General features: G+C 70.5%; 105 protein-coding genes and 1 pseudogene (1 of these 106 only partly in view). 57 read left to right on the top strand and 49 right to left on the bottom strand.

From position 1 onward, the window contains the following. The first annotated feature begins 92 nt into the window (after positions 1–92). The 9 genes from KVT44_RS21725 to KVT44_RS21765 all read left to right on the top strand — a co-directional run bounded on the left by KVT44_RS21725 (position 93) and on the right by KVT44_RS21765 (position 8,592). A complete protein-coding gene (locus tag KVT44_RS21725; protein ID WP_217568208.1) occupies positions 93–737 on the top strand; it encodes an HAD family phosphatase in 645 nt (214 codons plus the stop codon). Positions 738–871: 134 nt separating this feature from the next. Continuing rightward, positions 872–1,594 (top strand): VC0807 family protein, encoded by a 723-nt coding sequence (locus KVT44_RS21730; protein ID WP_254649707.1) that lies wholly within the window; start codon positions 872–874, stop codon positions 1,592–1,594. 60 nt (positions 1,595–1,654) lie between these two features. Beyond that, positions 1,655–2,872 (top strand): MFS transporter, encoded by a 1,218-nt coding sequence (locus tag KVT44_RS21735; RefSeq protein ID WP_217568209.1) that lies wholly within the window; start codon positions 1,655–1,657, stop codon positions 2,870–2,872. Then, the gene (locus KVT44_RS21740) at positions 2,823–3,995 is read left to right on the top strand and encodes an acetoin utilization protein AcuC (protein WP_099921300.1); all 1,173 of its coding nucleotides are present in this window, start codon (positions 2,823–2,825) and stop codon (positions 3,993–3,995) included. The genes KVT44_RS21735 and KVT44_RS21740 overlap by 50 nt, the downstream gene beginning before the upstream one ends. Before the next feature lie 611 nt (positions 3,996–4,606). After that, positions 4,607–5,422 (top strand): phosphatase, encoded by an 816-nt coding sequence (locus KVT44_RS21745; protein ID WP_054230024.1) that lies wholly within the window; start codon positions 4,607–4,609, stop codon positions 5,420–5,422. A gap of 129 nt (positions 5,423–5,551) precedes the next feature. Further along, the gene (locus KVT44_RS21750; protein ID WP_004984898.1) at positions 5,552–5,764 is read left to right on the top strand and encodes a helix-turn-helix domain-containing protein; all 213 of its coding nucleotides are present in this window, start codon (positions 5,552–5,554) and stop codon (positions 5,762–5,764) included. Positions 5,765–5,929: 165 nt separating this feature from the next. Continuing rightward, entirely contained in the window at positions 5,930–6,028 is a 99-nt protein-coding gene (locus KVT44_RS21755; protein WP_003948845.1) for an AURKAIP1/COX24 domain-containing protein, read from the top strand. A gap of 405 nt (positions 6,029–6,433) precedes the next feature. After that, positions 6,434–7,495 (top strand): NAD-dependent epimerase/dehydratase family protein, encoded by a 1,062-nt coding sequence (locus KVT44_RS21760; RefSeq protein ID WP_054230021.1) that lies wholly within the window; start codon positions 6,434–6,436, stop codon positions 7,493–7,495. Between the two features lie 14 nt (positions 7,496–7,509). Next, on the top strand, positions 7,510–8,592 hold the full coding sequence (locus KVT44_RS21765) for a lysophospholipid acyltransferase family protein (protein ID WP_099921299.1): 1,083 nt from the start codon (positions 7,510–7,512) through the stop codon (positions 8,590–8,592). Between the two features lie 90 nt (positions 8,593–8,682). On the opposite strand, the gene KVT44_RS21770 is transcribed toward KVT44_RS21765, so the two are convergent. The 3 genes from KVT44_RS21770 to KVT44_RS21780 form a co-directional block, all read right to left on the bottom strand. Beyond that, the gene (locus KVT44_RS21770; protein WP_217568210.1) at positions 8,683–9,906 is read right to left on the bottom strand and encodes a DUF5667 domain-containing protein; all 1,224 of its coding nucleotides are present in this window, start codon (positions 9,904–9,906) and stop codon (positions 8,683–8,685) included. 272 nt (positions 9,907–10,178) lie between these two features. Next, on the bottom strand, positions 10,179–10,958 hold the full coding sequence (locus KVT44_RS21775) for an ECF subfamily RNA polymerase sigma factor, BldN family (protein WP_054230018.1): 780 nt from the start codon (positions 10,956–10,958) through the stop codon (positions 10,179–10,181). A 705-nt stretch (positions 10,959–11,663) separates the two neighbouring features. Beyond that, a complete protein-coding gene (locus KVT44_RS21780) occupies positions 11,664–12,614 on the bottom strand; it encodes an HAD family phosphatase (RefSeq protein ID WP_217568211.1) in 951 nt (316 codons plus the stop codon). A gap of 128 nt (positions 12,615–12,742) precedes the next feature. Between KVT44_RS21780 and KVT44_RS21785 the strand changes: the two genes are divergently transcribed. The 6 genes from KVT44_RS21785 to hemB all read left to right on the top strand — a co-directional run bounded on the left by KVT44_RS21785 (position 12,743) and on the right by hemB (position 19,916). Continuing rightward, positions 12,743–13,042 (top strand): glutaredoxin family protein, encoded by a 300-nt coding sequence (locus KVT44_RS21785; protein ID WP_217568212.1) that lies wholly within the window; start codon positions 12,743–12,745, stop codon positions 13,040–13,042. 362 nt (positions 13,043–13,404) lie between these two features. Beyond that, the gene (locus tag KVT44_RS21790; protein WP_217568213.1) at positions 13,405–14,169 is read left to right on the top strand and encodes a redox-sensing transcriptional repressor Rex; all 765 of its coding nucleotides are present in this window, start codon (positions 13,405–13,407) and stop codon (positions 14,167–14,169) included. After that, on the top strand, positions 14,166–15,935 hold the full coding sequence (locus KVT44_RS21795; RefSeq protein ID WP_099921294.1) for a glutamyl-tRNA reductase: 1,770 nt from the start codon (positions 14,166–14,168) through the stop codon (positions 15,933–15,935). The genes KVT44_RS21790 and KVT44_RS21795 overlap by 4 nt, the downstream gene beginning before the upstream one ends. Further along, positions 15,932–16,954 carry a hydroxymethylbilane synthase gene (gene hemC, locus KVT44_RS21800; protein WP_097285722.1) on the top strand — a complete coding sequence of 341 codons (1,023 nt, stop codon included), beginning with the start codon at positions 15,932–15,934 and terminating at the stop codon, positions 16,952–16,954. Before KVT44_RS21795 ends, hemC begins: the two co-directional genes overlap by 4 nt. Continuing rightward, positions 16,951–18,672: a uroporphyrinogen-III synthase gene (locus KVT44_RS21805; protein ID WP_075033735.1), complete on the top strand. Its 1,722-nt coding sequence runs from the start codon at positions 16,951–16,953 to the stop codon at positions 18,670–18,672. The genes hemC and KVT44_RS21805 overlap by 4 nt, the downstream gene beginning before the upstream one ends. Positions 18,673–18,902: 230 nt before the next feature. Continuing rightward, complete coding sequence (hemB, locus tag KVT44_RS21810) at positions 18,903–19,916, top strand: porphobilinogen synthase (RefSeq protein WP_099921284.1); 1,014 nt, start codon at positions 18,903–18,905, stop codon at positions 19,914–19,916. Here the strand turns inward: hemB and KVT44_RS21815 are convergent. After that, positions 19,910–20,620, bottom strand: a complete 711-nt coding sequence (locus KVT44_RS21815) for a DUF4232 domain-containing protein (protein WP_217568214.1) — start codon at positions 20,618–20,620, stop codon at positions 19,910–19,912. The genes hemB and KVT44_RS21815 overlap by 7 nt on opposite strands. Positions 20,621–20,830: 210 nt before the next feature. On the opposite strand from KVT44_RS21815, the gene KVT44_RS21820 reads away from it, so the two are divergent. From KVT44_RS21820 to KVT44_RS21830, 3 genes are all read left to right on the top strand, one after another. Continuing rightward, a complete protein-coding gene (locus KVT44_RS21820) occupies positions 20,831–22,150 on the top strand; it encodes a helix-turn-helix transcriptional regulator (RefSeq protein ID WP_217568215.1) in 1,320 nt (439 codons plus the stop codon). An 81-nt stretch (positions 22,151–22,231) separates the two neighbouring features. After that, positions 22,232–23,134: an SAM-dependent methyltransferase gene (locus tag KVT44_RS21825; RefSeq protein WP_217568216.1), complete on the top strand. Its 903-nt coding sequence runs from the start codon at positions 22,232–22,234 to the stop codon at positions 23,132–23,134. A 256-nt stretch (positions 23,135–23,390) separates the two neighbouring features. Further along, positions 23,391–24,587 (top strand): PLP-dependent aminotransferase family protein, encoded by a 1,197-nt coding sequence (locus KVT44_RS21830; protein ID WP_099921280.1) that lies wholly within the window; start codon positions 23,391–23,393, stop codon positions 24,585–24,587. 13 nt (positions 24,588–24,600) lie between these two features. Here the strand turns inward: KVT44_RS21830 and KVT44_RS21835 are convergent, their stop codons facing one another. The 3 genes from KVT44_RS21835 to argS all read right to left on the bottom strand — a co-directional run bounded on the left by KVT44_RS21835 (position 24,601) and on the right by argS (position 28,474). Further along, positions 24,601–25,482, bottom strand: a complete 882-nt coding sequence (locus KVT44_RS21835) for a DUF4253 domain-containing protein (RefSeq protein WP_217568217.1) — start codon at positions 25,480–25,482, stop codon at positions 24,601–24,603. Positions 25,483–25,659: 177 nt separating this feature from the next. After that, positions 25,660–26,229, bottom strand: coding sequence for a lamin tail domain-containing protein (locus tag KVT44_RS21840; RefSeq protein WP_217568218.1), 570 nt, complete (start codon positions 26,227–26,229; stop codon positions 25,660–25,662). 472 nt (positions 26,230–26,701) lie between these two features. Further along, the gene (gene argS / locus KVT44_RS21845; protein WP_099921277.1) at positions 26,702–28,474 is read right to left on the bottom strand and encodes an arginine--tRNA ligase; all 1,773 of its coding nucleotides are present in this window, start codon (positions 28,472–28,474) and stop codon (positions 26,702–26,704) included. A 146-nt stretch (positions 28,475–28,620) separates the two neighbouring features. On the opposite strand from argS, the gene lysS reads away from it, so the two are divergent. Next, positions 28,621–30,363, top strand: a complete 1,743-nt coding sequence (lysS, locus tag KVT44_RS21850) for a lysine--tRNA ligase (protein ID WP_217568219.1) — start codon at positions 28,621–28,623, stop codon at positions 30,361–30,363. A gap of 72 nt (positions 30,364–30,435) precedes the next feature. Here the strand turns inward: lysS and KVT44_RS21855 are convergent, their stop codons facing one another. The 3 genes from KVT44_RS21855 to KVT44_RS21865 form a co-directional block, all read right to left on the bottom strand. Further along, on the bottom strand, positions 30,436–31,779 hold the full coding sequence (locus KVT44_RS21855) for a DUF2637 domain-containing protein (RefSeq protein WP_190170095.1): 1,344 nt from the start codon (positions 31,777–31,779) through the stop codon (positions 30,436–30,438). 203 nt (positions 31,780–31,982) lie between these two features. Next, positions 31,983–32,873 carry a DUF3558 family protein gene (locus tag KVT44_RS21860; RefSeq protein ID WP_075033914.1) on the bottom strand — a complete coding sequence of 297 codons (891 nt, stop codon included), beginning with the start codon at positions 32,871–32,873 and terminating at the stop codon, positions 31,983–31,985. A 147-nt stretch (positions 32,874–33,020) separates the two neighbouring features. After that, positions 33,021–33,857 (bottom strand): DUF3558 domain-containing protein, encoded by an 837-nt coding sequence (locus KVT44_RS21865; RefSeq protein ID WP_217568220.1) that lies wholly within the window; start codon positions 33,855–33,857, stop codon positions 33,021–33,023. A gap of 213 nt (positions 33,858–34,070) precedes the next feature. Here KVT44_RS21865 and KVT44_RS21870 point away from each other — a divergent pair, with 213 nt between their 5' ends. Then, positions 34,071–35,264 carry an RtcB family protein gene (locus KVT44_RS21870; protein WP_217568221.1) on the top strand — a complete coding sequence of 398 codons (1,194 nt, stop codon included), beginning with the start codon at positions 34,071–34,073 and terminating at the stop codon, positions 35,262–35,264. Positions 35,265–35,309: 45 nt separating this feature from the next. Here KVT44_RS21870 and KVT44_RS21875 read toward each other — a convergent pair whose 3' ends face one another. The 5 genes from KVT44_RS21875 to KVT44_RS21895 form a co-directional block, all read right to left on the bottom strand. Next, a complete protein-coding gene (locus KVT44_RS21875; protein ID WP_217568222.1) occupies positions 35,310–36,143 on the bottom strand; it encodes a hypothetical protein in 834 nt (277 codons plus the stop codon). A gap of 144 nt (positions 36,144–36,287) precedes the next feature. Continuing rightward, positions 36,288–37,553: a GNAT family N-acetyltransferase gene (locus KVT44_RS21880; RefSeq protein WP_217568223.1), complete on the bottom strand. Its 1,266-nt coding sequence runs from the start codon at positions 37,551–37,553 to the stop codon at positions 36,288–36,290. A gap of 37 nt (positions 37,554–37,590) precedes the next feature. Continuing rightward, on the bottom strand, positions 37,591–37,785 hold the full coding sequence (locus KVT44_RS21885; RefSeq protein WP_217568340.1) for a hypothetical protein: 195 nt from the start codon (positions 37,783–37,785) through the stop codon (positions 37,591–37,593). Positions 37,786–37,796: 11 nt separating this feature from the next. Continuing rightward, positions 37,797–38,573, bottom strand: coding sequence for an SDR family NAD(P)-dependent oxidoreductase (locus tag KVT44_RS21890; protein WP_190169836.1), 777 nt, complete (start codon positions 38,571–38,573; stop codon positions 37,797–37,799). A 92-nt stretch (positions 38,574–38,665) separates the two neighbouring features. Beyond that, positions 38,666–39,004: a YnfA family protein gene (locus KVT44_RS21895; protein ID WP_190169837.1), complete on the bottom strand. Its 339-nt coding sequence runs from the start codon at positions 39,002–39,004 to the stop codon at positions 38,666–38,668. 222 nt (positions 39,005–39,226) lie between these two features. On the opposite strand from KVT44_RS21895, the gene KVT44_RS21900 reads away from it, so the two are divergent. Both KVT44_RS21900 and KVT44_RS21905 read left to right on the top strand, forming a co-directional pair. Beyond that, the gene (locus KVT44_RS21900) at positions 39,227–39,676 is read left to right on the top strand and encodes a hypothetical protein (protein ID WP_254649710.1); all 450 of its coding nucleotides are present in this window, start codon (positions 39,227–39,229) and stop codon (positions 39,674–39,676) included. 53 nt (positions 39,677–39,729) lie between these two features. Beyond that, complete coding sequence (locus tag KVT44_RS21905) at positions 39,730–40,269, top strand: MarR family winged helix-turn-helix transcriptional regulator (RefSeq protein WP_217568224.1); 540 nt, start codon at positions 39,730–39,732, stop codon at positions 40,267–40,269. Here KVT44_RS21905 and KVT44_RS21910 read toward each other — a convergent pair. Then, positions 40,200–40,658 (bottom strand): helix-turn-helix domain-containing protein, encoded by a 459-nt coding sequence (locus tag KVT44_RS21910; RefSeq protein WP_217568225.1) that lies wholly within the window; start codon positions 40,656–40,658, stop codon positions 40,200–40,202. The genes KVT44_RS21905 and KVT44_RS21910 overlap by 70 nt on opposite strands. Positions 40,659–40,802: 144 nt before the next feature. Here KVT44_RS21910 and KVT44_RS21915 point away from each other — a divergent pair, with 144 nt between their 5' ends. Continuing rightward, entirely contained in the window at positions 40,803–41,687 is an 885-nt protein-coding gene (locus KVT44_RS21915; protein ID WP_217568226.1) for an NADP-dependent oxidoreductase, read from the top strand. Between the two features lie 60 nt (positions 41,688–41,747). Here the strand turns inward: KVT44_RS21915 and KVT44_RS21920 are convergent, their stop codons facing one another. Continuing rightward, entirely contained in the window at positions 41,748–42,704 is a 957-nt protein-coding gene (locus tag KVT44_RS21920; protein ID WP_217568227.1) for an alpha/beta hydrolase fold domain-containing protein, read from the bottom strand. Positions 42,705–42,766: 62 nt separating this feature from the next. On the opposite strand from KVT44_RS21920, the gene KVT44_RS21925 reads away from it, so the two are divergent. Further along, on the top strand, positions 42,767–43,663 hold the full coding sequence (locus KVT44_RS21925) for a LysR family transcriptional regulator (protein WP_217568228.1): 897 nt from the start codon (positions 42,767–42,769) through the stop codon (positions 43,661–43,663). Positions 43,664–43,711: 48 nt separating this feature from the next. Here the strand turns inward: KVT44_RS21925 and KVT44_RS21930 are convergent, their stop codons facing one another. Beyond that, on the bottom strand, positions 43,712–44,530 hold the full coding sequence (locus KVT44_RS21930; protein ID WP_217568229.1) for a helix-turn-helix domain-containing protein: 819 nt from the start codon (positions 44,528–44,530) through the stop codon (positions 43,712–43,714). A gap of 195 nt (positions 44,531–44,725) precedes the next feature. Between KVT44_RS21930 and KVT44_RS21935 the strand changes: the two genes are divergently transcribed. The 4 genes from KVT44_RS21935 to KVT44_RS21950 all read left to right on the top strand — a co-directional run bounded on the left by KVT44_RS21935 (position 44,726) and on the right by KVT44_RS21950 (position 48,978). Beyond that, positions 44,726–45,811 (top strand): LLM class flavin-dependent oxidoreductase, encoded by a 1,086-nt coding sequence (locus KVT44_RS21935; RefSeq protein WP_217568230.1) that lies wholly within the window; start codon positions 44,726–44,728, stop codon positions 45,809–45,811. Beyond that, positions 45,808–46,527 (top strand): FMN reductase, encoded by a 720-nt coding sequence (locus KVT44_RS21940; protein ID WP_217568231.1) that lies wholly within the window; start codon positions 45,808–45,810, stop codon positions 46,525–46,527. Before KVT44_RS21935 ends, KVT44_RS21940 begins: the two co-directional genes overlap by 4 nt. A 246-nt stretch (positions 46,528–46,773) precedes the next feature. Further along, entirely contained in the window at positions 46,774–47,508 is a 735-nt protein-coding gene (locus KVT44_RS21945; protein WP_190169845.1) for a response regulator transcription factor, read from the top strand. Continuing rightward, on the top strand, positions 47,509–48,978 hold the full coding sequence (locus KVT44_RS21950) for a HAMP domain-containing sensor histidine kinase (protein ID WP_099921264.1): 1,470 nt from the start codon (positions 47,509–47,511) through the stop codon (positions 48,976–48,978). It abuts the gene before it with no gap. An 83-nt stretch (positions 48,979–49,061) separates the two neighbouring features. On the opposite strand, the gene KVT44_RS21955 is transcribed toward KVT44_RS21950, so the two are convergent. Beyond that, complete coding sequence (locus KVT44_RS21955; protein WP_217568232.1) at positions 49,062–51,029, bottom strand: amino acid transporter; 1,968 nt, start codon at positions 51,027–51,029, stop codon at positions 49,062–49,064. A gap of 465 nt (positions 51,030–51,494) precedes the next feature. Between KVT44_RS21955 and KVT44_RS21960 the strand changes: the two genes are divergently transcribed. Beyond that, a complete protein-coding gene (locus KVT44_RS21960; protein ID WP_217568233.1) occupies positions 51,495–53,030 on the top strand; it encodes a hypothetical protein in 1,536 nt (511 codons plus the stop codon). A 97-nt stretch (positions 53,031–53,127) separates the two neighbouring features. Here the strand turns inward: KVT44_RS21960 and KVT44_RS21965 are convergent, their stop codons facing one another. Further along, positions 53,128–55,161, bottom strand: coding sequence for an APC family permease (locus KVT44_RS21965; protein WP_217568234.1), 2,034 nt, complete (start codon positions 55,159–55,161; stop codon positions 53,128–53,130). A gap of 121 nt (positions 55,162–55,282) precedes the next feature. Then, positions 55,283–55,912 carry an ABC transporter permease gene (locus tag KVT44_RS21970; protein WP_308314067.1) on the bottom strand — a complete coding sequence of 210 codons (630 nt, stop codon included), beginning with the start codon at positions 55,910–55,912 and terminating at the stop codon, positions 55,283–55,285. Between the two features lie 38 nt (positions 55,913–55,950). Between KVT44_RS21970 and KVT44_RS21975 the strand changes: the two are divergent. Then, positions 55,951–56,109: pseudogene (locus KVT44_RS21975) on the top strand (LuxR C-terminal-related transcriptional regulator); the annotation flags it as partial. Positions 56,110–56,118: 9 nt separating this feature from the next. Here the strand turns inward: KVT44_RS21975 and KVT44_RS21980 are convergent. The 6 genes from KVT44_RS21980 to KVT44_RS22005 all read right to left on the bottom strand — a co-directional run bounded on the left by KVT44_RS21980 (position 56,119) and on the right by KVT44_RS22005 (position 60,788). Next, entirely contained in the window at positions 56,119–56,682 is a 564-nt protein-coding gene (locus KVT44_RS21980) for a hypothetical protein (RefSeq protein WP_211180020.1), read from the bottom strand. Positions 56,683–56,782: 100 nt separating this feature from the next. After that, positions 56,783–57,556, bottom strand: coding sequence for a transglutaminase domain-containing protein (locus KVT44_RS21985; protein WP_217568235.1), 774 nt, complete (start codon positions 57,554–57,556; stop codon positions 56,783–56,785). A 163-nt stretch (positions 57,557–57,719) separates the two neighbouring features. Then, complete coding sequence (locus tag KVT44_RS21990; protein ID WP_308314068.1) at positions 57,720–58,346, bottom strand: DUF5753 domain-containing protein; 627 nt, start codon at positions 58,344–58,346, stop codon at positions 57,720–57,722. Between the two features lie 36 nt (positions 58,347–58,382). Next, positions 58,383–59,162, bottom strand: a complete 780-nt coding sequence (locus KVT44_RS21995) for a polysaccharide deacetylase family protein (RefSeq protein ID WP_217568236.1) — start codon at positions 59,160–59,162, stop codon at positions 58,383–58,385. A gap of 195 nt (positions 59,163–59,357) precedes the next feature. Beyond that, positions 59,358–60,356, bottom strand: a complete 999-nt coding sequence (locus KVT44_RS22000; RefSeq protein ID WP_217568237.1) for a M56 family metallopeptidase — start codon at positions 60,354–60,356, stop codon at positions 59,358–59,360. Positions 60,357–60,374: 18 nt separating this feature from the next. Continuing rightward, positions 60,375–60,788 carry a BlaI/MecI/CopY family transcriptional regulator gene (locus tag KVT44_RS22005; RefSeq protein ID WP_308314069.1) on the bottom strand — a complete coding sequence of 138 codons (414 nt, stop codon included), beginning with the start codon at positions 60,786–60,788 and terminating at the stop codon, positions 60,375–60,377. Between the two features lie 141 nt (positions 60,789–60,929). Here KVT44_RS22005 and KVT44_RS22010 point away from each other — a divergent pair, with 141 nt between their 5' ends. From KVT44_RS22010 to KVT44_RS22020, 3 genes are all read left to right on the top strand, one after another. Beyond that, positions 60,930–61,766: an undecaprenyl-diphosphate phosphatase gene (locus tag KVT44_RS22010; protein WP_099921251.1), complete on the top strand. Its 837-nt coding sequence runs from the start codon at positions 60,930–60,932 to the stop codon at positions 61,764–61,766. A 196-nt stretch (positions 61,767–61,962) separates the two neighbouring features. After that, entirely contained in the window at positions 61,963–63,381 is a 1,419-nt protein-coding gene (locus KVT44_RS22015; protein WP_308314070.1) for a glycosyltransferase, read from the top strand. Further along, positions 63,378–64,127 (top strand): polysaccharide deacetylase family protein, encoded by a 750-nt coding sequence (locus KVT44_RS22020; protein WP_099921250.1) that lies wholly within the window; start codon positions 63,378–63,380, stop codon positions 64,125–64,127. The genes KVT44_RS22015 and KVT44_RS22020 overlap by 4 nt, the downstream gene beginning before the upstream one ends. Before the next feature lie 19 nt (positions 64,128–64,146). Here the strand turns inward: KVT44_RS22020 and KVT44_RS22025 are convergent, their stop codons facing one another. Continuing rightward, on the bottom strand, positions 64,147–64,824 hold the full coding sequence (locus tag KVT44_RS22025; protein ID WP_217568238.1) for a class F sortase: 678 nt from the start codon (positions 64,822–64,824) through the stop codon (positions 64,147–64,149). A gap of 139 nt (positions 64,825–64,963) precedes the next feature. Continuing rightward, positions 64,964–65,839 carry a hypothetical protein gene (locus KVT44_RS22030; protein ID WP_217568239.1) on the bottom strand — a complete coding sequence of 292 codons (876 nt, stop codon included), beginning with the start codon at positions 65,837–65,839 and terminating at the stop codon, positions 64,964–64,966. Positions 65,840–66,221: 382 nt separating this feature from the next. Here KVT44_RS22030 and KVT44_RS22035 point away from each other — a divergent pair, with 382 nt between their 5' ends. Beyond that, the gene (locus tag KVT44_RS22035) at positions 66,222–68,036 is read left to right on the top strand and encodes an APC family permease (RefSeq protein ID WP_099921247.1); all 1,815 of its coding nucleotides are present in this window, start codon (positions 66,222–66,224) and stop codon (positions 68,034–68,036) included. Positions 68,037–68,101: 65 nt separating this feature from the next. On the opposite strand, the gene lysA is transcribed toward KVT44_RS22035, so the two are convergent. The 3 genes from lysA to KVT44_RS22050 all read right to left on the bottom strand — a co-directional run bounded on the left by lysA (position 68,102) and on the right by KVT44_RS22050 (position 70,647). Beyond that, positions 68,102–69,466 carry a diaminopimelate decarboxylase gene (gene lysA, locus KVT44_RS22040; RefSeq protein WP_217568240.1) on the bottom strand — a complete coding sequence of 455 codons (1,365 nt, stop codon included), beginning with the start codon at positions 69,464–69,466 and terminating at the stop codon, positions 68,102–68,104. A 13-nt stretch (positions 69,467–69,479) separates the two neighbouring features. Further along, a complete protein-coding gene (locus KVT44_RS22045) occupies positions 69,480–69,896 on the bottom strand; it encodes an SAV_915 family protein (RefSeq protein WP_099921245.1) in 417 nt (138 codons plus the stop codon). A 211-nt stretch (positions 69,897–70,107) separates the two neighbouring features. Continuing rightward, on the bottom strand, positions 70,108–70,647 hold the full coding sequence (locus KVT44_RS22050; RefSeq protein WP_217568241.1) for a universal stress protein: 540 nt from the start codon (positions 70,645–70,647) through the stop codon (positions 70,108–70,110). Positions 70,648–70,885: 238 nt separating this feature from the next. Between KVT44_RS22050 and KVT44_RS22055 the strand changes: the two genes are divergently transcribed. Next, a complete protein-coding gene (locus KVT44_RS22055; RefSeq protein WP_097285759.1) occupies positions 70,886–71,983 on the top strand; it encodes a magnesium and cobalt transport protein CorA in 1,098 nt (365 codons plus the stop codon). A 61-nt stretch (positions 71,984–72,044) separates the two neighbouring features. On the opposite strand, the gene KVT44_RS22060 is transcribed toward KVT44_RS22055, so the two are convergent. Continuing rightward, on the bottom strand, positions 72,045–72,650 hold the full coding sequence (locus KVT44_RS22060) for a flavin reductase family protein (protein ID WP_075028627.1): 606 nt from the start codon (positions 72,648–72,650) through the stop codon (positions 72,045–72,047). 117 nt (positions 72,651–72,767) lie between these two features. After that, a complete protein-coding gene (locus KVT44_RS22065; RefSeq protein ID WP_003974483.1) occupies positions 72,768–73,205 on the bottom strand; it encodes a hypothetical protein in 438 nt (145 codons plus the stop codon). A 400-nt stretch (positions 73,206–73,605) separates the two neighbouring features. Between KVT44_RS22065 and hemL the strand changes: the two genes are divergently transcribed. From hemL to KVT44_RS22105, 8 genes are all read left to right on the top strand, one after another. After that, the gene (gene hemL / locus KVT44_RS22070) at positions 73,606–74,922 is read left to right on the top strand and encodes a glutamate-1-semialdehyde 2,1-aminomutase (RefSeq protein ID WP_099921243.1); all 1,317 of its coding nucleotides are present in this window, start codon (positions 73,606–73,608) and stop codon (positions 74,920–74,922) included. Further along, positions 74,919–75,632: a histidine phosphatase family protein gene (locus KVT44_RS22075; protein WP_099921242.1), complete on the top strand. Its 714-nt coding sequence runs from the start codon at positions 74,919–74,921 to the stop codon at positions 75,630–75,632. Before hemL ends, KVT44_RS22075 begins: the two co-directional genes overlap by 4 nt. Positions 75,633–75,806: 174 nt before the next feature. Beyond that, a complete protein-coding gene (locus KVT44_RS22080; protein ID WP_217568242.1) occupies positions 75,807–77,180 on the top strand; it encodes a hypothetical protein in 1,374 nt (457 codons plus the stop codon). Positions 77,181–77,246: 66 nt separating this feature from the next. Beyond that, on the top strand, positions 77,247–77,870 hold the full coding sequence (locus KVT44_RS22085) for a TlpA disulfide reductase family protein (protein ID WP_075028623.1): 624 nt from the start codon (positions 77,247–77,249) through the stop codon (positions 77,868–77,870). Continuing rightward, complete coding sequence (locus KVT44_RS22090; protein WP_217568243.1) at positions 77,867–78,649, top strand: cytochrome c biogenesis CcdA family protein; 783 nt, start codon at positions 77,867–77,869, stop codon at positions 78,647–78,649. The genes KVT44_RS22085 and KVT44_RS22090 overlap by 4 nt, the downstream gene beginning before the upstream one ends. Positions 78,650–78,652: 3 nt before the next feature. Further along, entirely contained in the window at positions 78,653–80,464 is a 1,812-nt protein-coding gene (locus KVT44_RS22095) for a cytochrome c biogenesis protein ResB (protein ID WP_217568244.1), read from the top strand. Continuing rightward, positions 80,461–81,573 carry a c-type cytochrome biogenesis protein CcsB gene (gene ccsB, locus KVT44_RS22100; RefSeq protein ID WP_180292905.1) on the top strand — a complete coding sequence of 371 codons (1,113 nt, stop codon included), beginning with the start codon at positions 80,461–80,463 and terminating at the stop codon, positions 81,571–81,573. Before KVT44_RS22095 ends, ccsB begins: the two co-directional genes overlap by 4 nt. Before the next feature lie 45 nt (positions 81,574–81,618). Continuing rightward, positions 81,619–82,017 carry an SRPBCC domain-containing protein gene (locus tag KVT44_RS22105; protein ID WP_099921239.1) on the top strand — a complete coding sequence of 133 codons (399 nt, stop codon included), beginning with the start codon at positions 81,619–81,621 and terminating at the stop codon, positions 82,015–82,017. Positions 82,018–82,092: 75 nt separating this feature from the next. Here KVT44_RS22105 and KVT44_RS22110 read toward each other — a convergent pair whose 3' ends face one another. From KVT44_RS22110 to KVT44_RS22125, 4 genes are all read right to left on the bottom strand, one after another. Then, positions 82,093–83,637 (bottom strand): ABC transporter substrate-binding protein, encoded by a 1,545-nt coding sequence (locus tag KVT44_RS22110; protein WP_217568245.1) that lies wholly within the window; start codon positions 83,635–83,637, stop codon positions 82,093–82,095. Further along, positions 83,637–85,745 carry a hypothetical protein gene (locus tag KVT44_RS22115; RefSeq protein WP_217568246.1) on the bottom strand — a complete coding sequence of 703 codons (2,109 nt, stop codon included), beginning with the start codon at positions 85,743–85,745 and terminating at the stop codon, positions 83,637–83,639. The genes KVT44_RS22110 and KVT44_RS22115 overlap by 1 nt, the downstream gene beginning before the upstream one ends. Before the next feature lie 142 nt (positions 85,746–85,887). Further along, positions 85,888–86,883, bottom strand: a complete 996-nt coding sequence (locus KVT44_RS22120; RefSeq protein ID WP_217568247.1) for an isopenicillin N synthase family oxygenase — start codon at positions 86,881–86,883, stop codon at positions 85,888–85,890. Beyond that, the gene (locus tag KVT44_RS22125) at positions 86,876–87,334 is read right to left on the bottom strand and encodes a nucleoside deaminase (RefSeq protein ID WP_099921235.1); all 459 of its coding nucleotides are present in this window, start codon (positions 87,332–87,334) and stop codon (positions 86,876–86,878) included. Before KVT44_RS22125 ends, KVT44_RS22120 begins: the two co-directional genes overlap by 8 nt. A 101-nt stretch (positions 87,335–87,435) precedes the next feature. On the opposite strand from KVT44_RS22125, the gene KVT44_RS22130 reads away from it, so the two are divergent. Continuing rightward, positions 87,436–88,716, top strand: a complete 1,281-nt coding sequence (locus KVT44_RS22130; protein ID WP_217568248.1) for a PucR family transcriptional regulator — start codon at positions 87,436–87,438, stop codon at positions 88,714–88,716. A gap of 23 nt (positions 88,717–88,739) precedes the next feature. Here the strand turns inward: KVT44_RS22130 and KVT44_RS22135 are convergent, their stop codons facing one another. From KVT44_RS22135 to KVT44_RS22150, 4 genes are all read right to left on the bottom strand, one after another. Further along, the gene (locus KVT44_RS22135; protein WP_217568249.1) at positions 88,740–89,843 is read right to left on the bottom strand and encodes an abortive phage infection protein; all 1,104 of its coding nucleotides are present in this window, start codon (positions 89,841–89,843) and stop codon (positions 88,740–88,742) included. A gap of 117 nt (positions 89,844–89,960) precedes the next feature. Next, the gene (locus tag KVT44_RS22140) at positions 89,961–90,350 is read right to left on the bottom strand and encodes a hypothetical protein (protein ID WP_217568250.1); all 390 of its coding nucleotides are present in this window, start codon (positions 90,348–90,350) and stop codon (positions 89,961–89,963) included. A 44-nt stretch (positions 90,351–90,394) separates the two neighbouring features. Then, positions 90,395–91,060 carry a class I SAM-dependent methyltransferase gene (locus KVT44_RS22145; RefSeq protein ID WP_217568251.1) on the bottom strand — a complete coding sequence of 222 codons (666 nt, stop codon included), beginning with the start codon at positions 91,058–91,060 and terminating at the stop codon, positions 90,395–90,397. A 47-nt stretch (positions 91,061–91,107) separates the two neighbouring features. Continuing rightward, positions 91,108–92,124, bottom strand: coding sequence for a zinc-binding dehydrogenase (locus tag KVT44_RS22150; RefSeq protein WP_217568252.1), 1,017 nt, complete (start codon positions 92,122–92,124; stop codon positions 91,108–91,110). A 117-nt stretch (positions 92,125–92,241) separates the two neighbouring features. Between KVT44_RS22150 and KVT44_RS22155 the strand changes: the two genes are divergently transcribed. Beyond that, positions 92,242–92,577 carry a helix-turn-helix transcriptional regulator gene (locus KVT44_RS22155; RefSeq protein WP_190169871.1) on the top strand — a complete coding sequence of 112 codons (336 nt, stop codon included), beginning with the start codon at positions 92,242–92,244 and terminating at the stop codon, positions 92,575–92,577. Between the two features lie 43 nt (positions 92,578–92,620). Next, positions 92,621–93,223: a hypothetical protein gene (locus KVT44_RS22160; RefSeq protein ID WP_308314071.1), complete on the top strand. Its 603-nt coding sequence runs from the start codon at positions 92,621–92,623 to the stop codon at positions 93,221–93,223. Between the two features lie 4 nt (positions 93,224–93,227). Here KVT44_RS22160 and KVT44_RS22165 read toward each other — a convergent pair whose 3' ends face one another. Further along, a complete protein-coding gene (locus tag KVT44_RS22165) occupies positions 93,228–94,619 on the bottom strand; it encodes a cytosine permease (protein ID WP_099921228.1) in 1,392 nt (463 codons plus the stop codon). An 89-nt stretch (positions 94,620–94,708) separates the two neighbouring features. After that, entirely contained in the window at positions 94,709–95,116 is a 408-nt protein-coding gene (locus KVT44_RS22170; RefSeq protein WP_054232126.1) for a PLD nuclease N-terminal domain-containing protein, read from the bottom strand. 529 nt (positions 95,117–95,645) lie between these two features. Here KVT44_RS22170 and KVT44_RS22175 point away from each other — a divergent pair. The 8 genes from KVT44_RS22175 to KVT44_RS22210 all read left to right on the top strand — a co-directional run bounded on the left by KVT44_RS22175 (position 95,646) and on the right by KVT44_RS22210 (position 102,408). Beyond that, entirely contained in the window at positions 95,646–97,103 is a 1,458-nt protein-coding gene (locus KVT44_RS22175; RefSeq protein WP_099921226.1) for a menaquinone biosynthesis decarboxylase, read from the top strand. A gap of 46 nt (positions 97,104–97,149) precedes the next feature. After that, positions 97,150–98,055 (top strand): menaquinone biosynthesis prenyltransferase MqnP, encoded by a 906-nt coding sequence (gene mqnP, locus KVT44_RS22180; protein ID WP_099921225.1) that lies wholly within the window; start codon positions 97,150–97,152, stop codon positions 98,053–98,055. Positions 98,056–98,086: 31 nt separating this feature from the next. Then, positions 98,087–98,761, top strand: a complete 675-nt coding sequence (locus KVT44_RS22185; RefSeq protein ID WP_099921224.1) for a UbiX family flavin prenyltransferase — start codon at positions 98,087–98,089, stop codon at positions 98,759–98,761. A gap of 133 nt (positions 98,762–98,894) precedes the next feature. Beyond that, positions 98,895–99,350 carry an Lrp/AsnC family transcriptional regulator gene (locus tag KVT44_RS22190; RefSeq protein WP_054232130.1) on the top strand — a complete coding sequence of 152 codons (456 nt, stop codon included), beginning with the start codon at positions 98,895–98,897 and terminating at the stop codon, positions 99,348–99,350. 86 nt (positions 99,351–99,436) lie between these two features. Beyond that, positions 99,437–100,600 (top strand): aminofutalosine synthase MqnE, encoded by a 1,164-nt coding sequence (gene mqnE, locus KVT44_RS22195; protein WP_217568254.1) that lies wholly within the window; start codon positions 99,437–99,439, stop codon positions 100,598–100,600. 181 nt (positions 100,601–100,781) lie between these two features. After that, positions 100,782–101,321: a GNAT family N-acetyltransferase gene (locus KVT44_RS22200; protein ID WP_217568255.1), complete on the top strand. Its 540-nt coding sequence runs from the start codon at positions 100,782–100,784 to the stop codon at positions 101,319–101,321. Positions 101,322–101,415: 94 nt separating this feature from the next. Further along, a complete protein-coding gene (locus KVT44_RS22205; protein ID WP_075028610.1) occupies positions 101,416–101,721 on the top strand; it encodes a DUF4229 domain-containing protein in 306 nt (101 codons plus the stop codon). A gap of 42 nt (positions 101,722–101,763) precedes the next feature. Beyond that, on the top strand, positions 101,764–102,408 hold the full coding sequence (locus KVT44_RS22210) for a TetR/AcrR family transcriptional regulator (RefSeq protein WP_190169874.1): 645 nt from the start codon (positions 101,764–101,766) through the stop codon (positions 102,406–102,408). Between the two features lie 93 nt (positions 102,409–102,501). Here KVT44_RS22210 and KVT44_RS22215 read toward each other — a convergent pair whose 3' ends face one another. Then, entirely contained in the window at positions 102,502–103,569 is a 1,068-nt protein-coding gene (locus KVT44_RS22215) for a helix-turn-helix domain-containing protein (protein WP_254649711.1), read from the bottom strand. A gap of 195 nt (positions 103,570–103,764) precedes the next feature. On the opposite strand from KVT44_RS22215, the gene KVT44_RS22220 reads away from it, so the two are divergent. Continuing rightward, positions 103,765–107,493, top strand: coding sequence for a S8 family serine peptidase (locus tag KVT44_RS22220; RefSeq protein WP_308314072.1), 3,729 nt, complete (start codon positions 103,765–103,767; stop codon positions 107,491–107,493). Between the two features lie 153 nt (positions 107,494–107,646). Here the strand turns inward: KVT44_RS22220 and KVT44_RS22225 are convergent, their stop codons facing one another. The 4 genes from KVT44_RS22225 to KVT44_RS22240 all read right to left on the bottom strand — a co-directional run bounded on the left by KVT44_RS22225 (position 107,647) and on the right by KVT44_RS22240 (position 110,957). After that, positions 107,647–108,501: a MaoC family dehydratase gene (locus KVT44_RS22225; RefSeq protein ID WP_217568257.1), complete on the bottom strand. Its 855-nt coding sequence runs from the start codon at positions 108,499–108,501 to the stop codon at positions 107,647–107,649. Between the two features lie 257 nt (positions 108,502–108,758). After that, entirely contained in the window at positions 108,759–109,808 is a 1,050-nt protein-coding gene (locus tag KVT44_RS58175) for a helix-turn-helix transcriptional regulator (RefSeq protein ID WP_254649712.1), read from the bottom strand. Then, positions 109,795–110,049, bottom strand: a complete 255-nt coding sequence (locus tag KVT44_RS22235; protein ID WP_217568258.1) for a DUF397 domain-containing protein — start codon at positions 110,047–110,049, stop codon at positions 109,795–109,797. Before KVT44_RS22235 ends, KVT44_RS58175 begins: the two co-directional genes overlap by 14 nt. After that, complete coding sequence (locus tag KVT44_RS22240; protein WP_308314073.1) at positions 110,046–110,957, bottom strand: helix-turn-helix transcriptional regulator; 912 nt, start codon at positions 110,955–110,957, stop codon at positions 110,046–110,048. The genes KVT44_RS22235 and KVT44_RS22240 overlap by 4 nt, the downstream gene beginning before the upstream one ends. Positions 110,958–111,042: 85 nt before the next feature. Here KVT44_RS22240 and KVT44_RS22245 point away from each other — a divergent pair, with 85 nt between their 5' ends. Together KVT44_RS22245 and KVT44_RS22250 are read left to right on the top strand one after the other, a co-directional pair. Further along, a complete protein-coding gene (locus tag KVT44_RS22245) occupies positions 111,043–111,465 on the top strand; it encodes an ATP-binding protein (RefSeq protein WP_217568259.1) in 423 nt (140 codons plus the stop codon). Between the two features lie 192 nt (positions 111,466–111,657). Continuing rightward, a protein-coding gene (locus KVT44_RS22250; protein WP_217568260.1) for a long-chain fatty acid--CoA ligase crosses the window boundary here: on the top strand, positions 111,658–112,980 show its 5' portion. Its footprint extends 582 nt past the window's final position; the window shows 1,323 of its 1,905 coding nt (coding positions 1–1,323); its start codon is at positions 111,658–111,660; its stop codon lies off the right edge, out of view.

The following is a 112,980-nucleotide window of genomic DNA, read 5'->3' on the forward strand; positions in this document are numbered from 1 at the left end:
AGTAGGACGCCGCCGAACTAATTGTAGGGAGAACCCCCGTACCGGGAAATCGGTACGGGGGTTTTCTGCGTTCGGGGGTCTAGTGTTTTGTCATGCGCTATGACTTGGTGATCTTCGACAATGACGGCGTCCTCGTGGACAGTGAGCCGATCTCCAACACGATCCTGGCCGCCTATCTGACCGAACTCGGGCATCCGACCTCGTGCGAGGAGTCCATCCGCGACTACATGGGGTCTGCCATGCACCGCATCCACGAGCTCGTCCAGGAGCGGAGCGGGCAGCGGCTGCCGGAGGACTTCGACGACGTCTTTCACGGGCGGGTGTTCGCCGCCTTCGAGCGGGAGCTGCAACCCGTTCCCGGCGCCGTGCAGTTGTTGGAGAAGCTGGCCGCGGACGAGGTCCCGTACTGCGTGGCCTCCTCCGGGAGCCATGAGCGGATCCGGGTGGGGCATCGGAAGACCGGGCTCGACCGATGGTTCGACGAGGGGCGTGTCTTCAGTTCGCAGGATGTGGGGCGGGGCAAGCCGGCCCCCGATCTGTTTCTTTACGCGGCCGAGCGGATGGGCGTGGCGCCGGAGCGCTGTGTCGTCGTGGAGGACAGTCCGCTCGGGGTGCGGGCGGCGAACGCCGCGGGGATGGACGTGTACGGGTTCACCGCCATGACGCCGGCCGCCAAGCTCACCGGTGCCACTCAACTCTTCTCCGAGCTGGGCGAGTTGGCTGACCTGCTCGTATGACGGCATCCATGGCGCGGCACTGACATTTGTCACGCCGAGCTCCGGACGATCGTTTCTGTTGGCGAGTGGGGTCCGACCGCGAAGCTGAGTACATCGGAACGGGACGTACACAGCGACGACGGAGGGACCCGATCATGAGCATCACGGCCATCGAGACCAGCACTGGAGCGACCACCGTCGAGGCACCGGCCGCCACGAGCGCCGATGCCGCCGCCAGGCCCAGCTTCCTGCCGCTGATTCTCGACGTGGCGGTGCCCGTCGGGTCGTACTACCTCCTCAAGAACGGGTTCGGCATGAGCACCATGGCGGCCCTCGGCTGGAGCAGCGTGGTGCCGGCGGTGCGGACCGTGTGGGGCGCGGTGAAGGAGCGCAAGGCCAACGCCCTGGCCGGGCTCATTCTGTTCGTCAACGTCGTCGGGCTGGCGCTCAGCCTCGTCGCCGGTGACCCGCGGCTGATGCTGGCCAAGGACAGCGGGGTCAGCAGCGCGGTCGGCATCGGCATCCTGGTGTCCGTGAAGCTCGGCAGGCCGATGATGACGGCGGGCATGAAGCCGTTCCTCATCAAGGGCGACGCGGCGAAGAGCGCCGCGTGGGACCGACTGGCGGCCGGCTCCCCGCGGTTCCGGAAGGCCGAGCGGACCTTCTCCCTGGTCTGGGGCGTGGCGCTGCTCGGGGAGTGCGTCGCGCGGGTCGTGGGCGCGTACACCCTGCCGGTCGACACGATGGTCTGGCTGGGCACGGTCGTGATGGTCGGTGCGATCGCGGTGGCCATCCTGGTCGGTGGGCAGCTGGCGGTCGTTCCGATGGAGAAGCTGCTGGAGAACGAGGTCGCCGGGACCGTCCAGCCGAAGAGTTGAGCAAAATTCATCTTCGGCTGGATCTACCCACCGGTATGCCTGGGCCCTACGCTCGCCGCCATGACAGATGTGCTGCGGCGCGGTAGGGCCTCTTTGGCGTTCAGCTTCTTCGCTCAGGGCGCCACCTTTGCCCTGCTCGTGACGCGCATTCCGGCCATCCAGGACCGGTACGGCGTCTCCGACGCGCTGTTGCCCGCGTTCCTGGCCGCCGTGCCGATCCTCGCCGGGGTCGGCAGCGTGACGACCGAACAGCTGGTGAAGCGAATACGGCCCAGTCGGCTGCTGCGCTGGTCCCAGCCCGTCGTGCTCCTGGCGCTGCTCGGGGTCGGGTCTGGGGACCGGCTGGTCGAACTGGCGGTCGCGCTCGGCGCCTTCGGGCTCGCGGTCGGCGCGCTCGACGCGTCCATGAACATGCTCGGGGTGAGTCTCCAGCGGACGTACGGGCGCAGCATCATGCTCGGTTTCCACGCCACGTACAGCCTGGGCGGGATCGTGGGCGCCTCGCTGGCGTGGGTGGGGGCGCACTGGCATCTCTCGCTCTTCGTGTCCTATCTGCCGGTGGTGCTGGTGCTGCTGCCGGCGGCGTTCGTGGGGAGTCGGTGGTACGTCGACGGGGACGCCGCCCCTGGTCTTGAGGCCGATGCCGGTGGCAAGAGTGGGGCCCTGGTCTTCAGGCTGCTGTTGCCGTTGTGTCTGGTGATGACGTTCGCGTACATCGGGGACTCGACGGTTTCAAACTGGAGTGCGAAGTATCTGCAGGATGTGCTGGGCAGTTCGGAGCAGTTGGCGACCGTTCCCTACAACGTCTACATGGTGATGACGCTGGTGGGGCGGGCCGTCGGGGACTTCGGGGTGCGGCGGTTCGGGGCGGTGGCCGTCGTACGGCTGGGGGCGGTCGTGGCGGCGCTGGGGTTCGCGGTGGTGGCGGTGGCGCCGGGGGCGTGGGTCGGGATGCTCGGGTTCACGTTGCTGGGGCTGGGGTTGTGTGTGCTGGTGCCGCAGACGTTCGCGGCGGCCGGACGGTTGTTTCCCGGGGCTTCGGACGCTGCCATCGCACGGCTGAACATCTTCAATTACGTCGGGTTCTTGATCGGTTCTCCGTTGGTGGGGGCGCTGGGCGACGCCTGGAACTACCGGGGCGCCATGCTTGTACCGATGGTGTTGGTCTTGGCGACCTTGGGGTACGCCCGCTCGTTCGCGCCCGAACCGGACCGATACGGTGACGGACATGAGCGGCCGCGCACAGCTGATGTGGGACGAGGCAGTAACGGGCTATGACTTCGGCCCGGACCATCCGATGGATCCGGTCCGGCTGGCGCTGACCCGGCGACTGGTCGATGCCTTCGGGCTCGATCGGGAGGTGGATGTCGTCGCGGCGAAGCCGGCCGGGGAGTCGACGCTGCGGCTCGTGCATCGTGAGGACTATGTCGAGGCGGTCAAGGCCGCGTCGGTGGATCCGGGGGCCGCGGATGCCTCGTACGGGCTCGGGACCATGGATGATCCCGCCTTCGCGGGAATGCACGAGGTGTCGGCGATGATCGCCGGGCAGTCGGTCGGGGCGGCGGAGGCGGTGTGGCACGGGGACGCGCTGCACGCGGTGAACTTCGCGGGTGGGCTGCACCATGCGATGCCGGGTGGGGCGTCCGGGTTCTGCATCTACAACGACGCCTCGCTCGCGATCGCGCGGCTGCTGGAGCTGGGGGCCGAGCGGGTCGCGTACGTGGATGTCGATGTGCATCACGGGGACGGGGTGCAGGCGGCGTTCTGGGAGGACCCCCGGGTTCTGACGATCTCGCTGCACGAGCATCCGCGGACACTGTTCCCGCAGACCGGGTGGCCGGAGGAGACGGGGGGCTCCTCGGCGGAGGGCTCCGCCGTCAATGTCGCGCTGCCGGCCGGGACCGGGGACGCGGGGTGGCTGCGGGCGTTCCACTCCGTGGTGCCTGAGCTCGTCGCCGAGTTCCGGCCGCAGGTACTGGTCACCCAGCACGGTGCCGACACCCACTTCGAGGACCCGCTCGCTCATCTGGCCGTCTCGCTCGACGCGCAGCGGGCCGTGCAGGTCGCCTGTCACGACCTGGCGCACGAGTACGCCGACGGGCGGTGGGTCGCGTTGGGCGGGGGCGGGTACGCGGTCGTGGACGTCGTGCCGCGGTCGTGGACGCATCTGGTCGCCGTCGCGGCGGGGCGGCCCATCGATCCCGAGACGGTGATTCCCGAGAGCTGGCGGCAGGAGGTCTTCGCTCGTACGCGGCAGTTGGCGCCCGTGCGGATGACGGACGGGCGGTGGCCCGTGTCCTGGAAGGGGTGGGAGTCCGGGTATGACCCGGCCGACCGTCTCGACCAGGCGATTGTCGCGACGCGCCGCGCGGTGTTCCCCCTACGAGGCCTTCTGCCCTGACCCTTCTTCGCCCCCGCCGCCCCTACCCGACCCATCCCCAGGGGCTCCGCCCCTTCGACCCCGACGGGGCTGCGCCCCTGCACCCCGGCTGCGCCCCCGGACCCCCGGAGGGGCTGCGCCTCTTCGACCCCGGCGGGGCTGCGCCCCTGCACCCCCTGGGAGCTGCGCCCCCGGACCCCCGGAGGGGCTCCGCCCCTGCACCCCCTGCGGGGCTCCGCCCCCGGATCTCTGGCGAGGCTGCGTCCCTGGACCCCCTGGGGGCTGCGCCCTTTCGACCTCGGCGGGGCTGCGCCCCTACACCCCCTGTGGGCTGCGCCACACCCCCTGAGGGCTGCGCCCCGGATCCCCGAGGCCTGCCCGCGGATCCCCTGCGGGGCTGCACCCCCGCACCCCCGAGGCCGGCCCCCGGCCGGGCTCCGTCCCGGACCCCCGCGGCGGCCGTGTTCCCGTACCCCGTCTGGGGCTGCGTCCTGGGTGTCCTGGTGCGTTCGGCCTTCTTTCCGTCTGGGGCTCTGTCGGGGGATAGGGGCCAGAGTGTGCATTACGCCAACTGTGGGGCGTTTTCGGGAAATTCGGGGTGAAGGGGGGGTATGTGCGTCAGCATCGCTGTCGTGTTGAGCACCGGAGCATTACGTGCGCACCTGCTGGCGGCCCGGTTGGCCGGGCCCGTTGCCACCTCGCGTGAGGAGAGTCTGCGGAGCTATCGGCTCTTCGCGGCCCGCGATCCCCGGGTGCTGCTCGGGCTCGATCCCGAGTGGACGTGGGAGCAGCGGGACCTGATCGAGTTGATGGCCGACAAGTGTGGAGTTTCGGCCGATCCGGCGCACACGAGTGGGCATGATGTGATCGACCCTGAGCGGACTCTGGTCGCGCTCGATTCCTTCGCGGCGCGACTCGGAACGGCGGCCCGCAGGCGCGAGCCGGTACTCCTCGGGACCGGTCACCCGCACCGTCTGCTCGGTTTCTACGCCGCCCTTGCGGACGCCCTGTCGGCGGCGGGATGTACCGTCCTCACCCCCGCGCAGGGTAGCTCTGTCGACATAACGACCCGGTTCGGCCTACGCACGTACAACCTTGACTACGTACAAGGTGTCGCGCTGGTACGCGAACCCGGCGCGCAAGCCCCCGGTGGTGCGACCGGCGCACATACCCACTCACCGCTGCCGGTTCGGACCGTTCTGGCGGCCGCCGCGGAGGGTGGCGGGCCGCTCCCGGAACTCGTCATCGGGGACCACGGCTGGGTCTGCGGAGCAGGTCAGCTGGGGTTCGAGGCCATGGGGCTGGCCGATACGGACGATCCTGCGCTCTTCGTCGGAGAGGCAGAGGGGCGGGTGTCCGTCGTCGTTCCGCTTGATGACGCTGTGCGGTCTGATTACTACCGACCGCTTACTCGCTATGTACTCAATCGAGCGTGTCTGTCACAGTAGGCGGCCGATGCCATCTCCTCTTCCCCACTCGCATCACCCGCCCCTACATTGGGGAGTGAGCACGCAACGACGAAGAGTCACCGGAAGGGGAAGCCGGTGGCCGTCGAGTGCGGAAGGTTCAGGTGTGTCATGGCTGCAGCTGGCGAGAGGCCTCTGAACGAGGTTCAGTTCCTTACCGTGGCGGAAGTCGCCTCGGTGATGCGAGTGTCGAAGATGACCGTGTACCGCTTGGTGCACAGCGGTCATCTGCCGGCGATCCGGGTGGGGAGGTCCTTCCGGGTGCCGGAGCAAGCGGTTCACGAGTACCTCCGCGAGAGCTATGTGGGGGTGGAGACAGCCTGACGGTTGCTTCGAGGGGTTCCCGAGAGACCCTTGTGGTCGCCTCGGGAATCCACTCGGATCCCCTCGATTACGACCTCAGCGCTCGGACGGGTAGGCTGGCCCCTCATAGGTCGTATGGGCCCATGCAGCCCAGCACCGAGTAAAGAGAAGTGAGCGAGGGTAGTCGTGGGCTCTGTTATCAAGAAGCGGCGCAAGCGGATGGCCAAGAAGAAGCACCGCAAGCTGCTCAAGCGCACTCGCGTTCAGCGTCGCAACAAGAAGTAAGACCGTGCCCCGCATCGCGGGGCTCGTCCTTGCGCTTGTGCGAGCGCTGCGAACGGCGCGCTCTGTGGCCCCCCACCGGCCGGTGGGGGGCCACAGCCGTTTTCCGGCCAGGCTCTCGGCGTACCGGCCTCCGTCGTCGCGGCGGCTTTCGCCCAGAGCGGGTACTTTCCGTGGGGAGCGGGCGCGCGTCTCCTGCGCCAGGGCCCCGGAGGGCGATGCTGTGCATACGCCCATGTGCCGTGTGGCTTGGTCTGATCGTACGTTCGTGGCTGTCGTCACTTCGTGCATCGGGTGGTCATCACAGCGCAACATCAACCCGCTAGGTTGGCGGCACACGGGGAACACGGCAGGGTACGAGCAGAGCTACGTCGGCTCACGTCCAGAACGGGAAGAGAGGCGCTGATCTTGGGGAAGGTCGTGCTCGTCACCGGAGTGGCCCGTCAGCTGGGAGGCCGGTTCGTACGACGGATCCAGCGTGACCCTCAGGTGGACCGGGTGATCGCCGTGGACGCGGTGCTGCCCGAGCACCATCTGGGCGAGGCCGAGTTCGTCCAGGCCGACATCCGCCAGCCCACGATCGCCCGCGTGCTCGCCGAGCACTCCGTCGACACGGTCGTCCACATGGACGTGACGGGCATCGCGCTGGGTGGCGGCAGCCGGACGACGGTCAAGGAGACCAACGTCATCGGCACCATGCAGCTGCTGGGCGCCTGCCAGAAGTCCCCGTCGGTCAAGCGGCTCGTCGTGAAGTCCAGTACGAACGTCTACGGGTCCGCGCCGCGAGATCCGGCCGTGTTCACCGAGACCACCCCGCCCAAGTCGCTGCCCAGCGGCGGCTTCGCGAAGGACACGGTGGAGGTCGAGGGGTATGTGCGTGGCTTCGCGCGGCGGCGGCCCGACGTCGCCGTGTGCGTGCTGCGGTTCGCGAACATCCTCGGGCCGAGCGCTGACTCGCCGCTCGCCTCGTACTTCGCGCTGCCGGTGCTGCCGACCGTCTTCGGCTACGACCCGCGGCTGCAGTTCGTGCACGAGGACGATGTGATCGAGGTCCTGCGGATCGCCTCGCACGACCCACAGCGCGGCACGCTCAACAGCGGCACCTTCAACATCGCCGGAGACGGTGTCCTGTTGCTCTCGCAGTGCGCTCGACGCCTGGGCCGCCCCACGGTGCCTCTGCTGCTGCCGGCGCTCAGCTGGGCGGGCACGGCGGTGCGTACCCTGGGCGTGACGGACTTCTCGCCGGAGCAGCTGCGGCTGCTCACCCACGGCAGGGTCGTGTCGACTAACCAGATGCGCGAGACGCTGGGCTACAAACCGAGATACTCGACCGCGGAGACCTTCGCGGACTTCGCACGCAGCCGGGGGCCCGGACTCCTGCCCCCCGAGGCCCTCGCGGGGGCCGTCGACCGGATCGCCGCGCTGCGTTTCGTGGGCGGCGGCCACCCCCCGACACTGAGCGCCAACTGAGGAGCGCATCGACGATGGCGGACGCCAAGGTCATTCCGTTCGACGACGACCGGTCGCGCGGGGGTGCTGTGCAGCGCCCGCCGCGGCGGCGGGCCGCGGGGAGCCGGCGCAAGGGCGATCCCGTGGTGGTACGTGAGGTCCAGCCCCTGCCTGGCCGGGCCTTCCCGCAGGATGATGTTCCTGTGACGCGTGAGGAACAGCCGCCTCAGCCGTCGACGCCGAACAACGCGCCGTCGACGTCACAGGCGCGGGTGAGCGGCGGGCTGGAACGGCGCGTCGCCGGTGGTCTCGCCTTCCTGCGCCGGCGCCTCACCGGTGACTACGAGATCGACGACTTCGGGTACGACCAGGAGCTCACCGAGCAGGTCCTGATGTCCCTGATCCGGCCGCTGTACGAGAAGTACTTCCGGGTCGAGGTGAAGGGCATCGAGAACATCCCGACCGACGGCGGCGCGCTGATCGTCGCCAACCACTCGGGCACCCTCCCGCTGGACGGCCTGATGATGCAGGTCGCCGTCCACGACAACCACCCCGAGAGCCGCCATCTGCGCCTTCTCGCGGCCGACCTGGTCTTCATGCTGCCGGTGGTCAACGAGCTGGCCCGCAAGGCCGGGCACACCCTGGCCTGCGCCGAGGACGCCGAACGGCTCCTGGAGCGCGGTGAGCTGGTCGGTGTGATGCCGGAGGGCTTCAAGGGCATCGGCAAGCCGTTCGGGGAGCGCTACAAGCTCCAGCGCTTCGGCCGGGGCGGGTTCGTGTCGACGGCTCTGCGGCAGGGCGCCCCGATCATTCCGTGCTCGATCGTCGGCGCGGAGGAGATCTACCCGATGATCGGCAACGCGAAGACGTTGGCGCGGCTGCTGGGTTTCCCGTACTTCCCGATCACGCCGACCTTCCCGTGGCTGGGTCCGCTGGGCGCCGTCCCGCTTCCCACGAAGTGGACGATCCAGTTCGGCGAGCCGATCCCCACGGACGGCTATCCGCCGGAGGCCGCCGAGGACCCGATGCTGATGTTCAACCTGACGGACCAGGTTAGGGAGCAGATCCAGCACACGTTGTACAAGCTGCTGGTGCAGCGCCGGTCGGTCTTCTTCTGACGGATGTTCCGCCGGACGTTCCACCGGCGACGGACGTACGTGGCTGGGGGCGCCCTTCCTGAGAAGGGCGCCCCCAGCCACGTAGCGGAGTTACCTGCTGTCCTCGCCGTTGATGCCCAGGCCCGGCAGGAGACCGGGCAGCAGCGGCGGCAGGGTGACGTCCGGCGCGCCGCTCGTCGGGCTGGACTTGCCGGCCGACGGGGACGAGCTGGTGGTGTCCTTGGGCGGGTCCAGGAGACCGCCCGTGGTGCCGCCGAGCAGACCCTCGCCGGTACTGCTGGAGCTGGACGGCTTCGGCTTGCCGCTGCTGTGGCTGCCGGTGGTGGAGCCGCTGCTGGCGCTGGGCGCCGGACGGTCCGTGCCGGACGACGAGCCGGGGGCGTCCGAACTGGCACCCCGGTGACGGCCCGTGCCCTCCTTCGCCGGGGCTCCCGGGAGCAGCGGGTCGACCTCCTCGTCTATGGCGGCGAACACCGACGAGACCTGCTGACTGACGTCGCCGAGCTGGACGGGCAGTCGGTCGCGCAGTGCGCCCCAGGCCTCGCGGTGCGACTGGGCGAAGGCGGACAGGGCCTGGATGGGGCCCAGCGAACCGTCCCGCTCGTACGCCTCGTACAGCAGGCGGTGGCCCTCGGAGGCGTCGTGCTGCATGCCGGACAGGGCGCGGCGGATCTCGCCCAGTGACTCGTGGTCGAGGTGGCCCGAGCGGCCACGCTCCATCAGCCGGCGTGCCTCGCTCAGGCGTGTGGACGCCTGGTCGAGGTAGAGCTCGCCGCGGTCGCTGTCGCCGTGGGCCAGGCCGAGTTTGATGTCCTCCATGCCTCGTTTGAGCCCGTAGAGCGAGTCACCGGGCAGGGCGTCGGAGCTGGCGGCCGCCACGCCGCCGAAGGCTCCCGCGGCCACGCCCACGGTGAGCCCGCCCGCGGCCAGGCCCTTGGACAAACGCGAACGCGGTCGCAGCTTCCCCAGTCCGGTCGCCCGGTGTGCGCCCCGTGCCCGGTGCGAGCGCTGCTCGGGCACGGAACGGTCCGGACCTTCGCCCCCCGCGGCGGTGCCTTCCAGCAGCATGGCCTCCATCGCTGCCACGAGCTGTGCTCGCTGCACGACCTTGACCTCGGGGTCCAGCTCCGGTTTGGGCAGCTCGCCGAGACCGGTGGTGAGGGCCAACAGCAGGCCCTGCTCGGTCTGTTCCGACGCAGCCTGGGACGGTGCCGATCCATCGGGCTGCTCGGCCGCCGTGCCCTGGTCGGACTGCTCCTCCAGGGCCAGGGCGAAGGCGTTCGCCCGCCGGTGTGCCGATACGTTCGCGATCACTGGCGGCACCTCCTCTCGTCAAGACGGTCGACTCCCCAGGGGGTCCTGAGGGTTGCACGCCCCGAGCGCATCCACACGATCGAGTGATCGGCGATGGCCGGGTCGTGACCACAGGGAGCCTGTATCCCGCACAACGAGCGTCGCGGCACTTGGGTTACGGACGACGGATGATCGGACCGCGAAGTCAACGGACTTTCACGGAAGGTGAGTTGAGCGTCACTGAGTGTGTGGGATCGCTGGGGCGTTCGTACGGGCCGGTGTTCGTACGGGTTTCAGCGGGCGTCGTCCGGGAGGAGCCGTGCCAGGGTGCGGACGGCTCGGTACTGGAGGGTCTTGATCGCGCCCTCGTTCTTGCCCATCACCCGGGCGGTCTCGGCGACCGAGAGCCCTTGCAGGAAGCGCAGGGTGACGCACTCCTGCTGCTGAGGATTGAGCCGTCGTACGGCGTCGAGCAGGGCCGCGTTCGACAGTGACTCCAGGACGGAGTCCTCGGGGCTTCGCTCGACCTCGTTCGCGTCGAGCATTTCGCCGGTGGTCACTTCGAGTCGGAATCGGCTCGATTTGAAGTGGTCCGCGACCAGGTTGCGGGCGATGGTGACCAGCCAGGCGCCGAAGTCGCGGCCCTGCCAGGTGAACGTTCCGATGCGGCGCAGGGCGCGCAGGAACGTCTCACTGGTGAGGTCCTCGGCGGTCGCCTTGCCGCCGACGCGGTAGTAGATGTAGCGGTACACGGTGTCGCTGTACTGGTCGTAGAGGCGGCCGAAGGCGTCGGCCTCGCCGGCCTGGGCGCGCTCGACGAGATCCATCATCCGGGCGCTGTCGCTGTCTGCGGCCGGGCGGCGTGCGGTGGGCGTGGCGGCCGAGCCCGAGCGGCCTCGTCTGCCGACCGCCGCGCTGCCCTCGGCCAGGGCGTAGCAAGGGCCGAGGGGCGCGGGGACGGCGGCGAGGGCGGGGACGGCGTACGCGGTGGGGACGAAGCCGCGCAAGCGGTCCAGGACCGTTGCGCGCAGCGTAGCCAGGCCCGAGGCGTCAACCCCGACGTGTGAGTACACGGGACTCCCAGAGGCAGAGCTTCCATCACGTGCAGTGCGGGACCGTTCACCCGTCGTAGCGACGGAGGGGTACCGGTTTGCGTCTGAGGAGAATAACGCTTCGTACAGGCAGCGCTACACCGAGTTGCTCAAATCATCGATTACGTCGCTTCTGTAACCGATTGACGCCTGATCAAGTGCCGGACAGTGACCGATTGTTGATCGGATGGGTTCGGGTTCCGTCTGGGTGTGGGGCGTGTTGTGGCCGTGTGGGGGTGGGGTGACTGGGCGGGGGGCCGCGGGGGTAGGACAGGGGATTGGCCGACTCCCGGCGGGGTGCGCTGGGCCGCTTTCCTCGCCCCCGCCGCCCCTACCCGTCCCATCCCGTCCCCGGGGGCTCCGCCCCCAGACCCCCGGGTGGGTTTTTGTCTGCGGGTGGGTGGGGGCTTGGCGCGCAGTTCCCCGCGCCCCTGGGGGGCGGGGCTGCGCCCCAGCCCCCGTAGGCCCGAACGGCCTCGTCCTCACACGCCGGACGGGCTGGAGGTTTTTAGGGGCGCGGGGAACTGCGCGACCAGCCCCCACCGGCCGGCGGCCGAAGAACGTCGGGCGGGCGGGGGATCCGGGGCGTAGCCCCGCCTTGGGGGCGCGGGGAACTGCGCGCCGAGCCCCCACCGGCCGGTGGTCGAAAGACTGCAGACGGCCGGGGGTGGGGCGTAGCCCGGGGGGTCAGCGGCGGCGGCGGTGGAGGGCGATGGCGGCGGCTGTGCCGCCGGCCACGGCGCCGACTCCGGCCGCGGCGGGGATGCCGACCTTCGCGGCCTTGCGGGCCGTGCGGTAGTCGCGCAGACGCCACTCGAACGTACGAGCGTGTTTGCGGAGTTTCGTGTCCGGGTTGATCGCGTAGGGGTGGCCGACCAGGGACAGCATGGGGATGTCGTTGTGCGAGTCGCTGTAGGCGGCGCAGCGGGACAGGTCCAGGCCCTCCGCGGTGGCCAGCGCGCGCACCGCCTCCGCCTTCGCCGGGCCGTGCAGGGGCTCGCCCACGAGCTTGCCCGTGTAGACGCCGTCCACTGACTCCGCGACCGTGCCCAGCGCACCGGTCAGACCCAGCCGGCGGGCGATCACCGTGGCGATCTCCACGGGGGCCGCCGTGACCAGCCAGACCTTCTGGCCCGCGTCCAGGTGGGCCTGGGCGAGGGCGCGCGTACCGGGCCAGATGCGTTCGGCCATGTACTCGTCGTAGATCTCCTCGCCGATCGACATCAGCTCCGCGACCCGGTGGCCCTTGACGATCGAGAGTGCCGAGTCACGGGCGTCCTGCATGTGTTCCGGGTCCTCGACGCCGGCCAGCCTGAACCACGCCTGCTGCCAGGCGAATCGGGCGAGGTCGCGGGTCTCGAAGAACTTCCGTTTGTACAGGCCCCGGCCGAAGTGGAAGAGGGCGGCGCCTTGCATCACGGTGTTGTCGAGGTCGAAGAAGGCCGCGGCCTTCTCGTCGCCGAGGACCGGGAACTCCGGTTCCCGGTCGGGCGCGTCGGCGTCGGGCGCGGCGTCGTGGGCTAGGTCCTCCAGTTCCTGGGAGGACTTGCGCGCTGCCTCCGCCGAGGCCTCGCCTGCCAACACGCTCCGCGCGGTGGCGGAGCGCCTACGGGGAGTGAGCCATCCGAGAGCGGCCATGTCGTGAGCATAGCCAGTTTGTTCGGAGCTTCCGGAGTCGAGAGGATGCGAGGCTGTGAACTCTCCGCGACCGAGCCGTTAAAGAAGACGTCCGACCGGCGCCTCCGGGCCGCGCGGGTGGCGGGAGAATGACCCGTATGAGTTCCATGTTCCGGCGCGGTGGGCGCCGTACGACGCGGAAGGCACCCTCGGAGCGGCTGGTCACGCTCATCAGGAAGCCTGGTTGTCATCTGTGTGATGACGCACAAGAAGTGGTGGAGAAGGTGTGTGGGGATCTCGGGGTCCCCTGGGAACACAAGGACATCACCGAGGATGAAGAGCTTCACCGTGCCTACTGGGAGCAGATCCCCGTGGTGCTGGTGGACGGGGCGCAGCACACCTTCTGGCGTGTGGACGAGGCGCGGCTGCGCAAAGCCCTCGCTCCGTAGCGGCGCGGCGTGGCGCGGTGACGCGTGGTGTTCCGTCCGGATTGTGCCGTGATCGGGTCCGGACCCCGTCCTGACCGGTGAGTCCAACGGGTCCGGAAAGTCGCCTAGGATCGACGGCGATTGGTCTCGGGGGCGGGGTTCGTTGAGGAGAGTGTGCGGTTTTGCCCCCTTCAGGAGCGGAACGAAGCGGTGCGCGCGCCGGTTCCATACAGGCGCGCCGGGCGTGCGTGACCCCCGTCACGTTGCCCGGGCAAATCGGACACCATCTTTGTGCACGCGTTCACAAAGACATAGCCTGCATTCGACGGGGCGGTCTAGGTACGTGTGACCGCCTGCAGCCCCGCGCTACCCGCAGGAGCACCGTGGCAACTGGCCGAACTCACCGACCGGCGACCCGCAGCCGAGGGATTCCCGAGGCCACCGTCGCCCGGCTTCCGCTGTACCTCCGAGCCCTCACCGCACTGTCGGAGCGCTCGGTACCCACGGTCTCCTCCGAGGAGCTCGCGGCCGCGGCGGGGGTCAACTCCGCGAAGCTGCGCAAGGACTTCTCCTACCTCGGCTCCTACGGGACGCGTGGTGTGGGGTACGACGTCGAGTATCTCGTGTACCAGATCTCCCGTGAGCTGGGCCTGACCCAGGACTGGCCAGTAGTGATCGTCGGTATCGGTAACCTCGGCGCCGCGCTGGCCAACTACGGCGGGTTCGCCTCCCGTGGTTTCCGGGTCGCCGCGCTGATCGACGCCGATCAGGAGATGGCCGGAAAGCAGGTCGCCGGGATCGCCGTGCAGCACAGCGACGGCCTCGAGAAGATCATCGACGAGAACGGCGTCTCCATCGGCGTCATCACCACCCCTCCGGGCGTGGCCCAGCAGGTCTGCGACCGCCTCGTCGCGGCCGGAGTCACCTCCATCCTCAACTTCGCGCCGACCGTCCTGTCCGTCCCGGACGGCGTCGACGTGCGCAAGGTCGACCTCTCCATCGAGCTGCAGATCCTCGCCTTCCACGAGCAGCGCAAGGCCGGCGAGGAGGCCGAGGCCCAGGCCGGTGCCGCCGCCGTGGCCCAGGCCGCCCAGGGGGACAACGGCAAAGGTCCTGACGGGGACGTCCCCGCCGTGATGCCGGCATGAGTCTCCTCGTCGTCGGGCTGAGCCACCGCAGCGCCCCGGTCAGCGTCCTGGAGCGGGCCACGCTGAACGCGGACGCCCAGATCAAGCTGCTGCAGGACACGGTCGCCGCCGAACCGGCCGCCGAGGCCACGCTGCTCGCCACCTGCAACCGCATCGAGCTGTACGCCGACGTGGACAAGTTCCACGCGGGCGTCGCCGAGCTGTCCACGCTGCTCGCCCAGCACAGCGGGGTCGGCCTCGACGAGCTCACCCCCCACCTCTACGTGCACTACGAGGACCGGGCCGTCCACCACCTCTTCTCGGTGGCCTGCGGGCTCGACTCGATGGTCGTGGGCGAGGGCCAGATCCTCGGCCAGATCAAGGACGCGCTCGCCACCGCGCAGGAGACGCACACCGCGGGCCGGCTGCTGAACGACCTGCTCCAGCAGTCGCTGCGGGTCGGCAAGCGCGCGCACTCCGAGACCGGCATCGACCGCGCCGGGCAGTCCCTCGTCACCTTCGGCCTCCAGCAGCTGTCGGCCGGCACCGCCGTCGACGCCTGGGCCAAGGGCAAGAAGGCCCTCGTCATCGGCGCGGGCTCGATGTCCTCGCTGGCCGCGGCGACACTCGCGCGCGCGGGAGTCTCCGAGATCGTCATCGCCAACCGCACCCCGGACCGCGCGGAGCGGCTCGTTCAGATCCTCAACGAGAACGAGGGCGGCGACACGGACGTGCTGGCCCGCGCGGTACCGATGGATTCGGTGCCGGTCGAGCTGACACGTGCCGACATCGCCATCTCGTGCACCGGCGCCACCGGGCTCGTCCTGACGGCCGAGTCGGTCGCGGCAGCCGTGGAGGGACGTACGGGAGAGTCCGTGGCCACGGCCGAGCCCGCGGCGAAGCCCGCCGTGCGCGGTGCCGGCTCCGCTCGTACGGCGTCGTCCGCGGTCGTGGGCGACCAGGCGCAGCTTGCTCCCACCAGTCTCGGCACCGACGAGGACTGTCCGCTCGACCTGTCCGCCGTGCAGGGCACGGCCGGCTTCTCCGTGCTCGGCGAGGCCGCCGTCGCCGGAATGGCCGCCGCCGAGCTGGAGCAGCACGCGGCCTGGGTGGACAAGGGCGACGTCGCGGCCCGTGCCCCGCGCGGGGCGGCCGTACTCGACCCGGAGGCCGACGCCGACGCCATCGCCGCGCTCGTCCTGGCCGTCGCCACCGTCGGCCGGGTGCCCGAGCGCCGCAGGCCCGAGCCGGTCGCCGAGGCCCCCCGGCCCGCGCCCGTGCTCGCGCTGCTGGACCTCGCCATGCCCCGTGACATCGACGCGGCCGTGCACCGGCTGCTCGGCGTGCGGCTCGTCGACATCGAGTCGCTGGCCGAGGCGTCCGCGGACGCGCCGATGGCGGCGGACGTGGACCAGGTGCGGAGGATCGTTTCCGACGAGGTGGCCGCCTTCAGCGCCGCCCAGCGGGCCGCCCACATCACCCCCACCGTCGTGGCGCTGCGCACCATGGCCGCCGACCTCGTCGCGAGCGAGATCGCGCGGCTCGACGGGCGGCTGCCGGACCTCGACGACAAGGAGCGGGGCGAGATCACGCAGACCGTGCGGCGCGTCGTCGACAAGCTGCTGCACGCGCCGACCGTACGGGTCAAGCAACTCGCCGCCGAACCCGGCGGCGCCGGGTACGCGGACGCGCTGCGAACCCTGTTCGACCTGGACCCCGAGACGGTCGCCTCCGTCTCGCGGGCCGAGAACAACAACGAGAACGCCAAGAACCGAGGGCGAGCATGAGTGAGCCACGTGAGCCACGTGCGCCGCAGGGGCAGGCTGGAGCGCCCCAAGGGCGACCAGATGAGAAGGCGGCACTGAGGCTGGGGACCAGGCGCAGCAAGCTCGCCATGGCCCAGTCCGGGCTGGTGGCGCAGGCCGTGAGCCAGGTGACCGGCAGGCCCGTCGAGCTCGTGGAGATCACGACGTACGGCGACACCTCCCGTGAGCACCTCGCCCAGATCGGCGGCACGGGCGTCTTCGTGACCGCGCTGCGCGAGGCGCTGCTGCTCGGCGAGATCGACTTCGCCGTGCACTCCCTGAAGGACCTGCCGACCGGGCAGCCCGACGAGCTCGCGCTGGCCGCCGTGCCGCTGCGCGAGGACCCGCGCGACGTGCTCGTCGCCCGCGACGGGCTGCGCTTCGAGGAGCTTCCGGACGGCGCGCGCGTCGGCACCGGTTCGCCGCGCCGGATGGCCCAGCTGAACGCGTACGCCCGTAACCACGGGATGACGATCGAGACGGTCCCGATCCGTGGGAACGTCGACACGCGGATCGGATACGTACGCAGCGGGGAGCTCGACGCCGTCGTGCTCGCCGCCGCCGGCCTGGGCCGCCTCGGGCGGACCGAGGACGTGACGGACTTCCTGTCCGTCGACACCGTTTTGCCCGCCCCCGGCCAGGGGGCACTGGCGATCGAGTGTGCCGCGGACAACGCGGATCTCGTCGCCGCGCTCGGCGAACTCGACGACCCGTTCACCCGGGCCGCCGTGACCGCCGAGCGGTCCCTGCTCGCCGCCCTGGAGGCCGGCTGCAGCGCACCCGTGGGTGCTCTCGCCGACCTTTTGGCCGACGGGCAGATTGTCAAGGAGATGCGCCTGCGCGGCGTCGTCGGCACGACCGACGGCACGACGCTGGTGCAGCTGTCCACCACCGGTCCCGTGCCCGAGACACATGACCAAGCAATGGCGCTCGGCCGTGAACTCGCCGCCGAGATGCTTGCCAAGGGCGCGGCCGGTCTGATGGGGGAGCGAGCACATTGAGCCCCACCACCCTTCCCGCCGGTCCCGAACACGGGCACGTCACCTTCCTCGGTGCCGGACCCGGAGATCCGGGACTACTGACACTGCGCGCCGTCGAGGCGCTGGCGAACGCGGATGTTCTCGTCGCCGAGTACGAGGTACTCGACATGGTCCGCGTCCATGCCAGACAAGGCGTCGCCGTACTGAGTACGAATACGGACGGGGGGACGCCTTTGGGCACGTCTTCCAGTACGTATCCGGGCACAGGCACGCCTCAACTAGCGGTTGTTGACGCCGTGTCAACGACCGCTGGTGACCCCGCGTTGAGGGACGCTGCCAATCTTGTCATGGAGGCCGCGCGGGGCGGCAAGCGGGTCGTGCGTGCGGTGTCCGGTGACCCCGGGCTCGACACGTACGCCGCCGAGGAGATGCTGGCATGCGCCGCCGCGGGCGTGCCGTTCGAGGTCGTGCCGGGTGTCGCCGCGGCCGTGGGCGTGCCCGCGTACGCCGGTGTGCCGCTGCGTGACGCGCAGGGCGCCGACGTGCGGTTCGTCGACGGGCGTACGGCCTCCGACCGGTGCTGGACCGAGGTCGGGGCGTCGGACGGGACGGTCGTCGTCTCGTCGACGCTGGACTCCGTGGCCGCCGCCGCGGGCGAGCTGGTCGCGGCCGGTCGCAAGCCGGACACGCCGATGACGGTGACGATCGCCGGTACGACGACGCGTCAGCGGACCTGGTCGGCCACTCTCGGGACGATCGCCCAGACCCTGAAGCAGGCGAAGGTGCTGCCGTCCCCGGACGGTGGGCGCCCGGTGATAGCCGTGGTCGGTGAGCGTTCCGCCGCGGCTCAGCGTGAGCAGCTCTCGTGGTTCGAGTCCAAGCCGCTGTTCGGCTGGAAGGTGCTCGTCCCGCGGACGAAGGAGCAGGCGGCCTCGCTCTCCGACCAACTGCGGTCCTACGGAGCCGTGCCGCACGAGGTGCCGACGATCGCCGTCGAGCCGCCGCGGACGCCGCAGCAGATGGAGCGCGCGGTCAAGGGCCTGGTGACGGGCCGCTATGAGTGGATCGCCTTCACCTCCGTGAACGCGGTCAAGGCCGTGCGGGAGAAGTTCGAGGAGTACGGGCTCGACGCGCGGGCCTTCGCCGGGATCAAGGTCGCGGCGGTGGGCGAGCAGACGACGAAGGCGCTGGTCGCCTTCGGCGTGAAGCCGGATCTGGTGCCGAGCGGTGAGCAGTCGGCCGCGGGTCTTCTGGAGGACTGGCCGCCGTACGACCCGGTGTTCGACCCGATCGACCGGGTGTTCCTGCCGCGGGCCGACATCGCCACCGAGACGCTGGTCGCGGGGCTCATCGACCTGGGCTGGGAGGTCGACGACGTCACGGCCTACCGGACCGTACGGGCCTCGCCGCCGCCGGCGGAGACGCGGGAGGCGATCAAGGGGGGCGGTTTCGACGCCGTGCTCTTCACGTCGTCCTCGACCGTACGCAATCTCGTGGGCATCGCGGGCAAGCCGCACAACGTGACGGTGATCGCCTGTATCGGTCCGGCCACCGCCAAGACGGCGGAGGAACACGGGCTGCGGGTCGATGTGATGGCTCCGGAGCCGTCCGTGCACAAGCTGGCCGAGGCGTTGGCGGACTTCGGTCTCCGGCGCCGGGCCGCCGCCGCGGAGGCGGGGGATCCGGTTACTCGGCCGAGTGAGCGTCGGCCGGGGGCGCGGAGGCGTCGTACGACGTAGGCGTGCGACATAGGTGTGCGTAGGGGGTATGGGGGCTCTGCCCCTCATACCCCCGCGTGCTTTTCGGCTGCGGGTGGTGGGGGCTGGGCGCGCAGTTCCCCGCGCCCCTGGGGCCGGGGCTGCCCCCCATGCCCCATGTGCCCCATGCCCCATCGTCCGTCAGTCGAACGAATCGGGTACCGGCACGGTGTCGGCAAGGGGGGTCGTGGGGCGGGCGTAGCGTAGAGGGCATGACGAAGTACGGATCCTTCCCCGGTACGCGGCCGCGGCGGCTGCGTACGACGCCGGTCATGCGGCGCATGGTCGCCGAGACCCGGCTGCACCCCGCCGACTTCATCCTCCCCGCGTTCGTGCGGGAGGGCGTGAGCGAGCCGGTTCCCATCGCGGCGATGCCCGGCGTCGTGCAGCACACGCGCGACAGCCTGAAGAAGGCCGCGCTGGAGGCCGTGGAGGCCGGGATCTCCGGGATCATGCTCTTCGGCGTGCCGGAGGACGCGAAGAAGGACGCCGTCGGAACCCCCGGGACCGACCCGGACGGGATTCTGCAGGTCGCCCTCCGTGACGTGCGCGCCGAGGTCGGCGACGAACTGCTCGTCATGTCCGATCTGTGTCTCGACGAGACCACCGACCACGGGCACTGCGGAGTGCTCGACGCGGAAGGCCGCGTCGACAACGACGCGACCCTGGAGCGGTACGCCGAGATGGCCCAGGTCCAGGCCGACGCCGGGGCCCACGTGGTGGGGCCCAGCGGGATGATGGACGGTCAGATCGGGGTCATCCGGGACGCCCTGGACCAGATCGGGCGCGAGGACGTCGCCATCCTCGCCTACACCGTGAAGTACTCCTCCGCCTTCTACGGGCCCTTCCGGGAGGCCGTGGCCTCCTCGCTGAAGGGCGACCGCAAGACGTACCAGCAGGACCCCGCCAATGTGCGGGAGTCCCTGCGGGAGTTGGCCCTCGATCTGGAGGAGGGGGCCGACATGGTGATGGTGAAGCCGGCGGGACCGTATCTGGACATCCTGGCGCGGGTCGCGGACGCCGTCGACGTGCCCGTGGCCGCCTACCAGATCTCCGGCGAGTACTCGATGATCGAGGCGGCGGCCGAGAAGGGCTGGATCGACCGCGACAAGGCGATCCTGGAGGCGCTGACCGGCATCAGGCGGGCCGGCGCCCAGAACATTCTTACCTACTGGGCCACCGAGGTCGCGCAGAAGCTCCGACAGGGCCCGGCAGCCGCTCAGTAGGCCAGCGCGTCGTCCAGGCTCTGCTGCCAGTACGTCACCGTGAGCTTGTCGTCCACGTACACGCCCTTCGCCGGGAGGGCCGGGGTCGCGCCGCTGCCCTTGGCGAAGCCGACGACGAGGGTCTTGGCCGTGTAGCCGTTACCGCCGCTGCCGTCGGCGGCCGAGAGCAGGATGCCCGCGTAGCCGGACTCGCCAGGGGCCAGCGTGACGACCGCCTGGGGGTGGGTCGACTCGGCGACCGGCGGGACCGACTGGGCCTCGCCGAAGCGGGCGATCGGGTACCCGGTCAGATCGCAGTTCTTCGCACCGGTGTTGGTGACGGTGAGGAGAAGGTGGTTGAGGGGGCGGGAGACCTCGGTCGCGGTGGTCTTGGTGTTGGCGCCGTTGCAGGCAGGGTTCCGCGTGGCCGAGGTGCCTGAGCCGTTCTTGCCGGAGGAGCCGGAGCCGCCGCTGGTGCCGGCCGTGGTGGTGCCCGGCGTGGTGGTGCTCTTGGGGGCGGCCGTCGAGCCCCCCGTCTCACCCGCCGGCTTCGCCCTCGTACCGCCGGCGGCCGTGGACCCGGTCGGCTGCGACGAGGAATGGGACGCGGCGGACGGACCCTCGTCACGTACGCCCTTTCCGTTGTCGCACGCCGTGAGGGCGAGCGCGGCGAGCGCGACCGTCGTGGCGGCGAGGAGGCGGGTGCGGGCGGTGCGTGCGGACATGGGTGATCCCCCTGTGGGTGTGGCTGGTCGGTAGCCGCTCGACCGGTCGAGGGGAGCGGCGTGCTTGGATGACCACAGCTTGTCGGTTGATCCGTCCCGGGCGCCACGGTTGCCGGGGGATACGGGACACCGGAACGTTCGTAGGGGGTCTGACCAGGGGGAATATCGTCCCCCTGGAACGCGGACCGGGACGCGGGGGATGGAGGAACGGTGGACGGGGACGAGTTCGCGGGGCTGCTGCGGGAGCTGAAGGAGCGGTCCGGACTCAGTTACGGGGTGCTCGCGAAGCGGCTGCACGTGAGTACGTCCACGCTGCATCGGTACGTCAACGGGGACGCCGTACCGACGGACTACGCACCCGTGGAGCGGCTCGCGCGTGTGTGCGGGGCGACTCCCGAGGAACTGGTGGAGCTGCATCGGCGGTGGGTGCGGGCGGATGTGCTGCGGGGACAGAAGGGGGTGCCCGCAGCGCCCGTGACGGATGTGGCGCCTGTGGAGTCCGTGATGGAGGCGGCGTCCGTGACGGGCGCGGTGTCCGTGACGCCGGTGGGGGCGGAGGGCTCCACGGGGGAGCCGGGTGTGGCTTCGGAGGTTGTCGGCGGGCCCTCGGGCGAGGCCCCGAGCGGGGGGCGGCGACGGCGTACGGTCCTCCTCGCCTCGGTCGCCGTCGTCGCGGTGCTCGCCTCCGCCGCGCTCGCGGTGCGGTTCGTGCCGGACGGCAAGGGTGACGGGAGCGGGGGGCGGGAGGTCGTGGGGGCCGCCGCGTCGTCCGGTCCCCGGGAGAGTTCGCGGGGGACGGCGTCGGCCGACGGCAAGCACCGGGAGCCGTCCGCCTCGGTCAGCGCCTCCGTCTCCGCCTCGCACGGTGGTGGGCCCGAGGCGTCCGTCTCGACGGCGGGTGGCGGTACGGGCCAGGACGTCGCCGACGGCGCCACCGCGCCCCTCGTGGCCGCCAACCCGTACAAGTGGGACGGCCCGTGCAGCCAGCACTACCTGGTGAACCGGGAGGCCGAGCGGGTGCCCCCGCCGCCGAACGAGTCGGACGCGCGCGGGTGGGTCACGGCGCTCGGCGGGGTCGCCGGTCAGGAGCAGATGCTCGCGCTGACCGTGCAGGGGACGGGGAAGGCCACCGTGGTCCTGGAGGGGCTGCACGTGCGGGTGGTGGGGAAGGACGCGCCGCTCGCCTGGAACGACTATGCGATGGGCGTCGGCTGCGGCGGCGGCGTGGAGACGAAGTCGTTCGCCGTGGATCTCGACGCGGGGCGGCCCGTGACCACGCCCAAGGCCGGGCAGCGGGACTTCCCCTACAAGGTCAGCGAGTCCGATCCCGAGGTCTTCTATGTCTTCGCGGACGCGCGGGCGCACGACGTGAGCTGGTACCTGGAGCTCGACTGGTCCAGCGGAGCGCGCAGCGGCACGGTGCGTATCGACGACAACGGGAAGCCGTTCCGGACGAGCGGGAATGTGGGGCGGCCCGCGTACGACTATCCGCTGGGCGGCAGCGAGTGGAAGACGGCCGCGACAGGTTAGCCAGGAGACGGGCACTATCAAGTCCCCCTGGGAGTTACGTTGTTGCCCGTTGAATGACGCGACTCTCCAGGGAGAGGCTTTATGCCCGGTGATGCTCTCAGCCAGGACCCCGCCGAGCTGAGAAGGAGGATCGACACCACCAAGGCGCACCCGGCGCGCGTCTACGACGTCTTCCTCGGGGGCAAGGACAACTACCCGGTCGACCGGTCCGCGGCCGCCGCGGCCATCGTGGCCAATCCGCGGGGGTACCTCGACGTACGGCACAACCGGGACTTCCTGCGCAGGGCGGTCACCACGCTGACCCAGGAAGCGGGTGTCCGCCAGTTCCTGGACATCGGTACCGGGTTGCCGACGCAGGAGAACGTCCACCAGATCGCGCAGCGGATCACTCCGGAGTCGCGGGTCGTGTACGTCGACAACGACCCCGTTGTGCTCGCTCACGCGCGTGCGTTGCTCACCAGCGGGCCCGAGGGGCAGACGGACTACATCGACGCGGACCTCGAGGAGCCCGCGCGGATACTCGAAGAGGCCGCGAAGACCCTCGACTTCGAGCAGCCGATCGCGCTCGTGCTGGTGGCGATCCTGCACTTCATCGAGGACGAGGCGGCCTATCCGATCGTGCGTGAGCTGGTGGCGGCGTTGCCTTCGGGCAGCCGGCTCGTGCTCAGCCACCTCACCGAGGATCTCAACGCGGAGAACATTCGGGCGGTTCAACGGACGTTCACCGAGCGGGGGTTCACGTTCGTGCTGCGGTCCAGGGCCGAGGTGGAGCGGTTCTTCACGGAGAACGGGCTCGAGGTGGAGGAGCCGGGTGTCGTGCCCGTGCACCGCTGGCGGCCCGACGGTGCGGCTCCGCTGCCCGAGAAGGTGGATCCCGCGTACTTCGCCAGCCTCGACGACATCGAGAAGATCCGCTATCGCGACATCAATGACGTGACGGACGCGGACATCAATGTGTACGGGGTGGCGGGCATCAAGCCCTGACTCCCGCCCCCGCCGCCCCTACCCGTCCCACCCTGGGGGCTCCGCCCCCAGACCCCCCGGGCGCGTTCGCTGCCTGCGGGCGGGTGGGGGCTGGGCGCGCAGTTCCCCGCGCCCCTACAAGACTTCGGCCGGCCTGCGTCTTCAGCGAGCGAAGTCCTTCGTGTCCGTATCGCGGAACTGGCCGGTGTAGGGCGCAGGTGTCTCCTTAGGGTGGCGAACCAGAGGTTGTGGGAGCCGTAGGAGAAGGAGTCGTCTTGTGACCGGTCTCGGGATCACCCAAGCCGTGCCGCCACTCGCCGCGCGGGCCACCGCGATCGGTGGGTCGCCGGTACGGGAGATCCTCGCGGTGACCGCGCGGCCGGAGGTGATCAACTTCGCGGGCGGGCTGCCGGCACCGGAGCTGTTCGACGCGGAGGGGATCGCCGCAGCGTTCCGTGACGTGTTCGCCCACGAGCCCGAGCGGGCGCTGCAGTACTCGACCACCGAGGGCGAGCCCGTCCTGCGGGCAGCCCTCGGTGAGCGGACCACCGCACGCGGGCTGCCGACGGACGCGGACGACGTACTTGTCACCACCGGATCGCAGCAGGCGCTCTCGCTGCTCGCCACCGCCCTGGTCGAGCCCGGCGACACCGTACTCGTCGAAAGCCCCTGTTATCTGGCGGCACTCCAGGCGTTCGCGTTCGCCGGGGCGCGGGTGGTCGCGGTGCCGGCGGACGGGGGCGGGATCGATCCGGACGCGCTCGAGGAGCTTGTCACTCGTGAGCGGCCCAAGCTGCTCTACACCGTGCCGACCTTCCAGAACCCGACCGGCCGGACCATGGCGGGTGAGCGCCGGGCCGCCGTCGCGTCCGTCGCCGCCCGGTGCGGGGTGTGGATCGTCGAGGACGACCCGTACGGTGAGCTCCGTTTCGAGGGCGAGCGGGTGCCGTGGATCGCCTCGTACGACGGTGCCCAGGACCGGACCGTGCTGCTCGGCTCCTTCTCCAAGGTCATGGCGCCCGGCCTCAGGCTCGGCTGGCTGCGGGCGCCCGCCGCGCTGCTGCGGGCGTGCGCCGTCGCCAAGCAGGCCGCCGATCTGCACACCCCGACCGTCAACCAGCTCGCCGCCGCGCGTTATCTCGCCGACCGGGACCTCGACGCCCATGTGGCACGGGTCGCGGGCGTGTACCGCGAGCGGCGCGACGCCATGCTGGCGGGTATCGCCGATGCCCTTCCGGCCGGGTCCACGTGGACCCGGCCGGAAGGCGGCATGTTCCTCTGGGCGCGGCTGCCGGAGTCGTACGACACCACGGCCCTGCTCCGGGGAGTGGTGGAGCAGGGAGTGGCGTACGTGCCGGGCGCGCCCTTCTACGCCGGGGAGCCCGACCCCGCGACGCTGCGGCTCTGCTTCGTCACTCAGACCCCGGACGAGATCGGCGAGGGGCTGCGGCGGTTGGCGAAGGGGCTTCGGTAGACAGGGGAGCCGGTCAGTCCCACCAGAAGGACCACACCCGCCTGCCGAGCACCTCGTCCGCCGCGTACGCGTGCAGCGTCTCGCTCTCGCCCTGCGTGATGTTGTCCGGGCAGAAGGCGAAGTGCTCGGCGGCCACCGCCTCGGCCTCGGCCGCCGTCGTGGGCGGGGCCGCCACCGACAGGACCAGCTGGTCGAAGGTGAGGGCCACGACCCGTATGCCGAAGCGGTCCTCCCAGGAGCGCAGGACCGCGCAGAGGCGGGCCACGTCGCCCTCGTAGTTCAACGGACCGGACCAGCCGATCGCCGCCGGGATGTCCGCGCTGCGGCGCGCCGGGACCAGGGCGAGGCGCGGCTCCTTCAGCCAGGAGCCGCCGCCCGCGAGGGAGTCGGCGACCTCGGTGGCCCGGTCGTCCGGGTCCGCCTCGGGCGCGGTGGCCGGTGCCAGGCCGGGCCACTGCACGCCGTGCGGCGCGATCGTCTCGGCGAACTCCTTCGCCTCACCGAAGAGTTCGGTGACCGCTTCCTTGCCGGGGTGGTCCGCGTCGGCTTCGAGCTCGTCCTCCGCGTACTCCTCCCAGTACCCCGCCAGTACCTCGTCGGCGTCGTGATCCCCCGGATACGACATCTCCTCGGGCATCAACTCCCATTCCTCCGGGCCGCCCTGGCCGCCGCCGACGTCTATGAGGAGGGGGAGCAGGCCGGCCGTGCGCGGGGCGGAACCCAGCGTGGCCCAGTCTCCGGGGGCGGCCGGCGCCTCGGTGTGCCACAGCAACGGCTCGTGCCAGGGGCCGTCGTCTGTCGTGTCGATCAGTTTCCCGGGCGGGAGTTCGAGGCCGAGCGCGCGCCCGCTCGGATCTGCCGCCAGCGAGGGCAGCGGGTTCGGAAGTGTCGCCATGCCGGTGACTTTAGGGCCCGCCACTGACAACGCGACTCGGGGTCCGCCCACGAGGTCCTGGACGGCCGGGCACACGTGCGCGACGTGCCACAGGTGGTTCGTGGCACGCCGCGCGAAGAGGGTCAGGCGCGGGTCGAGGGAGGCGCAGTCCGTACGCCGGGCTCGACCCGCCAGGGGTCAGCGGTGGCCGTGGCCCGGACCGCGACCGTGGTCGTCGCCGTGGCCACGACCGTCGTCACCGCGGCCGCGACCGTCGTCACCGTGACGACGACCGTCGCCACCGTGGTGCCTGGCGTCCCACGAGATGGTGTCGACCACGCGACGGTGGTCGTTGCGGAGCGTGGCGGTGTCCTCGCGGTCGTCCCAGACGAAGTTGCGGCGGTCCTGGTAGACGTCGCGGTAGGTGTCACGGCCGACGCCGGTGTGGACGCGTACGGTGGAGTGACCGTTCAGGCGCAGGTGGTGGAACGTGTAGACGCGGCCCTGACGGTTGGACAGCGTCCAGTCGTCCAGGTTCACGCTCTCGCGCCCGCTGTTGGTGATCTGCACCCACTCCTCGTTCAGCGAGCGGTTGGACCTGGAGCCGTGTCCCGGGGCGTCGTACTGGACCTTGCTGATCTCCACCCGCGAATCGCGCGGCCCGGATCCGTCGGCCGCCGCCGGCAGGGCGGCTGCCCCCACCAGCGCGGCGGCGGACAGAGCGGTGGCGGCCAGGCGACGGGCCGTGAAGGTCTGCGAAGCGGTCATGGGTGCCCCCTTGGGGTACTGGCGGGCCATGGCGACAGGATCGTGCCGGCGGCCCGCTGTTCGTGCACCCGGCCTGCTGGCCGGACACCGCATAGCTTGCCGACTGAAGTGCTCCGCTACGTCCCGGAATCGGGGGGCGTTGCCGATCAACGACATTGTCGTGATAGTCGCATGTAGTGCGCACGTTTTGTGAAGATGTGTCGGGTTGACGCCTCTTCGGGGGGTGTGGCCGCATCAGTGCTGGCCTGCGCCACTTCTTCGCCATGCCGCGCCACCCGTCCGCGACCTCCGCCGTCACCCGAAAGTGAGTAACAGTCCCGAGCAGGCAGCGGTACCCGCTCGGGTGATCGTGTGTACGCGCGTCCGGGTGCGGAAAAACGCCTGATCCCGCAGGCGCGTCAGCGGCCTACGGGATCAGGTACTACGGGGTCGTACGGGGTCGGGTACGCAGGGCTCGGCGCCCTACGGGAGATCAGAGACGCTCGGGCGTCCTGATGCCCAGCAGGGCCATGCCCTGGTGGAGCGTGCGGGCGGTGAGGTCGCACAGGAAGAGGCGGTTCTCCGCGACCTCCTGTGCGGGAGCCGGCTTGATGACCGGGCACTGGTCGTAGAACGTCGTGTAGAGCGACGCCAGTTGGTACAGGTACGCCGCCAGCTTGTGCGGGGCGTACTCGCCGGCGGCCTCGTCCAGCGTCTCCCCGAACCGGTCCAGGTGCAGACCCAACGCCCGCTCCGCCGGGGCCAGTTCGAGCTCCGGGTGGGCCAGCGGCGTACGGTCGCCGGCCTTGCCGAAGATCGACCGGATACGGGCGTACGCGTACTGGAGGTACACGGACGTGTCGCCGTTCAGCGAGACCATCTGGTCCAGGTCGAACTTGTAGTCCCGGACGGCGGAGGTGGAGAGGTCCGCGTACTTCACGGCGCCGATGCCGACGTACCGGCCGTTCTCCTCGATCTCCTGCTCGCTCAGGCCCACCTTCTCGGCCTTCTCCCGCACGACGGCGGTGGCGCGGTCGATCGCCTCGTCCAGGAGGTCGACCAGCCTGACCGTCTCGCCCTCACGCGTCTTGAACGGCTTGCCGTCCTTGCCCAGCACCGTGCCGAAGGCCAGCTGCTGCGCCTGCACGTCGTCGCCCAGCCAGCCCGCCCTGCGCGCGGTCTCGAAGACCATCTTGAAGTGCAGGGACTGACGGGCGTCGACCACGTAGACGAGGGTGTTCGCCTTGAGGTTGAAGACACGGTCCCTGATCGCCGAGAGGTCGGTCGCCGCGTAGCCGTAGCCGCCGTCCGACTTCTTCACGATCAGCGGGACCGGGTTGCCGTCCGGGCCCTTCACATCGTCGAAGAACACGCAGAGCGCGCCGTCGGACCGGACCGCCACACCCGACTCCTCCAGGAGGCGGCAGGTCTCGTCCAGCATGTCGTTGTAGCCCGACTCGCCGACCACGTCCGGGTCTCGGATCTCCATGTCCAGCTTGTCGAAGACCGAGTAGAAGTAGATCTTCGACTCGTCCACGAACTTCTGCCACATGGCGAGGGTCTCCGGCTCGCCCGCCTGGAGGTCGACCACCCGGCGCCGCGCCCGCGTCTTGAACTCCTCGTCGGAGTCGAAGAGCGTCCGCGCCGCCTTGTAGAGCCGGTTCAGGTTCGACATGGCCTCCTCGCCGGAGACCTCCGCCTCGCCCTTGTGGTCCAGCTCGTGCGGGTGCTCGATCAGGTACTGGATGAGCATGCCGAACTGGGTGCCCCAGTCGCCGATGTGATGGCGCCGGACCACGCTCTCGCCGGTGAACTCCAGGATCTGGACCACCGCGTCGCCGATGACCGCCGAACGCAGGTGACCGACGTGCATCTCCTTCGCCACGTTCGGCTGCGCGTAGTCGATGACCGTGGTGCCCGGGTTCTCGGCCGGCGGCACACCGAGGCGCTCGCCGTCCTCGTACCGCGCGGCCAGGTTCTCGGTGATGGCCTTGTCGGTGATCGTGATGTTCAGGAAGCCGGGCCCGGAGACCTCGATGTCCTTGATCACGTCACCCGACTCGACCCGCGCCACGACCTGCGTCGCCAGCTCTCTCGGGTTCGCCTTCGCCTTCTTCGCGAGGGCCAGGATCCCGTTGGCCTGGAAATCGGCCCGGTCGCTTCGTCGCAGCAGCGGGTCCGCGGAACCGGCCTCCGGCAGGGCTGCCGAGAGGGCGTCCGCGAGGCGCTGGTGGACGGAGGCGGTGAGGGACGTGACCGAGGCCATGGAGTGGCTGCCGTTCTGCTCGGGTTCCGGGAGTTTCTGAGTACAGGAAAGCCAGTATCCCATGCGGTGAAAAGCCGTTTTCGCGGTTCACGCCCGAGCTGGGAGAATGGTGGGGTCAGCCGTACTGGCGTATGAGAAAGAAGGACGTGCCGATCGTGGCTCAGAGCACCGAGACCACCGACTGGGTCTCCCGTTTCGCGGATGAGGTCATCGAGGAATCGGAGCGTCGGGCCCCGGGCAAACCGGTCGTTGTCGCGTCCGGCCTCTCCCCCTCAGGCCCGATCCACCTCGGCAACCTCCGCGAGGTCATGACCCCGCACCTGGTCGCCGACGAGATCCGCCGCCGCGGGCACACCGTGCGCCACCTGCTCTCCTGGGACGACTACGACCGCTACCGCAAGGTCCCGGTCGGCATCCCCGGCGTCGACGACTCCTGGGCCGAGCACATCGGCAAGCCGCTGACCTCCGTCCCCGCCCCCAAGGGCTCGGAGCACCCGAACTGGGCCGAGCACTTCAAGGCCGCCATGGTCGAGGCGCTGGCCGAGCTCGGCGTCGAGTACGACGGGATCAGCCAGACCGAGCAGTACACCTCCGGTGTCTACCGCGACCAGGTGCTGTTCGCGATGAAGCACCGCGGCGACATCGACGCGATCCTCGACCAGTACCGGACCAAGAAGGGCCCCGCGAAGAAGCAGCAGGGCCAGAAGCCGGTCGACGAGGCCGAGCTCGAAGCCGCCGAAGGCTCCGGCGCCGCCGCCGAGGACGACGGCAGCTCGGCCGCCGGGTACTACCCGTACAAGCCCTACTGCGGCCAGTGCGAGAAGGACCTCACCACCGTCACCTCGTACGACGACGAGACCACCGAGCTGGCGTACACCTGCTCCGCCTGCGGCTTCTCCGAGACCGTCCGGCTGAGCGAGTTCAACCGCGGCAAGCTGGTCTGGAAGGTCGACTGGCCCATGCGCTGGGCCTACGAAGGCGTCATCTTCGAGCCGAGCGGGGTCGACCACTCCTCTCCGGGGTCCTCCTTCCAGGTGGGCGGCCAGATCGTGGGCATCTTCGGCGGCAAGCAGCCGATCGGACCCATGTACGCGTTCGTCGGCATCTCCGGCATGGCCAAGATGTCCAGCAGCAAGGGCGGGGTGCCCACCCCGGCCGACGCGCTCCAGATCATGGAGCCGCAGCTGCTGCGCTGGCTGTACGCCCGCCGCCGTCCCAACCAGTCGTTCAAGATCGCCTTCGACCAGGAGATCCAGCGGCTGTACGACGAGTGGGACAAGCTCGCGGGCAAGGTCGCCGAAGGCTCGGTCCTCCCGGCCGACGCCGCCGCGTACGCGCGCGCGGTCGGCACCGCCGCCGGAGAGCTGCCCAGGACCCCGCGCCCGATGGCGTACCGCACCCTCGCCTCCGTCGCCGACATCACCGCCGGCGCCGAGGACCAGACCCTGCGGATCCTGAGCGAGCTCGACCCCGAGAACCCGCTCGCCTCCCTGGACGAGGCCCGGCCCCGGCTCGACAAGGCCGAGACCTGGATCAACACCCAGGTGCCGGCCGAGGAGCGCACCGTCGTGCGCGACGAGCCCGACGTCGACCTGCTCAAGTCGCTCGACGACCAGGGCCGCGAGTCGCTGCGGCTGCTCCTCGACGGGCTCGAGCAGAACTGGTCCCTGGACGGCCTCACCCACCTCGTCTACGGCGTCCCCAAGGTCCAGGCCGGCTTCCCCGCCGACGCCACCGCCAAGGAGCTCCCGCCGGAGATCAAGGTCGCCCAGCGCACGTTCTTCGCGCTGCTGTACCACCTGCTGGTCGGGCGTGACACCGGACCGCGCCTGCCCACGCTGCTGCTCGCGGTCGGACAGGACCGGGTACGCAAGCTGCTCGGCGCGTAGGGCCTTCGGCTGTACGAGGAAGGGGGCGCCCGGTGAACACCGGGCGCCCCCTTCTTGTGCACGCTGACGTGCCTACGCGATGTGGTCTTCCTGGAGTTCCGCCGTGTGGCGGTTGGTGAAGCGGTTGACCATGCGGTCGGCCTCGCGCTGCGGGAGCGTGGTGCCGTACGTCGCCTCCACGTCGCCCCTGAACTGGCCCGAGGTCGGATAGCTGCCGTCTATCGACTTCTTGAAGACCAGGTAGTAGTCCTCCTCGGTCGGCTCCGAGCCGCCGCCCGCACCCAGCTCACGGGTACGGCCCGGGCCGGACGGGATCGGGAAGGTACCGGTGTCCTCCGGAGAGGGCTCCGGAGCGGGGGCAGGCTGCTCCTCGTACCGCTGCTGCGGGAACGTCTGCTGCGGGAACGTCTGCTGCTCGAACCGCTGCTGTTCTTCGAACTGCTGCCGAGCCCGGAACTGCTGCTGCTCCTCGAACTGCTCGGCCTGCTGCTGCTCCTCGTACCACTGCCGGTACGCGACATCCGGGTCGTACGTCGGGTCGTAGTCGCCCTGATACGCGACGGACTGGGGGTTCCGCGCCTGAAGCCACTGACTCTGCGGCTCGGCGTAGTCCTCCGGCAGCTCGGGGGGCTCGTTCGCCTCGGCGGCGGGAAGCTGTTCCCGGACAGGCGCCGCGTTGCTCTGTACGACGGGTGCCGTCGGTTCCGGCTCGCGCGCCACCTCCAACTGCGGCGCCGGGGGCAGCAGGGCCGGCTCGATGCCCGCCGCCGCCAGGCCGGAGGGGGCGGTCTCGGCGAGCGGTACGCCGTAGCGGGCCAGGCGCAGCGGCATCATGGACTCCACCGGGGCCTTGCGGCGCCAGGCGCGCCCGAAGCGGGAGTGGAGGCGGGCCTGGTAGACGAGGCGGTCCTGCTCCAGCTTGATGACCTGCTCGTAGGAGCGCAGCTCCCACAGCTTCATCCGGCGCCAGAGGAGGAAGGTCGGGATGGGCGAGAGCAGCCAGCGGGTGAGGCGGACGCCCTCCATGTGCTTGTCGGCGGTGATGTCCGCGATCCGGCCGATCGCGTGCCGGGCCGCCTCGACGGAGACCACGAACAGGACCGGGATGACCGCGTGCATGCCGACGCCCAGCGGGTCCGGCCAGGCCGCCGCGCCGTTGAAGGCGATCGTCGCGACCGTCAGCAGCCACGCCGTCTGGCGCAGCAGCGGGAAGGGGATGCGGATCCAGGTCAGCAGGAGGTCCAGGGCGAGCAGGACGCAGATGCCCGCGTCGATGCCTATCGGGAAGACGTACGCGAAGTTCCCGAAGCCCTTCTTGAGGGCCAGCTCGCGCACGGCCGCGTAGGAACCCGCGAAGCCGATTCCCGCGATGACGAGCGCACCGGCGACGACCACACCGATGAGAATCCGGTGCATTCGTGTGAGCTGGATTGGCGCGGACACCCGTACTCCCCTCTCCTTGCGTGTTGTTGCGCGCAACAGGGTGGCACATGTGTACGGCGCACGGGCGGCCGGTATGGCAGGAGCCCGGCCCGCGAGGTGACCGGACTCCCTCAAATGCCCTGCTGGGCAGGCGAGTTGCGCGCCGACGCCCGTGAAATGTCAGTACTTCTCGAATGTCAGTTCTTCTTGGTGGCCGACGCCGAGGCCGAGGGCTTGGAGCTGGCCGACGCCGACGGGGAAGCCGACTTCGAGGGGCTCGCGGACTTGGAGGGGGAGGCCGACTGCGACGGGGCGGTGGTCGCCCGGCTGCCGTCCTGGTTCGCGGAGGCCACCGCGGCCACCGCCTCCTTGGCGGCCTTCTCCGCGGCCTTCGTCAGGTCGTCCGCGCTGGGGGCCTTGTCGCCGGCGAGACCGGCGCCGTTGTAGTCGAGCGTGATGACGACGTTCTCGACGCGCGTCACGACCGTCTGCTGCTTGAAGGAGCCTTCCTTCTTCTTCAGGCCGTAGCGCACCGCCGTCGACGCGTCGCCGATCCCGGAGACCGGCTCCGACCGGGCGCCCGTCGCGCCGGTCACCGTCTGCGCGTCCTTGACCTGCTTGTCGTAGTAGGTCTGCGCGAGCTGGTTGCCCTCACCGCGGGTCGCGTCCGAGTCGAAACGCAGCAGGGAGACGTTCAGCCAGCGGAACTGGGACCCCTTGACGCCCTTGTTGTCGAGACTGTTCCAGGAGCAGCTGCTGCGGTCCTTCGCGTCGTCCGACTTGCCCGACTTGGCGGACTTCAGGCCCTTCGGTACGAGTTCGCCCAGCGTCTTCTTCGAGAACACCGAGCAGGGGGCCGGCAGCGTCGCGTACGCGGCCGGCTTGACGGCGTCCGCGGAGGTGCTCGGGGACGCGGACGAGGTCGCGGCCGTGCCCTTCTGGGCGGCGTTGTCGGCGCTCGAACCCGATCCCGAGCCGGAGTCCGAGGAACAGCCGGCGGCGGCGAGCACCACCGGGACGGCGGCTGCGCTGACAAGGATGCGGGTGAGTCGCGGGGCTCGGCCTACTCGCTGTGCTGGTCGGTGCATGGTTCCTTCACTCGTGGCGCTCGTGGTGCGACCGCACGTGGCTGGTGCGGCCGGTCGGGTCCGAGGGGCCACGGTACGCGGTGAGGCAGCCATGCGTTTCCTGTTCGAGGGGTTCGCGTGGGGTGCCCCCGCGCCCCGGCGGACCCGCTAGCCGTTGAACCGGTCGACGAGCTTCTGTGCCAGATTCCGGGCCTTGTCCTGCATTTCTTTGCTGTCCGGGGTGCCGGTGGAAGCGGTCGGCTGCTCGGCGTACTCGATCCTCACGATCACGTTGGACGTGCGGAACACCACAGTCACGGTGCGCTGCTGGGCCGTCGATGAGCCGGAGTTGAGTTTGTCGTTCAGGAACGCCTCGTCGCCCAGACCGCTGAGCTTGCGGGGCTGGAGGTCGGCGGGGGTCTCGCTCGGGCCGGCCGAGATCGAGGCGGAGGCGGAGGAGGTCGAGGAGGCGGACGTGGAGGCGGACGCGGAGGAGGTCGCCGAGGGGGTGGCGGTGGCGGAACCGGTGTCGGACGGCGTGGCCGAAGCGGAGGCCTCGGGGAGGTTCGCCGCGGTCTCCTCGGTCGCGTAGATGTCCTCGGCGCGGGAGTCGTCGCTCACCGCGTTGTCGTACGAGACCACGCGCTCGAAGTCGACGCTGAGATGGTCGGTGGCGTCCGTGGACTCCACCTTCCAGCCGCAGCCGACGCGGCGGTCGGTGTCGTAGGTGAGGGTGGCCTGGCCCTCGTACGCCGTGTCGCGCCGGTCCTGGTCGGTGATCTGCTTGATGCCGGGCAGCAGGGAGTCGAGGCTGTCGTGGCTCACCGCGGCGCAGGCCTCCGGGAGCGTGCGGTACTTGCCCGGCTGGGCGGCCGGGGTGTTCACGCTGAGGTCGCCCGGCTTGGGGTCGGCCGCCGTGCCGTTGCTTCCCGAACCTCCGGTGCAGCCGGCCAGCAGAGCCGCGAGGAGCGCGGCGATGCCGGGGACGTACGCCTTCCGCTGCACGGTCGGGCTCCTCTCGACGGCTCCCGGGGCCTGTGGCCGGGATGCTCTGTGGTGCTGTCCTGTGGTTATTCGGTTGCCGCGCGGGGGCGGCCCCTGCAGACAATGTGTATCGCACGCACAGCCGTGGACGCCGGTCCGTTGTCCTATACGTCGACCTTGGCGCGGGTTTTGCGTTCTATGACTTTTGTCGTTTGTCGGGGGAATGAGGATGTTATGTCGTACGTAGAGATACCGGGCGCCAAGGTGCCCATCCGCATGTGGACGGACCCGGCGTCGGTCGAGGACGTGGCCCTGCGCCAGCTCCAGAACGTGGCCACCCTCCCGTGGATCAAGGGCCTCGCCGTGATGCCGGACGTCCACTACGGCAAGGGCGCGACGGTCGGCTCGGTCATCGCCATGCGTGACGCGGTGTGTCCGGCGGCGGTGGGGGTCGACATCGGCTGCGGGATGTCTGCCGTCAAGACGTCGCTCACGGCCAATGATCTGCCGGGGGATCTTTCGCGGCTTCGGTCGAAGATCGAGGAGGCGATTCCGGTGGGGCGGGGGATGCATGACTCCCCGGTCGAGCCGGGGCGCTTCCATGGGCTGGCTACCGGTGGGTGGGATGACTTTTGGGGGCGGTTCGACGGGGTTGCGGAGGCGGTCAAGTTCCGTGAGGAGCGTGCGACCAAGCAGATGGGCACGCTCGGATCGGGAAATCATATGATCGAACTGTGTACCGATTCTGACGGGTCTGTGTGGCTCATGCTTCACTCCGGGTCGCGCAACATCGGCAAGGAACTGGCCGAGTACCACATCGGCGTCGCCCAGAAGCTCCCGCACAACCAGGGACTGGTCGACCGTGACCTCGCGGTCTTCGTGACGGACACTCCGCAGATGGCGGCGTACCAGAACGACCTTTACTGGGCGCAGGAGTACGCGAAGTACAACCGAACGATCATGATGGCGCTCCTCAGGGACGTGGTCCGCAAGGAGTTCAGGAAGGCGAGAGTGACCTTCGAGCCGGAGGTCAGTTGCCATCACAACTACGTTAGCCGCGAGCGCTACGAGGGCATGGACCTGCTTGTCACGCGCAAGGGGGCCATCAGTGCCCGAGCCGGTGAGTTCGGCATCATTCCGGGCTCGATGGGGACCAGCTCGTACATCGTGAAAGGACTCGGCAACGAGAAGGCTTTCAACTCGGCTTCGCACGGCGCGGGTCGGCGCATGAGCCGCAACGCGGCCAAGCGTCGCTTCACGACAAAGGATCTGGAAGAGCAGACGCGGGGTGTGGAGTGCCGTAAGGACTCGGGCATCGTGGATGAGATTCCGGGGGCGTACAAGAACATCGAGCAGGTGATGGAGCAGCAGCGCGATCTCGTCGAGGTCGTGGCCAAGCTGAAGCAGTTCATCTGTGTGAAGGGCTGACGCGCGAGGCCCCCGGGCAGGGAACCGGGGGCCTCGCTCAGCTGGTCATTTGTCGGCAGGCAGGGGGACCTTACCGGTTCGCAGGCGCCAGAGGCGGACGTAGCAGCTCTTTTTGGTTCGGCCGAGTTCCTTGGCTGCCGCGGCATCGTCGTTCAGTTGCAGCAGCACGCGGTCCTCCCACGCCATCCAGCGGCGACGGTCAGGTGCGACCCGCATGTTCGCCGGCCGGACCCACGCGCCCAGTGATTCGGCGGCAGTCTTCTTGCGTTGCAGGGACAGGCAGTCTTTGTAGTAGAGGTCAGCTACCAGCTCCTGGGCGTTCTCCTTCGTGTAGAGGATGTTGTAGATACCGTCTCGGGCGTTGCGCTTCAAGGTGCGCTCGGCTCCTGTGATCTTTCCTGCGTAGAAGCAGAGGTAGGTGCCGATTGCGGTGCTCGCCGTGGTCAGGGCAATGAAGGGCCAGCCCTGCTTGGTGTATCCGACAGAACCGTCCGCATCGATGACCCCGCGCAGGTAGTCGCGCCGCGAGAACTTCCCGCGCGGCGGGGCGATCGTCTTGGACTTGCGGCCGTAAGGCAGGCCGAGGTCGTTGAGCAGGGTCCTGGCTTCGAGCGAACACAGGTTCCAGGTCGCCGAGTGGTGAGTCTCGGCGAAGTTCGTGGATCGAGTGCGTTCGGTGATGCTGGTGTTGTACGGCGTCAGCCTCTGGAACTCGCGCAGGAGCTCGACGTCTCGGGCGTTGATCTCGACGGTAAGACGGCCTTTCTGGCCCGCCCCCTTCGCCAGATGTCCGTCCGCCTGCAAGAACCCGAACATGTACGCGTACTCGGGGACCCCGAGGTCCATGAACTGGTGGGCGCTAGGCTCGCGTTCAGCCACAGGGAAGTCCGCCTTCCTTCTTGGTCAGGCCCTCGGGCGGGATGGCAGTCCCGGCCGAGGGCCGTCGTGTTTGATGTTGTGGCGCGAGCCTAGGTCGGGAGTTCTGGTGTCGTATGGGTGATCTATGCGGTTCACCCTTGTGAGTTAGCGGAGGTGCTTCTCCAGGAGGGTCACCGCGTAGGGGGTGCCCAGGCCGCCGTCCTTGGCGGTCTGTTCGCCTACGACCGTGTAGCCGGCCGCTTGGTAGTACTCCCGCAGGCGGGGGTTGGTGGAGAGGCAGTCCAGGCGGGAGAGGGTGCGGCCGGAGGCGGCTATGCGGCGTTCCGCTTCCGCGAGCAGGTGGCGGCCGGTGCCGGGTGGGGCCACGCGGCGGTCGGTCATCAGGCGGTGGATGTAGGCGGCGGTGGGGGGTTGGGGGCCCCAGGCGGCCGGGTCGTCCCACCAGAGTTCCCAGGCGCCCGCCACCCGGTCGTCCAGGAGGGCCAGCCAGACTTCGCCCTCCGTGAGGCGGGTGCGGAAGTGGGGTTCGGTGAGTTGGCCCGGCTTCCACTGATCGATGCCTTGGGAGAGCTGCCAGTGGGCCGCCTCGTCGCGGAGGCGGACCAGGGTGGGGATGTCCGTCTCGGTCGCCCGGCGGAAGGTGAGGGGGGAGGGGGGTTCGAGGAGGTGTGTGCGGAGGGCCGAGGCGAAGGTGGGAGGCAGACCCAGGGTCTCGGTGACGTAGGACTCGACCGACCCGTAGCGGGACTTCAGGTCCGACAGGAATCTGGTCATGATCTCGGCGGGTGCCGTGCCGTAGGCCGGCCACACCAGTTCGCGGTCGGGGTTGTTGGTGTGCCAGTCCGCCACCAGGAGAGGCGTGGCACGTTCCGTGAGGGTGAAGTCGTCGGTGATCGTCTGCTCGGGGACGTCCAGGAGAGACAGGACCAGCGCCGCCACCAGGCCTGTGCGGTCCTTGCCCGAGGCGCAGTGGAAGACCAGGGGCGTGTCCGATTCGGCCGCTGCCCCGATCAGTTGCAGTGTCTCGCGGATTTCCTTCGTGCCGTCCTCGGTGACCTCCGCGTAGCGGGCCGCCAGGTAGGGGCCGGGGGCGACGGACGGGGGCAGTGCCGCCTGGTCGTAGGGGCGGTGTTCGATGCTCTGGTTGTGGTACGTGAGGGAGGGGTGCTCGGGGACGCGGCCCTTCGCGTCGATCTCCCAGGGGTAGCGGAGGTCCACGACCGTGCGGATGCCGAGGGAGAGGAAGAGATCCCAGTCCCGCGTCCCGGGGGTCAGTTTGCCGAGCGAGTCCGCGCGGTACAGGCGGGACCGGCGGACCGTACGGCCGTCCGCGGTGGTGTATCCGCCCAGGTCGCGAAAGTTGTGCAGACGGGCGAAGGGCAGGTGTTTGTTCGCATCGTGTCCGTTCACATCGCGGCAGCGTACGGCGGACGTACGGCTGCCGCGATCACTTCGCGTGGGATATCGCGTAGATCATGACGAAGGCCACGATGTGGATGCCGAAGAGGAAGTACGCGAGGTACCACCAGACGTAGCGCTGGTTCTTCTTCTCCGCGGCGAGGTGGCGGCGCTCCGCGGAGGGCGCGTCCGGCGTCTCGTCCGACGTCTCGTCCGGCGTCTCGATCGGTGTCCCTTCCGGCATCCCGTGCGGCATCACAGTTCCCGGTGGACCTTGGTGTTCGACGCCTGGGCGCGGGGGCGGACGACGAGGAGGTCGATGTTGACGTGGCTGGGGCGGGTGACGGCCCAGGTGATGGTGTCGGCGACGTCGTCGGCGGTCAGTGGCTCGGCCACGCCCGCGTAGACCTGGGCCGCCTTCTCCGCGTCGCCGCCGAAGCGGGTCAGCGCGAACTCGTCCGTCTTGACCATGCCGGGCGCGATCTCGATGACCCGGACCGGCGTTCCGACGATCTCCAGGCGGAGGGTCTCGGCGAGGACGTGTTCGGCGTGCTTGGCGGCGACATAGCCCGCGCCGCCCTCGTACGTGCCGTGCCCCGCCGTCGACGACAGCACGACGACCGTGCCGTCGCCGCTCGCGGTGAGCGCCGGGAGCAGGGCCTGGGTGATGTTCAGCGTGCCGATGACGTTCGTCTCGTACATCTGGCGCCACTCGGCCGGGTCGCCGGTCGCGACCGGGTCGGAGCCCAGCGCGCCGCCCGCGTTGTTGACCAGGACACCGATCGTCTTGAAGGCGCCGGCGAACTCGTCGACCGCCGCGCGGTCCGTGACGTCCAGCGCGTACGCGGTCGCCTGGTGACCCGTCGCGTTGATCTCCTCGGCCAGCGCCTCGATGCGGTCCTTGCGGCGGGCGGTCAGCACGACGCGGTAGCCGGCCGCGGCCAGCTGCCGGGCCGTCGCCGCGCCGATGCCGCTGCTCGCGCCGGTGACGACGGCGATACGGGAGGAGGCGGAGGGCACGGCGGACGTCATGGGCTGCTCCTAGGACGTGGCTGACTGGTGTACGTGGTGTGGTCGGTCCTCGTCAGGATAGGCAGGCGGTCGGCGTCCGCGTGCTCGTGGGCTCAGTTGCCGCCGCGCGGCGCGTACATGATCACGGCCATTCCGGCGAGGCAGATGAGGGCGCCGGTCACGTCCCAGCGGTCGGGGCGGTAGCCGTCCGCGACCATGCCCCAGACGAGGGAGCCGGCCACGAACACTCCGCCGTACGCGGCGAGGATGCGGCCGAACTCGGCATCCGGCTGGAGTGTCGCCACGAAGCCGTAGACGCCGAGCGCCATGACGCCCGCGCCGATCCAGAGCCAGCCGCGGTGCTCGCGCACGCCTTGCCAGACCAGCCAGGCGCCGCCGATCTCGAAGAGCGCGGCGACGACGAAGAGGGCGGCGGAGCGGACGACCAGCATGCCGTCACTCTCGCACGGGCCGTATCCGCCGCTTCCGTCACCTGTTGGACGGCGCCTGTCGGCGGTCTGGGGTGGCATACATCGGGTGATCACGTGAGCGTGAGTTGCGTGCGGGCCCCGAGCGAAGGAAGCGACGTCATGCGGATGATGGAGATGCGGATGCGATTGCGGAAGCGATCGGGGATGCGGTGGGGGAGGGGGAATGACGCGTGGGTGCGCGGCATGGGTGTGGTGGGTGTGGGGGCGGCCCTGGCGCTGGGCGGGGCGTCGTCCGTCGGCGCCCTCACTCCCGAGGCCGATCTCGCCTATCACGGCTCGGTGGCCATGGCGGCCGGGCTCGTCGACCTGCGGCTGACCCCGCAGAACCACGGCCCGAGCACCGTCGAGGACGCGACGGTCCGGCTGCGCTGGTCGGCCCCGCTCGCGGATGCGCAGCGGCTGCCGGGCGACTGCGCGCGTTCGGGCGAACGGGTGGTGGTGTGCCGTACGGGGCCGCTGACGGCGGACGTGCTGGGGGACGAGATCCGGCTGAAGGTACGGCTGCTGGGGGAGCCGTCGGAGGTGACGCTGGAGATCGACACGGTGTGGGGCGGCGGTGCGGTCGACCGCAATCACGGCAACGACGAGCAGCGGGTGCTGGCGCTGGACACCGGGGACTCGTACGTGTTCTAGGGCCCGGAGCAGGCAGCCGGAGCAGGCAGTAGGGGCGGACGAAGGGGCGTGCCATGTCAGGGAACGCGCGTGCGCGGCTGCTCGACGAGCTGTCCACCGTCTCGCGCCGCTACATGGCCTCGTACGCGCTCTTCAACCAGGCCCTCGCCGACCGTCTGAGGCTGCACCCCACGGACATGCAGTGCGTGAACCTGCTCAGCCTGGAGGGCGGGCCGGTGACGACCGGCCGGATCGCGGAGCTGACCGGTCTGACGACCGGTTCGGCGACGCGGCTGGTGGACCGGCTGGAGAAGGCGGGCTATGTCGTACGGCAGCGGGACGCCGTCGACCGGCGACGGGTGCTGGTGGCGACCGTGCCGGAGAAGGTCGCCGAGTTCGGGCGGGTGTGGGACCGGCTGGGCGGCGGCTGGTACGCGCTCTTCGACGAGCTGGCGGACGACGAACTCGCCCTGATCATCGGGCACATGCGCCGCACGGTGGACCTGAGCGCGGAGCAGATCGCCCGCCTGCGGGACGGGGACCTTCAGGAGACCGACGAGGATCGTCCGGAGCCTTCGGAGCCTGTGGACGAGGCGTCGCCGTCGTCGTCGTAACGCTCCCGCGCCTCGTTGACCTCCTCGATGTGCAGTTCCGCCCAGTCCTTCACGGCGGAGAGCAGTCCGGCGAGGCTGGTGCCGAGGGGGGTCAGTTCGTAGTCGACGCGGACGGGCACGGACGGCGTCACCGTGCGGACCAGGATGCCGTCGCGCTCCAGTGAACGCAGCGTCTGCGTCAGCATCTTGGGGCTGATCCCGGCGAGCTTGCGGCCCAGGTCGCTGTAGCGCATCGAGGCCCCGTCCGCCTGGGCGAGCGCGCTGACGACCAGGCTGACCCACTTGTCGCTGATGCGGTCGAGGAGCTGGTTGGTGGGGCAGCTGCGGATGAACGCGTCGTACTCGATCCGCGCCTGCGCGCGCCGCTGCGCCGCGGTCGTGGTCGCCATGACTCACCTCCGGGTGATGTACGCACCTTCAGGTGCCTACTTACCAAAAGAGAGTAACTCTTCCTAAGGTTGTTGCAACGGGACAGAAACCCGGATGAATCAGGTGAATCTACGCGCCAAGCGCGGGAAACAGGGAGAGCTGACATGCGGGCAGCGGTCGTGACGGAGTTCGGTGGGCCGGAAGCGGTGGAGATCGCGGAGGTCGCGGTGCCGGAGCCGGGTGCCCGGCAGATACGGATCAAGGTGGCGGCCGCCGCGCTCAATCCGGTCGACGCCGGGGTGCGCGCGGGCGGCTTCGGGGGCGCGGGGCGGCGGCTCGGACTGGGCTGGGACGTGGCCGGGACGGTGGACGCGGTGGGCGCGGACGCGGGTTGGAGGGTCGGCGACGAGGTGGTGGCGCTGTCGTACGGGGCGGTCAAGTCCCTCGGCACGCATGCCGATCACGTGGTCGTGGAGGCGGACGCGGTGGCCGGGGCGCCTCGCTCGGTGGACCCCGTCCACGCGGCCACCCTGCCCCTCAACGCCCTCACCGCGGACCGGGCCCTGGACCTGCTGGCCCTGGAGCCCGGGCAGAGCCTGGCGGTGACGGGTGCGGCGGGGGCGGTCGGCGGGTACGCCGTCCAACTCGCCGCCCACCGGGGTCTCGTGGTGACCGGGGTGGCCCGCGAGGGCGACGAGGAGCTCGTACGGTCGCTGGGGGCGGCCCACTTCGCGCCGGGTGGCGTGGAGGGCGTGGACGGGGTGCTGGACGCGGCGATTCTCGGCGCGGCGGCGTTGGAGTGGGTGCGGGACGGCGGGGTGTTCGTGGGCGTCATCCCGGGGGCGCATCCGGCGTCCGTACGGGGGGTGCGGACTGACTCGGTGGAGGTGCGCGCCGACGGGGCGCGCCTCGCGGAGCTGGTGGCGCTCGTCGACGAGGGGGTGCTCACGACCCGGGTCGCCGACACGTACGGGCTGGAGGAGGCGGGGAAGGCGCACGCGCGGCTGGCCGAGGGCGGGCTGCGGGGGCGGCTGGTCCTGATCCCCTGAGTCCGCGGGGTGCCCGAAGGGGCCATGGGGTGATCTCGGAGTCATGGGCGCTTCTGCCTGTCACCCGTTCGGCTCAACGTTGTCGGTGGTGAGGTCAGCTGTCGTCCGTGCCCGGGGCGGGCTGGCGAATGCCGCGTGCAGGAACTCGGTCACCCGCCTGAGCGCGGCCTCGCCTTCGTCGAGCATCGCGGCGAAAGCCTGGAACAGGTGCGGGACGCCCGGGGTGACCTCGAGTGTGACCGGGACGTCGTCCGCGGCCGCGCGCGCCGCGAGCCTGACCGCGTCGTCGAGCAGCAGCTCGTTCGACCCGGTCTGGATCAGCAGCGGCGGCAGGCCACGCAGGTTCGCGAACACCGGGCTGATCAGCGGATCCGCGGGGTCCGCGGCGCCTGTGTAGTCCTTGGCCCGGACCGCGATGGCATCGGGGGTGAACGACGGGTCGACGGCGATCCTGGTCGTCATGCTCGCGCCGCTCAGCGTCAGGTCCGCGTACGGCGAGAAGAGCACGCCGGCGGCCGGCATCGGCAGGTTCCGCTCATGCGCACGTACCAGCAGGGCCCCGGCGAGGCCGGCACCGGCTGACTCACCGACCACGGCGATCCGCGCCGGGTCGCCGCTTCCGGTCTCGCCGAGCAGGGCGCGGTAGGCGGCCAGGGCGTCGTCGGGCGCGGCCGGGAACGGGTGCTCGGGCGCGAGCCGGTAGTCGACCAGGATCACCCTCGTCCGGGTCCGGCGGGCGACGTTCGAGGCCAGACCTGCCGAGGTGCGCGCCGAACCGAACACGTAGAAGCCGCCGTGGAACCACAGCAGCGTGCCTTCCGGGGTGACGCCGTCGATGCCGATCTCCAGCACCGGGACCTCGCCCAGTCTGCCGGGGGTGAGCATCACGTCCTCGGGCAGCGGCCGGGAGGTGAGCATCCGGGTGAAGATCTCGCGCTGTTGCACATGGTCGCCGCCGATGTCGAGCGGGCCGTTGCGGAAGAGGGTGTCGAGCGCTTCGCGCTGCTCTTTACTCATGCCCTCAGCCTTCTCCATCCAGGGACTATGCGGCAATGCCATATGTTGCATACGGTGTATGCGTGCCACGTATAGATTCGGTGGACCTGAACCTGCTGGCGCCGCTGCACGCGCTGCTCGAGGAGCGGCACGTCTCCCGCGCGGCGGACCGGCTGCACATGAGCCAGCCCTCGATGAGCCGGGCTCTCCAGCGCCTGCGTGCCACCCTCGGCGACGAACTGCTCGTGCGCGGGCCCGGCGGATACCGGCTCACCCCTCGTGCCGAGCGGATCCAGGCCGAACTGGAGCACGCACTGCCCAGGCTCGAGCACGTCTTCTCCGGCGAGGCGTTCGACCCTGCGACAGCGGCGCGTTCGTTCCGCCTGGCCGGAACCGACTACACGGTCTCCGTGCTCAGCGGGGCGCTGCTCGCCCGAGTGTTCGAGCAGTCACCGGGCTCGACCGTGCTCTTCTCGCGCTGGCACCATGCCGTCTTCAGTGACGCCGAGCACGGCATGGTGGACCTGCTCGTCCACGGCGGTTCGGCCCCGCCGCCGCTGCGCTCGCAGGTGCTGTTCGAGGAGGACTACGCCTGCCTGGTCTCCAGCCACCATCCGCTCGCACAACGCCCTGCCGTGTCGCTGCGGGACTATCTGGAGTGCGCGCACATCGTGGTGGACGTCGCTGACGGACGGCAGGGGCACGTCGACCGGTGTCTCGAACTGCTGGGCAGCCCGAGGCGAGCGAGCGTGACCGTGCCCTACCACGCGGCGGCAGCCGCCGCGGTGCCGGGAACCTCGCTGATGGCGACTCTGCCGAGGAGCTTCGCGATCCGGCACGCGTCGCCGGGGACCACCACCGTCGTCCCGGCACCGAGCGAGATCGGCCCGATGAGCTGTGCGATGTCCTGGCATCCCCGCCTGGACGACGACGCCGCGCAACGCTGGCTCCGCGACACGATCACCACCACCACGCGGTGATGCCTGGGGGCGGGGCTGCGCCCCGGCCCACCCGCGAGCGGAGTCGGGTCAGTGGGTGGTGGTTGCGTAGGTGGTGGGGGGTACTCCTACCGTCGCTGTGAAGTCGCGGACGAGGTGGGCCTGGTCGGCGTAGCCGAGGTCGGCGGCGAGGGCGGCCCAGTCGACCGGGCCGGAGGCCTCCGCGCGGGACAGGGCCTCGTGGATCCGGTAGCGCAGGATGATCCACTTCGGGCCGACGCCGACGTACGCGGCGAAGAGCCGTTGCAGGGCCCGTACGGTCATCCCCTCGGCGCGTGCGAAGTCGCCGACGTGCCGGATGGCGCGGTCGCCCCGGATGCGGTCCACCAGGGCCATGGCGAGGTCGGCCTGGGGATCCGGGCGCGGACCGAGGCTCAGGAGGAACGCGTCGAGCGCGGCCACGCGTGCGTTCTCGTCGGCGGGGTCGAGGACGGAGGGGACCGTGGCGGCGTCCACCGTGGGAAACACCGTGTGGAGCGGGATTCGCTCGCCCGTGAGTGACGTCAGGGCCCGTCCCGGCGCGAACGGGCGGAAGCCCCCCGGGCGGAACTGGATCCCGCACACCCGTCCCCGGCCCTCCAGTTTCTGTGTGAACAGGTCGAGGCCGATGCCGGCCACCTCGCCGAAGTCGACGGCGTTCCGACCCGCGTACCTCTGGAAGACGACGTTCACGGACGGGTGCGGGACCACGTGGGAGGCGTACGGCTCGGGCAGGTCCCAGTCGATCAGCCAGTAGTGCTCCAGGTAAGGGCGGAGCGGCTCGGCCGGTTCGCGGCGACGGAAGCGGACGCGCGCGAAGAGCTCCGCTGCGTCGACGATGCCTCGGGTGTCACGGCGTGGGGCGGCCATGACGGGATCGTAGGGCGGGGCACTGACAGTCGGGGACAGAGGCAGAGGCAGAGGCAGAGGCGGAGGCGGAGGGCAGAGGCAGGGGCAGGGGCAGGGGCCGAGGAGTCGGGGGTGGGGGGGTGCGCGGAATAGCGACGGGGGGTGGATCGTTTGGGGGTATAGTTGAATCGTAAACAACCTGGAGGGTGAGCGACCATGCAGTTCGGAATCTTCAGCGTCGGCGATGTCACGGCGGACCCGACGACCGGCCGTACGCCGACCGAGGCCGAGCGGATCAAGGCCATGGTCGCCATCGCGCAGAAGGCGGAGGAGGTGGGCCTGGACGTGTTCGCGACGGGTGAGCACCACAACCCGCCGTTCGTGCCGTCGTCTCCCACCACGATGCTCGGCTATGTCGCGGCGCGGACCGAGCGGCTGATCCTCTCGACGTCGACCACGCTGATCACCACCAACGACCCGGTGAAGATCGCGGAGGACTTCGCGATGCTGCAGCACCTGGCCGACGGGCGGGTGGACCTGATGATGGGGCGCGGGAACACCGGGCCGGTGTATCCCTGGTTCGGGCAGGACATCCGCCAGGGCATCAACCTGGCCGTGGAGAACTACGCGCTGCTGCGCCGGCTGTGGCGCGAGGACGTGGTGACGTGGGAGGGCAAGTTCCGCACGCCGCTGCAGTCGTTCACCTCGACGCCGCGTCCGCTGGACGGGGTGCCGCCGTTCGTGTGGCACGGCTCGATCCGGTCGCCGGAGATAGCCGAGCAGGCCGCGTACTACGGTGACGGGTTCTTCCACAACAACATCTTCTGGCCGGCCGACCACACCCAGCGGATGGTCGAGCTGTACCGGGAGCGGTACGCGCACTACGGGCACGGCACGCCCGAGCAGGCGATCGTCGGTCTCGGCGGGCAGGTGTTCATGCGGAAGAACTCCCAGGACGCCGTGCGCGAGTTCCGGCCGTACTTCGACAACGCGCCGGTCTACGGGCACGGACCCTCCCTGGAGGAGTTCACCGACCAGACCCCGCTGACCGTCGGCTCCCCGCAGGAGGTCATCGAGAAGACCCTGGCCTTCCGCGAGTACGCCGGTGACTACCAGCGCCAGCTGTTCCTGGTGGACCACGCCGGGCTGCCGCTGAAGACGGTCCTCGAGCAGCTCGACCTGCTCGGCGAGGAGGTCGTCCCGGTGCTGCGCGAGGAGTTCGCCAAGGGGCGCCCGGCGGATGTGCCGGACGCGCCGACCCACCAGTCCCTGCTCAAGGCTCAGGAAGTGAGCGTCGTATGAAGCTCGTCGTCGTCTCGGCGGGGCTGAGCGTCCCCTCGTCGACCCGGCTGCTGGCCGACCGGCTGGCCGCCGCCACCGGCCGGTACACGTCCGTCGACGTCCAGGTCGTCGAACTGCGCGACCTGGCCGTGGAGATCGCCCACAACTTCACCAGCGGCTTTCCCGGGCGAGCCCTGTCCGCGGCCCTGGAGGCGGTGACGGAGGCGGACGGGCTGATCGTGGTCACACCGGTGTTCTCCGCCTCCTACAGCGGCCTGTTCAAGTCCTTCTTCGACGTACTGGACCAGGGCGCGCTCACCGGCAAGCCGGTCCTGATCGCCGCGACCGGCGGCTCCGCCCGCCACTCCCTCGTCCTCGAACACGCCCTGCGCCCCCTCTTCGCCTACCTGCGCGCCGTGGTCGTACCGACCGCGGTCTACGCGGCCTCGGAGGACTGGGGTGCGGAAGGCCTGGCCGAGCGGATCGACCGCGCGGCGGGCGAACTGGGGAGGCTCATGGAAGGCCTGGGCTCCGGGACCGGGGCCAGGGCCGGGGCTGTGCGAAGGGCCGATGCGGCGGACACGGCGGGTGCGGCGCACAAGGCGGACGCGTCGGTGGCCGTGGACACCGACACCGCCGCCGCCATCGCGCCGCGCGCGCTCGACGGGGCCCTCGCCTCCGCCGACAGGTTCACTGTCATCCCCTTCGAGCAGCAGCTCGCCGCGCTGCGGCCGTAGGGGGAGAAGGCCGTGAAGGCCGGAAGAGGGGGTGGGCCGCCACCGTCCTGCGCTTCCGGCCCACCCCCTCCGCACCGGCCGGACCCCTACCGGGGGATTCGCGGGTCCGCCCGTCCTGACATACGGGACAGACTGACCGGGCGAGGTAAGGGGCTCGCGGGAGGAGGGGTGAGAGGCGGGTAAGAAGCCCACCCTCACCACCGCCCACCAGGTGGTACCCGGCCAGCGGCTTGGCAGACTGGTGGGGTGCCCCAAAATGTGCTGCTCGCCGAGGACGACCGTGCCATCCGCCATGCCCTGGAAAGGGCACTGACACTGGAGGGCTACGCGGTGACGGCCGTCGCCGACGGCGTAGAGGCGCTGGCCCAGGCCCACCGCACGCCACCGGACGTCCTCGTCCTGGACGTGATGATGCCCGGTATCGACGGGCTGCAGGTGTGCCGCGTGCTGCGCGCGGAGGGGGACCGTACGCCGATCCTGATGCTCACCGCACTGGTCGAGACGGCCGACCGCATCGCGGGCCTGGACGCCGGGGCCGACGACTACGTGGTCAAGCCGTTCGACGTGGAGGAGGTCTTCGCCCGGCTGCGGGCCCTGCTCCGTCGGACCGTTCCGGTGAACGGCACCCCCGCCGACGTACCGGCGTCGTCGCCGTCGCTGTCCGCGTCGAAGGAGGCGTCGGGGCAGATCTCCGCGGCCGGGCTGCGCATGGACATCCAGGCGCGCCGCGCCTGGCGCGGACAGCGCGAGCTGGAACTCACCCGCACCGAGTTCGAGCTGCTCGAACTGCTCGTCCGCAACGCGGGCATCGTCCTCGACCACGCCACGATCTACGACCGCATCTGGGGCTACGACTTCGGTCCCGGCTCCAAGAACCTCGCCGTGTACGTGGGGTATCTGCGGCGCAAGCTCGACGAGCCGGGAGCGCCGGCGCTGATCCACACCGTCCGGGGCGTGGGGTATGTGCTGAGGGAGGACTGAGTGCCCCCCCGATGGCTCACGGGGCTGCGGCCCCGGCGGGTGTCCTCCTTGCGGGCCACCTTCACCCTGTCCTTCGCCGCCGTGGCCGCCGCGGTCACCGTCCTCGTCGGGTTCCTGAGTTACGACGCCGCCGCCCGGCTGGTGCGGGTGGACCAGCAGACCGTCTTCTCCGGGGTCGTGCAGGACCTGCGGGTCCAGGTGCGCGAGACGGCGTTGGACCCGGGTGATTTCTCGTCGTCCGACCCCGATCACGACGGGCCCCTGGACGACATCATCCGGCCCGCCCGTACGGATGTGCAGGTGCTCGGGCGCGGTGGGGTGATATCCGACCGCGGGAACCCCGCGCTGCCCGTGACCGCCACCGACCGGCGGACAGCCGCGTCCGCCACCGCGGGCAAGTGGGTGGAGCACGGGGAGGTCGACGTCGCCGGGGACCGCTACCGGGTGGCGACCGTCGCGCTCGGCGGCGGGCGGGGCGCGGTGCAGGTGGCCCAGCAGTTCAGCGACACGGAGGATCTGCTGCGGGAGCTGCAGCAGCGGACCGTGCTGCTGGTGGGGGCGGTGGTGATCGCGTCGGGGCTGTTCGGCTGGTGGCTGGCCCGGCGCATCACCCGGCGGTTGGTGCGGCTGGCCGGGGCCGCGGAGGACGTGGCGCGCACCGGGCGGCTCGGCATCCAGGTGCCGGTGGCGGGATACGACGAGGTGGCCCGCCTCGGCCGCTCCTTCGACCGGATGCTCGGCCGGCTCGCGCAGTCCGAGGAGGACCAGCGTCGGCTGGTCCAGGACGCGGGCCATGAACTCCGTACGCCGCTGACCTCGCTGCGTACGAACATCTCCATGCTGCGCCGCATCGACGAGCTGCCGCCCGACGCCCGCGAGGAGCTGGTCGCCGACCTGGCGCAGGAGTCCCGTGAGCTGACCGACCTCGTCAACGAGCTGGTGGCGCTCGCGGCCGGGCGGTCCGACACCGAGCCCGTGCAGCGGATCGACCTGGCCGATCTCGCCGAGGACGTGGCGATCGCCTCGCGGCGCCGCACCGGGCGGGACATCCTCATCAGGGTGGGCGGTGACACGACGGTCGACGGCCGTCCCACGGCGCTTCAGCGGGCGATATCCAACCTGGTGGAGAACGCGGCCAAGTTCGACCGCGAGGGCAAGGCGCCGATCGAGATCGCGGTCACCGGTCCGGTGCGCCCCGGCGCCGGGGTGGGCGGCGGTCTTCCGGGCAGCGTCCGGATCGAGGTCCTCGACCGGGGTCCGGGCGTGGTCGAGGGCGATCTCGTCCGGGTCTTCGACCGTTTCTACCGCGCCGCCGACGCCCGCAGCCTGCCCGGTTCCGGGCTCGGTCTGTCCATCGTCCGCGAGGTGGCCACCGGCCACGGCGGAGCGCCGTTCGCCTTCCGGCGGGAGGGGGGAGGCGCGGTCATCGGGTTCACGGTGAGCGCGGACTACCCGACGGAAGAGGACTGACTGACTGGCTGGCTGGCTGGCTGGCTGTCGGACGGACTGACTGTCGGACGGACTGTCGGACGGGCCGGGTTACGTCACCGTGGCTAACCGACGTGTACGCGCGGTCGGCGGGAGCGGTCGGGTTCGGCCTCGCGCAGGACCTCTCGGGTGACGGGGGCGACCTCGCCCTGGCCGAAGAGGAAGAAGCGCAGGAAGTTGGTGAAGGGGTTGCCCTCGGTCCACTCGAAGTAGATGTGCGGGGTGCAGCCGGTGCGGTCGCGCACGTACAGGAGCAGGGCGGCGAGGGCGTTGGGGATGGAGGAGGACTCCAGGGTCAGGACGCGGTAGCGGCCGTGGAGCACCTCGCCGCGTACGGTCAGGCCCGCCTCGAACTCCGAGGGGTCCAGGACGGTGACCTCGACGAAGACGAAGTCCTCCTGGGCCGGGAGGTCGTTGTCGGCGCGGATCTGCTCGATCTTCTCGCGGTACTCGGCCTTGTCGCGGTTGTCGGGTTCGTTGGCGATGAACCGGATCCGGCGGCTGGCTATGTCCCGTACGAACCGGTCCGCCATGTCGTCCAGGCTCACGCTGGTCACCCGCAGTTCGAAGGCGCGGGCCAGCCGGGAGAGCAGCGAGACGAGGATGATGCCGGCGATGAAGCAGGCGCCGATCTTGACGCCGTCGGGGCGTTCGATGACGTTCACGACGGTCGTGTAGAGGAAGACCGCGGAGATGACGGCGAAGGCGATGGTCCAGTTGCGCTGGCCGGCCTTGCGCGCGGCGATGGTCACGGCGATCGCGGCGGAGCTGATGAGGACGAGGACACCGGTGGCGTAGGCGCCGCCCTGCGCGTCGACGTCGGCATTGAAGATCCAGGTGACCAGGAACGCCACCAGGATGAAGACGATCACCATGGGGCGGACGGCGCGGGCCCAGTGCGGGGCCATGCCGTAGCGGGGGAGGTAGCGCGGCATGAGGTTGAGCAGTCCGGCCATGGCGGAGGCGCCCGCGAACCACAGGATGGCGATGGTCGACACGTCGTAGATCGTGCCGAAGGCGCTGCCGAGGTATTCGTGCGCGAGATAGGCGAGGGCGCGGCCGTTGGCCTGGCCGCCGGACTTGAACTCCTGCTCCGGGATGAGGAGCGTGGTGATGAAGCTGGTGAAGATGAGGAAGACGCTCATGATCACGGCGGCGGTGGTCAGCAGCTTCTTGGTGTCCCGGATGCGGCCGGCCGGCTTCTCGTCGGTGTCGGTGGCGTCGCCCTGGACGTGCGGCATGACGGCGACGCCGGTCTCGAAGCCGGAGAGGCCGAGGGCCAGTTTGGGGAAGACCAGGAGGGCGACCCCGACCATCGCGAAGACGTTTCCGTGTTCGGTGGTCAGGGCGCTGGTCCAGTCGGTGATCACATGCTCGGCCGTCGCCACGTGCCACAGGCCCACGACCACGACCACGGCGTTGAGGGCGAGATAGATCGCGACCAGGACGACGGCGACGCCGATCGCCTCCAGGAAGCCCTTGAGGAACACCGCGCCGAGCAGGGCCACCAGGATGAGCGTGATCAGCATCTGCTGGTCGTGCAGCGTGCTGGTGAGATGGGGGTTCTCGATCAGGTGGGTGGAGGCGTCGGCCGCCGACAGGGTGATGGTGATCAGGAAGTCGGTGGCGGCGAAGCCCAGCAGGGTCAGGACGAACAGTTTGCCCTGCCAGAACGACAGCAGCCGCTCCAGCATCGCGATCGAGCCCTCGCCGCGCGGGCTCTCCTCGGCCACCCGCCGGTAGACGGGCAGTGCGCCCGCCAGGGTGACGATGACGAGCACGATGGTCGCGACGGGCGAGAGGAGTCCGGCGGCCAGGGCCGCGATGCCGGGCTGGTAGCCCAGTGTCGAGAAGTAGTCGACGCCGGTCAGGCACATCACCCGCCACCAGCGCTGCCCCTGGTGCACGGGCTCCGGCAGGGCGTGCGGGCCCTGCGGGGTCTTGCCCATGTCGGACAGTCCCTCGAGCATCCACGCACGCAGCCGGCTCGTACCCGTCGTACCTCTGGTACGAGCGTGGTCGGTGGTGGCCATCGGGGTGCTCCTGACGTGCTGCCCGGCGTAGTGCCCATTGTGATCCGATTGTGGGCAATGGGGGATGAAACGGCAGGGCGGGTGGACATTACGGCGAACGGGGGACGGCGGTGCGGTCGCAGGGGCGGCAGCCCCCGGTCCGGCACCGCGGTCCGGCACTCCGGTCCGGCGCTCGGTCCGCCCCCGACGACGAGAATGCCGTGCTTTTCGCACACGTGGTCGGCCGACGGCGTCAAGGCCGCGTCAAAGTCGTCCGGTGCGACATCAGGGGCCCATCAAGGTCCGGTGTGTGTGAGGTGAAGCGGTCGCAGACTGGGCGCGGCACGGGGGACACGGACGAGCGTCCGTGGCGTGCCGATGGAGGGGCTCGTGGCTGTCACGGCCGGTACCACGCACAGTCCTGCGGCGCGAGCCGGGACCACGCACAGTCCGGCGCGAACCGGGACCGGCGGAGCGCCACCGCGCGTGGCGAGCGCCCCTTCCGGGGGTGGGCACCAGCCTCGGCCCAGGCGCGGGGGGCCGCGATCGAGACGCCCCCGACGCGCCGGGCGGCCCCGAAGTCCCAGGCTCCCTCTGCGCCTCGCACCCCGAAGAGCCGCCACCGCCCTGCACCGCCGTTTCTGGGCGACCCTGCCCGCGCGACTGCGGCTGCTGCGGACCGTCACCCTCCTGCTGACCGTCGCCCTCGCCCTGCTGCTCGGGCTGGCCGCACTCGCCGCCACCGGCACCTGGGACACCGTCGCGGGCCGCGACGCACCCCGCACCACCAGCGCCGCCGACCTGAACCTCGCCCTCAACGACATGGACGCGCAGGCCGCCAACCTCCTGCTGGCCGGCGGCGACGGCGGCAAGGGGCGCCTGGCGACGCCGTACGACAAGGCGGTCGGCTTCTACGGGGACGCGCGCCGCGCGATCGGCCACGACCTGCGCACCCTCGCCGTCGCCGCCCAGGGCGACCACACCGACGAGCACACCGTCGAGTCGCTCACCGACGACTTCGCCGAGTACCAGGAGCTGATCGGCCGCGCGCTGGAGAACGACGACCGCGCCGGCGGCAGACCGGCCGCGCTCGTCGACTACCGCGAGGCCACCGATCTCCTCCAGGCCCAGCTCCTGCCGAGCGCGAGGAAGCTGGTGGACTCCAACAACAGCGCCTTCGACCGGCAGTACGACCAGGCCCGTTCGGTCCTCGCGGCCCAGCTCGCCGCCGTCCTCGTGCTCGGCGCGCTGCTGGTCGCCGCCCTCGGCGTCCTCCAGTGGTACCTGGCCCGCCGCTTCCACCGGATCCTCAACCCCGGCGTGCTGGCCGCCACCGTCTGCGCGCTGCTCGCCGTGCTCCTCGGCGGCCAGGCGCTGTCCGCCTCCGCCGACCGGCTGCACGGCGCCCGCCGCGACGCCTTCGACTCCGTCGTCGCCCTCTCCCGCGCCCGCGCGATCGCCTACGACGCGAACGCCGACGAGAGCCGCTACCTGCTGGACCCCGAGCGCCGCGAACAGTACGCGCAGGCGTTCCTCGCCAAGTCGCAGCAGCTGTACGGGATGAAGGGCGCGACCCTCGACTCGTACGACTTCGGGCTCGCCACGACCTGGAAGGAGTACCGCGCCGACCACCACCCCCTCGACTTCGGCGGCGAGTTCGCGCGTGAGCTCGCCAACCTCACCTTCCCGGGCGAACGGGCCGCGGCGGAGCGGACGGTGGACGCGTACGCCGTCTACCAGCGCGACGACCGGAGGATCCGGGCCCTGGTCGCGCAGGGCAAGGAGGGCGAGGCCGTCGCGTTCTGCATGGGCTGGGAGCCGGACACGTCCAACGCCCACTTCGGGGCCTGGATGACGGCGCTGGACCAGGTGACGGACATCAACCGGCGGCACTTCACGGCGGCGGTCCGCGCGGGCCGCTTCGAGGCCACCGGACTGCTCCCGTGGACGTGCGGTCTGCTGCTCGGCGCGGGTGCGCTGATCCTGCTGGGGCTGCGACCGAGACTCGCCGAGTTCCGCTGAACCGGGCTCTGCTGAACCGGGGTCCGTTGAACCGGGGTCCGCTGAACGGGGATGCGCTGAGCGGGGGTGCGCCGAACCGAGTTCCGCCGAGGACACGTCATCGGTGCCGGGTGCCCGCCCGGGGCGCCGGCCTCTGCGGTTCCCCCCGCCGGAAGGACCCCGGCGCCCTGGCCGTGGGCCGGTCGGCGTGGGCCGAGGACGTCAGCTGCCACGGCACGCTCGTGACCATGACCCCCGGGGTGAACAGGAGCCGGTTCTTCAGCCACAGCGCCGACTGGTTGTGCAGGAGGTTCTCCCACCAGTGTCCGACGACGTACTCGGGGATGAAGACGGCGACGATGTCCCGCGGGCTCTCGCGGCGGATCGAGCGGACGTACTCCACGACCGGACGGGTCACCTCGCGGTACGGCGAGTCGATGATCTTCAGCGGGATGTCGATGCCGTACTCCTCCCAGCGCCTGAGCAGCGCCGCCGCCTCGTCACGGTCGACGGAGACCGTCAGGGCCTCCAGCCGGTCGGGGCGGAAGGCGCGTGCGTAGGCGAGGGCACGGAGGGTCGGCTTGTGCAGGGTGGAGACCAGCACGATCCCCAACACGCGGGAAGGGAGGGTGAGTTCGCCCTTCGGGTCGGCCACCGCCAGCTCCGCCGACGTGGCGTCGTAGTGGCGCCGGATGCCGCGCATCATCACCCACAGCACGATCGCCGCGAGTACGGCGAGCCACGCGCCCTCCGTGAACTTGGTGGCCAGCACGATCACCAGGACCAGGCCGGTGACGACCGAGCCGAGTGCGTTGATCACCCGGGCCGTGTGGTGGCGGCGCCGCGACGCCGGGTCGCGTTCCGTGCGCAGCTCGCTGTTCCAGTGCCGGACCATGCCCAGCTGGGAGAGCGTGAAGGCGGTGAACACGCCCAGGATGTAGAGGTGGATGAGGCTGGTGACGTTCGCCTTGAAGCCCCACAGCAGCAGAGCCGCGACGACCGCGAGCGCCAGGATGCCGTTGGAGAACGCGAGCCGGTCGCCCCGGTTGTGCAACTGGTGGGGGAGATAACGGTGCTGGGCCAGGATGGACGCGAGCAGGGGAAAGCCGTTGAAGGCCGTGTTCGCCGCCAGGATCAGGACCAGCGCGGTCGCCGTCTGGATGACGTAGAAGCCGACGCTGTGCTCGCCGCCGAAGACCGCCGCCGCGATCTGCGCGATCACCGTGCGCTGGGTGTACGAGGCGCAGTCGCCGGTGAGTCCCGTCAGCCGGCACGCGTCGTCCGTGATGTGCACCTTGGTGATCAGTGCCAGCGCGGTGACGCCCACGAACATGAGGATCGCGAGGGCGCCCATCGCGGTCAGGGTCTCGGCCGCGTTCCTCGACTTGGGCTTGCGGAAGGCCGGTACGCCGTTGGAGATGGCCTCCACCCCGGTCAGCGCCGTACAGCCGGAGGAGAACGCGCGCAGCACCAGCATCAGCAGGGCGAGACCCGTCAGGTTCGCGTCCGAGGGGGCCGACGTGACGCCGTATCCGGCGCTCTCGGCGACCGGCGCGTCCCCGAGGGCGTAGCGGATCAGGCCCGTGACCACCATGACGAGGACACCGCTGATGAAGAGGTACGTCGGTGCGGCGAAGGCGCGTCCCGACTCCCGGACGCCCCGCAGGTTCATCGCCGTCAGAACCGCCACGAAGCCGATCGCCATCAGGACGCGGTGGTCGGCGAGGCGTGGGACGGCGGAGATGATGTTGTCGACGCCGGAGGCGACCGAGACGGCCACCGTCATGACGTAGTCGACGAGGAGCGAGGCGGCGACGACCAGTCCGGCGGTCGGGCCGAGGTTCGTCGACACCACCTCGTACGAGCCGCCGCCGCTCGGGTAGGCGTGCACCACCTGGCGGTACGACAGCACCACGACCGTCATCAGCGCCACGACCGCGGCCGCGATCCACGGGGTGAAGTGCAGGTAGGCAAGGCCGCCCAGGGTGAGGACCAGCAGGATCTCCTGGGTCGCGTACGCCACCGAGGACAGCGGGTCCGAGGCGAAGATCGGCAGGGCGAGCCGCTTGGGCAGCAGCGTCTCGTGCAGCTCTTCGCTGCGCATGGCCCGGCCGATCACCAGCCGCTTGAGGATCCCCGTGACGTTGAACACGGGCGGAGGGTAAGCCGGGGGAGGGGCCGGGAGGGGGCCCGACACTCACTCCGGGCCGCTGCTGACTCAGAGGTCGCGCGGACAGGGGTGGTGGAGGGCCTCCTCCGACGCGGCGCGGACGTCACTCGGTGTGCAGGACCCGGGCGATGGTCTGCCGGGCCGCCGCGCGCGCCGGTATCACCGCGCCCAGCGCGGCGATCGCCACCCCGGCCAGCGCCTGCAACGCCATCGAACCCGGGTGCCACACGTCCAGCATCCGGTCCGGGAAGGCGAGGTGGGCGCTGCGCTCGGTCATCCGAACCACCACGCGGTACGCGGCGACTCCCAGCGGCAGCCCCAGGAGCCCGCCGAGCAGACCGAGGCCGGCCATGGACACCACCATCATCACCGTGACCTGCCGTGGCGTCATGCCGATGGATTTCAGCATCCCGAGGTCGCGCCGACGTTCCCGGGCGCTCAGCACGACCGTGTTGAACACCCCCATCGCCGCGACCACCGACAGCATCAGAGTCAGCACGGTCGCGGAACTGATCACCGTCACGGCCCCGGCGTTCACCGAGGTCTTCGCGTCCGGGTGGAGCCCGGGGTCGACGGCCCGAACGGCCTTCATATAGGCGCCGACATCGGATCCGGGGGTGAGTCGCACCCAGTACTGGTTGGCCCGCGCGCCCGGTGTCAGGGCGGTTACGGTCGCCCAGTCCGCGCGCATCCAGTCCGACGGCCCGGACATGACCTCGCCGACCAGGGTCACGCGTTCCTGTCGGCCGTTCGCCGAGGCCAGGACGAAGGAGTCGCAAACTCGCCGGAGCCCTCACCCTCAGCGAGGCCACCGTGAAGACCCACGTCGCCCGGATCTTCGCCAAGCTCGCGCTCCGCGACCGCGCACAGGCCGTCGTCCTCGCCTACGAGACGGGCCTGGTCGCCCCCGGCGGCTCCGCCGCCGGTTGACCCCGGTCCTCACTCCAGCCCGGACACCTTGAAGACCGTCAGTGCCGTCTCGCGGTCGATCCGCTCCGAGACGCGGTGCAGCGCGGTCTCCCCGCACGAGAGCGTGGAGCGCAGGGCGGACAGGCGGGCGTCCTCGTCGAGGCGGCGCCACAGGGGCGGATTGGCGACCAGGACCCGGGGGTCGATCTCGACGCGCGCGCCGAACGTGTCCCGCAGCACGAGCCGCTGGCCGACTCCGTCCAGGCAGCGCACCGACACCAGGTGGTCGGTGCGCACCAGCCGCGCGCGCAGCAGTCCGCGCGAGACCAGCCAGCCCTCGCCCGCGGAGACCCGGGTGGGGTACAGCACGAGAAACAGCAGCACCGCGAGCGCGGCCCACAGGGTGGCGCGCGGCGCGGAGAGGGTGCCGACTCCCCAGTCGATGAGGAGGAGAAGGGCGAGGAGCACGGCCGCGCAGCGGATCGAGCTGCGTACGTCCTGGGCCCAGAGGTGGTCGCGCGCCACTTCCGCGGAGGGTGGGGCGGGTGCGTCGACCGCGGTGCGCGCGTTGTTGCGGCGGTTGCGGCGTTCCATACGACCGACGGTAGAGACCGGGGAGGCCGGAGGCAGCATGCCTTGACGGGTCTCTGATGACTTGGGCGTCAAGGATGCGACAAGAGGCTGCGGCCTGCCGCTACGCGGTCCGGGCGGCCCGGCCTCCCGCGGCCCATCGCCCGAGCACCGGCTCCGCGAGGGCGCGGGCCGGGAGGCACAGGGTCTGGCCGTGGCGGGCGAAGAGTTCGTCGCGGGAGGTGAAGTGACCGAGGTCGAGGCGGAGGTGGTCGGACAGGTCACAGACGGCTCCCGGGCCGCCGTCGCAGCTCGCGGCGGCGTGGCCGTCCCAGTCGACCGCCGTACGGGCCACGGCGTCGAAGAGGGTCTCGCCACCCTTGTTGGTGAAGCCGCCGGAGGCCGCGCTCATCTCGTCTGGGCTTCCGAACAGCTCGGCGATCGGTACCCAGTCGCCGTCCAGCAGGAACTCGGGCCACGCGAGCAGGACCCGTTCCGGGACCAGCGGCTTGAGCCGGGGGAACCGTGGATACCAGAAGACTCCGTCGACGAGCAGCCCCCGCACGCGCGTGGGTACGGCGATGGCCCGCGCGACGGCCTCCAGCACCGCCATCCGCTGACTGCACGAGCCCCGCGCGAGCATCAGCGTCCGCGAGGTGCTCCGCAGGTCGTCCACGGAGTACACCGGGCGCACCTCACGCGCGATGATCCCGTGGGCCACGCGGAGTGAGTCGCGGGCGGTGCCTTCGGTGGGGATCCGCTCGACGAGGGCGGTGACGTTCGGGTGGGTCCAGTCGAGGATCGGGGTGGGGCGCGTGGAGCCGGGTACGGGTTCGGTCCCCGGGGCGATCGGGTCGCCTCCCGCACGTCGGCACGGCATCAGCAAACGACTCGTCATGGCCCGCCCCTTTCCCCCGTTTTCTCTCTCAGGCTACGCCTCGACGCTTCACGGCTTCCAGCAGGGCGTGGAGGGCGGTGGCTATCTCCAACAGTCCGTGTCCTCGTCCCCTCCGGAGAACGACGACTTCTGCCAGCGGAGGGTTTCAGACATAGGAGGCCTTTCACAGTTCCTGAGCAATACGGCGGATGAGGTCGAGGGAAGCGTCCTGCGGGAGGGCGGTACTGTCCACGCGTTCAAGGCGGGTTCGGTAACGGTGCAGTTGGGCGCTGGCGTCGATGAACTCGGCCCCGTGGGTGGCGTCGATCTGCACGGTGTCCAACTGCGGGACCGCTCCGCCAACGTACTGCATGGGAAATCCCGCTCCCGCGAAACCGTCGGCAGCGAACGGGATCACGCGAATCGTGACGTTCGACCTGTCGGAGGCCTGGAGAAGATGTTCGAGTTGGGCGCCGGCAACCTTCGGACCGCCGACGCGCATGCGTAGCGCGGCCTCGTGGATGATCGCGTCATACGGCATCCCGGATTCGAGTCGTTCCCGGCGCCGCATCCGGAACGAGACGCGAGCCTCATGCTCGTTCTCTGGACGGTCTGGTCCAACGAAGACCGAGGCTGCGCGGACGTGCTCCTCGGTCTGAAGGACCCCGGGGATGTGTACGACCTGAAACGCGCGGACGTATGAAGCGTGGTGCTCCAACTCGGCGAGGTCGAGGGCCCTGGGACGAATGACGCCGCGGTACTCGTCCCACCAGCCCTTGCCCCGATCGTTCGCCATCTTGACCTTCGTCATCTGGATGCGTGAAGGGGCTCGACCGGTTTCGGTTGTTCAGGGCCGGTAGACCATCCCCGGCTGGGGCTTGGCGGGGGCGAGCAGCTGCGACACCGTGACGATGGTGTAGCCGCGCTGCTTGAGCGCCTTGATGATTCCCGGGACGGCGGGAACGGTCCCCTTGTGCAGGTCGTGCAGCAGGATGATGCCGTCGCGGTGGGTCTGGTCGAGCACCCGCTTGGTGATCAGGGCCGAGTCGGTCGTCTCGTAGTCCTTGGCCGTGACGCTCCACAGCACCTGCGCCAGCCCCAAGTCCCGGCAGATCTTGGCCACCTTGCGGTTGGTGCGGCCCTCCGGCGGACGCATCAGGATGGGCCTGGTGCCGGTGATCTTCTCGATGGCGTCCTGTGTCCGGGTCAGCTCCTGACGGGCGTCGTCCGTGTTGATATCCGTCAAAACCTCGTGATACCACGTGTGATTGCCGATTTCGTGCCCCTCATCCGAGATGCGACGCAGGATCTCGGGGTACTTCGCGATGTGGCCCTTGCCCTGCACGAAGAACGTCGCGTGCAAATCATCCTGCTTCAGGATGTCCAGCAGCTTGGGGGTCGTCAGGCTGGGGCCGCCGTCGAAGGTGAGGGCCACGCACTTCGCCTTACGGCAGTCGACGTTCCCGGTCACCGATCCCGATGCCTTGCCCCGGGCGGCGCGCGGGGACGTGTGGTCGTACGTCGTGACCGTGAGGGCCAGAGTCAGCACGACGGCCAGGACGACGGTCACGGTTGCCGCGAGGGCGATGAGTATGCGTGGCCGTCGTATTCGCGCGTACCGCGGCATGGGGGACCTTTTCGTGGATCGGGTGATTGCGGACGCCGGCCATCGGTGATTGCCGACGTTGCTTAGTGATGGCTTTTTCGGCCCTCAGGTTCCTTCGTGCGGGAGTTTTCCTGGTTGCCCCGTGGAGCGGGAGTCCGGCGAAGCCAGGAACACGCCCTGGTCGGCCCCGGGACAGCCCACGGAGTCGGCCCTGGGTCAGCCCATGCCGTGCGCGTCCGGCCGCGCCATGCCAGGGTGATGCGGGCCGTGGTGGTGCTCGACGCCGACCACTTCCAGCAGGGCGTCCAGGTCATGGGCGGCCGCGGCGGTCGACATGACCGTGAGGGCGAGGCACGCCGCGGTGGCGAGGGCCAGGCCCGGGCGGCGGGCCAGAGGCGGGGCCAGCAGAGCGGCGACCCGGCGGGGGACCGGGCCCGCGCCGGCGAGCGGTCCGCGTCGGCCGAGGACGCCGCGGAAGCCGAGGCTGGAGAGGCGAGGAGCGGGGGCGCCGTGGGCGGCCAGGGCCGCCTTGCCGACCGCGCGGGCGACTCGGCGGCGGTCGCCGGTGGTGCGGGCGGCCTGTTCGTCGGCCCAGCGTTCCACGGTGTAGGTGACGGCGGTGGCGAAGGGCCGCAGGAGGGGGTTGGCGGCGGCGCCCAGGCCGGCCAGGGCCACGAACAGGTAGTGGTGGGCGGCGAGATGGGCGCGCTCGTGGGCGAGCAGGATGTCGTGCTCGGCCTTGTCCAGGGTGCGCAGCATGCCGGTGGAGACGACGACCCGCCCCGGCAGCCCCGGCAGCGCGTACGCGTCCGGCGCCTCGTCCTCGACGATGACGAGCCCGTCCGGCGTGGGCATGCAGGCGGCGTCCCAGATGGCGGAGGCGATGGAGCGGGCCCGGCGCCACAGCATCCGCGCCGCGGTCAGCAGCGCGCCGCCGAGCAGGAGGCCGGCGAGGAGCGCGACCGGCGGTTCGGCGGGGTCGTTGATCTGCGCGGTGCGGGCCGACCAGTGGCCGAGGTCGGCGAGGAACGGGACGCCTATCAGACCGGTGATCGCCAGTAGTCCCAGCGAGACGGTGGTCGCCACGCCCAGGATCAGCGCGGAGGCGGTGAGCAGCCAGGTGGCCAGGCGCGGTTCGCAGCGTTCGGAGAGCGGGCGGGCGCCGAGGGGCGCGATCACGGACAGCAGCAGCGGCAGATAGACGGCGATACGCATCCGGGCGGGCTCCTTGTCCTACCGGTCGGGGTCCGCGTCGGGTCCCAGCAGGTGGCGCAGCAGGTCCGCGTCGGTGTCGGACAGGCTGTCGGCGAAGCGGGCGAGCACCGCCTCGCGGTCGGGGCGCTCCTCGAGCACGGTGCGCATCCGGCGGGCGGCGAACCCGGGGTCGTCGGTCACGGGCGCGTAGGCGTACGCCCGTCCACGCCGGGTGCGGGTGAGCAGCTGCTTGGTGTGCATGCGGGTGAGGATCGTGACCACGCTGCTGTACGTCAGCTCGCCCCCGAGCCGTTCGGCGACCTCGCCCGGGGTGAGCGCGGCCTCGGCCTGCTGGAGCACGCCGAGGATCTCGGACTCCCGCTCGCCGTTGGCCCGCTTGGAGCCCCGAGCCTGTGAATCGCGTGAATCGCGGCCCATGGGTTTGTCGTTCACCCGTCCATCTTCTACAGTCGTGTAAAACTTGAGCTTCTACGGCGGTGTAAATGCTGCCGTGGTCCGAGTCTGCCATGTGTCGCCGTGCGCCCGTGCCCCGGGGGACACGTGCTCGCCCCGTTCACCGCAGAGATGGATCCCATGAGTGTTATCAGCGTCGGCCAGGCCGTCGTACTGGGAGTCGTCGAGGGAGTGACCGAGTTCCTCCCCGTCTCCTCCACCGGCCACCTCAAGATCACCGAGGGGCTGATGAACATCCCGGTCGACGACACGGCCGTGGTCGGCTTCACCGCCGTCATCCAGGTCGGCGCGATCGCCGCCGTGCTCGTGTACTTCTTCAAGGACATCGTGCGGATCGTCTCGGCCTGGGGCCGGGGGCTGCGCGACCGCGAGGAGCGGCAGCACCACGACTACAAGTTCGCCTGGTGGGTCATCTACGCCACCATCCCGATCGTGATCGTGGGCCTCGCGGCCAAGCCGCTCATCGACGGGGCGCTCGGCTCCCTGTGGGTGGTCGCCGTCTCGCTCATCGTCGGCAGTGGCGCGATGTGGGCGGCGGACCAGATGGGGCGCCACAAGCGCGGCGAGGACGACACCACCTTCAAGGACGCGATGCTGGTGGGCTGTTCACAGATCCTCGCCTTGCTCTTCCCGGGCTTCTCGCGCTCCGGCGCCACGATGTCCACCGCGCTCGTCCTCGACCTGGACCGGGTCGCCGCCACCCGGCTCTCCTTCTTCCTCGGCATCCCCGCCCTCACCGGCGCCGGTCTGTACGAGCTGAAGGACGCCGTCGGCGCGGGGGTGGGCGCCGCGCCGCTGGCCGTCGGCACCGCAGTCTCCTTCGTCGTCGCCTACGCGTCGATCGCCTGGCTGCTGAAGTTCGTCGCCAAGCACTCCTTCAACGCCTTCGTGATCTACAGGATTGTCGTCGGCGTGCTGCTGCTCGGGCTGCTGGGTGCGGGAGCGCTCAACGCCTGAACGCTGAGCGCCCGAGTGCTCAACACCTGAGTGCTCAAAACCTGAGCGCTCAACACCTCACCGCCGAGTCGGCCCGCATCGCCGACGCCGGTGGCCGCGGCCTCGGTCGCCCCCTGTGTTTGTTTCCTTCGCCTTTGTTCCGGCGAGTCGGTGACGTCCCCCGTCATGCCCTCACCACTCTGGAGGCTGATCCGCTGTGCCCCACTCCGACAGTCCCACCCGCATCACCGTCATCTCCGCGAGCATGGGGGCCGGGCACGACGGCGCCGCCACCGAACTCACCCGCCACCTCACGGCGGCGGGCTTCCTCGTCGACCGGCACGACTTCCTCGACCTGCTGCCCGCCCGCATCGGAAAGGTGCTCTCCGGCGCCTACCTCCGGCTGCTGACCTGGGCCCCCGCGGGCTACCAGCGCATCTACGCCGCCACCGAGCACGAACGACGCCCCAACCTCGCCGTACGGGCCCTGCTGCGCGGCGCCGAACGCCGCACCCTCGCCACCGTCACCCCCGACACCCGCGCGGTCGTCTCGACCTACCCCGGAGCGAGCCAGGTCCTCGGCGCCCTGCGGCTGCGCGGCCGGCTCGCGATACCGGCCCTGACCTACCTCACCGACTTCTCCGTCCACTCCCTGTGGGTGGCGCCCGGCATCGACGCCCACCTCGCCGCCCACGCGATACCCGCCGCCCAGGCGCACGAGCAGGGCGCGGCGGGCGTCACCGTGACCGGCCCGATGACCGATCCGCGCTTCACCCCCGCCGACGAGGACGAACGGCGTGCCGCCCGTAGCCGTTTCGGCCTTCCCCCGGACACACCGCTCGCCCTGCTGGTCGCGGGCTCGTGGGGGGTCGGGCCCGTCCGGGAGGCCGCCGCGGAGATCCTCGGCACCGGGGTCGCGCTGCCGGTCGTGGTCTGCGGACGCAATCACGCGCTGGCCCAACGGCTGCGCGCGGACGGCATCGCCCACGTGCACGGCTGGGTGGACGACATGCCCGGCCTGATGCACGCGTGCGACGTCCTCGTCCAGAACGCGGGCGGGCTCACCTCGCTGGAGGCGCTCGCGGGCGGACTCCCGGTCGTCAGCTACCGCTGCATACCCGGGCACGGCCAGACCAACGCCGCCGCGCTCGACGAGGCGGGCCTCGCCCCCTGGATCCGCGAGCCGGACCGGTTGGCGCCGACCTTGACCGAACTCCTCCACGGCCCGCGCGGCCGGGCGCAGCGCGAGGCGGGCCTGGCCCTGTTCACCGCGGCCCCCGGCCCCGTACCGGCCGTCAAGGCGATGGCCCGCGGCCCGCTGTCCACCACCACCGTTCCGTCCCGGCGCCGCCCGCTCGCCGCGCGGCCCGCCGTTGCCTTCGACGTGTCCGGACTCCCGACGGGCGTACCGGCCGACGCGGGGGCCGGCGTACCGTCCGACGCGCTGCGCCTCCCCGTTGCCGCGCGGTTCGCCGCCAGGTCACGGCAGGCGCGGCGCCGTACGGTCCTCATGGTCGCCGCCGTCGCCGCCACCCTCTCCCTCGGTATCGGCGCCCCGCTCGCCTACGCCTACGGGGAGTCCCCCGGCCACCACTTCGGTGCGCTCACCCACTACCTGGAGGACGACGACCGATGAGGCCAGGCCCGGACCAGTTGGCCCGTACCGTTCGGCGGGCCGGGGCTATCGCCCTGCCCGCGCTCGCCGCCGCGCACGCCGCTCCGGTGATCTCCACCTTCGGCCCGCTGCGCAACCGGGCCATGCCCCGCCTCGCCGGCCGCGGCCGCCCCGACCATGTCGCCCTCACCTTCGACGACGGGCCCGACCACCTCTCCACCCCGCACTTCCTGCGGCTGCTGGACGCCCGGGGCATCCGGGCGACCTTCTTCCTGCTGGGCTCGATGCTGGCCCGCTCGCCCGGCCTGGCCAAGGAGATGGCCGCCGCCGGGCACGAGATCGGCATCCACGGCTGGCACCACCGCCCCCTGCTGCTGCGCGGCCCGCGCGCCACGTACGACGACCTCGCCCGGGCCCGCGACGCCGTCGCCGAGGTCACCGGCCGCCCGCCCACGCTGTTCCGGCCGCCGTACGGGGTGATGAACACCGCCGCCCACCTCACCTGCCGCCGCCTCGGGCTGACCCCGACGCTGTGGACGGCCTGGGGCGAGGACTGGCGCAAACGGGCCACCCCGGACTCCGTCCACCGCACCGTCACCCGCGATCTGTCCGGCGGCGGCACCATCCTGCTCCACGACTCCGACTGCACCTCGGCCCCGGACTCCTGGCGCACCACCCTCGCCGCCCTGCCCCGCGTCCTCGACACCTGCGAGACGCACGGCTGGCGCGTCGGGCCGCTGCGCGAGCACGGAGTCCCGGGCCTCTGACACGTCACCGGCCGTGAGGTCAGACGAGGTGGGCGAAGACCACCAGGTTCTCGGTGTAGTCCTTCGCCGAATGGTCGTAGTCGCCGGCACAGGTGATCAGCCGGACCTCGGCGTCACGGGTGTCGGCGTACACACGCTGGTCGGGGAAGTCGTCCTTCGCGAACGTGTCGGCGTTGTCGACCACGAAGGTGGCCTTGCGCCCGTCGGCCCTCTCCACGGTGAACCGGTCGCCCATCTCCAGCTCCCTGAGGTCGGCGAAGACGGCCGCGGAGGTGGTCGTGTCGACATGACCGGCGATGATCGCGGTGCCCCGCTCACCGGGGGACACGCCCTTGGCGTACCAGCCGACCAGGTTCGTGTCGTCGGCGGTCGGAGGCTGGAGCTTGCCCGCGGCGTCGACGGTCAGTTCGGTGAACGGGGCGTCCACGTCGATCTTCGGGATGAGCAGCCGCGTCGGCTCGGACCGCGGCAGATGCTTGCCCGGCGGCCGGGCCGAGGACGACGGTGCGAGCGCCGCCGCGCCATGGGGCTTGGCCGAGGGGTCAGAGGGGTCGGAGGGCCTGCCATGGCCGCCGAACAGGCTCAGCGCCAGGACCAGGATTCCGACGCACCACACGAACATCGGCACGCCGGGCCGCGCGCCCTGGAGCGGCGTCACGGCCTGGGGCTCGACAGGGGAGGACAACCGGGATGCCATCGGGCACCACCTCACTGGAACACGTACGGGACAACTCACTGGACTACGGCCGCGGGGCCGACGCGGCACGGGGGCAACCAGCCGGGCCGCCACGCTGTGCGCAGGAGGCGGCCCGGGCTGCTATGTCGTCAGGCATGGATCAGGACAGGCCGTCCGCCGCACGCTTGCGGCGCACCACGTAGGCACCCGCACCGGCGAGAGCCAGGACCGCCAGGCCACCGGCCGTCCTGCCCGGCGTGGCGAGCGCACCGCCACCCGTGTGCATGCCGCCGCGGGGCTTGTCGCGCTCCGAGTCCGAGTCGTCCTTGCCGCGGTCGGAACCCGAGTCGTCGTTGCCCTTGTTGCCCTTGTCGCCCTTGTCCTTGTACGTCTCCGGGTCGAACTTCTCGTCGTCCTTGTTCCAGTCGTCACTGCGCACGGCGCTGAGGGCGCCGCCGCCGGTGTGGATGCCGCCGCGGGGCCCGCCGCGGTCGGAGCCGGAGTCGTCGCCCTTGCCGTGGTCGGAGCCGCCCTTCTTGCCGTGTTCGGAGCCGGAGTCGTCGCTCTTGCCACCGTCGGAGTCCGAGTCGCCCTTGCCACGGTCGGAGCCGGAGTCGTCTCTGTTCGAGTCCTCGCCGCGCACGGCGCTGAGGGCGCCGCCGCCGGTGTGGATGCCGCCGCGGGGCCCGCCGCGGTCGGAGCCGGAGTCGTCGCCCTTGCCGTGGTCGGAGCCGCCCTTCTTGCCGTGTTCGGAGCCGGAGTCGTCGCTCTTGCCACGGTCCGAGCCCGAATCGCTCTTGCCACGGTCCGAGCCCGAATCGTTGTTTCCACGATCGGAACCCGAGTCGTCACCGCGCACGGTGGTCAGTGCTCCGCCGCCCGTGTGCACCCCCCCGTTCGGCCTGTCGTGCTGCTTGCTGTAGGAAGAGTCATCGTGGCCCCCGTCACCCGCCGTGGCGGCGAGGGCGCCTGGTGCGCCGATCGCGAGGGCGGCTGTGGCCGTCGCGGTGGCGAGGAGCATGCGGGCAGATCGCATCTTCGGAGTCCTTCCGTCGCAGCCAGGCAGCTGACACTGCGTCAGCTCGTGAGAACCCGACCCCGACGTGATCCACCGTCAATCCGCCGGGCTCCGCGCACCACTCGAGCCGCTCACCTGGCGCACCCCCGAGGTCACGCCCACTCAGGCCCATTGGGCCAACCGATGACTCGTCAGACTGCACTGACCTGCTGTTTCGTCAGGGGTGAGCGGCCGTGCCCCCGCCCGCACCGCGCCTCGGGTACTACCCGATCGGCGGCAACACGACTGCGCGTCCCGCACCTTCGGTCCGCGGCGGCCCTGGCGCGTCCTTGCCCCGCCACACCGCACCACGCCGGTCACACTGACTCAAACACCCTCACCCCCCCCCCGCGAGGTCCCCATGGCGTACGGACTGGCCCGCCGCGAACTGCGGCCGAGAGTCCCGCTGCGGCACGGGGAGGGCGACAAGTACCACCTGACCAGCGTCGAGGGGCTCGCCGCGCTCTCCCTGGACGCGCTGAGCTCGGTGGCGTACGGCCCCGAGGCGATCGTGCTCGTACTGATCGCCGCCGGGACGGGCGCGCTGTCCGCCACGCTCCCCGTGACGCTCGTCATCGCCGGACTGCTGGCGGTGCTCGTCGTGTCGTACGGACAGGTGATCGCCGTGCATCCGGACGGCGGCGGCGCGTACGCGGTGGGGAAGAAGGATCTCGGACCGACCGTCAGCCTGCTCGCGGCGGCCAGCCTGGTCGTGGACTACGTGCTGACCGTGACGGTCAGTCTGGCGGCGGGCGCGGCCAGCCTCGCCTCCGCGTTCCCGGTGCTCGGCTCGCACCTGCTCGCGGTCTGCCTGATCGGGCTCGCCCTGCTCACGGCCGTGAACCTGCGCGGTGTGGCCGAGAGCGCGCGGGTGCTGATGCTGCCCACCGTGCTGTTCATCGTGAGCATCCTCGGCATCGTCGTGCTCGGCCTGGCGCGAGGCCACCCCGTGGCGTTCGTCGGCACCGCCCAGCCCGTCCACGCCACCGAGGCACTGAGCGTCCTGCTGCTCCTCAAGGCGTTCTCCTCCGGCTGCTCCGCGCTCACCGGAGTCGAGGCCATCGCCAACGGCGTGCCCTCCTTCCGCGAGCCGCGCGTCAAACGCGCCCAGCACACGGAGCTGATGCTCGGCGCACTCCTCGGCCTGATGCTCATCGGCATGGCCCTGCTGATCCGCCGCGACCATGTCGCCCCGCGCGGCGGCGTGACCGTACTCGCGCAGCTGACGGCGGGCGCGTACGGGACGGGATGGCCGTACTACGCGACCAATCTCATCGTCACCCTGGCCCTCGCCTTCGCCGCGAACACCAGCTTCGGCGGTCTGCCCGTCCTGATGAGCCTGCTCGCCAAGGACCACCGGCTGCCGCACCTCTTCGGGCTGCGCACGGAACGGCCGGTGTACCGCTGGGGCGTGGTGACCCTCGCCCTGCTCGCGGCCGTTCTCCTGATCGCCGTGAACGCCGACACCCACCGCATGATCCCGCTCTTCGCGATCGGCGTCTTCATCGGCTTCACCATCAGTCAGATCGGACTCGTGCGGCACTGGGCGGGGCAGCGTCCGCACGGCTGGCTGCGGCGCGCGGTCCTCAACGGGGTCGGCGCGGTACTGACCGCCGTGGCGGGCGTCGTCCTGCTCACCACCAAGTTCCTGGAAGGAGCCTGGGTGGTGGTCGTCGCCATCCCGCTGCTGATGCTGCTGTTCGACCGCATCCAGCGTTACTACACGACCGTCGGCCGGGAACTCGGACTCGGCGAGGTCCCGCCGCCCGTGCGCGTCGGCGACTCCCTCGTCATCGTGCCGGTCGGCGAGGTCAGCCGACTCACCCAGCACGCGCTGTCCGCCGCCCGCGCCCTCGGCCACGAGGTGGTCGCCGTCGCCGTGCACGCCGACCCGGCCAAGGTCCGTGCTCTCAGGGAGAGTTGGGACCGCTGGAACCCGGGCGTACGCCTGGACGTCGTCGACAGCCCGCAGCGCTCGCTCGTGGAACCGATCGTCGACTACGTCCGCAGGGCGGAGGAGGGAGGACGGCAGATCGCCGTCCTCATCCCCGAAGTGGAGCCCCTCCACCGCCGCTATCAGATCCTGCAGAACCAGCGCGGTCTGCTCCTCGCCGCCGCGCTGCGGGCCCGTACGGACGTGGTCGTCTGCGTGGTGCCCTACCGGCTCAGCCTCTGAACCGGCCACCGGGCCAGGGCCTGATCCCGGGCCAGGGCCTGATCCCTAAGAGGGGCCCTACAGCTCTACAGCCCGATGTCCCGGCGGTTCATGTCGTCCAGTGATTCACGGCGTACGAGTGTGCGTGCGGTGCCGTCGGAGACGGCGACCACGGGTGGGCGGCCGATGAGGTTGTAGCCGGAGGCCATGGACAGGTGGTAGGCGCCGGCTGCGGGGACGGCGAGGAGGTCGCCGGGGTGGATGTCGCCGGGGAGGGCTGCTTCGTCGGCGAGGATGTCGCCGGCTTCGCAGTGTCGGCCGACGACGGTGACGAGGCGGGGTGGTGCGGAGGTGGGGCGGCCGATGAGCCGGGGTGCGTAGCGCACTCCGTACAGGGCGGGTCTGGGGTTGTCGCTCATGCCGCCGTCGACGGCGACGAAGGTGTGGGTGCCGATGCGTTTGACGGCCAGGACCCGATAGACGGCGATGCCGGCGGGGCCGACGATGGCGCGGCCGGGTTCGAGGGTGAGGCGGGGTAGGGGCAGTTGGGCGCGGGCGCAGCCGTCCTCCAGTTCGGCGCGGACCCGTCCGGCCAGGACGGAGATGTTCAGGTGTTCTTCGCCGGGGCGGTAGGCGATGGCGTGGCCGCCGCCGATGTTCAGCTGGGGGAGGGCGATGCCGTGCTGGTCGCGGATGCGGGCCATCAGCCCGACCATGCGGCGTACCGCTGCGACGTAGGGTTTCACGGTGGTGACCTGGGAGCCGATGTGGCAGTGCAGGCCGACGAGTTCGAGGTGCGGCTGGTCGAGTATCCGGGTGACGGCGTGCTGTGCGGAGCCGTCGGTGAGGGAGAGGCCGAACTTCTGGTCGTCGGTGCCGGTGCGTATTTTGGCGTGTCCGCCGGCGACGATGCCGGGTACCACGCGGACCATGACGGGCTGGCGGGTGCCGGCGGGTGTGAGGGCGGCGAGGCGGGTGATCTCGGAGGTGCTGTCCACGACGATGCGGCCGACGCCGAGGCGCAGGGCGGTGCTCAGGTCTTCGGGGCTTTTGGCGTTGCCGTGCAGGACGATTTTCTCGGGCGGGAAGCCGGTGGTGACGGCGAGTGCGAGTTCTCCGGCGGAGCAGACGTCCAGGCCGAGGCCTTCTTCCTGGACCCAGTGGGCCATGGCCCGGCACAGGAATGCTTTGGCGGCGTAGACGATGTCGGCGTCGGGGAACGCGGTGCGGTAGGCACGGCAGCGCTCGCGGACTTCCTGTTCGTCGAGGAGGTAGAGGGGGGTGCCGAAGCGGTCGGCGGCCTCGGTGAGGGAGACACCGCCGACGGAGACGTCCCCGTGGGGTTCGGGGCGGGCGGAGCGGGGCCAGACGGACAGGCCTTCGGCGTCGCCGAGGATCCGGGAAAGGGCCTGGGTGTCCGACGGTATGGACGAGGGGAGGGAAACGGTCATGATGGGCGTCTCCTCAGCCGATCAGCAGGTTCAGGCACGCGACGACGGCGGCGGCGCCGGTCACCCGCAGGGCGCCGACGTGCTGGGGATGCCAGCGGCGCCAGGAGTTCTCGCGTTCACGGGCCGTGGCCGCGGTGCGGTCGGCCGAGGGGGCGGAGAACGGCGGGTCGACGGTGAGGGCGGTGACGCCCAGGGGAGCGGCGAGGGCGCGCAGCGCGGGTTCGGAGAGCCGTACGCAGGCCTGGTCCGTGCCGAGCGTGGCGGTGAGCTTGGCCGCCGAGGTGAAGCCGACGGCCGTACGGCCGCCCAGGGGGGTGCGGAAGAACCGGGCCGTGCAGCCCGTGGGCCCCGACCGGACAGGAACGAAGAGAAGTCCGGCCGGGAAGCGTTCGGAAGGCTCGGGATCCTCGGAGCGATCGACTGGAGACATGGTGTTGCTCCTCGCGGAAGAGATGGGCGCCGACCGGTTCGGCCGTGCGCCTCTGTGAGGCTATGCCCGCCGGGCCGGGGACGGGGCCGCTCGCTGACGGAGGCTTGACGCGCTGCCCCGGACCCGTAACGCGCCCCTGACGTGGGCGGCTGGGGGTGTTGTTCGGGTCACCCGGGACCCGGGGTGACCCGGGCGACACCCCCGGGGTCGCTCAGGACCTGTCCTCGGTCAGCTCCCGCGCGTCGAGCGGCAGCCCCAGCCGGATACGGCGGTGCACCGAGGCGAGCTCGCGGGACAGGGGCGAGGGCGGCAGGGCCAGCACCGGGCAGACGGCGTGCGCGAGGCAGTACCGGGCGACGGACGGGAACAGCCACCGGTGCAGTGTTCCTCGACACCCCGGGCCTACCACCAGCAGGTCGTCGGCCCGGTCGGCGGTCTCGACCAGCGCCCGCCCCGGTGTGCCCCGTACGACAAGGCCCTGGTGCGGGACCCCGGGCCCCGCGTCGCCGAAGGCGGTGTCCAGCGCGCCGAGCAGCCGTCGGCCCGCGTCCAGCCGGAGCGTGGCCATCGGCAGTGGACTGAGCGCACTGCGGTGGGCGAAGTCACCGCCGGGCGGCTCCCAGGCGATCACGACCAGCAGTTCGGCCCCGCCGCGCCGGGCCTCCGCGGCGGCCCGTCGCAGGGCCGCCAGGCTCCCCGGCGAACCGCTCACTCCCGCGACCACGCGCGGTCCCCGCTCTTCCTCGCTCATCGCTCGCGCACTCCTCGATGTCGGTCCACACACGTACCCATCGGCCATCGAAGGGCCGGAGGACGGCGGCGGACCGCCGCGTTGGCGCGGGCCTGACGGTGCGGGCGTGATTTATGACGCTCCCCTGACACCGCGGGGCCGGCGCAGGGCGCACGCTCGAACCGGGCTCTGACGTCGGTCTTACCCCTTGCTGGCACACTGGCCGTCCATTCCGGGAAATCCGGGGAAGGAGCACCGCATGTCGATGGTCGGCAACCTGCGCAAAGTCGCCCGTCTGGCACGCGGCGGACGCCGGGTGGACCTGAGTCACCCCGCCCGCTCCCCGCTCGGCTCCGCCGTCGTCAACTGCGTCATCTACCGCGACGGCGTCCGCCAGGAGGCCGCGCCCAGCGTCGAGGAGTCCGTCGCCCGGGTCCGCAAACGCGGCGGCCACGGTTTCGTCTGGCTGGGGCTGCACGAGCCGACCGAGACGGAGTTCGCCCGGGTCGCCGAACTGTTCGGGCTGCACCCGCTCGCCGTCGAGGACGCGGTCCACGCCCACCAGCGCCCCAAGGTCGAGCAGTACGGCGACGTCCTGTTCGCCATCTTCAAGACGGTCTCCTACGTGGAACACGCCGAACTGACCGCGACCAGCGAGGTCGTGAACACCGGCGAGATCATGGTCTTCGCAGGCCCCGACTTCGTGGTGACCGTGCGGCACGGACGGCACGGCTCCCTCGGCCCCCTGCGCGAGGACCTGGAAGCGGAGCCGGAGCAGCTGGCCAAGGGCCCGGCCGCGGTGCTGCACGCCATCGCCGACCACGTCGTGGACGACTACCTCACCGTCACGGACGCCGTCCAGGTCGACATCGACCAGGTGGAGACGTCCGTCTTCTCACCCCGCGGTGCCAGGGGCGCCGACGCCGGCCGCATGTACCAGCTCAAGCGCGAACTCCTCGAACTCAAACGCGCGGTGGTCCCCCTCGGCCGCCCTCTCCACATCCTGGCGACCGAACCGATGCGTCTCGTCGCCCCCGAGATACAGGCGTACTTCCGTGACGTCGCCGACCACCTGTCCCGGGTCACCGAACAGATCACCGCCTTCGACGCCCTCCTCGACTCCATCCTCCAGGCCCACCTCGCCCAGGTCTCCGTCGCCCAGAACGAGGACATGCGCAAGATCACGGCCTGGGCCGCGATCATCGCCGTACCGACGATGGTGTGCGGCGTCTACGGCATGAACTTCGACCACATGCCCGAACTCCACTGGCGCTTCGGCTACCCCTTGGCCCTCACGGTGATCGCCGTGTCGTGCTTCGTCATCCACCGGGGGTTCAAGCGCAACGGCTGGCTGTGACCGGGGCTGTGTCCGTGGCCGTGTCCCCAGCCCCAGCCCCAGCCCCGGCCCCGGACCCTGCCTAGGGACGCGGTTCCTCGTAGGGGATGCGGCTCAGGTGCAGGACCTCTCCCAGCGTGCCCCACTCGTCACCGCCGAGCTTGGTGAGCGGGAGCAGACGTGCGGAGCCGGGGCGGCCTTCGACGATGTGGTCCTCGTGCACCGCCGCGTGGAGCACCCGTCCGAAGACGAGGGTGGAGTTTCCCATCCGCAGGGTGGTGTGCGAACGGCACTCGAGAACGACGGGGGAGGCCGCCACTCGGGGCGGTCGTACCCGCAGGCTCGGTTCTCGGTCGATTCCCGCGAAGTCGAATTCACTGACCGACCGGGGGAAGTCGGTGGCAGTGGCGTTGATCAACTGCAGCAGCGGTTCGGAGGAGAAGTTGACGACGAACTCCCCGGTGTCCTCGACATTGCGCAGGGAATCCTTGCGGCCGATCGAGGTGAACTGCACGATCGGCGGGTCGGTGCTGGCGATGCTGAAAAAGGAGTGCGGGGCGAGGTTCTCGGTCGAGCCGTCCGGTGTGACGGTGGAGATCCATGCGATCGGACGAGGGATGACGACCGAGGTGAGGAACCTGTAGAAGTCGGCCCCGCGCATGGCTTCCGGGTCGAAATCGACGCGCATGAGATTCAGTATCCGCCGGTCCCGCACGGTATGCCCGTCATGCCCCGTCATGCCCGTTGTGCGGGCCGTTCCCGGGCGGGACCCGAAGGCCTCGCCCGTGTCACGGAGAACTGGAGATCAGGGCCACACCAGGCAGTACGGCTGATGCCCCGCCTCGTGCAGACGATGGCTGAAATCCTGCCATTCGTGGAGGAGCTGGTACACGTTGAAGGCGTCCCGCGGGCCCCCGCGGTCCGGGACCGTCGACCAGATGAAGGCCGCCGCGCCGACCGCCTCCTCGCCGATGCCCCGCAGGGGGTCGACGACGGTCATGGGGAGCTTCACGACGGCGTAGTCGGGGTGGAGGACGACCAGCTCCAGGGGCGGGACCTTGTGCAGAGGGACGCCCTCGATGCCGGTGAGGACCATCGCGGCCATGGTCTCCGGCTTGATCTTGGTGAACATGCCGTTCATGCCGAGCTCGTCGCCGCCGAGTTCCTCGGGGCGCATCGAGATCGGCACGCGGGCCGCCGTCGCTCCGTCCGGCGCGCCGAAGTATTTGTAGGTCACCCCCACCCGGCCACCATTCCCGCTTCCTGCCCTGAGCCGGTCTGCCCCGCGGTCCGTGTAGTCCATACCGTCCATACGGCCCGACGGGTCGATCCGCTCAGGATCGTTCTGTGATCCTTGCGACCCGGGTGATCCGGGAGAGCCCGGCGACCCCTGCGTCTGTCGTGCCTCGGCCGCTTCCTCCGCCTCGCGCCGGTGCCTTCCCCGCCGGGCACGCCGAGGACCGAGGTCATCGGTCCCCTCGCCCAGTCCGCCACCGCGATGCATATCTCCACCCGACTGCTTTTCTAAGGCGCGCGACCCCCGCCACGCAACCCGATCATCGTGACAGTGACCTCCCCCACGGCCGCACGCCGAAACGTACGCTGAAACACCTGTCCGCAGGATCTTCGCAGCCTCTGACACCATGGCTCGTGTGAGCTATCCGTACGAAGCCCCAGTTTCGCAGACTCTTTTCGACCGTGCGGCTGCCGTCACGCCCGGCGGCGTGAACTCTCCGGTGCGCGCGTTCCGCGCCGTGGGCGGTACGCCCCGCTTCATGGTGTCCGGAAACGGTCCATACCTGACCGATGCCGACGGGAGGGAATACGTCGACCTCGTGTGTTCATGGGGGCCGATGATCCTCGGGCACGCGCATCCCGACGTCATCGGCGCCGTCCAGGAGGCCGTCGCGCGCGGCACCTCCTTCGGCACTCCCGGTGAGGGCGAGGTCGCGCTCGCCGAGGAGATCGTCGCCCGCGTCGAGCCCGTCGAGCAGGTCCGGCTCGTCTCCAGCGGGACCGAGGCGACCATGTCCGCCATCCGGCTCGCCCGCGGGTTCACCCGGCGGTCGAAGGTGATCAAGTTCGCCGGGTGCTATCACGGGCATGTCGACTCGCTGCTGGCGTCGGCGGGGAGCGGGGTGGCGACCTTCGCGCTGCCCGACACCCCCGGTGTCACCGGCGCCCAGGCCGCGGACACGATCGTCCTGCCCTACAACGACCTCGAAGCCGTGAACGAGGCCTTCCACGCGCACCCCGGTGAGATCGCCTGCGTGATCACCGAGGCCTCGCCGGGCAACATGGGCGTCGTACCGCCCCAGCCCGGGTTCAACCAGGGACTCAAGGACGCCTGCGCGCGCAACGGCGCCCTGTTCGTCTCCGACGAGGTCATGACCGGATTCCGGACCAGCAAGGCCGGTTGGTACGGGATCGACGGGGTACGTCCCGATCTCATGACCTTCGGCAAGGTCATGGGCGGAGGATTCCCCGCCGCCGCCTTCGGTGGCCGCAAGGACGTCATGGAGCACCTGGCTCCCGCGGGGCCCGTCTACCAGGCCGGCACGCTCTCCGGTAACCCCGTCGCGACCGCCGCCGGGCTCGCCCAGCTGCGGCTGCTCGACGACGCCGCGTACGACAAGGTCGACGCCGTCTCCGAGCAGATCCGCGGGCTGGTCACGGAGGCGCTGAGCAAGGAGGGCGTGGCGCACCGGCTGCAGAACGCCTCCAACATGTTCTCGGTCTTCTTCACCGGGCGCGAAGTGCGCGACTACGAGGGCGCGAAGGCGCAGGAGTCCTTCCGGTTCACCGCGTTCTTCCACTCGATGCTGGCGCAGGGCGTCTATCTGCCCCCGTCGTCCTTCGAGTCGTGGTTCGTGTCCACGGCCCACGACGAGCGGGCCATTCAGCGGATCGCCGACGCCCTTCCGGCGGCGGCCCGGGCAGCGGCGGAGGCCACGGCATGAGCCAGGATCAGACGCAGGATCAGACGCAGGGCCGGGATCAGGACATCACCGTCGTGCATCTCATGCGGCACGGCGAGGTCGCCAACCCGGACGGGGTGCTGTACGGGCGGCTGCCCGGCTACCACCTGTCCGAGCTCGGGCGGCAGATGGCCGAGCGGGTCGCCGAACACCTGGCCCCGCGGGACGTCACGTATGTCGTCGCCTCCCCGCTGGAGCGGGCGCAGGAGACCGCGACGCCCATCGCGAAGGCGCACGGTCTCGACCTCGACACCGACGGGCGGCTGATCGAGGCCGAGAACGTGTTCCAGGGGAAGACCTTCGGCGTGGGGGACGGGGCGCTGCGGCGGCCCGAGAACTGGAAGCACCTCGTCAACCCGTTCAAGCCGTCCTGGGGCGAGCCGTACGTCGATCAGGTCGTACGGATGATGGGGGCGCTGGACGCCGCCAAGGACGCGGCCCGTGGGCATGAAGCGGTGCTGGTCAGCCACCAGTTGCCGATCTGGATCGTGCGGTCCTTCGTGGAGAAGCGGCGGTTGTGGCACGACCCGCGCAAGCGGCAGTGCACGCTGGCGTCCCTGACGACCTTCACCTACCGCGGCGACAAGATCGTGTCCGTGGGGTACAGCGAGCCCGCCCGGGATCTCGTTCCCGCCCATCTCCTCGCGGGCGCCAAGCCGGTGAAGGGGAAGGGCAAGGCGTTCGGGGCGTAGCGCGTCCATTCCCGTACATGTTGGCGCAAAGTGTTCGTATGCGTCGCTACCCGAACTGTTCTTCGTAAAATACGACCAACGTTGCGCGTTCGAAGGAACCTATCTGCTTGTCGTGCCCTCTCATTGTGTGTCAGCTGGGAGCCAGTTGAGAGGGCGCGATGAGATGGGGACCGAATGCGGGACATCAGCCGGCGGGGAATGATCGGCCTCGGGGCGGGTGCCGCGGCGGCGATGGGACTCGCGGCGTGCGGCACCGACCAACAGGACGGTCATGGCGGGGGCGGTGGTTCCCGGTCGGGCAAGCCCGGTGCGTCCGGCAAGCCCGGCGCCTCCGCGCACCCCGCCCGCCTGATAGGCGACGGCTCCACCTCCTTCACGGGCAAGCAGCCGAAGCAGCCCGCGAAGCCGGTTCCCCTGGAGCCCGGCCAGACCCCTCCGCAGTTCGTGGTCTTCTCCTGGGACGGCGCGGGTGAGGTCGGGACCGGTCTCTTCTCCCGCTTCCTCGGGCTCGCCCGCGAGCACGAGGCACACATGACCTTCTTCCTCTCCGGGCTGTACCTCCTGCCCGAGTCGAAGAAGCGCAAGTACCTGCCGCCGAACAACCCCCGGGGCGCCTCCGACATCGGCTATCTCTCCGACGACCACGTCAAGTCGACGCTCGGGCTCGTCCGGCAGGCCTGGCTCGACGGCCACGAGATAGGCACGCACTTCAACGGCCACTTCTGCTCCGGCCACGGCACCGTCGGCAACTGGACGCCGGCGCAGTGGCGCAGTGAGATCGACCAGGCCAAGTCCTTCGTCAAGGAGTGGCGGACCAACACGGGCTGGACCGATCTGCCCCCGCTGCCCTTCGACTACGAGAAGGAACTCGTCGGCGCGCGCACCCCCTGTCTGCTCGGCCAGGACAACCTGCTGCCCACCGCCAAGGGGCTCGGCTGGCGCTACGACGCCTCCTCGCCCGGCGGCCGCCAGGTCTGGCCGCAGAAGCGGCACGGACTGTGGGACCTGCCCCTCCAGGCGATCCCCTTCCCGGGGCGCAGCTTCGAGGTGCTGTCCATGGACTACAACATGCTGGCCAACCAGTCGATCAACTCGACGAAGGCGCCCGCGCACAACTACCCGGCGTGGCGGCAGCAGGCGGGCGAGGCGTACGTCGCCGGATTCCGGCGGGCCTACGAGAGCAACCGGGCGCCCTTCTTCATAGGCAACCACTTCGAGCACTGGAACGGCGGCATCTACATGGACGCCGTCGAGTACGCCTTCAAGCACATCGCCCGGGAGAAGGAGAAGGGCGAGGACGTCCGCCTCGTCTCCTTCCGGCAGTACGTGGACTGGATGGACGTACAGAAGCCCGAGATCCTGGCCAAGCTGCGGACGTTGGACGTGGGACAGCGGCCCGCGGGTGGCTGGAAGACGTTCCTCGGCGACACCGGCAAGGGGACTGGTACGACTTCGGGCACCGGCACCGGCACCGGCACTGGTACCGGCACCGGCACCGGTAAGGGTTCCGGGACGGCCACTTCCAAGGGGTCCGGGGACGCCGCCTGAAATGGTGTTTTCCGCCCGCAAGGGGGGTGCGGAAGATCCTCGAAACGGGCATGCGAAACTTTTCACATGAGTGCCGCCTGCCGCGCCGAACAGCGCTCGAACCGCACCCGTAGCCGCGCCGCCCTGCTCACCACCGGGGCCGCCGTCGCCGCGCTTGTCCTGTCCGCGTGCGGTTCGGGAGGGACGTCCGGGGGCTCGGGTGACAGCAACTTCGTGGCGGGCAAGGACGGCATCTCGACCGTCGCCAAGGGCTCCCGGGTCGAGGCCCCCGACCTCTCCGGCCCGACCGTGGACGGCAAGCAGCTCGACGTCAAGGACTACAAGGGCAAGGTCGTCGTCCTGAACGTGTGGGGCTCCTGGTGCCCGCCATGCCGCGCCGAGGCACCGAACTTCGCCAAGGTCGCCAAGGACACCGCGGCGAAGGGCGTGCAGTTCGTCGGCATCAACACCCGTGACGCCAACGTCAGTCTGGCCCAGGCGTTCGAGAAGCAGCACGACGTCACCTTCCCCAGCCTCTACGACCCCACGGGCAAGCTGCTGCTCCGCTTCAAGAAGGGCACGCTGAACCTGCAGACGATCCCCTCCACGATCGTCATCGACCGGGACGGGAAGATCGCGGCCCGTACGCTGCAGGCCCTCAGCGAGGAGAAGCTCCGCGAGATGCTCGACCCCGTTGTCGCGGAGAAGTGACCGACGTGTCCCTTCTCGCCGCGTCCACGAACCTCGCCGCGTCGTCCGACACCGTCGTCAGCGGTGCCCTGGTGCTCGCCCTGCCGATCGCCGTCCTGGGCGGGCTCGTCTCCTTCTTCTCGCCGTGCGTGCTGCCGCTCGTCCCCGGCTATCTGTCGTACGTGACCGGTGTCACCGGCACGGATCTGGCGGAGGCCAGACGGGGGCGGATGGTCGCGGGCGCCAGCCTGTTCGTGGTGGGGTTCACCGCCGTGTTCGTCTCCGGCGGGGCGCTGTTCGGCTACTTCGGATCGACCCTCCAGGCGTACCAGAGCACGCTCAGCAAGATCCTCGGCGTGCTGATGATCGCGATGGGCGTGTTCTTCATGGGGATGATGCCCTGGCTCACGCAGCGCGAGTTCCGCTTCCACAAGCGGCCGGTGACCGGCCTGGTGGGCGCTCCGATACTCGGTGCGCTCTTCGGCATCGGCTGGACGCCCTGCCTGGGACCGACGCTCTCCTCCATCAATTTTCTTTCCATGAACCAGGCGAGCGCGGGCCGCGGCGCCATACTGACCGTCGCGTACTGCGTCGGTCTGGGAGTGCCCTTCGTCCTCGCCGCCGTCGCCTTCCGCAAGGCGCTCGGTGCCTTCGCCTGGGTCAAGCGGCACTACGCATGGGTGATGCGGATCGGCGGCGGCATGATGATCGTGACCGGCCTGCTCCTGCTCACCGGCGCCTGGGACAGCATCGTGCAGCAGATGCAGACCTGGTCCAACGGCTTCACGGTAGGGATCTGATCGATGAGCACGACCGACACCGACACCGGCAGCACGAAGGACCCGACGACCGCCAAGCGGCACATCGGGGTGAGTGCCGACGGCGAACTCGGCGAAGCCGGATCCCAGCTGTCCACCGCGCCGGTCGACACGGCCGTGCCCGGCTCCTTCGGCGGGTCCCGCGCGCCCGGCGCCCTGGGCTGGCTGACCTGGACCGGCCGTGAGGTCGTCGGCTGGACCCGCTGGTTCTGGCGGCAGCTGACGTCGATGCGGGTCGCCCTGATCCTGCTCTTCCTGCTGTCGCTCGGGGCGATCCCCGGCTCGCTGATCCCGCAGTCCGGGACCGACGCCCAGAAGGTGGCGGACTTCAAGGACGCGCACAGCATCCTCGGGCCCGTCTACGACAAGCTCGGCCTGTTCCACGTCTACAGCTCGGTGTGGTTCTCCGCGATCTACATCCTGCTCTTCGTCTCGCTCATCGGCTGCATCGTGCCGCGCACCTGGCAGTTCGTCGGGCAGCTGCGCGGCCGTCCGCCGGGCGCCCCCAAGCGGCTGAACCGGCTGCCCGCGTACGCGACCTGGCGCACCGGGGCCGAGCCCGAGCAGGTCCGCGAGGCCGCCCTCAAGATCCTCAAGCAGCGGCGGTTCAGGGCGCACATCGAGAAGGACGCCGTCGCCGCCGAGAAGGGCTACCTCCGCGAGACCGGCAACCTGCTCTTCCACATCGCGCTGATCGTGATGCTGGTCGCCTTCGCCTGGGGCCAGCTCTTCAAGTCCGAGGGCAACAAGCTGATCGTCGAGGGCGACGGGTTCTCCAACACGATCTCGCAGTACGACGACTTCAAGTCAGGCAACCTCTTCAGCACCGACGACCTCACGCCGTTCAGCTTCAACCTCAAGAAGTTCACCGGCACCTACGAGCGGACCGGCCCCAACAAGGGCACCCCTCGCACGTACCAGGCGGCCATCACCTACAGCATCGGCGCGTACGGCAAGGAGAAGAAGACCACCGTCAAGGTCAACGAGCCGCTGAGGATCGGCGACTCGAAGGTCTATCTCACCGCGCACGGCTACGCGCCCGTCGTCACCGTCCGGGACGGCAAGGGCAACGTCGTCTACCACGACGCCGTGCCGATGCTGCCGCTCGACTCGAACGTCACCTCGCAGGGCGCGATCAAGGTCATGGACGGCTACAAGAACGCGCAGGGGACGAGCGAACAGCTCGGTTTCTCCGCCTTCTTCGTGCCGACCTTCGCGGGTGCGGGCAAGGGCGACATGTTCTCCCAGTTCCCCGCGCTCGACTTCCCCGTGCTCGCGCTGTCCGGGTACCACGGCAGCCTGGGGGTCGACGCGGGCATCCCGCAGAACGTGTACCAGCTCGACACCTCGAAGATGAAGCAGTTCAAGGACGCGAAGGGCAACATCGTCAAGGCGCGCCTGCTGCCCGGCGAGACGATGAAGCTGCCGAACGGCGCCGGCTCCATCACCTTCGACAAGGGCATCAAGGAGTGGGCGAACTTCCAGGTCACCCAGCAGCCCGGCAGTGACTGGGCGCTGATCGGTGCCTTCACCGCGATCTTCGGTCTCGCCGGTTCGCTCTTCATCCAGCGCCGCCGCGTGTGGGTGCGGGCGGCCACCGGGGCCGATGGCGTCACCGTCGTCGAGATGGCGGGCCTCGGCCGCAGCGAGTCCGCGAAGCTCCCCGAAGAACTGGGGGACCTGGCCGCTCTCGTCCACGAACAGGCGCCCACCAAGCCCGACACAGACGAAGCCGCAGTCGAAACCGACCCCGACGCCGAACCCTCCGTACCTGCCGCCGAAGGGGCTGAGAAGTGACTCTCGCCACCGCAACCGACCTGGGTGCCGTGACCGATCTGGCCACGGCCACCAACGAACACCTCGCCAACATCAGCAACACGCTGATCTACTCCTCGATGGCCGTCTACACCCTGGCCTTCTTCGCGTACATCGCCGAGTGGATCTTCGGCAGCCGCAGCAAGGTCGCCCGTACGGCCGCCGCGCTCACCACCACCGAGAAGGCGAAGGCCCCCGCGGTCACCGTGCAGTCGGCGGGCGGTACGGCCGTCCTGGAGCGGCCGAAGGTCGTCACCCGGTCGGCGGCGGGCGCCCGTGACGTGCCCGACGGGCCCGGCGCACACGGCGGTGACGAGCAGGGCGATCTCTACGGCCGGATCGCGGTGTCCCTCACCGTGCTCGCCTGGGCCGTCGAGGCGGCCGGTGTCGTCGCCCGCGCGCTGTCGGTGCAGCGGGCGCCGTGGGGCAACATGTACGAGTTCAACATCACCTTCTCCACGGTCGCCGTCGCCGTGTACCTGGCGATGCTGGCGCTGAAGAAGAACATCCGCTGGCTGGGCCTGCCCCTGGTCACCACGGTCCTCCTCGACCTCGGCCTCGCGGTCACGGTGCTCTACACGGCGAGCGACCAGCTGGTGCCCGCGCTCCACTCGTACTGGCTGTACATCCACGTCTCGACCGCGATCTTCTGCGGCGCCGTCTTCTACGTGGGCGCGGTCGGCACCCTGATGTACCTCTTCAAGGACTCGTACGAGAACAAGCTCGCCACCGGCGGCCAGCCGGGCCGTTTCGCCACCTCGGTCATGGAGCGGCTGCCCTCCTCGGCCTCCCTCGACAAGTTCTCCTACCGCGTCAACGCCGCCGTCTTCCCGCTGTGGACCTTCACGATCATCGCGGGCGCCATCTGGGCGGGCGACGCGTGGGGCCGCTACTGGGGCTGGGACCCGAAGGAGACCTGGGCGTTCATCACCTGGGTCGCCTACGCCTGCTACCTCCACGCCCGCGCCACGGCCGGCTGGAAGGGCCGCAAGGCCGCGTACATCGCCCTGATCGCCTTCGCCTGCTTCCTCTTCAACTACTACGGAGTCAACATCTTCGTCTCCGGCAAGCACTCCTACGCGGGCGTCTAGCTTTCGGCGCGTGCGGAACGGCCCGCCTCGGGCCACGCTGGTGTCATGACCGGAGTGACCCGAGGCATCGAAGAGGGCGCCCCCGAGACCCGGGAGGACGGCACCCGCGTCCTGCACTACCTGCTGCGTTTTCCCCAGCCTGTGGAGAACGTCTGGGCGGCGGTGGCCACCTCGGAAGGACTGCGGGGGTGGCTGGCCGCCGCCGAGGTGTTCGAGCCACGCCTCGGCGGGGCGGTCACGCTGCGCGGGATCGGCAGCGGCCGGATCACGGCGTGGGACGTCGAGCGGATCGCCGAGTACACGGTCGAGGGCCGGGGCCGCATCCGCTTCCACCTGGAACCGACCCGCCCGTCAGGCACGACGGTCCGCTTCACCCACGAGTCCCCAAGAGACGAGGACCCGGGCTGGCGCCAGCGTTTCGAGCGACTGATGAGCGCCCCGTAGGGGCGCGGGGAACTGCGCGACCAGCCACACACAGCCCGCACGTACGAACCACCGATCCCCCAACGGCGCCCCCCGTCAAGCCGGCGGCAGACACTCCGCGGAGGGCGGCTTCCCCTCAGGCCACGCGATCTTCACAAAGCGGGCCCGTGACTCGGGCGTCAGCTGCACGATCGGCACAGCCTTGTCGTACGGATTGCCGTGGGCGTCCAGACAGATCCACCCGCTCGCCCCGTTCACCCGCAGCTCCTTGCCCTTGACCTGCGGCCACTGGAGCCCGACGTCCGCGAGGGCCGGGATCTTTCCCGTCGGCGACGCCCCGCGGATGCCGCGCACGGCGAGCCGCATGGCGTCGTAGGCGATGATCAGCTGGCCGTCGTCGAGGGCGATCGGCCCGAGGGGTCCGACCGGTTCCTTCCCGGCACTCCCCAGAAGCGACTGCAGCACCTTCGCGTCGGCCGCGCTGCCGCCCGTCTTCGCGGTGTCCTTCAGCCAGGCGTCCGGGTGGGCCAGGGACGTGTAGCGGACGGTCAGCAGCGGGTCCTTGAGGGCGGCCGGGTCGAGGTCCTTGTCCCCGGCGAGGTAGGAGCCTTCGTCGCCGGTGAGCACGGTGAACCGGCGGTCGTGGCAGCCGCGCTGGCCCAGCATGTTGATGAACTGCCGCAGCTGGGTGTGGCGCCCCGCGAACAGGATGGTGTTCGTGGTGGTCGGCGTGTTGCAGAGGATGTTGGTGATCTGCATGAAGACGTTGGAGGTGCTGCCCTCCTTGCTGCGGTCGGCGGGCGGCGTGAACGGCTGGGCCTCGTAGCGCGAGCCCTTGAGCATCTTCTCGAAGGAGGCCTGGAGCGTGCGCGTGTACGGGTCGCCGGTGCGGTCGTAGACGAGGAAGGCGTTGGCGGCGGAGACCTTGGCGAAGGAGGCGAGGGCGCGGGCCTCGTCGGTGTTGGTGGGGGAGACCCGCGCGAGCCCGGGGAACGGGTCCTTGCCGTTCTGCCCGTTGGCCAGGTCGTCGGCGGTGATCGAACTCCCTATCACCGGGATGCCCCGGCTGGTCAGCTCCTTGACGGCCTTCTTGTTGTTGTCGGTGCTCAGGCCGACCCCGGTCACCGCGCGCAGCCGGTCGGAGCCTCCCGTCATGCCCGCCAGCTGGTCGACCGTGTGCTGCCAGTACGTGCCGGTGGAGCCGGGGTTGGCCAGCACCAGGCGGATCTTCGGCTTCAGGCCGGTGGTGTCGTGGTTGGCCTGGTACTGGGCCAGATAGGCGCCCTGGAGCTCGTGCAGCACATCGGCCAGGTTGTCGGCGTCGGTGGCGGTGAAGGGTTCGAGGAGCGCGACGGTGACGTAACTGCCGGGCGCCAGGCGGGCGTTCTCGCGGTGGATGGCCCGTACGGTGTCGGCGAACTGCGCACGCCCGAAGGCGTACGTCGTCCACGAGACGCCCACGCACTCGTCGCTGCCCTTCGGCTGGACGACGCCGGGCGCGCAGGAGCGATTCTCCTTGGTGGCCGTCATACCGCCCCAGACGCCGAGGCCCGCGAGCACCGCCGCGAGGGTCAGCGCCACATATCTGCGGAAACGAATCTCCCAGACGTCCTCGCGCAGCCAGGTCCACAAGCGCGCCATCACAGGTCCCCGTTCACGTTGTCGTCGTCGTCACCAGGGATGCGCAGGGGGCGGCCGGCGAGCGCGTCGGACGGCCACTCCCGCGAGGCCCGCCACAGCAGCGGGTTGCCCGCGGGCCGCAGGTTCGACAGCTGCTCCAGCTCGAAACGGAGCCGGTCGGACACCTTCGGGTCCGGCAGCACCAGCGGATCGGTGAGCTGCCAGACCGCGTGCAGCAGCCGTCGTACCCGCAGATGCAGTACGGCGTCCACGCTGTCCGGCGGCTGCTGGGCGGCGTCGGTGCGGCCGAGCGCGACGGCCGCCCGGTCGTCGTGACCGCCGTGGCCGCCGAAGTCGCGGCCGTCCGGGTCGTGTGCGTGGTAGTAGGGCGCGGACGCGATGAAGACGAGCGAGGACAGCCAGGACCCGGTGTCGGTGCGCGGGAAGGTGTCGCGCAGGTGCGCCACCGCGAAGTCGGCCTTGCCGAGCGCGAGTTCGTGGTGCAGCCGATAGCGCGCGCTGTCCGGCCGGTCCCCGTCGCCGTAGTGGTCGATGAGGGTGCGGTGCACGGACCGCCAGCGTGCGTGGTCGGGGTCGTCGTGGTGCAGCCGCAGCAGGAGCAGCGCGCGCAGGAACGGATCGCCCACGAACTGCCCGGCGGCGCTCGTCCAGCCCTCCTCGGCGAGCCGCTCCTCCAGCGCGAGGACCCCCGACGCGCCGAAGTCGTCGGAGAGCTGGACCTCCGCGAGCACGCAGGCCGAGTCGTGGTCGTGGGCCGCGGCGAGCACGGTCAGCTCGTCGAGCCGGCCACCGGGTACGAGCCGGTCGAGCAACTCCTGATAGGTGGGCCGGCCGTCGTTGTCCTCGTGGACGGCGACGTCGGAGGTGAGCAACTCACCCAGGGACTTGGCCCCTTGGGGGAGGTTCTGGCGGGCGGACTCCGCGAGGAGGGTGACGCCGAGCGGGCTGCCGCCGGACAGTCGGTGGGTGGCGTGCGGGAGTTGAGGGGGGACGGCGAGGCCCTGCGAGACGCCGCCCACGAGGTGCAGGGTGTCGTCCGGGGTCAGCGGCGGCAGCGCGACGAGCAGCGCCCGCGAGGACGGTGAGGTGCCCGGCTCCCAGCCGGTGTGCCGGGCGACCTCGGGGAGGGTGCGGCGGCTCGCGTTGCGCAGCGCTCCATGGGTGTATCCGCGCAGGGCGGCGAAGAAGACGACGTGGTCGGCGATGCCGTCGGCGCGGTCGCGCAGCACCGGTTCCAGCAGGCCGAGGCCCGCCCGTTCCTGCACGTTGTCGATCAGCACGACCGGGCGGCCCAGCCGGTGCGAGCGCTGCATGACCCCCGCGTACGCGTCGTCGAGGTCGGCCAGCAGGGCCCGTACGAGATAGCGCTCGGCGTGGGTGCGGGAGTCGCCGCCCGCCCGGAAGTGCGAGGAGAGCAGGATCAGGCCGAGCTTGGGGTTGCCGCCCGCGTTCGGGTAGTCGCGGTACCAGGTGGCGGCCCTGCGCAGTCGGCGGGGAGCGGGGCCGATCCCCTCGGCGAACGCCTCCAGGGTGGCTTCGATGATCGGCGCGATCACGGGACCCGTACCGCTCAGTGAGGCGATCAGCTTGGAGACGACCTTGCTCACCCAGCGGCCCGCGAACCCCGAGAGCCTCCCGCCCGTCTCGTTCAGCAGCAGGATCCGCTCCGCCTCCTGCCGGATGCGGGGCACGTCACGGTCGCTCCAGCCGCCCGCCGCGACGGCCAGCAGCCCGGACGTCAGGCGTGGGAAGCCGATCCGCCCGGCGCCGGTCACCGGCTCCGCGAGCTGCTCGGCGACCGTGGTGAGTGCCTGTCCGACCGGCGACCAGGACTCCGCGGGCCGCTCGGCGGGTGGCCCGGCGAACTGCCGTTCCTCGCCGTCGATCAGCGCGACCGGTGTGTGTCCGCGGTACGCGTCGCGCAGCTCCCGCAGTACGGCGCTCTTGCCGAGCCCCCGCCCGCCCGCGAACACCACGAAGGGCAGTTCCTTCGGGTGTTCGTACGGGCTTGAGCGCAGCTGGTACGGGCGCAGGCCGACGAGCCGTGATGCAAGACCGGGCGGATCGGTGTCGAACAACGCTCCGCGTCCGTGCAGCCCTCTGTGCACCGCATCTCCCCCTGGCGCGGTCCGGTCCTGCTCTGTGCTGCTGTGAGGTCTATCAACACCAGTGTAAAAAGGGGGAGTTGATTCGCACTAGGGCATGGGATGTCCGTTTGGTTACGGAATTTTTCCGTGCCCTTTCATCCAGCTACCCCACGGTGATCGAATCCAGCTTTTCGCGCAGATAAACATGGGAGTCGACGGGCGGATACGCGACGCGGCCCACCGGCGCGGGGACCGACTCCACCACCGTCCCCGGCGTGCACTCGCCGAAGTAGACCAGCGACATCAGCTCCTCGGCCGGCGCGTCGGCGGGCGGAGGCAGCACACGGTGCCGGCCCGAGCGCCACCGGTCACCCGTCCAACGGGCCATCAGGTCACCGATGTTGATCGTGAACGCCGCCGGGTCGAAGGGCGCGTCCTCCCAGCCGCCCTCGTCCGTGTAGACCTGCAGCCCGCCCTTGCCCGCCTGACGGTCGAGAATGGTGACGGTGCCGAAGTCGGTGTGGGGGCCGATACGGAACTGGCCGGGCTCGGGCTCGCCGACGACCTCCGTCCCCGGGTACCAGTTGATGTTGAAGCCGTACGTCGGGTGGTCCATGTGCCGGGTGAAGAAGTCCGGCTCCAGACCGAGGGCCTCACCCAGGAGGGCCAGCAGGTGGTTCTCCAGCTCGCCCATCCCCGCCAGGTACTCCTCGCAGAGTTTCCGCAGCTCCGGGGCCTCGGCGGGCCACACGTTCGGCGCGTACCACTCCGCGTTGGTCGCCGGGTCCTCGAAGGGTTCGTGCGTCGCGAAGGTCAGCGACTCCTTGAGGTCGGGGGGCGTCTGCGTACCCTCCGAGTAACCGTTGGCCTCGGCACCCGGGCCGAGCCAGCCGCGCCCGCCGACCTGGACGGCGTAGGGCTGCTTGACCTCCGTCGGGAGGGTGAAGAAGGCGCGGGCGGCCTCGCGGATGCGGGTGCGGAGGTCCGGGTCCACACCGTGTCCGGTGACGAGGAGGAAACCGGCGCTCCGGAGGGCTTCGTCGACGGTGCGGGCGATGACGGTACGGGCGCCGGGGTCGCCGTCCAGCCAGGGCCGCAGGTCGATGGTCGGGATGCGCGGGGTGCCGGGGGTACGGGGGCTGCTCGGGGGGCTACTCACCAATGTCCTCGTTCCACAGAGCCGGGTTGTCCTTGATGAAGTCGCGCATCAGCGCGGCGCACTCGGGGTCGTCCAGGAGCACGATCTCCACGCCGTGCTCGGCCAGCCAGTCGTGGCCGCCGTGGAAGGTCTCCGCCTCGCCCACCACGACCCGCGAGATGCCGAACTGGCGCACCAGGCCGGAGCAGTACCAGCACGGCGACAGGGTCGTCACCATGGTCGTACCGCGATACGAACGCTGTCGTCCCGCATCACGGAACGCCGACGTCTCCGCGTGCATGGACGGGTCGCCGTCCTGGACCCGCCGGTTGTGGCCGCGGCCCAGAAGCGTGCCGTCCGCGCCGTACAGCGCGGCGCCGATGGGGATGCCGCCCTCCGCCAGCCCGGCGCGGGCCTCCGCGACGGCGGTCGACAACCACATCCGTGCCCGTGCCTGATCAATGCGCTCCATGACTCCACTCTCCTGTGGCCGAAACACGAGGGCAACGTGCGGAAAGTACTCTCCCGGCAAGCCGCACCCGGACGGACTGTCAGCGCCTGAAGGAGGTTCCCGTGCCCGCACTCACCCTCCGCGACATCCTGGCCCTCGATCCCGTCCGCGGCAGCGAGCCCGAACTCCTCGCGGGCGAAGGCGCCCTGGACCGCCCGGTCCGCTGGGTGCATTCGAGCGAGGTGTACGAGGGGGCGAACTTCCTCGACGGCGGCGAACTGCTCCTCACCAACGGCTTCGGGCTGACCGACGCGGACGAGGACACCCGGCGGCGCTACGTCCGCGAGCTGACCGCGCGCGGAGCGGCGGGGCTCGCGGTGGAGGTCGGACGGTCGCTGGTGCGGATGCCGGAGGAGGTCGTCGACGAGGCGCGGCGGCTCGGGCTGCCGCTGCTCGCCCTGCACCGGGTGGTGCCCTTCGTCCGCATCACCGAGGCCGCCAACCGGGCGATCGTGGCGCGCGGCCTGTCCGGGCGGGCGGCGTCCATGCGGCCCTGGGGCGGTGACCACACCGCCGCCCTGCTCGCCGACCTCGCCGACGGGCAGGCCCTCAACCAGCCCGAGGTGGAGGCACGCGCGGCGCTCGCCGGGTTCCATCCGGGGCCGGGCGCGCGGCTGGTCGGGGTGTCGGCGCACGGGGCGCGCGAGCTGGGCATGGTCGACCGGGCGGCGCGCTCGCTGGGCGGGGTCGCGGTGCTGCGGGCGGCGTTCCCGGGGGACGTACTGGCGCTGGTGGCGATGCCGGACGACGCCGTACGGGCGGTGACAGCGCGGCGTGATGTCGTACGGGCCGTGCAGGAGGCCTTCCGGACGGTCGCCGAGGCCGGGGTGACCGTGGCGGTCGGACACGCGGTCCTCGCGGGCGGCGGCTGGCTGCGCTGGAGCGAGACTCTGCGGGCGGCCCGGACGACCCTGGAACTGGCGCTCACCGTGCCGTCCGCCGAACCAGGCCCGACCGGCGGCCCCGTCGTCACCTCCTCCCGCGCCCTCACCCTGGAACGCGAGCTGACCCGAGGCGGCGTGGACGCCAACCGCGACCGCCTCGCCCGCCTGGTCCAGCACACCCTGGGTCCCCTGCTGGCCTGGGAGGCCGCCCATCCCAGCGACCTCGTCCGCACTCTGGAGATCCACCTCCGCCACGGCTGCTCACCCACCCGCACGGCGGCCCTGCTCCACATCGGCCGCCAGTCCCTCTACCAGCGCCTGGAACGCATCGAATCCCTCCTGGGCCTGGAGATCGACGACCCGGACCTCCTGGGCGAACTGCTCGCGGCCCTGTGCGCGCACCGGATCGTGCGGGGGGTGCCGGCGACCGCGGACGGTGGCCTGCGGACGGTGGCCTGACCTGCCCCGGTCCGCTCCGGCCGTCAGCAGGTGTGTGCGCGGGCCCGTGCGTACTGCCGGGCCAGCGCGCGGAAGGACTCCTTCGGCTCCCAGTGCCGTCCGCCGTGGCGGTCCTCGATCGTCTTCACGATGCCGTAGCTCGCCATGTCGAGGTCGTGGCGGGGGTCGCGGGGGCGGTGCAGGGCGTCGGGGGTGACGAAGGTGTACGCCATCGCCGAGTACAGGCCCATCGACTCGAACACCGACAGCACGTCCGTCAGATACGCGGCCTGGGTGCGCTCACTGCGGACGAGACCGCCCTTGATCTCCGGCGGCTCCTTGCCGTAGTCGACGACGTCCCAGCCCATGCCGCCCTTCTCCGGCGCGCCCTCGAAGGTGCAACAGCCGAACTCCATGACGGCGACGGGCTTCCCGAAGCGCCGCAGCGCGGCGAGGTCGCGGACGTAGGCGCTCCGGTCCCGGAAGTAGCCGTAGTAGTCGACACCGACGAGGTCGAAGAGGCCCCAGTCGACGTCCTCGTCCTGCGAGGCGGCGTACGTGAGCCGCCCGTGGAAGACGGACCTGCCCACGGACGCCGCCTTCGCCGTGAACCGGTGCAGGCGCCGTGCCATCAGTACGGGATCGAAGTCGCCCTTGAGCAGATGCTCGACGCGCTCCTGGGCGTTGGCGCCGGGCACGATCCCGGGCACGTACAGCACGAACTCGCAGCCGACACTGAGATGCACTCCCGCGCCCCGTCGCCGCAGCCGCTCGGCGAACCGGCCCGTCTCCGCGAGGTGGTCGAGGATCTCGCGTTCCGGTACGTCGCCCAGGGTCGGCTCCAGCCAGACGTTCAGACCGAGCTCCGCCGCCTCGGCCGCGGTGGCGGTGAGCCGTTCGACGCCGTCGCCGGTGACCTTGACGGAGTCGGCGTGCAGGTCGTGCGCGATGGCGCGCAGGTCGCGGCGCATGCGCCCGGGGCTCCACCCGGTGCTCGGCGTCTCCCCGTCCGTCACTTCGTACACCACACCCCGGTACGTCAGCCCCGGCCGACGGCCCGTCACCCCGGCCCGCCCGACCGGCAGCACCACCGCGCCCCCGGCCCCCGCGGCCATCCCCATGAACCGTGCCCGAGTGATCCCCCGCATCGCGCCTCCCCGTGTCCGTCCCGCGGACCTCAGTCTGGGAAGCGGCCCTGCGCCCCGCAGTCCGCCGATGGTCTACGGACGGCCGACGAAAGTATCGGCGGGGCCCTCGAGCGCACGTCACACCTCGGACGCCGCCTCGGCGATGCCGTACGCCAGGGCGTCGAAGTTCTCCCGGTAGAAGCCCAGCCGGATGTGGAAGGGCTCCTGCAGGAACGCGCCCTCGCGCGAGACGAACATGGTCGGCGCGGTGGTCAGCGCGCTGTGTACCGCGTGCAGTTCCTCCGCGCGGAAGCGGATGTCGCGTGACTCCGTGTGCCCGCCGGAGAGGCGCTCGATGAGCGCGTCGACCGTCTCGCGGTCGGTACCGAGCCGCAGTCTCAGGGTCAGGTCACTGACGTCCCGGTGACGCACATGGCTCAGCGCCTCGCGCATCGCCGCCGTCTGGGCCGGAGTGAGCCGCGCGACGAACCCGTCCCCGTCCCGGCTCAGCTTGAACCGTGTTCTCATGCGTGTCCTCTCCCCGCCCCGCCCCTCGAAGGGAAACGTCGACGTCACACCGAGGGTTCCGGCCTGCGGGCCAGGACGAACGCCTGCGGGGTGTTCTCGCGGGCGTCGGCCTCGCGGACGAGGCGGGCGACCTCCACCAGCCCCGCCTCGCGCAGCAGCTCGGCGACGCGCTCGGCTGGGAAGCGGTAGACGTCGAGGTCCAGGTCATGGCCGTACGCGTGATCGAGGTGCACGCGCTCGTCGCCCACCTTGAAGGCGAGCAGCAGATGACCGCCCGGTGCCAGGATCCGGTGGAACTCACGGAAGAACAGCGGAAGTTCGTCCAGCGGCGTGTGCACGGTGGAGTACCAGGCGAGGGCCCCGGCGAGTGAAGCGTCCTCGATGCCGAGGTCCGTCATCGAGCCCACCTCGAAGCGGAGGTGCGGATGGCTCAGCCGGGCCACGGCGACCATCCGCGGCGACAGATCGATCCCGTACGCGTCCAGCCCGAGACTCTCCAGGTGGATCGTCACCCGCCCCGGCCCGCACCCGAGGTCCGCGACCTGCCCGCCCCCGCCGTCCCGCACCTTCTCCGCGAAGGCGGCGAGCATGGCCCGGTCGAAGGGCTTGTGCTCCAACTCGGCCTTGAGGAGCGTGTTGTAGTCGACGGCGACGGTGTCGTACGACGCCCTGGTGGCGTCCGGGCGGGAGGTCGCGGGGTGAGAGGCCATGGCGCGGGAGACTAGTCGGGGGGACTGACAAGCCCGGTGCGTGGTCGTCACGCGAGGTCGGCGTCCCCGTCCGTGCCGTGGGCGCGCAGCAACAGCTTTCCCGTGCTCGTCCGTGTTCCCATCAGCCGGTGTGCCTCCGCCGCGTCCGGCAGGGCGAACTCCGCCGTCACCGGCAGGGACACCACCCCGTCGACCACCGTCCGGAAGGCGCGTTCGGTGAGGGCGCGCAGTTCGGTCGGGGACGTCTGGGCCAGGGTGAGGATGGAGAAGCCGGAGACCGAGAGGGCCAGGGGGTAGAGGTCCGGCTGGCCCACCTGCCACGGCTGCGCCCCGCTCGCGTTGCCGAAGGAGACCAGGCGGCCGAAGGGGGCGAGGGAGTCGAGGGAGGCCCGGAGGGTTTCACCGCCGACCGGGTCGAGGGCCAGGTCGACCCCGCGACCGTCCGTCGCCTCGCGCACCTCCTTGGCGAAGGAGGGGGTGGTGCTGGAAGAGGTGACGAAGACCTCGTCGTAACCGTGCTCCCGCGCGTACTCGGCCTTCGCCGCGCTCGACACCACCCCGTGGACCGCCCCGGCCCCCGCCGCGCTCGCCAACTGCCCCAGCACCGTGCCCACCCCGCCCGCCGCCCCCTGCACGAGCACCGTCTCGCCGGGCTGGAGCCGGCCCACGGTGTGGATCAGGGCGTACGCGGTGGGCAGCACGGTGGGGAGGGTCGCGCCGGTGCGCAGGTCCACGCCGGGCGGCAGCGGGAAGACGGTCACCGCGTCGGCGACGACGACGTCCGCGTACGCGCCGCCCTGCGTCAGGGCCGCCACCTCCTGCCCCACGGCGAGGCCGGTGACCCCTGCGCCGAGGGCCCGGACGCGGCCCGAGACCTCCAGACCGGGGACGAAGGGCAGGGCGGGCACCCGGTAGCCGTCGGCCCGCGCCTTGAGGTCGGCGAAGTTCACACCGGTGTACGCCACGTCGATGCTCACCTGCCCCGGACCCGGCACGGGCACCTCCGCCTCGACGACCCTCAGTACCTCGGGACCGCCGTACTCCTGGATCTCGACCGCGCGCATGGCACACCTCTCACGAGAACTCATCCGCTCGACTGTTCAATGAAAACCGAACACTCGGGAGTGTATGGTTTCCATCGAACACTCGGCAAGGTGTCAAAGATCTGAGGGGAGTCGGGCGTGACGGAACGAGCGAGTCACCGGGCCGCCCCGGAACACACCCATCCCGACGACGTTCCGGTCCAGACCGCCCTCGCCGCCCTCGCCGACCCCGTACGCGTCACCCTCGTGAGGGAGTTGGCCGACTCGGCGGAGTGGACGCGGAGTTGCGGCAGCTTCGACGTGCCCGTCGGCAAGGCGGCCCTCAGCCACCACTTCGCGGTGCTGCGCGGGGCGGGCCTGGTGGAGCAGCGCGACGAGGGCCCCAAGCGCGTCAACCGCCTGCGACGCGAGGAGTTCGAGGCCCGCTTCCCCGGACTCCTCGACCTGGTTCTGCGTGAGGACCCGACGCACTGAACCGATTCGCCGCCTCCCGCGTCGAAGGGGCATGAAGAAGCGTGTGAGGGGTCGGACGGCCACCGGTGCCACCGTGACCGGTTCCGTCGTGCTGCTGGGGGCGCTGCTCCAGGGATCGAGCGCCGTCGCGCAGGCCGAGCCCGCGCACGCCGCGCCCGTCACCGCCACCTGCGTCGGCACACGGCCGGCCGGGAGCCTTCCCGACCGCGGCGCCGAGGACTTCACCCCGCTGGACCGCACCCTGGCCTACGTCGGCAGGATGGGCGAGTCCGCCCGCTACGCCGCCGTGTACACAGGCATGTCGGTCGACGAGGAGGACCGCGCCACGGACGTGTACCGCATGCCGTCCGCCTCCTTCGACGCCGACCTCTGCGGCGCCGCCGAGAAGGGCGTAACAGTGCGGCTGCACGACACCGATGCCAACCGGACCGACCTGGAGGCCCTCGCCGACCGGATCGCCGAGGACATGACCCGCTGGAACGGCACCTTCGACCTGCGCGAAGTCGGCGTGGACGAGGCCGGGTTCGTGTTCGTGGGCGTCGACGACCCCACCACCGCCGCGCCCCTCCTCAAGAAGGCGTTCGGCGCACGGCACATCGAGGTGGGGTACGCCGAACAGGCCTCGCTGCTGAGCACCACCGGCTGACCGCTCAGCCCGTGCGGGGCGCCCGCCGCAGCAGCGCGTACAGCGCCGCGCTCACCGCGAAGCCCACCAGGCAGGTGATGTCGCCGAAGGACGCCCAGTGCTTCGGCACCCAGCCGACGTACTTCTCCTGGTTGGAGAAGAGCGGGACCGAGACCGCCACGCCGACCAACAGGGCGGTGATACCGGTCCAGTTGGTGAACGCGCGGTCGCCCAGGCGCCGGGCCGGCTCGTCGTCCGGCGTACGGGTCCGCAACCACCGCTCCACCAGCACCACTCCCAGCCACGGTCCGATCCAGTACGCGATGACCAGCAGGAACGCCTCGTACGCATGCCCGGCGTCGGACAGCGACGCCCACGCCGCCGCCGTACCCACCACGCCCGAGAGCACCACCAGCGCGCCGCGCCCCAGCCAGGCCGGCAGCCGCAGGCCGAGCGAGGTGATGGACATGGCGGAGGAGTAGACGTTCAGCGCGTTCGCCGAGATGCCGCCCAGGATGATGGAGAGCAGCACCAGGTCGCCGAGCCAGGACGGGAGATGACCGGTGAAGGCGGCCGTCGGGGTCGCGCCGGCGGGGGCCGCGATCGTCGCCGACGCCGCGCCGATGAGGGAGACGACCGCGACGGAGAGGAAGAGTCCGACGGCCGGGTAGAGGGCGGTCCTGAACCTGTTCGCCGTACGGGGGAGGTAGCGCGAGTAGTCCGTGGCGTACGGGTTCCAGCCCGCCGCGTACCCCCACGCCGTGCTGAACGCCAGCAGGAAGCCGCCGATGCCGCCGCCCCCGCCCGAGGCGCCCAGGTCCGCGTGGTCGAACGTCCACACCCCCGCCACCAGGAACACCACCGCCAGCGCCGGGAACGCGTACTTCTCGAAGGCGTGCACGAAGTTGTGGCCGATGAAGCCGATCACGATCTCGACCGCCACCACCAGCAGCAGGGAGGGCAGGGGGCGCAGACCCGTCAGCGTGTTCAGCGCGAACGCGGCGCTCACGCTGTTCACGGCGAACCAGCCCACGCCCGCCACCAGGGCGTTCACTCCGGCCGGCAGCAGATTGCCCCGGTAGCCGAAGGAGAGGCGGCCGATCACCATCTGCGGGACGCCGAACCGGGGTCCGTCGAGGGACAGGACGCCTTGCGTCAGCGCGCCCAGCGCCGTGCCCAGCAGCAGTGCCGCGGCCGCCTGCCAGAAGTTCAGTCCGAAGAAGAGGACCGAGATCACGCCGATGTACACGGTCGCGAACTCGATGTTCGGGGAGGCCCAGGTCCACAGCAACTGGAGCGGGCTGCCGTGGCGTTCGGCGTCGGGGATCGGTTCCGAGCCCGCCGTCTCGACGGCGATGACTCGGTCGCCGTACTCGGGCGTGATCGGTGCGGTGGTGCCGGCGGGAGCGGTCGTCATGCACCGTAAGTGTCCGGGGCCCCGTCAGCCCCGGCCAGAGGCGCACTGTCCGTTCCGGGAGGCTCGTCGGCGTACACCTTGTACGGGCGTCAGCTCTCGGACTCCTCGCCGGCCTCGCGCCGGCGCAGCTCCTCCTCGCGGCGCCGCAGGTCGGCCTCCCAGTCCTTCAGGAGTGCCTCGTCCTTGACGTTCTTGGAGGGGGCGGGCTCCGTGCTGAGGGAGTTCAGGAACTCGGGGTTGTCGTCGGGGGCGACGTACTGCGGGCGCTGCTCGCGGTGCCACTCGGAGGGCGTGACGCCCCGGGTCGGGCCCCGGCCGACCTTGCCCGCGACGAGCCAGGCGATCGGGCCGACGAGGACTTCTCCGAAGAGCAGGATGACGATCACCCACACCACCTTGGGCAGGCCGCGGACCTCTTCCTCCGGCGTGTTCAGGCAGTCGATGAACGAGTAGATCCACAGCGCCAGGACCAGCAGGAACGGCAGATACCTGAGCATGGCGGAACGGTCCCCCAGTGGACGGTGGCGGGGCGGTGCGGGCCCCGGTGACGCGCACAGGGTAGCGGCTGACTTCAACGGGGGGATGACACTTTCCCCCGCCCCCACCGCCCCAGGGGGCTACGCCCCGGATGCCCCGTGCGTCCGGTGGTTGTTCGGCCGCGGGCCGGTGGGGGCTGGTCGCGCAGTTCCCCGCGCCCCTAAAAGCCTCGGCCCGCCCGGCGTTTGCGGGCGAAGCCGGAGACCGCACCCCACCCACCCCGGTCCGCGTCTTTCAGCCTGTCCGGCGTTTGAGGACGAGGCCGGAGGCCGATGCCCTGCCCACCCCGTCTACCCACCCACCCTGGCCCGCATATTTCAGCCCGTCCGGCGTTTGAGGACGAGGCCGTTCAGGCCGATCGGGGGTTTGGGGGCGGAGCCCCCGAGTGGGGATGGGACGGGTAGGGGCGGCGGGGGCGAGAGGGGTGGTCCTGCCCACGGCGGTGGGGCGCACGTCGGTGTCGGGTGGGCCTCAGCGATACTTGGACGCATGGCTTACGACGATCTTCGATCCCTGCTGAGGGCGCTGGAGCGCGAGGGCGACCTCAAGCGCATCAAGGCCGAGGTGGACCCGTATCTGGAGGTCGGGGAGATCGTCGACCGGGTGCAGAAGGCGGGTGGACCGGCGCTGCTCTTCGAGAACGTGCGCGGGTCCGCCATGCCGCTCGCCATGAATGTCTTCGGCACCGACCGGCGGCTGCTGAAGGCCCTCGGCCTGAAGTCGTACGGCGAGATCAGCGAGAAGATCGGCGGCCTGCTCAGGCCCGAACTCCCGCACGGCTTCGTCGGCGTACGCGAGGCCTTCGGCAAGCTCGGCGCGATGACCCACGTACCGCCGAAGAAGGTGAAGTCCGACAACGCGCCCGTGCAGGAAGTCGTGCTGCACGGGGAGGACGTCGACCTGGACGCCCTCCCCGCGCTCTTCACCTGGCCCCAGGACGGCGGCTCCTTCTTCAACCTCGGGCTCACCCACACCAAGGACCCGGAGAGCGGAATCCGCAACCTCGGGCTCTACCGCCTCCAGCGCCACGACAAGCGCACCATCGGCATGCACTGGCAGATCCACAAGGACAGCCGCAACCACTACCAGGTGGCGGCGAGAAGGGGAGAGCGACTGCCGGTCGCGATCGCCTTCGGGTGCCCGCCCGCCGTGACGTACGCCTCCACCGCCCCCCTGCCCGGTGACATCGACGAGTACCTCTTCGCCGGGTTCATCCAGGGCAAGCGGATCGAGATGGTGGACTGCAAGACCGTCCCGCTGCAGGTGCCCGCGAACGCGGAGGTCGTGCTCGAAGGGTGGCTGGAGCCGGGGGAGATGCTCCCGGAGGGGCCCTTCGGCGACCACACCGGGTTCTACACGCCGCAGGAGCCCTTCCCGGCGCTGACCATCGACTGCGTCACCATGCGCAAGCGCCCGCTGCTCCAGTCGATCGTCGTGGGGCGGCCCCCGACGGAGGACGGCCCCCTCGGACGGGCGACCGAACGCTTCTTCCTCCCCCTGCTGAAGATCATCGTGCCGGACATCGTGGACTACCACCTCCCCGAGGCCGGCGGTTTCCACAACTGCGCGATCATCGCGATCGACAAGAAATACCCCAAGCACGCCCAAAAGGTGATGCACGCCGTCTGGGGGGCGCACATGATGTCCCTCACGAAGCTCATCGTGGTCGTGGACTCGGACTGCGACGTCCACGATCTGCACGAGGTCGCGTGGCGGGCCCTCGGCAACACCGACTACGGCCGCGACCTCACCGTCGTCGAAGGCCCCGTCGACCATCTCGACCACGCCTCCTACCAGCAGTTCTGGGGCGGCAAGGCGGGCATCGACGCGACGAGGAAGTGGCCCGAGGAGGGCTACACCCGGGACGGGGGATGGCCGGAAATGGTTCTCTCCGACCCGGAGACGGCGGCGACGGTCGACCGCCGCTGGAAGGAGTACGGCCTGTGAGGTCCATCAACAGCGGACGGATCAACAGCGGACGGGCGGCCGGCCGGTGACCAGCGCATCCGCCGCGCTCCCGCAGCAGCCGGGGCGCACCAAGGCCTTCCTCCGGCTCGTCATGATCGAGCACTCCGTCTTCGCGCTGCCCTTCGCCTACATCGCCGCGCTGACCGCGATGTTCGAGTGGGACAGGAACGTCCACTGGGGCAGGCTGCTGCTCGTCACGATCGCGATGGTCGGGCTGCGCACGTTCGCGATGGCGGCGAACCGGATCATCGACCGCGAGATCGACGCCCGCAACCCGCGCACGGCCCACCGTGAGCTGGTCACCGGCGCGATGAGCGTGAAGCACGCGTGGACGGGCGCGCTGGTCGCACTGGTCTTCTTCCTGGGCGCCGCGGCCCTCCTGAACCCCCTGTGCCTGGCCCTCGCCCCCATCGCGGTGATCCCGATGGTGGTGTACCCGTACGGCAAACGGTTCACGAACTTCCCGCAGGCCATCCTGGGTCTGGCCCAGGCGATGGGCCCGATCGGCGGCTGGCTGGCGATCTCCGGCGAGTGGTCGTGGGACGCCGTCATCCTGGGGCTCGCGGTCGGGATCTGGATCGGCGGCTTCGACCTGATCTACGCCTGCCAGGACGTCGAGACGGACCGCGAGATCGGGGTCATGTCGGTACCGGCGCGCTTCGGCATCCCCGCCGCGATCTGGGGGGCGCGCGGCTGCCACGCCGTCACCACCGCCCTGTTCGCCTGGTACGCCGTCGCTACCGACGCGGGCGCGTTCTTCTGGCTGGGCCTGCTGATCGTCGCGGGCGCGTTCCTCTACGAGCACTCCATCGTGAAGCCGCACGACCTGTCCCGTCTGAACCGCGCGTTCTTCCAAGTCAACGGATTCATCGGCATCGCCCTGTTCGTGTGTGCCCTGCTCGATCTGCTGGTCCGCGGGCTCACGGTCTGAATCCCGACAGCCGCCGGATACCCTCGACATCATGAAGCCAGGACAGACGCAGCGCCGGCCTTGGATCGTGGGGGTGTCGGGTGCCTCCGGTACGCCGTACGCCGCCGCCGTGCTGCGGGCGCTCCTGGCGGCGGGGGAGAGCGTCGACCTGGTGGTCTCGCGCGCCTCCCGGCTCACGCTGCTCGACGAGACCGGCCTTCCCTTCCGGGACGCCCATTGGCAGGACGACCTGCGGGAATGGCTGGCGCGTGGTGCGGACGGCAAGCCCGGCACCTTCGACGTGCGCATCGAGGACGTACGGCACTGGAGCGCCGGTGACCTGGCGGCAGGGCCGTCCTCGGGCTCGTACCCCTCGAAGGGCATGCTGATCGTGCCGGCCTCGACGGCCTGCGTGGCCGGAGTCGCCCTGGGGCTGTCGAAGGATCTGCTGCAGCGCGCGGCGAGTGTGACGCTCAAGGAGGGGCGCAAGCTCGTCGTCGCCGTCCGCGAGACCCCTTTGAACGGGCAGACGCTGCGTCATCTGGTCTCCCTGGACGACGCGGGCGCCACCGTGCTGCCCGCCTCGCCGGCGTTCTACGCGGGGGCCACCCACATCCAGGACCTGGTGGACTTCGTCGCCGGGCGGGTGTTGGACGCGGCGGGCGTCGAACACGGGCTGTACCGCCGGTGGGAGGGCGAACTCGGCGGCGGTTCCCGAGCGACCTGAGCGGCCACGACCGAGCACCTGTGAAGCGAAGCACGCACGACCGGAGCACGCACGAGCACGCACGACCCGAGCACCACTGAGCAACATCGCACCACTCACGACTCACACACTTCAGCGGAAGGCTAGCGATCGCATGGACGCGGTGGACAGGCAGCTCATCCAGGCCCTGAGAGAGAACGGCCGGGCCTCCTACGCGGAGCTGGGGCGCCTCGTCGGTCTGTCGGGACCCAGCGTCACCGACCGCATCAACCGGCTGGAGGCGGCCGGGGTCATCACCGGTTACCGCGCCACCGTCGACTCCGCCTCGCTCGGTCTCGGCGTCACCGCCCTGATCGGCATCTCGCTCTCCGACGCCGCCGACCACGAGGACGTGGCCCGGCGGATGCGGGACCTCGGCGAGATCGAGGACTGCTGGTTCATCGCGGGCGACGACTCGTTCATGCTCAAGGTGCGGGCGAGTGATGTCGACGGGCTGGAGAAGACCATCCGACGGCTCTCGGGGACGAAGGGTGTCTCCCGGACCCGTACGACGATCGTGCTCTCCACGAAGTGGGAGAACCGGGTCGGAGAGCTGCCCGAAGAGGGTTAGGGCACGAAGTGCCTGATGGGGGCCCCTCCCGCCCGGAGGGTGGGGGAGTACGGTTTACGAAGGCTGTCTGAGGAAGAGGTAGAGGCATGGACGTCGGGCTCAAGCGCGAGCTGGAGCAGAAGGTTCGAGCCGGTGAGCGGCTGACCCGCGAAGACGGCATCGCGCTGTACGAGTCGGACGACCTGGCCTGGCTGGGCGGGCTCGCCCACGAGGTGCGCACGCGCAAGAACGGCGACGTCGTCCACTTCAACGTCAACCGCCACCTCAACATGACGAACGTGTGCACCGCGTCCTGCGCGTACTGCTCGTTCCAGCGCAAGCCGGGCGAGAAGGACGCGTACACGATGCGCATCGAGGAGGCCGTCCGCCTCGCCAAGGCGATGGAGAACGACAACCTCACCGAGCTGCACATCGTCAACGGCCTGCACCCGAACCTGCCGTGGCGCTACTACCCGCGGTCGCTGAGCGAGCTGAAGAAGGCCCTCCCGAACGTCTCCCTGAAGGCCTTCACGGCGACGGAGATCCACCACTTCGAGACCATCTCCGGGCTGTCGGCGTCGGAGATCCTCGACGAGCTGATCGAGGCGGGCCTCGAGTCCCTCACCGGTGGCGGCGCGGAGATCTTCGACTGGGAGGTCCGCCAGCACATCGTGGACCACCGCACGCACTGGGAGGACTGGTCGCGCATCCACCGGCTCGCGCACGAGAAGGGTCTGAAGACCCCGTGCACGATGCTGTACGGGCACATCGAGGAGCCCCGCCACCGCGTCGACCACGTCCTCAGGCTTCGTGAGCTCCAGGACGAGACCGGCGGCTTCCAGGTCTTCATCCCGCTGCGCTACCAGCACGACTTCGTGGACATGAAGGACGGCAAGGTCCGCAACCGGCTCCAGGCGCGCACCCAGATGGCGACCGGCGCCGAGGCCCTGAAGACCTTCGCCGTCTCCCGTCTTCTCTTCGACAACGTGCCGCACGTCAAGGTCTTCTGGGTGATGCACGGCGTGCAGACCGCGCAGCTCGCCCTCCAGCACGGTGCCGACGACATGGACGGCTCGGTCGTCGAGTACAAGATCACTCACGACGCGGACAACTACGGCACGCCGAACAAGCTGACCCGCGAGGACCTGCTCGAGCTGATCCGCGACGCGGGCTTCCAGCCGGTCGAGCGCAACACCCGCTACGAGATCATCCGCGAGTACGACGGCCCGGACCCGGCGCGCCGCGAGTCGCCGCAGCCGATGCGCGTCTGACGCTCCGCGGTCCGGTCGTACGCCCATGACGGCCCCGGTGCCGGTTCCCTCCTCGCGGAGGGGGCCGGCACTTCGCTTCGTCCGACGACTCCGTCCTCGTGTTCCGGAAGTTCAACCCGGCGTGGACGGGTGACATCCGCAGTTGGTCCACTCCGACCTCGGTGTTCTACGCTCGGTGGCCGTGCCACTGACCTTCACCCTGTTCACCCGTGACGCGAAGCCGACCCACCCCCTGCCCGACCAGCTGCTCACTCTCTGGACGGATGTCACCAACGCGGGCGGTGCGGTCGGCTTCGTGCCGCCGGTGACCGCCGTCGACATACGCCCCCGCGCCGAGGCCCACCTCACCGCGATAGCCGAGGGCCGCACCCGGCTGCTCGCCGGATTCACCGCCGACGGCCGGCTCGCCGCCACCGCGTTCCTCGCCCTCAACGACCACCCCCTCATGCGCCACTGGGCCTGGCTGTACACCGTCATGGTCGACCCGGCCCTCCAGGGCCGCGGCTACGGCGCCGACCTGCTCCGCGAGGCCGAGGACCGGGCCCGCGCGCTCGGCCTGGAGGGACTCCGCCTCACCTGCCGGGGCGGGGAGGGACTGGAACGCTTCTACGCCTCCTGCGGCTACAAGGAGATCGGCCGGGCGCCCGACGCGCTGCGTGTCGCGCCGGGCGACGACCGTGACGAGATCACGATGCTGCTGCCTCTCCCGCCTGGCGACTGAGGCCCCCCTGCACGAGGATCGGGCCGGGCGTGCTTCACTGGACGGTGCCCTTTGGGAACGTTCGAAACGGTTCGGAACGGAAGAGTGGATTGACATGGGCCGCTACACACTGATGCGCCTCGGCGTCTTCGCCGGCTGCCTCGTGGTCGTCTGGGGCCTCGTCTACCTGGGCATCGCCCCGCGCGGCCTGGGTGACTCCAACTACATGTGGATCGTCCTGCTCGCGCTGGTGATCTCCGCGCCCATCAGTTTCGTCGTGCTGCGCAAGGAGCGCGACCGCGCCTCCGCCCAGGTCGTCGCGCGCGTGGATCGCATGAAGACCAACCTGGAGCAGAACCGCAGCCAGGAGGACGGCGTGGACGACGCCGCCCGCGGCGGCGTGCAGGGCCAGACCTCGTAACGCTGTGCCTGGCCGACGGCGGCCGATCGTACGCTTGCCCGTATGGGTGCTGTGAAGAACAAGCGGATGCCGCGCGCGGTACGTGAACAGCAGATGCTGGACGCCGCCGTGCGGACCTTCGGGCAGCGGGGGTACCGATCCGCTTCGATGGACGAGATCGCCGATCTGGCGGGCGTGTCCAAGCCGTTGGTGTATCTGTACCTGAACTCCAAGGAAGACCTCTTCACCGCCTGCATCCGCCGTGAGGCGGCCGCACTGACCACGGCGGTACGCGCGGGCGTCCAGCCCGACCTGCCCGCCGACCGTCAACTCTGGGCAGGCCTGCGGGCGTTCTTCACGCACACGGCGGAGAATCCGGACGGCTGGGCGGTCCTGCACCGTCAGGCGCGTACGCACGGCGAGCCGTTCGCGGCCGAGGTCGCGGCGATGCGCGAGGAACTCGTCGCGTTCGTCACCCAGCTGATCGTGGTCGCCGCGCGCGAGGCACACCGCGACCCGTCCCTGGCCGAACGGGAGGTCGCCGGACTCGCCGAGGCCCTCGTCGGCGCCGCCGAGTCCCTCGCCGCCTGGGCCAACGCCACGCCGGGCGTCTCCGCGCGGCAGGCCGCGGCGACCCTCATGAACTTCGCCTGGGCGGGCCTCGGTGACCTGTTGGAGGACCGCCCCTGGACGCCCCCACAGGACTGATACGACCTCGGAATCCCAGCTCGGGCACCAGGGACGTGAAGCGGCGGCGACTGGAAACGGAGCAACAGCCACCGCGCCAGTCCCCGACCCTCCTCAGATCCAGCCTCGCTTGGCGGCTTCGGTGCCCAGCTGGAAGCGGGTCTCGAGGCCGAGCCGGGACGCCATCGCGGCGATCCGGCGGGTCACGGTGCGCGCGCTCGTGCCCAGTTGCCGGGCGATCGCCTGGTCCTTATAGCCCGTTTGCAACATTTTCAACAGCAAGAGATCATCCTTGCTCGGTTGGTCGGGGGTCTCCGGGGCCGTCGAGACGATGGGTTGTGCCCGCTGCCAGTAGGTGTCGAACAGCTCGAGGATCGCATCGAGCAGACCCGACTGATGGACGACGATGATTTTGTCGTACTGTCCTCCGATCAGTGCGACCAGCGCGACACGACGGTCCATGATCCGCAGCCTGAACGGCAGGGCCGGCAGGATCCGGGCCTGCTCGCCGAGTTGGGCCAGGCGGGTGATCAGCTCGAATCGGCCGGGCTGCTCCAGCGCCTCCGGGGTGTAGACGGACCGTATGTCGAGGCCGCGGCCCAGCAGCTCCTTCGTGAAGGTCTCCTCCAACTCGTTGCTGTACGGGCCGATGTACGGGGGCATGTCAAGAACCCAGAAGTGGGTGCGCATCGATTGGGTCAGCTCGGCCACCCGTAGGGTGACCGCCGCCTCACCAGTGATCACCTCCACCAGCTCGGTCGGATCCCCCTGCAGCCGGCTGGCGCGGTACTCACTTGCCAGGTCATCGACCGCGTCCAGCACCGCGGTGAACGCCGCCTCGGAATCGGCTCGGCGCTTGGCGAGCAGTGCGCTCAACGCGGTCCGCGGGCTGACCGGCCGGTACTGGCCGTGCGTTTCTCTTCGCAGCACGCCCAGTTCCATCAACCGGGCCACCGCGTGCCGTATCTGGCTGGGTGTGGTGCCCAGGTGTTCGGCGATCTCCAGCGCTGTCCGGTCCGGCTTGGTCAGATAAGCGCGGTAGACCCGCTCGTCGAACTCGCTGATCCCAAGGACATCGAGCACCGGGCCTCCTCCTGGGTCGTCGCGGCTCGGCGAGCCGTCGGACCGGTATTGGCGCGATTCGCCAGCTGGCGATATCGGACACGAGTCTGATCTATACATCTCCCGGCCACAAGCCTTAACTGTGCTCGTCCAGGCCAACCTGCCGCGCGATCCCGGAACCCCCACGATCGGTCCACAGCGTCGGCCACCGATCCCCCGCCGGTCCGTCACTTCAGTCATGACCCGCTTGTGGGCCGACCCGGCCCCACGGAACATCCAGGGAATTCCTTGAGATCATCACCGAGACGCTGGAGCGTGTGCGCCGTCGCAGGCGCGGCCCTCCTGTCGTTGGCACAACCCGCCGCCCTGTCCGCCGCTCATGCGGCGTCACCCGCACCCGTACCCGCCGACTCCGCCCCGACGACGCCGCAAAACGTGCCTCCGGGCGCCCACACCGTCACCCTGGTCACGGGGGACGTCGTCACCACCCGGCAGACCGGCAGCAAGGCCGGAGGCACCGTCGATGTGCGCAGCGCCACCGGGGCACCGGTCGACGCGCACATCATGGAGTCGAACGGCGACCTGTACGTGTATCCCGGCTCCGTTCTCCCCTATGTGGCGGCGGGCACGCTGGACAAGCGCCTGTTCAACGTCAGTCGGCTCGTCGCGGACGGCTACGACGACGCACATCGCGACCAGTTGCCGCTGATCGTCTCGTACGACAGCAAAGCCTCCTCAGGGCTGCGTTCCGCAACCCCCAAGGGCGCCACCCGGGTCAGGGCCCTCGGCAGTGTCCGGGGTGCCGCGCTGGCCGAGGACCGGGACCGGTCGGCGGACTTCTGGCGGGCCGTCACCTCCGCGCCGGCGTCGGGCTCGAGGACCGCGGCAGCCGCGTCCGGCAAACCGGCCTTCGGCGAGGGTATCGCCCGCATCTGGCTCGACGGGGTCGTGAAGGCGGATCTCGCCGAGTCCACCTCCCAGATCGGCGCGCCGCAGGCGTGGGAGGCCGGTGACACCGGGAAGGGCGTGGACGTCGCCGTCCTGGACACCGGCGTCGACGCCGAACACCCCGACCTGGCCGGCCGGATAGCGGCCTCGCAGAGCTTCGTCCCGGACGAGGACGTGACGGACCGCCAAGGGCACGGCACCCACGTCGCGTCCACCATCGCCGGCACGGGGGCCGCGTCGGACGGCAAGGAGAAGGGCGTCGCCCCCGGCGCGGACCTGCACATCGGCAAGGTGCTCTCCAACACGGGTTTCGGCGAGGAATCCTGGGTGCTGGCCGGCATGGAGTGGGCCGCGGTGGACCAGCACGCGGACATCATCAACATGAGCCTGGGCAACCCGACTCCGTCCGACGGCACCGACCCCCTCAGCACGGCGGTCGACCGCCTCAGCGCCGAGGCCGGGGCCCTGTTCGTGATCGCGGCAGGCAACACCGGTACGCCCACCGGCATCGGCGGCCCGGGCGCGGCTGACGCCGCCCTGACCGTGGGGGCCGTCGACTCCTCGGACGACGTCGCCGTCTTCTCCAGCCAGGGCCCGCGCATCGACGGCGCGCTCAAGCCGGAGATCACCGCGCCCGGCGTCGACGTGCTGGCGGCACGCTCTCAATACGTGGACCACGGCGAGGGCAGTTACCAGTACATGAGCGGGACCTCCCAGGCCACCCCTCATGTCGCGGGCGCCGCGGCCCTGCTCGCGGCCGCGCACCCCGGGCTGACCGGCTCACAGTTGAAGGACCTGCTGGTGAGCAGCTCGAAGCAACTGCCCAAGTACAACGCCTTCCAGGCGGGCAGCGGCCGGGTGGACGTCCCGTCGGCGCTGAGCGCCGGCGTCTTCGCCTCCTCGACCGCGTTCGCCACCGATGTGACGACGAGCGGGTCCGGCGCGGTGAAACGCCCGGTCACGTACACCAACATCGGTGACGTGCCGGTCACCCTCGACCTGTCCGTGCAGGCCCCGAACGCCCCTGCGGGAATGTTCCAGTTGTCCGTCCCCCAGGTCGTCGTGCCGGCGCACGGCACCGCCGAGGTCACGGTCACCATCGACGGCTCCACGGCGACAGGGGGCGACCGCTGGACCGGCCAGGTCGTCGCGGCCGACACGGCGGGGAAGGTCGTCACCCACACGGCCGTGTCGCTGGGCGACGTCACCCACAAGCTGACCGTGTTCCTCAAGGACGCACAGGGCAACCCGATGTCAGGAACCGTCGAGGTGCTGAGGTCCGGCGAGGACGCGCCCGTGTTCTACTACGTCGACGAAACCGGCACGTTCCAGACGTACCTCCAGAACGACGTCTACTCGGTGATGTCCTTCGAGGAGGTGCAGGGCGTGCACGGCCCGCACTCGATGGGGATGGCGCTGCTCGGTGACCCCGAGGTCGTGATGGACCACCACGACGTCACGGTCACCCTGGACGTCGCGAAGATCAAGCGGGTGGACATGACCACACCGCAGCGGACCGAGGCGACCTTCCAGCGCCTGGAGTACGACCGCTCGATGGGCGGCCAGAACTGGCGCGACTTCCTGCTGACCCAGACCGGCTATGACAGCCTGTGGGCCCAGCCCACCACGCACAAGGTGACCCACGGCGACTTCTACCTCGGCGCCCGCTGGCGCAAGGAGCAGCCGGCACTGGCCATCGCCACCAAGACCACCGAGTTCACCGACGCCCTCCGGCAACAGGGCGTCACCCCGCTGCCCCAGGGTCACTACAGGCTCCCGCTCGTGGCCGCCGGCGACGGCACGAGCGCGGACTACGCCGGTCTGGACGCGCGGGGCAAGGCGGTCGTCGTCCGCCGCAACGACACGATCAGCGACGCCGACCAGGCCGCCGCGGCGGTCGCGGCGGGCGCCAAGCTCCTGCTGGTCGTGAACAACGAACCCGGGCGCCGATTCCGGAGCTACAGCAAGGCCTCCCCGTGGGGCGCCAGCACCCCCGCCCGAATCGACGTCACGCTGTTGAGCACGGACGAGGGCGAGAAGCTCTTCGGCCAGGCCTCCGATCGCGGGGCGAAGCTCTCGGTGGACTCGCAGCCTGTCAGCCCCTACGTGTACGACCTGATGAGGACGTGGCACAACGAGATCCCGGACCACATGGTCGTCCAGGGCGGCCGGGAGAACCTCGCGCGGGTGAACGTCACCTTCGACAGCCCCGACACGACCCTGGGCGGCGGTGAGTTCCGCTACGACCATCCGGTCTACAACGCGGACTGGGCGATCGGTGATCCCTTCACGTCGGAGCCGGTGAACTCGCAGCGGGTCGACTGGGTCTCCACCGGGGGCGGAAACTCCTGGGGTCAGGAGGCGTACGTCTCGGGTCTGCTCTACGAGATCGAGCCGCGCACCACCTACCAGGCGGGCAGCACGCAGACGCAGGAGTGGTTCAAGCCCATCGAGCGCCCGTACCTGAACGACAACTACAAGTCGCCCACCCGCAGCGGGAGCCACCTGGTCCTCGACGTTCCCGCCTGGGGCGGCTCGGACCACGTCGGCATGTCCATGGACTACCAGCGCATGCATCACACCCTCACGCTCTACCAGGGAGACACCCAACTGGCTCAGAACTCGGACAACACCGAGGTGCAGGCTGACGCACCCGGCGCCGGCAAGCTGCCCTACCGTCTCGTCCTGGACGCCAACCGGGACAGCACGGTGAGCCCGTACTCCTCCACCACGCACACCGAATGGGACTTCACCTCCCAGGCCCCGGCGGGGGACGAGAAGGCGGTCCTGCCGCTCCTGCAGATCAACTACGGCGTCGACACCAACGCGGCCGGCAAGGCCGCGAAGAACGCGACACTGACGGCGTCCGTCGCCCACCTCGCCCACGCCGCGGGCGCCGGCACCCTGTCGGCGGTCACCTTGGAGGTGTCCTACGACGACGGACACACCTGGCAGAAGATCACCTGCGGACACGACGGCCGGTTCGCGCTGTCCGCTCCGAAGCAGGCCCGGTTCGTCTCGCTGCGGGCTCACGCCCACGACAGTGCCGGCAACGCGGTCGCACAGACCGTGATCCGGGCCTTCGGTCTCCGCTGACCAAGAGCCGGCCGCTCACACGCCGGACCTGAATCACTTGTGCGGTGGGTCGCCCCCTGGGGTGGCCCGCCGCACAGGCGTGCCTCCGCGCGCGAGGATCCGGATCGCGCGGACCCGCAGATTTCCCACCATTCCGAGGCCGATACCCCTGCCTCACTCGGGTGCCGCGGGCCGGGGCAGGGGCCGTACCTCACCCACCAGATGCAGCAGGTCCGTGCCGCCGCCGCGCAGCTCGAACGCGGGGCCGTCGGCGGCATAAGTGACGGTGCCCGGCAGCAGAACCGGTGCCTTGAAGTCGGCACGTACGCGCACCGCGTCCTGGGGGCCCTGTTCCGCGAGGCAGCGGGCCACCGTCCACATGCCGTGCGCGATGGCGCGGGGGAAGCCGAACAGGCGGGCGGTGAGGGGGTGCAGGTGGATGGGGTTGCGGTCCCCCGAGGCCGCACCGTATCGCCGCCCGACGTCCGCGCCGAGACGCCATTCGGCGCGGACGGGGAGGGGCTTGGCGTCGTCCGACCCCCGCGGGGGCGTGGACGTCGGCTCCTCGGTCGTCCGGTGCCGGGCGAGATAGGTACTCCTCGACTCCCACACCGGCTCGCCGTCGACCCTGGCCTCGGTCACGACGACGGCTTGCGTCCCGCGACGATGGGGCGTCAACCCGGCGACACACACGCCGAGTTCGTACGCCTCCGTGGCGGCCGGCGGGTGCCGCTGGGTGATCTCGATCGAGGTGTGGACGAGCCCGAGCAGCGGCAGCGGGAACGAGCGGCTCGCCATGATCCGCATCGCGAGCGGAAACCCGAGAACGTGCGGATACGTCACCGGCAGCGCGTCCGCCCCCGTCGCGAACCCGCAGACCCGCTCGTACGCGGCGAGCCGGGCGAGGTCGATACGGACACCGGGCAGAACGAGACGGGTCGGGGGGACCGCGGCGTCGGGGCGGGCCCGTTTGAAGGGGGAGAGGAGTGCGCCTCGGGCGAGGACAGGGGTCAGGTAGCGGTCGGCCATGGTCCAACTCCCGGCTCGGATGTATTTACTCCGGAGTCAGGTTACCCAGGGTAAGGGCGTCAATACCTGCCGGGGCAGAGGGTCACCACTGCCAGAGTGGCCGCCGTGATGAGGAGTGCGATGGTCAGGCGCAGGAGGTGCATGGTGGTCCCTCGCTCGGTGATTCCCGTCATCACGGTGGCGGGTGCCGAGGCGGGGAGGTATCCCGAGAACTAGGGGGTATCCGTTGCGTCCCTTGTATCCCTTGGGACAAGGTCCTAGCGGGTCGGACGGTGTCGCAGGCACGCGAAGAGTTCCTCGCGTCCGCTCACGCCCAACTTGCGGTAGACGGCTCCCAGGTGGTCGTTGACGGTGTGCTGTGACAGTTCCAGGCGGCGGGCGATGTTCTTCGCCGCCAGACCTTCGAGCGCGTGCCGGACCACCTCCCGTTCCCGCGGGGTGATCCCGTACCAGGCGGCCACCGCCGGCAGCAGCGCCTCGGCCGTCGCCGTCTGAATGGTGATCACCGTCTCGCCCGCCCTCTCCGCCGAGCAGAGCGGCTGGGCGTGCAGTAGGGCCCAGCCGCGCGCGGTGAACATCCGGGTGACCGCCGTACCGTCCGGTGCCCGGCGCGCGGTGGCCGTGATGTTGCAGACGGAGCTGAGCAGGGCCTCGTGGTCCAGCTTCGCAGGGCCCGGGGAGCCCGATGGTCCGCCGGGTGCGGGCAGACACTCGTACAGCCAGTCCTGTACGCCGGGACTCGCCGCCTCGACCGTGTCGTCCCGGCCCACGACCACCACCCCGGGCGGCCCCTCGTACGGCAGCAGGCGCAGCGGCCGCCCGGCCACGAAGCGGCGCAGGGCGACGGCGAGCGGTGCGGCGAGTCGCTCGGCGCGTGCGATCTCGGTGTCCGAGAACGGCCTGCCGCCGCGCGCCCGCAGCAGCAGCATGCCGCCGCACGCCAGGCCGCCCACGCTGAGCGCGATCCGCATCTCGCAGCCCAGCCCCTCGGCCCGCATGACCTCGTGCAGCCGTACGCCGCACGGGGGCACGTCACCGCCCGTGCCGAGCACGGCGACGGGCGTGGGTCCGCCGAACAGGGCCGGGAAGGGCAGCGTCGAACTGGTCCGCCAGTACTCCTCGTTCAGCACGCGCCGCGCGCTCATGCCGTAGCCGTGCCGGGTGACGTGGAAGGAGATGGTCCCGCTGACGGGGTCCAGGCCGATCAGGTGGTACCCGTCGTGGGGGACCGAGCGCCCGATCTCGACGGACAGGGCCGCGCCGAGTTCCGCGGCGTTCGTCGCGTCGTCCGCGTCAGGGGCCCGCAATCCCGGGCCCGGCGGTGAGGAAGGCGGACCAGGTGGTGGGGGAGAGGGTGAGGCGGGGGCCGGTGGGGTTCTTGGAGTCGCGGATGTGGATGGTGTGGGGGGTGACAGCGACTTCTAGGCACTGACCTCCCTCGCCGTCGCTGTAGCTCGACTTGCGCCAGGTGTAGGCGACTTCGAGGCACTCGCCGCCTTCGCCGCTGCTGTAGCTGGACTTGAACCAGTTGAGTTTTTCGGTGTTCATAGCTCCCCCAGCTTCTTCTTGATCAGGGCCCGGGACTCCATGGGGTTGAGTGCCAGTGCGCGCATGATCCCATAGCGGTCGGCGATCTTTCGGACCTCCTCCGGGTCGGTGATCAGGCGGGGGAAGCCCTGCGCCTCCGTGTACGCAACCTGCCCGTACCTCTTGGGAGACAGCAGGTTGAACGCGCTGTCCAGGTTGGGGTGTTCCTCGCGGCGGGTCGGCATCACCTGGATCTCGACGTTGCGCATGCTGCCGACACGCAACAGGTTGAGCAGTTGGTCTTTAAAGACGGCCTGCCCGCCGATCGGCCGGTCCAGCATGACCTCTTCGAGTACGTAACTTACGGCGGGCGGCGGCCAACGGTCGAAGACCTGCTGCCTGGAGAGCCTGTCGGCGACCCGTTTCTCGATGGTGTCCTCGCTCAGAAACGGGCGTCGTTGGCCGAACACCGCTCGCGCATAGTCCTCCGTCTGCAACAGCCCCGGCACACCCTGGTTGGCGTAGAAATGCAGCTCAACCGCCTCCGCCTCCAACCCCGCGTAACTCCGGTACCACTCCGGATGACGCGTCCGCGCCTTCTTCATCGCCTCCCTGACCTCGGGGATCGCCTGTTTCAACAGGCCCCCGGCGTCGAGGAGTTCGTCGGCCTTCTCCAGCAGCTCGGGCCGAGTCACCCGTACCCCCCGCTCCATGGCGGAGATCGCGTCGGGCCCGTACCCCACCGCCTGCCCGAACTCCTTCTGCGTCAGCCCCGCCCGCTCGCGCAGCAGTTTCAGCATCTTGCCGAGCGCGGTGAACAAGCCCGTCGTTCCCTCGGCCTCCGCCGGTGTCTCCGGCCTCCGGTCGGTCTCTTCCGTCACGTACGCCACCGCCTTCACACGCTCACCGCCACGGCCGACAACCCGCACATCCCGCGCACCGCATCCGTACGGCTACGCAGCGTCGCCGGGTCACTCCTGGTCAGCGTAGGGCGAGCCGACCACGCTCGGTGATGTGAACTCTCGAATCTCCACCCCCACCGACGAACTGAGCCAGCGCCTCAGCTCCACCCCGCGCGGCGCCCGCCTGGCCCGTCACCTCACCGCGCACCAACTCGCCGAGTGGGGATACCCGCACGACAGCGACGTGAACGACATCGCACAGCACGTCGTGGCGGAACTCGCCGCCAACGCGGTCACCCACGGCCGCGTACCCGGACGCGACTTCGAACTCCGCCTGCTGCGGCTTCCGGAGGGCACGTTGCGCATCGAGGTGAGTGACACGCGCGGTGACCGGCAGTTGCGGTTCGGTGCGGGGGAGGTGGACGGTGAGGGAGGGCGGGGTCTGGTCGTCGTGGCCGTGCTCGCCACCGTATGGGGCGTCGCGCACCGCCTGGTCGGCAAGACGGTATGGGCCGAACTTCCTCTGAAGAATTAAGATTTACCCCGGGTAACTCGCACTTCGCCCGCCTTGAACACCCACAAACCCCACACTCCCGCCCCGTACGATCCCGGTCACCCCTGCCTTGTTGAAACTCGCATGAACCCCCCACGCCCCAGGCACGTATGAGGCTTTGCGCCCCCAACCCGCCTCATACCGACCGGGTCCTGGTAGCCAAGGAGCCGCTCCATGTCCACCCAGCCCAGCCCGTACGACTCCCCACCCTCCCTCGTGGAGCCCGAGATCAAGCGGCTGGACGGAGTGGTGCGCGAGGTGTCCGTGCCACCCCTCGTCGGTCAGGTGACCCACGGCTCGCTCGCGGACATCCCGTTCGAGAACGCGACCGTGGCTCCGAACGCGGCGGTCCTCAGCAGGAAGAACGCCGACGACGCCTGGGAGGACGTGACCGCCACCGAGTTCGCCGCGCAGGTGCTGGCGGTGGCGAAGGGCCTGATCGCCGAGGGCCTGGCGCCCGGCGACCGCATCGCGATCATGGCGCGGACGACGTATGAGTGGACGCTCCTGGACTTCGCGGCCTGGGCGGCGGGCCTGGTCACCGTCCCCGTCTACCCCACCTCCTCCGTCTTCCAGGTCCGCTGGATCCTCCAGGACTCGGGAGCGGTCGCCCTCGCCACGGAGACGGTGGCGCAGGCGTCCTCCCTCGGCCCGGAACGCGACCGGATCCCCGACCTGCGGCACATGTGGGTCTTCGAGAAGGGACACCTGGAGCGGCTGGCCGAGCTGGGCCAGGACATCCCGGACCAGGAGGTCGCCGTGCGCCGTGGGGTGCTCGGCCCCGACACGCTCGCCACCCTCATCTACACCTCGGGCACCACCGGCCGCCCCAAGGGCTGCGCACTCACCCACGGCAACTTCTTCGCCGAGATCGACAACGCGATCGAACTGCTCTACCCGATCTTCAAGGCGAAGACCTCGGACGCCGCGTCGATGCTCCTCTTCCTCCCCCTCTCCCATGTCTTCGGGCGGATGGTCGCGGTCGCCTGTCTGCGCGCCCGGGTACGCCTGGGCCATGCGCCGAGCCTCAGTACCGAGGACCTGCTCGCGGACCTGGCGAGCTTCCGACCCACCTTCCTGCTGGCCATCCCCTATGTCCTGGAGAAGGTGTTCAACACCGGCCGCGCCACGGCCGAGAAGATGGGCCGCGGGTCCTCCTTCGACCGTGCCGCGCGCATCGCGTGCAGCTACGGCGAGGCGATCGAGGCCAAGCAGCACGGCATCGGGCCGGGTCCCTCACGCTCCCTGCGCGCCGCCCGCGCCCTCTACGACCCCCTGGTCTACCGCCGTATCCGCAACGCGCTGGGCGGCAAGGTCCGCTACGCGATCTGCGGCGGCTCCCCGCTGGGCCGCCGTCTCGCCGCGTTCTACGCGGGTGCCGGCATCGAGATCTTCGAGGGGTACGGCCTGACGGAGGCCACCGCCGCCGCGACCGTCACGCCCCCGCTCAAACCCCGACTGGGCACGGTGGGCTGGCCGCTGCCGGGCACCCGGGTA

This window comes from Streptomyces sp. GbtcB7 (genome assembly GCF_019091445.1).
GTDB lineage: Bacteria > Actinomycetota > Actinomycetes > Streptomycetales > Streptomycetaceae > Streptomyces > Streptomyces mirabilis.

What these genes read in the sequence shown, in the direction of transcription:
- KVT44_RS22145 (WP_217568251.1), bottom strand. Translation starts at nt 91,060, where the DNA reads ATGGCCTCTCACCCCGCGACCTCCCGCCCGGACGCCACCAGGGCGTCG.
- KVT44_RS21905 (WP_217568224.1), top strand. Translation starts at nt 39,730, where the DNA reads ATGTCAGGGAACGCGCGTGCGCGGCTGCTCGACGAGCTGTCCACCGTC.
- KVT44_RS21870 (WP_217568221.1), top strand. Translation starts at nt 34,071, where the DNA reads ATGTCGTACGTAGAGATACCGGGCGCCAAGGTGCCCATCCGCATGTGG.
- KVT44_RS21835 (WP_217568217.1), bottom strand. Translation starts at nt 25,482, where the DNA reads ATGGCGACACTTCCGAACCCGCTGCCCTCGCTGGCGGCAGATCCGAGC.
- KVT44_RS22190 (WP_054232130.1), top strand. Translation starts at nt 98,895, where the DNA reads ATGGACGCGGTGGACAGGCAGCTCATCCAGGCCCTGAGAGAGAACGGC.
- KVT44_RS22205 (WP_075028610.1), top strand. Translation starts at nt 101,416, where the DNA reads ATGGGCCGCTACACACTGATGCGCCTCGGCGTCTTCGCCGGCTGCCTC.
- KVT44_RS22185 (WP_099921224.1), top strand. Translation starts at nt 98,087, where the DNA reads ATGAAGCCAGGACAGACGCAGCGCCGGCCTTGGATCGTGGGGGTGTCG.
- KVT44_RS22210 (WP_190169874.1), top strand. Translation starts at nt 101,764, where the DNA reads ATGGGTGCTGTGAAGAACAAGCGGATGCCGCGCGCGGTACGTGAACAG.
- KVT44_RS21740 (WP_099921300.1), top strand. Translation starts at nt 2,823, where the DNA reads ATGAGCGGCCGCGCACAGCTGATGTGGGACGAGGCAGTAACGGGCTAT.
- KVT44_RS22150 (WP_217568252.1), bottom strand. Translation starts at nt 92,124, where the DNA reads ATGCGCGCGGTCGAGATCCAGGAGTACGGCGGTCCCGAGGTACTGAGG.
- KVT44_RS22085 (WP_075028623.1), top strand. Translation starts at nt 77,247, where the DNA reads ATGAGTGCCGCCTGCCGCGCCGAACAGCGCTCGAACCGCACCCGTAGC.
- KVT44_RS22235 (WP_217568258.1), bottom strand. Translation starts at nt 110,049, where the DNA reads ATGAACACCGAAAAACTCAACTGGTTCAAGTCCAGCTACAGCAGCGGC.
- mqnE (WP_217568254.1), top strand. Translation starts at nt 99,437, where the DNA reads ATGGACGTCGGGCTCAAGCGCGAGCTGGAGCAGAAGGTTCGAGCCGGT.
- KVT44_RS21900 (WP_254649710.1), top strand. Translation starts at nt 39,227, where the DNA reads ATGGGTGTGGTGGGTGTGGGGGCGGCCCTGGCGCTGGGCGGGGCGTCG.
- KVT44_RS21860 (WP_075033914.1), bottom strand. Translation starts at nt 32,873, where the DNA reads ATGCACCGACCAGCACAGCGAGTAGGCCGAGCCCCGCGACTCACCCGC.
- KVT44_RS21920 (WP_217568227.1), bottom strand. Translation starts at nt 42,704, where the DNA reads ATGAGTAAAGAGCAGCGCGAAGCGCTCGACACCCTCTTCCGCAACGGC.
- KVT44_RS21930 (WP_217568229.1), bottom strand. Translation starts at nt 44,530, where the DNA reads ATGGCCGCCCCACGCCGTGACACCCGAGGCATCGTCGACGCAGCGGAG.
- KVT44_RS21730 (WP_254649707.1), top strand. Translation starts at nt 872, where the DNA reads ATGAGCATCACGGCCATCGAGACCAGCACTGGAGCGACCACCGTCGAG.
- KVT44_RS22095 (WP_217568244.1), top strand. Translation starts at nt 78,653, where the DNA reads ATGAGCACGACCGACACCGACACCGGCAGCACGAAGGACCCGACGACC.
- KVT44_RS22080 (WP_217568242.1), top strand. Translation starts at nt 75,807, where the DNA reads ATGCGGGACATCAGCCGGCGGGGAATGATCGGCCTCGGGGCGGGTGCC.
- KVT44_RS21940 (WP_217568231.1), top strand. Translation starts at nt 45,808, where the DNA reads ATGAAGCTCGTCGTCGTCTCGGCGGGGCTGAGCGTCCCCTCGTCGACC.
- KVT44_RS21750 (WP_004984898.1), top strand. Translation starts at nt 5,552, where the DNA reads ATGGCTGCAGCTGGCGAGAGGCCTCTGAACGAGGTTCAGTTCCTTACC.
- KVT44_RS22170 (WP_054232126.1), bottom strand. Translation starts at nt 95,116, where the DNA reads ATGCTCAGGTATCTGCCGTTCCTGCTGGTCCTGGCGCTGTGGATCTAC.
- KVT44_RS21825 (WP_217568216.1), top strand. Translation starts at nt 22,232, where the DNA reads ATGCCCGGTGATGCTCTCAGCCAGGACCCCGCCGAGCTGAGAAGGAGG.
- KVT44_RS21765 (WP_099921299.1), top strand. Translation starts at nt 7,510, where the DNA reads ATGGCGGACGCCAAGGTCATTCCGTTCGACGACGACCGGTCGCGCGGG.
- KVT44_RS22010 (WP_099921251.1), top strand. Translation starts at nt 60,930, where the DNA reads ATGAGTGTTATCAGCGTCGGCCAGGCCGTCGTACTGGGAGTCGTCGAG.
- KVT44_RS21855 (WP_190170095.1), bottom strand. Translation starts at nt 31,779, where the DNA reads ATGCACCGGATTCTCATCGGTGTGGTCGTCGCCGGTGCGCTCGTCATC.
- KVT44_RS22075 (WP_099921242.1), top strand. Translation starts at nt 74,919, where the DNA reads ATGAGCCAGGATCAGACGCAGGATCAGACGCAGGGCCGGGATCAGGAC.
- KVT44_RS21955 (WP_217568232.1), bottom strand. Translation starts at nt 51,029, where the DNA reads ATGGCCACCACCGACCACGCTCGTACCAGAGGTACGACGGGTACGAGC.
- KVT44_RS21785 (WP_217568212.1), top strand. Translation starts at nt 12,743, where the DNA reads ATGACCCGTATGAGTTCCATGTTCCGGCGCGGTGGGCGCCGTACGACG.
- KVT44_RS22060 (WP_075028627.1), bottom strand. Translation starts at nt 72,650, where the DNA reads ATGCGCGTCGATTTCGACCCGGAAGCCATGCGCGGGGCCGACTTCTAC.
- KVT44_RS22020 (WP_099921250.1), top strand. Translation starts at nt 63,378, where the DNA reads ATGAGGCCAGGCCCGGACCAGTTGGCCCGTACCGTTCGGCGGGCCGGG.
- KVT44_RS21980 (WP_211180020.1), bottom strand. Translation starts at nt 56,682, where the DNA reads ATGGAACGCCGCAACCGCCGCAACAACGCGCGCACCGCGGTCGACGCA.
- KVT44_RS22165 (WP_099921228.1), bottom strand. Translation starts at nt 94,619, where the DNA reads ATGACGACCGCTCCCGCCGGCACCACCGCACCGATCACGCCCGAGTAC.
- KVT44_RS21780 (WP_217568211.1), bottom strand. Translation starts at nt 12,614, where the DNA reads ATGGCCGCTCTCGGATGGCTCACTCCCCGTAGGCGCTCCGCCACCGCG.
- KVT44_RS21895 (WP_190169837.1), bottom strand. Translation starts at nt 39,004, where the DNA reads ATGCTGGTCGTCCGCTCCGCCGCCCTCTTCGTCGTCGCCGCGCTCTTC.
- argS (WP_099921277.1), bottom strand. Translation starts at nt 28,474, where the DNA reads ATGGCCTCGGTCACGTCCCTCACCGCCTCCGTCCACCAGCGCCTCGCG.
- lysA (WP_217568240.1), bottom strand. Translation starts at nt 69,466, where the DNA reads ATGACCGTTTCCCTCCCCTCGTCCATACCGTCGGACACCCAGGCCCTT.
- KVT44_RS22125 (WP_099921235.1), bottom strand. Translation starts at nt 87,334, where the DNA reads ATGGAGCGCATTGATCAGGCACGGGCACGGATGTGGTTGTCGACCGCC.
- KVT44_RS21910 (WP_217568225.1), bottom strand. Translation starts at nt 40,658, where the DNA reads ATGGCGACCACGACCGCGGCGCAGCGGCGCGCGCAGGCGCGGATCGAG.
- hemC (WP_097285722.1), top strand. Translation starts at nt 15,932, where the DNA reads ATGAGTGAGCCACGTGAGCCACGTGCGCCGCAGGGGCAGGCTGGAGCG.
- KVT44_RS22045 (WP_099921245.1), bottom strand. Translation starts at nt 69,896, where the DNA reads ATGTCTCCAGTCGATCGCTCCGAGGATCCCGAGCCTTCCGAACGCTTC.
- KVT44_RS22135 (WP_217568249.1), bottom strand. Translation starts at nt 89,843, where the DNA reads ATGCGGGGGATCACTCGGGCACGGTTCATGGGGATGGCCGCGGGGGCC.
- KVT44_RS22000 (WP_217568237.1), bottom strand. Translation starts at nt 60,356, where the DNA reads ATGCGTATCGCCGTCTATCTGCCGCTGCTGCTGTCCGTGATCGCGCCC.
- KVT44_RS22050 (WP_217568241.1), bottom strand. Translation starts at nt 70,647, where the DNA reads ATGAGCGAGGAAGAGCGGGGACCGCGCGTGGTCGCGGGAGTGAGCGGT.
- KVT44_RS21815 (WP_217568214.1), bottom strand. Translation starts at nt 20,620, where the DNA reads ATGTCCGCACGCACCGCCCGCACCCGCCTCCTCGCCGCCACGACGGTC.
- KVT44_RS21735 (WP_217568209.1), top strand. Translation starts at nt 1,655, where the DNA reads ATGACAGATGTGCTGCGGCGCGGTAGGGCCTCTTTGGCGTTCAGCTTC.
- KVT44_RS21795 (WP_099921294.1), top strand. Translation starts at nt 14,166, where the DNA reads ATGAGTCTCCTCGTCGTCGGGCTGAGCCACCGCAGCGCCCCGGTCAGC.
- KVT44_RS22175 (WP_099921226.1), top strand. Translation starts at nt 95,646, where the DNA reads ATGGCTTACGACGATCTTCGATCCCTGCTGAGGGCGCTGGAGCGCGAG.
- KVT44_RS21990 (WP_308314068.1), bottom strand. Translation starts at nt 58,346, where the DNA reads ATGACGAAGGTCAAGATGGCGAACGATCGGGGCAAGGGCTGGTGGGAC.
- KVT44_RS22025 (WP_217568238.1), bottom strand. Translation starts at nt 64,824, where the DNA reads ATGGCATCCCGGTTGTCCTCCCCTGTCGAGCCCCAGGCCGTGACGCCG.
- KVT44_RS22140 (WP_217568250.1), bottom strand. Translation starts at nt 90,350, where the DNA reads ATGAGAACACGGTTCAAGCTGAGCCGGGACGGGGACGGGTTCGTCGCG.
- KVT44_RS22030 (WP_217568239.1), bottom strand. Translation starts at nt 65,839, where the DNA reads ATGCGATCTGCCCGCATGCTCCTCGCCACCGCGACGGCCACAGCCGCC.
- KVT44_RS21840 (WP_217568218.1), bottom strand. Translation starts at nt 26,229, where the DNA reads ATGACCGCTTCGCAGACCTTCACGGCCCGTCGCCTGGCCGCCACCGCT.
- KVT44_RS21995 (WP_217568236.1), bottom strand. Translation starts at nt 59,162, where the DNA reads ATGCCGCGGTACGCGCGAATACGACGGCCACGCATACTCATCGCCCTC.
- KVT44_RS22105 (WP_099921239.1), top strand. Translation starts at nt 81,619, where the DNA reads ATGACCGGAGTGACCCGAGGCATCGAAGAGGGCGCCCCCGAGACCCGG.
- KVT44_RS22225 (WP_217568257.1), bottom strand. Translation starts at nt 108,501, where the DNA reads ATGGCCGACCGCTACCTGACCCCTGTCCTCGCCCGAGGCGCACTCCTC.
- KVT44_RS22215 (WP_254649711.1), bottom strand. Translation starts at nt 103,569, where the DNA reads ATGTATAGATCAGACTCGTGTCCGATATCGCCAGCTGGCGAATCGCGC.
- KVT44_RS22110 (WP_217568245.1), bottom strand. Translation starts at nt 83,637, where the DNA reads ATGGCGCGCTTGTGGACCTGGCTGCGCGAGGACGTCTGGGAGATTCGT.
- KVT44_RS21890 (WP_190169836.1), bottom strand. Translation starts at nt 38,573, where the DNA reads ATGACGTCCGCCGTGCCCTCCGCCTCCTCCCGTATCGCCGTCGTCACC.
- KVT44_RS22055 (WP_097285759.1), top strand. Translation starts at nt 70,886, where the DNA reads ATGTCGATGGTCGGCAACCTGCGCAAAGTCGCCCGTCTGGCACGCGGC.
- KVT44_RS21725 (WP_217568208.1), top strand. Translation starts at nt 93, where the DNA reads ATGCGCTATGACTTGGTGATCTTCGACAATGACGGCGTCCTCGTGGAC.
- KVT44_RS21985 (WP_217568235.1), bottom strand. Translation starts at nt 57,556, where the DNA reads ATGACGAGTCGTTTGCTGATGCCGTGCCGACGTGCGGGAGGCGACCCG.
- hemL (WP_099921243.1), top strand. Translation starts at nt 73,606, where the DNA reads ATGGCTCGTGTGAGCTATCCGTACGAAGCCCCAGTTTCGCAGACTCTT.
- KVT44_RS21885 (WP_217568340.1), bottom strand. Translation starts at nt 37,785, where the DNA reads ATGCCGGAAGGGACACCGATCGAGACGCCGGACGAGACGTCGGACGAG.
- KVT44_RS22035 (WP_099921247.1), top strand. Translation starts at nt 66,222, where the DNA reads ATGGCGTACGGACTGGCCCGCCGCGAACTGCGGCCGAGAGTCCCGCTG.
- KVT44_RS21915 (WP_217568226.1), top strand. Translation starts at nt 40,803, where the DNA reads ATGCGGGCAGCGGTCGTGACGGAGTTCGGTGGGCCGGAAGCGGTGGAG.
- hemB (WP_099921284.1), top strand. Translation starts at nt 18,903, where the DNA reads ATGACGAAGTACGGATCCTTCCCCGGTACGCGGCCGCGGCGGCTGCGT.
- KVT44_RS21935 (WP_217568230.1), top strand. Translation starts at nt 44,726, where the DNA reads ATGCAGTTCGGAATCTTCAGCGTCGGCGATGTCACGGCGGACCCGACG.